Origin of the sequence: Mycobacterium sp. 360MFTsu5.1 (assembly GCF_000383495.1) — a bacterium.
Taxonomy (GTDB): Bacteria; Actinomycetota; Actinomycetes; order Mycobacteriales; family Mycobacteriaceae; genus Mycobacterium; species Mycobacterium mucogenicum_B.
This window is the reverse complement of the sequence record NZ_KB911469.1, coordinates 281,768-371,320: the sequence shown is the minus strand read 5'-3', so window position 1 is coordinate 371,320 and position 89,553 is coordinate 281,768. Positions and strand designations below refer to the sequence as shown.

The 89,553-nt window shown below is 64.9% G+C and carries 92 protein-coding genes and 2 pseudogenes; 28 read left to right on the top strand and 66 right to left on the bottom strand.

From position 1 onward, the window contains the following. The 9 genes from H289_RS0120970 to H289_RS0120930 form a co-directional block, all read left to right on the top strand. Positions 1-689, top strand: a 689-nt coding sequence (locus H289_RS0120970; protein ID WP_020102787.1) for a DUF6891 domain-containing protein, incomplete at its 5' end; no start/stop codon positions are given. Then, positions 656-1,348, top strand: coding sequence for a hypothetical protein (locus H289_RS33130; protein WP_196810053.1), 693 nt, complete (start codon positions 656-658; stop codon positions 1,346-1,348). The genes H289_RS0120970 and H289_RS33130, both read left to right, overlap by 34 nt. A 45-nt stretch (positions 1,349-1,393) precedes the next feature. Further along, positions 1,394-1,894, top strand: a complete 501-nt coding sequence (locus H289_RS30945; protein WP_081633481.1) for a DUF4265 domain-containing protein — start codon at positions 1,394-1,396, stop codon at positions 1,892-1,894. Between the two features lie 191 nt (positions 1,895-2,085). Beyond that, positions 2,086-3,027 carry a DUF695 domain-containing protein gene (locus H289_RS30940; protein ID WP_231388086.1) on the top strand — a complete coding sequence of 314 codons (942 nt, stop codon included), beginning with the start codon at positions 2,086-2,088 and terminating at the stop codon, positions 3,025-3,027. Positions 3,028-3,094: 67 nt separating this feature from the next. After that, entirely contained in the window at positions 3,095-4,228 is a 1,134-nt protein-coding gene (locus H289_RS0120950) for an ankyrin repeat domain-containing protein (RefSeq protein WP_020102783.1), read from the top strand. A 262-nt stretch (positions 4,229-4,490) separates the two neighbouring features. Continuing rightward, complete coding sequence (locus tag H289_RS30935) at positions 4,491-5,069, top strand: hypothetical protein (RefSeq protein WP_020102782.1); 579 nt, start codon at positions 4,491-4,493, stop codon at positions 5,067-5,069. Continuing rightward, positions 5,062-5,577, top strand: coding sequence for a hypothetical protein (locus H289_RS0120940; protein ID WP_036420939.1), 516 nt, complete (start codon positions 5,062-5,064; stop codon positions 5,575-5,577). Before H289_RS30935 ends, H289_RS0120940 begins: the two co-directional genes overlap by 8 nt. A 314-nt stretch (positions 5,578-5,891) precedes the next feature. Further along, the gene (locus tag H289_RS0120935) at positions 5,892-6,416 is read left to right on the top strand and encodes a hypothetical protein (protein WP_020102780.1); all 525 of its coding nucleotides are present in this window, start codon (positions 5,892-5,894) and stop codon (positions 6,414-6,416) included. 39 nt (positions 6,417-6,455) lie between these two features. After that, on the top strand, positions 6,456-6,944 hold the full coding sequence (locus tag H289_RS0120930) for an MBOE_33420 family protein (RefSeq protein WP_020102779.1): 489 nt from the start codon (positions 6,456-6,458) through the stop codon (positions 6,942-6,944). 14 nt (positions 6,945-6,958) lie between these two features. On the opposite strand, the gene H289_RS0120925 is transcribed toward H289_RS0120930, so the two are convergent. Then, positions 6,959-7,561, bottom strand: coding sequence for a PaaI family thioesterase (locus tag H289_RS0120925; RefSeq protein ID WP_020102778.1), 603 nt, complete (start codon positions 7,559-7,561; stop codon positions 6,959-6,961). Positions 7,562-7,765: 204 nt separating this feature from the next. Between H289_RS0120925 and H289_RS0120920 the strand changes: the two genes are divergently transcribed. Continuing rightward, entirely contained in the window at positions 7,766-8,434 is a 669-nt protein-coding gene (locus tag H289_RS0120920; protein WP_020102777.1) for a helix-turn-helix transcriptional regulator, read from the top strand. A 12-nt stretch (positions 8,435-8,446) separates the two neighbouring features. On the opposite strand, the gene H289_RS0120915 is transcribed toward H289_RS0120920, so the two are convergent. Beyond that, positions 8,447-10,186 (bottom strand): 3-ketosteroid-delta-1-dehydrogenase, encoded by a 1,740-nt coding sequence (locus tag H289_RS0120915; protein WP_155944194.1) that lies wholly within the window; start codon positions 10,184-10,186, stop codon positions 8,447-8,449. Between the two features lie 130 nt (positions 10,187-10,316). On the opposite strand from H289_RS0120915, the gene H289_RS0120910 reads away from it, so the two are divergent. Both H289_RS0120910 and H289_RS0120905 read left to right on the top strand, forming a co-directional pair. Next, positions 10,317-11,465, top strand: a complete 1,149-nt coding sequence (locus H289_RS0120910) for a 3-ketosteroid-9-alpha-monooxygenase, oxygenase component (RefSeq protein ID WP_020102775.1) — start codon at positions 10,317-10,319, stop codon at positions 11,463-11,465. Next, positions 11,465-11,749 carry a hypothetical protein gene (locus H289_RS0120905; protein ID WP_020102774.1) on the top strand — a complete coding sequence of 95 codons (285 nt, stop codon included), beginning with the start codon at positions 11,465-11,467 and terminating at the stop codon, positions 11,747-11,749. The genes H289_RS0120910 and H289_RS0120905 overlap by 1 nt, the downstream gene beginning before the upstream one ends. Positions 11,750-11,792: 43 nt before the next feature. On the opposite strand, the gene H289_RS0120900 is transcribed toward H289_RS0120905, so the two are convergent. Beyond that, positions 11,793-12,725, bottom strand: a complete 933-nt coding sequence (locus H289_RS0120900) for a hypothetical protein (RefSeq protein ID WP_020102773.1) — start codon at positions 12,723-12,725, stop codon at positions 11,793-11,795. 249 nt (positions 12,726-12,974) lie between these two features. Between H289_RS0120900 and H289_RS0120895 the strand changes: the two genes are divergently transcribed. Beyond that, positions 12,975-13,589, top strand: a complete 615-nt coding sequence (locus H289_RS0120895; protein WP_064984873.1) for a TetR/AcrR family transcriptional regulator — start codon at positions 12,975-12,977, stop codon at positions 13,587-13,589. A gap of 105 nt (positions 13,590-13,694) precedes the next feature. On the opposite strand, the gene H289_RS0120890 is transcribed toward H289_RS0120895, so the two are convergent. The 11 genes from H289_RS0120890 to H289_RS0120840 all read right to left on the bottom strand — a co-directional run bounded on the left by H289_RS0120890 (position 13,695) and on the right by H289_RS0120840 (position 25,154). Beyond that, complete coding sequence (locus H289_RS0120890; protein ID WP_020102771.1) at positions 13,695-14,477, bottom strand: SDR family NAD(P)-dependent oxidoreductase; 783 nt, start codon at positions 14,475-14,477, stop codon at positions 13,695-13,697. Between the two features lie 20 nt (positions 14,478-14,497). After that, a complete protein-coding gene (locus tag H289_RS0120885; protein WP_020102770.1) occupies positions 14,498-15,574 on the bottom strand; it encodes a hypothetical protein in 1,077 nt (358 codons plus the stop codon). Next, positions 15,561-16,598: an alpha/beta hydrolase gene (locus H289_RS30930; protein ID WP_020102769.1), complete on the bottom strand. Its 1,038-nt coding sequence runs from the start codon at positions 16,596-16,598 to the stop codon at positions 15,561-15,563. Before H289_RS30930 ends, H289_RS0120885 begins: the two co-directional genes overlap by 14 nt. A gap of 1 nt (position 16,599) precedes the next feature. Beyond that, positions 16,600-17,463 (bottom strand): SDR family oxidoreductase, encoded by an 864-nt coding sequence (locus tag H289_RS0120875; RefSeq protein WP_029105520.1) that lies wholly within the window; start codon positions 17,461-17,463, stop codon positions 16,600-16,602. Beyond that, positions 17,460-17,951, bottom strand: a complete 492-nt coding sequence (locus tag H289_RS0120870; RefSeq protein WP_020102767.1) for a hypothetical protein — start codon at positions 17,949-17,951, stop codon at positions 17,460-17,462. The genes H289_RS0120875 and H289_RS0120870 overlap by 4 nt, the downstream gene beginning before the upstream one ends. A gap of 70 nt (positions 17,952-18,021) precedes the next feature. After that, positions 18,022-19,065: an acyl-CoA dehydrogenase family protein gene (locus H289_RS0120865; protein ID WP_029105519.1), complete on the bottom strand. Its 1,044-nt coding sequence runs from the start codon at positions 19,063-19,065 to the stop codon at positions 18,022-18,024. A 14-nt stretch (positions 19,066-19,079) separates the two neighbouring features. Next, positions 19,080-20,237: an acyl-CoA dehydrogenase family protein gene (locus H289_RS0120860; RefSeq protein ID WP_029105518.1), complete on the bottom strand. Its 1,158-nt coding sequence runs from the start codon at positions 20,235-20,237 to the stop codon at positions 19,080-19,082. Further along, entirely contained in the window at positions 20,234-21,010 is a 777-nt protein-coding gene (locus H289_RS0120855) for a crotonase/enoyl-CoA hydratase family protein (protein WP_020102764.1), read from the bottom strand. Before H289_RS0120855 ends, H289_RS0120860 begins: the two co-directional genes overlap by 4 nt. Continuing rightward, the gene (locus tag H289_RS0120850; RefSeq protein WP_020102763.1) at positions 21,007-22,431 is read right to left on the bottom strand and encodes an aldehyde dehydrogenase family protein; all 1,425 of its coding nucleotides are present in this window, start codon (positions 22,429-22,431) and stop codon (positions 21,007-21,009) included. The genes H289_RS0120855 and H289_RS0120850 overlap by 4 nt, the downstream gene beginning before the upstream one ends. 16 nt (positions 22,432-22,447) lie before the next feature. Continuing rightward, entirely contained in the window at positions 22,448-23,554 is a 1,107-nt protein-coding gene (locus tag H289_RS0120845; RefSeq protein WP_020102762.1) for a zinc-binding dehydrogenase, read from the bottom strand. A 13-nt stretch (positions 23,555-23,567) separates the two neighbouring features. After that, complete coding sequence (locus H289_RS0120840) at positions 23,568-25,154, bottom strand: fatty acyl-CoA synthetase (protein WP_020102761.1); 1,587 nt, start codon at positions 25,152-25,154, stop codon at positions 23,568-23,570. 103 nt (positions 25,155-25,257) lie between these two features. Here H289_RS0120840 and H289_RS0120835 point away from each other — a divergent pair, with 103 nt between their 5' ends. Both H289_RS0120835 and H289_RS30925 read left to right on the top strand, forming a co-directional pair. Then, entirely contained in the window at positions 25,258-27,180 is a 1,923-nt protein-coding gene (locus H289_RS0120835; protein ID WP_029105517.1) for a flavin-containing monooxygenase, read from the top strand. After that, entirely contained in the window at positions 27,177-28,064 is an 888-nt protein-coding gene (locus H289_RS30925) for an SDR family NAD(P)-dependent oxidoreductase (RefSeq protein WP_020102759.1), read from the top strand. Before H289_RS0120835 ends, H289_RS30925 begins: the two co-directional genes overlap by 4 nt. A 10-nt stretch (positions 28,065-28,074) precedes the next feature. Here H289_RS30925 and H289_RS34035 read toward each other — a convergent pair whose 3' ends face one another. Beyond that, complete coding sequence (locus tag H289_RS34035; RefSeq protein WP_029105516.1) at positions 28,075-28,680, bottom strand: Dabb family protein; 606 nt, start codon at positions 28,678-28,680, stop codon at positions 28,075-28,077. Positions 28,681-29,166: 486 nt separating this feature from the next. On the opposite strand from H289_RS34035, the gene H289_RS0120820 reads away from it, so the two are divergent. Continuing rightward, positions 29,167-30,378, top strand: coding sequence for an NADH:flavin oxidoreductase (locus tag H289_RS0120820; protein WP_029105515.1), 1,212 nt, complete (start codon positions 29,167-29,169; stop codon positions 30,376-30,378). On the opposite strand, the gene H289_RS0120815 is transcribed toward H289_RS0120820, so the two are convergent. Then, positions 30,339-31,157 carry an IclR family transcriptional regulator gene (locus H289_RS0120815; protein WP_020102756.1) on the bottom strand — a complete coding sequence of 273 codons (819 nt, stop codon included), beginning with the start codon at positions 31,155-31,157 and terminating at the stop codon, positions 30,339-30,341. The two genes, H289_RS0120820 and H289_RS0120815, sit on opposite strands and share 40 nt — an antisense overlap. 250 nt (positions 31,158-31,407) lie before the next feature. On the opposite strand from H289_RS0120815, the gene H289_RS0120810 reads away from it, so the two are divergent. Next, positions 31,408-31,821, top strand: a complete 414-nt coding sequence (locus tag H289_RS0120810) for a hypothetical protein (RefSeq protein ID WP_155944193.1) — start codon at positions 31,408-31,410, stop codon at positions 31,819-31,821. Positions 31,822-31,832: 11 nt separating this feature from the next. On the opposite strand, the gene H289_RS0120805 is transcribed toward H289_RS0120810, so the two are convergent. The 4 genes from H289_RS0120805 to H289_RS0120790 form a co-directional block, all read right to left on the bottom strand. Next, on the bottom strand, positions 31,833-33,299 hold the full coding sequence (locus H289_RS0120805; RefSeq protein WP_020102754.1) for an FAD-dependent oxidoreductase: 1,467 nt from the start codon (positions 33,297-33,299) through the stop codon (positions 31,833-31,835). Beyond that, positions 33,296-34,204 carry a biphenyl-2,3-diol 1,2-dioxygenase gene (gene bphC / locus H289_RS0120800; RefSeq protein WP_020102753.1) on the bottom strand — a complete coding sequence of 303 codons (909 nt, stop codon included), beginning with the start codon at positions 34,202-34,204 and terminating at the stop codon, positions 33,296-33,298. Before bphC ends, H289_RS0120805 begins: the two co-directional genes overlap by 4 nt. Before the next feature lie 13 nt (positions 34,205-34,217). Next, entirely contained in the window at positions 34,218-35,399 is a 1,182-nt protein-coding gene (locus H289_RS0120795; protein WP_020102752.1) for an acyl-CoA dehydrogenase family protein, read from the bottom strand. Positions 35,400-35,507: 108 nt separating this feature from the next. Continuing rightward, on the bottom strand, positions 35,508-36,587 hold the full coding sequence (locus tag H289_RS0120790) for a ferredoxin--NADP reductase (protein WP_020102751.1): 1,080 nt from the start codon (positions 36,585-36,587) through the stop codon (positions 35,508-35,510). Positions 36,588-36,786: 199 nt separating this feature from the next. Between H289_RS0120790 and H289_RS33910 the strand changes: the two are divergent. The 4 genes and pseudogenes from H289_RS33910 to H289_RS0120775 all read left to right on the top strand — a co-directional run. Then, positions 36,787-36,978, top strand: a pseudogene (locus H289_RS33910) (SDR family NAD(P)-dependent oxidoreductase); the annotation flags it as partial. Positions 36,979-37,081: 103 nt separating this feature from the next. Beyond that, positions 37,082-37,876, top strand: coding sequence for an SDR family NAD(P)-dependent oxidoreductase (locus H289_RS0120785; protein ID WP_029105513.1), 795 nt, complete (start codon positions 37,082-37,084; stop codon positions 37,874-37,876). Between the two features lies 1 nt (position 37,877). Continuing rightward, a complete protein-coding gene (locus tag H289_RS0120780) occupies positions 37,878-38,726 on the top strand; it encodes an LLM class F420-dependent oxidoreductase (RefSeq protein WP_029105512.1) in 849 nt (282 codons plus the stop codon). Then, on the top strand, positions 38,723-39,232 hold the full coding sequence (locus H289_RS0120775) for a nuclear transport factor 2 family protein (protein WP_020102747.1): 510 nt from the start codon (positions 38,723-38,725) through the stop codon (positions 39,230-39,232). The genes H289_RS0120780 and H289_RS0120775 overlap by 4 nt, the downstream gene beginning before the upstream one ends. Positions 39,233-39,332: 100 nt before the next feature. On the opposite strand, the gene H289_RS0120770 is transcribed toward H289_RS0120775, so the two are convergent. Together H289_RS0120770 and H289_RS0120765 are read right to left on the bottom strand one after the other, a co-directional pair. Next, positions 39,333-39,575, bottom strand: coding sequence for a hypothetical protein (locus H289_RS0120770; RefSeq protein WP_020102746.1), 243 nt, complete (start codon positions 39,573-39,575; stop codon positions 39,333-39,335). Further along, positions 39,572-39,952 carry an NADPH-dependent FMN reductase family protein gene (locus tag H289_RS0120765; protein ID WP_020102745.1) on the bottom strand — a complete coding sequence of 127 codons (381 nt, stop codon included), beginning with the start codon at positions 39,950-39,952 and terminating at the stop codon, positions 39,572-39,574. The genes H289_RS0120770 and H289_RS0120765 overlap by 4 nt, the downstream gene beginning before the upstream one ends. Before the next feature lie 211 nt (positions 39,953-40,163). Between H289_RS0120765 and H289_RS0120760 the strand changes: the two genes are divergently transcribed. Together H289_RS0120760 and lipP1 are read left to right on the top strand one after the other, a co-directional pair. Then, positions 40,164-41,003 (top strand): IclR family transcriptional regulator, encoded by an 840-nt coding sequence (locus tag H289_RS0120760; RefSeq protein WP_020102744.1) that lies wholly within the window; start codon positions 40,164-40,166, stop codon positions 41,001-41,003. Beyond that, the gene (lipP1, locus tag H289_RS0120755) at positions 41,000-41,923 is read left to right on the top strand and encodes a LipP1 family hormone-sensitive lipase (RefSeq protein WP_020102743.1); all 924 of its coding nucleotides are present in this window, start codon (positions 41,000-41,002) and stop codon (positions 41,921-41,923) included. The genes H289_RS0120760 and lipP1 overlap by 4 nt, the downstream gene beginning before the upstream one ends. 90 nt (positions 41,924-42,013) lie before the next feature. Here the strand turns inward: lipP1 and H289_RS0120750 are convergent, their stop codons facing one another. The 3 genes from H289_RS0120750 to H289_RS0120735 all read right to left on the bottom strand — a co-directional run bounded on the left by H289_RS0120750 (position 42,014) and on the right by H289_RS0120735 (position 43,980). Continuing rightward, on the bottom strand, positions 42,014-42,661 hold the full coding sequence (locus H289_RS0120750) for a hypothetical protein (protein WP_020102742.1): 648 nt from the start codon (positions 42,659-42,661) through the stop codon (positions 42,014-42,016). Next, positions 42,658-43,440: an Rv1363c family protein gene (locus H289_RS32545; RefSeq protein WP_231388085.1), complete on the bottom strand. Its 783-nt coding sequence runs from the start codon at positions 43,438-43,440 to the stop codon at positions 42,658-42,660. Before H289_RS32545 ends, H289_RS0120750 begins: the two co-directional genes overlap by 4 nt. A 153-nt stretch (positions 43,441-43,593) precedes the next feature. Next, positions 43,594-43,980 (bottom strand): Rv2576c family protein, encoded by a 387-nt coding sequence (locus H289_RS0120735; protein WP_020102739.1) that lies wholly within the window; start codon positions 43,978-43,980, stop codon positions 43,594-43,596. A 364-nt stretch (positions 43,981-44,344) separates the two neighbouring features. Between H289_RS0120735 and H289_RS0120730 the strand changes: the two genes are divergently transcribed. Next, positions 44,345-44,821 carry an Rv2253/PknI dimerization domain-containing protein gene (locus H289_RS0120730; protein WP_020102738.1) on the top strand — a complete coding sequence of 159 codons (477 nt, stop codon included), beginning with the start codon at positions 44,345-44,347 and terminating at the stop codon, positions 44,819-44,821. A gap of 62 nt (positions 44,822-44,883) precedes the next feature. Here the strand turns inward: H289_RS0120730 and H289_RS0120725 are convergent, their stop codons facing one another. From H289_RS0120725 to H289_RS0120690, 8 genes are read right to left on the bottom strand one after another with little or no spacing between them, the layout of a single operon-like run. After that, positions 44,884-46,443 (bottom strand): MCE family protein, encoded by a 1,560-nt coding sequence (locus H289_RS0120725; protein WP_020102737.1) that lies wholly within the window; start codon positions 46,441-46,443, stop codon positions 44,884-44,886. Further along, positions 46,443-47,627 carry an MCE family protein gene (locus H289_RS0120720; protein WP_020102736.1) on the bottom strand — a complete coding sequence of 395 codons (1,185 nt, stop codon included), beginning with the start codon at positions 47,625-47,627 and terminating at the stop codon, positions 46,443-46,445. The genes H289_RS0120725 and H289_RS0120720 overlap by 1 nt, the downstream gene beginning before the upstream one ends. Continuing rightward, on the bottom strand, positions 47,624-49,084 hold the full coding sequence (locus H289_RS0120715; RefSeq protein ID WP_020102735.1) for an MCE family protein: 1,461 nt from the start codon (positions 49,082-49,084) through the stop codon (positions 47,624-47,626). Before H289_RS0120715 ends, H289_RS0120720 begins: the two co-directional genes overlap by 4 nt. After that, on the bottom strand, positions 49,084-50,163 hold the full coding sequence (locus H289_RS0120710; RefSeq protein WP_020102734.1) for an MCE family protein: 1,080 nt from the start codon (positions 50,161-50,163) through the stop codon (positions 49,084-49,086). Before H289_RS0120710 ends, H289_RS0120715 begins: the two co-directional genes overlap by 1 nt. Beyond that, complete coding sequence (locus H289_RS0120705; protein WP_020102733.1) at positions 50,163-51,194, bottom strand: MCE family protein; 1,032 nt, start codon at positions 51,192-51,194, stop codon at positions 50,163-50,165. Before H289_RS0120705 ends, H289_RS0120710 begins: the two co-directional genes overlap by 1 nt. Next, positions 51,191-52,378, bottom strand: a complete 1,188-nt coding sequence (locus tag H289_RS0120700) for an MCE family protein (RefSeq protein ID WP_029105510.1) — start codon at positions 52,376-52,378, stop codon at positions 51,191-51,193. The genes H289_RS0120705 and H289_RS0120700 overlap by 4 nt, the downstream gene beginning before the upstream one ends. Before the next feature lie 11 nt (positions 52,379-52,389). Beyond that, the gene (locus tag H289_RS0120695) at positions 52,390-53,250 is read right to left on the bottom strand and encodes an ABC transporter permease (protein ID WP_020102731.1); all 861 of its coding nucleotides are present in this window, start codon (positions 53,248-53,250) and stop codon (positions 52,390-52,392) included. Beyond that, positions 53,247-54,017, bottom strand: a complete 771-nt coding sequence (locus H289_RS0120690) for an MlaE family ABC transporter permease (protein WP_020102730.1) — start codon at positions 54,015-54,017, stop codon at positions 53,247-53,249. The genes H289_RS0120695 and H289_RS0120690 overlap by 4 nt, the downstream gene beginning before the upstream one ends. A 280-nt stretch (positions 54,018-54,297) precedes the next feature. Between H289_RS0120690 and H289_RS0120685 the strand changes: the two genes are divergently transcribed. Beyond that, the gene (locus H289_RS0120685) at positions 54,298-55,152 is read left to right on the top strand and encodes an enoyl-CoA hydratase (RefSeq protein ID WP_020102729.1); all 855 of its coding nucleotides are present in this window, start codon (positions 54,298-54,300) and stop codon (positions 55,150-55,152) included. Here H289_RS0120685 and H289_RS0120680 read toward each other — a convergent pair. From H289_RS0120680 to H289_RS30920, 4 genes are all read right to left on the bottom strand, one after another. Continuing rightward, positions 55,149-55,310: a hypothetical protein gene (locus H289_RS0120680; RefSeq protein WP_155944192.1), complete on the bottom strand. Its 162-nt coding sequence runs from the start codon at positions 55,308-55,310 to the stop codon at positions 55,149-55,151. The genes H289_RS0120685 and H289_RS0120680 overlap by 4 nt on opposite strands. Positions 55,311-55,353: 43 nt before the next feature. After that, complete coding sequence (locus H289_RS0120675; RefSeq protein ID WP_020102727.1) at positions 55,354-55,923, bottom strand: nitroreductase family protein; 570 nt, start codon at positions 55,921-55,923, stop codon at positions 55,354-55,356. Between the two features lie 85 nt (positions 55,924-56,008). After that, the gene (locus H289_RS0120670) at positions 56,009-56,503 is read right to left on the bottom strand and encodes a hypothetical protein (protein ID WP_020102726.1); all 495 of its coding nucleotides are present in this window, start codon (positions 56,501-56,503) and stop codon (positions 56,009-56,011) included. Continuing rightward, complete coding sequence (locus H289_RS30920) at positions 56,500-56,982, bottom strand: hypothetical protein (protein ID WP_155944191.1); 483 nt, start codon at positions 56,980-56,982, stop codon at positions 56,500-56,502. Before H289_RS30920 ends, H289_RS0120670 begins: the two co-directional genes overlap by 4 nt. 189 nt (positions 56,983-57,171) lie before the next feature. Here H289_RS30920 and H289_RS0120660 point away from each other — a divergent pair, with 189 nt between their 5' ends. Beyond that, a complete protein-coding gene (locus H289_RS0120660) occupies positions 57,172-58,413 on the top strand; it encodes an HNH endonuclease (protein WP_020102724.1) in 1,242 nt (413 codons plus the stop codon). 94 nt (positions 58,414-58,507) lie between these two features. On the opposite strand, the gene nuoN is transcribed toward H289_RS0120660, so the two are convergent. The 26 genes and pseudogenes from nuoN to H289_RS0120530 all read right to left on the bottom strand — a co-directional run bounded on the left by nuoN (position 58,508) and on the right by H289_RS0120530 (position 84,066). Beyond that, a complete protein-coding gene (gene nuoN / locus H289_RS0120655; protein ID WP_029105509.1) occupies positions 58,508-60,040 on the bottom strand; it encodes an NADH-quinone oxidoreductase subunit NuoN in 1,533 nt (510 codons plus the stop codon). A gap of 5 nt (positions 60,041-60,045) precedes the next feature. Next, the gene (locus tag H289_RS0120650; RefSeq protein WP_231388084.1) at positions 60,046-61,584 is read right to left on the bottom strand and encodes an NADH-quinone oxidoreductase subunit M; all 1,539 of its coding nucleotides are present in this window, start codon (positions 61,582-61,584) and stop codon (positions 60,046-60,048) included. A gap of 5 nt (positions 61,585-61,589) precedes the next feature. Next, positions 61,590-63,473: an NADH-quinone oxidoreductase subunit L gene (gene nuoL / locus H289_RS0120645; protein ID WP_029105508.1), complete on the bottom strand. Its 1,884-nt coding sequence runs from the start codon at positions 63,471-63,473 to the stop codon at positions 61,590-61,592. 2 nt (positions 63,474-63,475) lie between these two features. Then, on the bottom strand, positions 63,476-63,775 hold the full coding sequence (nuoK, locus tag H289_RS0120640) for an NADH-quinone oxidoreductase subunit NuoK (protein ID WP_020102720.1): 300 nt from the start codon (positions 63,773-63,775) through the stop codon (positions 63,476-63,478). Beyond that, positions 63,772-64,482, bottom strand: a complete 711-nt coding sequence (locus tag H289_RS0120635; protein WP_020102719.1) for an NADH-quinone oxidoreductase subunit J — start codon at positions 64,480-64,482, stop codon at positions 63,772-63,774. The genes nuoK and H289_RS0120635 overlap by 4 nt, the downstream gene beginning before the upstream one ends. Continuing rightward, positions 64,465-65,024: pseudogene (gene nuoI / locus H289_RS0120630) on the bottom strand (NADH-quinone oxidoreductase subunit NuoI); the annotation flags it as partial. The gene H289_RS0120635 and the pseudogene nuoI, both read right to left, overlap by 18 nt. Next, the gene (nuoH, locus tag H289_RS0120625) at positions 65,014-66,243 is read right to left on the bottom strand and encodes an NADH-quinone oxidoreductase subunit NuoH (RefSeq protein ID WP_020102717.1); all 1,230 of its coding nucleotides are present in this window, start codon (positions 66,241-66,243) and stop codon (positions 65,014-65,016) included. The pseudogene nuoI and the gene nuoH, both read right to left, overlap by 11 nt. Continuing rightward, complete coding sequence (locus H289_RS0120620) at positions 66,240-68,612, bottom strand: NADH-quinone oxidoreductase subunit G (RefSeq protein WP_020102716.1); 2,373 nt, start codon at positions 68,610-68,612, stop codon at positions 66,240-66,242. Before H289_RS0120620 ends, nuoH begins: the two co-directional genes overlap by 4 nt. After that, positions 68,609-69,910 (bottom strand): NADH-quinone oxidoreductase subunit NuoF, encoded by a 1,302-nt coding sequence (gene nuoF / locus H289_RS0120615; protein ID WP_020102715.1) that lies wholly within the window; start codon positions 69,908-69,910, stop codon positions 68,609-68,611. The genes H289_RS0120620 and nuoF overlap by 4 nt, the downstream gene beginning before the upstream one ends. Continuing rightward, a complete protein-coding gene (nuoE, locus tag H289_RS0120610; RefSeq protein ID WP_020102714.1) occupies positions 69,907-70,629 on the bottom strand; it encodes an NADH-quinone oxidoreductase subunit NuoE in 723 nt (240 codons plus the stop codon). The genes nuoF and nuoE overlap by 4 nt, the downstream gene beginning before the upstream one ends. Further along, the gene (gene nuoD, locus H289_RS0120605) at positions 70,626-71,951 is read right to left on the bottom strand and encodes an NADH dehydrogenase (quinone) subunit D (protein WP_020102713.1); all 1,326 of its coding nucleotides are present in this window, start codon (positions 71,949-71,951) and stop codon (positions 70,626-70,628) included. Before nuoD ends, nuoE begins: the two co-directional genes overlap by 4 nt. Then, positions 71,951-72,625 (bottom strand): NADH-quinone oxidoreductase subunit C, encoded by a 675-nt coding sequence (locus tag H289_RS0120600; RefSeq protein WP_020102712.1) that lies wholly within the window; start codon positions 72,623-72,625, stop codon positions 71,951-71,953. Before H289_RS0120600 ends, nuoD begins: the two co-directional genes overlap by 1 nt. Further along, a complete protein-coding gene (locus H289_RS0120595; protein ID WP_020102711.1) occupies positions 72,622-73,179 on the bottom strand; it encodes a NuoB/complex I 20 kDa subunit family protein in 558 nt (185 codons plus the stop codon). The genes H289_RS0120600 and H289_RS0120595 overlap by 4 nt, the downstream gene beginning before the upstream one ends. A gap of 10 nt (positions 73,180-73,189) precedes the next feature. Then, a complete protein-coding gene (locus tag H289_RS0120590) occupies positions 73,190-73,564 on the bottom strand; it encodes an NADH-quinone oxidoreductase subunit A (protein WP_020102710.1) in 375 nt (124 codons plus the stop codon). Positions 73,565-73,767: 203 nt separating this feature from the next. Continuing rightward, positions 73,768-74,160 carry an Rv3143 family two-component system response regulator gene (locus H289_RS0120585; RefSeq protein WP_020102709.1) on the bottom strand — a complete coding sequence of 131 codons (393 nt, stop codon included), beginning with the start codon at positions 74,158-74,160 and terminating at the stop codon, positions 73,768-73,770. Between the two features lie 45 nt (positions 74,161-74,205). Next, on the bottom strand, positions 74,206-74,553 hold the full coding sequence (locus H289_RS33740) for a DUF6285 domain-containing protein (RefSeq protein WP_036420930.1): 348 nt from the start codon (positions 74,551-74,553) through the stop codon (positions 74,206-74,208). Then, positions 74,520-75,491 carry a phosphotransferase family protein gene (locus H289_RS0120575; RefSeq protein ID WP_020102707.1) on the bottom strand — a complete coding sequence of 324 codons (972 nt, stop codon included), beginning with the start codon at positions 75,489-75,491 and terminating at the stop codon, positions 74,520-74,522. Before H289_RS0120575 ends, H289_RS33740 begins: the two co-directional genes overlap by 34 nt. Next, complete coding sequence (locus H289_RS0120570) at positions 75,488-76,726, bottom strand: acyl-CoA dehydrogenase family protein (RefSeq protein ID WP_020102706.1); 1,239 nt, start codon at positions 76,724-76,726, stop codon at positions 75,488-75,490. Before H289_RS0120570 ends, H289_RS0120575 begins: the two co-directional genes overlap by 4 nt. A gap of 18 nt (positions 76,727-76,744) precedes the next feature. Next, the gene (locus tag H289_RS0120565) at positions 76,745-77,374 is read right to left on the bottom strand and encodes a TetR/AcrR family transcriptional regulator (RefSeq protein ID WP_020102705.1); all 630 of its coding nucleotides are present in this window, start codon (positions 77,372-77,374) and stop codon (positions 76,745-76,747) included. 2 nt (positions 77,375-77,376) lie between these two features. Next, on the bottom strand, positions 77,377-78,282 hold the full coding sequence (locus H289_RS0120560; protein WP_020102704.1) for a hydroxymethylglutaryl-CoA lyase: 906 nt from the start codon (positions 78,280-78,282) through the stop codon (positions 77,377-77,379). Beyond that, complete coding sequence (locus H289_RS0120555; RefSeq protein WP_020102703.1) at positions 78,279-79,484, bottom strand: CaiB/BaiF CoA transferase family protein; 1,206 nt, start codon at positions 79,482-79,484, stop codon at positions 78,279-78,281. The genes H289_RS0120560 and H289_RS0120555 overlap by 4 nt, the downstream gene beginning before the upstream one ends. Next, the gene (locus tag H289_RS0120550) at positions 79,481-80,668 is read right to left on the bottom strand and encodes an alpha/beta hydrolase (RefSeq protein WP_020102702.1); all 1,188 of its coding nucleotides are present in this window, start codon (positions 80,666-80,668) and stop codon (positions 79,481-79,483) included. The genes H289_RS0120555 and H289_RS0120550 overlap by 4 nt, the downstream gene beginning before the upstream one ends. Next, the gene (locus H289_RS0120545) at positions 80,668-81,783 is read right to left on the bottom strand and encodes a homogentisate 1,2-dioxygenase (RefSeq protein WP_020102701.1); all 1,116 of its coding nucleotides are present in this window, start codon (positions 81,781-81,783) and stop codon (positions 80,668-80,670) included. Before H289_RS0120545 ends, H289_RS0120550 begins: the two co-directional genes overlap by 1 nt. Positions 81,784-81,870: 87 nt before the next feature. Further along, complete coding sequence (locus H289_RS0120540) at positions 81,871-82,257, bottom strand: nitroreductase/quinone reductase family protein (RefSeq protein ID WP_020102700.1); 387 nt, start codon at positions 82,255-82,257, stop codon at positions 81,871-81,873. 26 nt (positions 82,258-82,283) lie between these two features. Then, positions 82,284-83,441 (bottom strand): acyl-CoA dehydrogenase family protein, encoded by a 1,158-nt coding sequence (locus tag H289_RS0120535; protein ID WP_020102699.1) that lies wholly within the window; start codon positions 83,439-83,441, stop codon positions 82,284-82,286. A 34-nt stretch (positions 83,442-83,475) separates the two neighbouring features. Then, positions 83,476-84,066 (bottom strand): TetR/AcrR family transcriptional regulator, encoded by a 591-nt coding sequence (locus H289_RS0120530; protein ID WP_020102698.1) that lies wholly within the window; start codon positions 84,064-84,066, stop codon positions 83,476-83,478. Positions 84,067-84,354: 288 nt separating this feature from the next. Here H289_RS0120530 and H289_RS0120525 point away from each other — a divergent pair, with 288 nt between their 5' ends. Next, positions 84,355-85,344 carry an esterase family protein gene (locus H289_RS0120525; protein ID WP_020102697.1) on the top strand — a complete coding sequence of 330 codons (990 nt, stop codon included), beginning with the start codon at positions 84,355-84,357 and terminating at the stop codon, positions 85,342-85,344. A 70-nt stretch (positions 85,345-85,414) separates the two neighbouring features. Here H289_RS0120525 and H289_RS0120520 read toward each other — a convergent pair whose 3' ends face one another. The 3 genes from H289_RS0120520 to hisN form a co-directional block, all read right to left on the bottom strand. After that, complete coding sequence (locus H289_RS0120520) at positions 85,415-86,626, bottom strand: acyl-CoA dehydrogenase family protein (RefSeq protein WP_020102696.1); 1,212 nt, start codon at positions 86,624-86,626, stop codon at positions 85,415-85,417. A gap of 44 nt (positions 86,627-86,670) precedes the next feature. Beyond that, a complete protein-coding gene (locus H289_RS0120515) occupies positions 86,671-88,077 on the bottom strand; it encodes an acyl-CoA dehydrogenase family protein (protein WP_020102695.1) in 1,407 nt (468 codons plus the stop codon). A 156-nt stretch (positions 88,078-88,233) separates the two neighbouring features. Next, positions 88,234-89,043, bottom strand: a complete 810-nt coding sequence (hisN, locus tag H289_RS0120510; protein ID WP_051128545.1) for a histidinol-phosphatase — start codon at positions 89,041-89,043, stop codon at positions 88,234-88,236. Positions 89,044-89,087: 44 nt separating this feature from the next. Between hisN and H289_RS0120505 the strand changes: the two genes are divergently transcribed. Continuing rightward, on the top strand, positions 89,088-89,384 hold the full coding sequence (locus H289_RS0120505) for a hypothetical protein (protein ID WP_371824577.1): 297 nt from the start codon (positions 89,088-89,090) through the stop codon (positions 89,382-89,384). Positions 89,385-89,553: the final 169 nt, after the last annotated feature.

Below are 89,553 nucleotides of genomic sequence, written 5' to 3'. Positions count from 1 at the left end.
GAACCGTCGCGGCGATGACCGGCACCGGCACCCAACACGAAGAGCTCGCCGATCTCGTCCGGGAGCAGCTCGTCTGTGGCTTCTGGGCCTACGACGACGTTCGGGAGTCGGTACTGTCGCAGATCGACGGCGACAGCGACATCACCGCGGACGCGGCCATCGATCTGTTGGACTCGATGTGGGACCAGCGGATTGCCGAGCAGCAATCTTGGCCGGACACCGGCGATTTCGGGCGACTGCAACAGATGTTCGCGCAACTGGAGGCGGAGGGCATCCTTGGCCGGATGTGCTTCATGTGCTGCAACAACTGCGCGTTCGACGCCATCGATGACGAACGCACGCCCACCGATGACGCCGGTGCGGCCTATCCCTATCGCGAGTGGGCCTACGTGTACTTCCATGCGCAAGACGCCGACCGGCTTGGCGCCCCGGATCCGTTGCTCTACCTCGCGTACAGCGCTTGGACCCACCACAGCCGACTGCCGCAAGACCTGGTCGATGCGGCCCAGAGCGGTGATGGAGCTGCCAGGAGAGAATCGGTCGAGCGCAGCGAAGTGCTCCTAGGCGAGCAGATCGTAGCCGCGGCCACGCGCTGTGGTCTCACCCCGCAGTGGTCCGGCTCGCGCCACGAACGCATCGCGCTACAAATCCGCGATTGGCGAAAGCCGCTACCGCCACGGGCCGCGTGAAGCGGCTCGAATCATCCAGCGATAGGAACACGTGGAACCGCGACATCCCGACGTCGCTGAGGGCTTTTCATCGGGCGGACCGCGGTCTGCGCCAACGCCCGGATCGCAATCTGCCTATGGAAATGGAGCTGCCACACGTGGTGGCTGAAAGGGGATCGGCTGTGCGAACCGCCACAAACCGGCTGCTGTGCGAAACCACGCTGGCACCCGATGGCAGCATCGTGATCATTGAAGACGCTGGAGCGAAAGGGATTTCAGGTACCTACGTACATCCTGAAATCGCCCCCGCCCCTGAATCCGTGCATCAGGCATTGTGGGTGCACACCATGAGCGTCCATGAATGTGACGTCGTTGGCCGACACGTTTATGTACGCGTGCTCTCCGGATCGGACACCGGCGGCCTCGGTGACCTCGCCTTCGATGGGTACCTGAACATCGCCAGCGGCCTCATGGCGATCGGCGAACGCCGAAACCCCGATCGCCAACTACTGGTCGGGCCGCCGGGAGTGACACACGTCAGCGTGTTCGTCGCCAACGACATCGAAGCCGTCTGTTTCGACGACTCCGACGTCAGCTACCCCACATCAGGTCCCAGCGAGATCACGCTGCTGCTGCATGGTGATACCTGGCATACCTGCAGGGTGAACGATCGACTCTGATGAGCTCGAGGCGATGGTTTGGCTTCTGCAGAGGGGTGGATATTGATGGATCGGGAAAACGCCGAGCATGGGTCAACGGGGTTGCGCGGAGATCGCTACGGGCGAATGGCATTCAACTTGCCTGTAGAAGACGATGATCCCGATCACCTCTGGCCTCCCTACGCGGTTGAAACCATGTGGGTTGAAGCTCTTGGTGACGGTCGATACCGCGTCGACAACATTCCGTTCTTCGTCAAGCCGCTCGCGGTAAACGATATCGTCCGAGGTCAGCGGTCAGATTTCAATAGCGACTTGATTTGGTTCTCTGGTCGCCTTGAGTGGTCAGGCCATTCAACCGTACGAATTGTTGTTTTCGCTGACGAGGATGAAATCCTGGCGGCGCTGAGCGATATGGGGTGCACCTTCGAGAGGCTTCGCAGGATCATTGCAGTCGATATTCCGGACAGCGAGGTCGTAGAGCGAGCGCATGCGTTTCTAACGAATAAGCAGCTAAGTGGTGCGTTAGACCTTGAGGAAGCATGTCTGCCCGACAGCTTCCCGCGTTGACGCCGGAAGTCATCGGCTGGTTAACCCAGGTGCGGCAACCACATTCGCGACCTGCGCTGCGATGTACCTGCTGTCTACAGGACGTATGACCTGATCGAGTTGATGAACCGCGTTGCACGGGAAGACCAAATACTATGGGGGACAATTTGATCGAGAGTTTCTGGGAATGGTGGCGTACCGAAGGTGCAACTGTGGTCGCTGCCGCAATCGAGACAGGTGACGCCAGTTCGGCGTTTCCGTTGATCGATCAGCGCGTCGCGGCGATTCATGACGGCCTGGCGTGGGAGATCGGTCCCGGCACGGTGTCTGAGCATCAACTGGTCGTCACCGGCAACCCGGATCACCGTGCGGTCGCGCGACGCTGGCTCAACGCTGCACCGAGTCCAGATCCAGTGTGGTCATACGCTGATTCGCTTCAGCGCCGGCCGTTGGGTGAATTCCGGCTGGGGCTCGGTTCGGTATTGGTCCACTATGCCGACGTGATCGTTGCATGCCAACGTCGTCAAAATCGTCTTGACGTGCGGGTGTACCACCCGAGCTTCGGCGGACTCGAACAGCGGCAGCAATTCGAGATCGCCTTCCTGGCCCTGGATCACGCACTGGGAGAAGTCGCAGTCGAACAATGGCTCGGTGCGGTCGATACCACCAGATACCGCCCCGCCGACGGGTATTCGTTAGCTGAGCTTGTCGGTGTGGTCGATGCCCTCGCCGCGGAGAACACATATGAGGACGGCACACCAGCCTGGGTGGGTCTGCAATGGGACGGGGAGAACGGCCGCGTTGTCGCTGCCGCGCAAGTGCCACTGTGCAGTAGCCAGGCGCCCAACCTGGATACGCATATCGCGATCTCGGTCCCTTATCGGAGCTTCGACGAGGCAGGGTTGCCTACCGAGCAGACCTGGGATGCGTTGGAGGAGTTGCGTGATCGGCTCGAATCCGTACTGGGCACAGCCGGTCGTGTCCTTGCCTGCGAAACGACCGCTGGCGTGCACACCGTGCACGTTTATGCCGACAGTGTCGCAGTCGATGTCGTCGCGATCGAGTCCGAGGCTGCAACCTGGGCGCAGGGAGCCGTGATAGTCGCGTCCCACGACGATCCAAAGTGGTCCGACGTCGCCCATTTACGCACGTGAACGCGCCCTAGCTCGAACGTCAGCGTGAATGCGACAAGTCGCCAGAATCCCGGGGGAGAGGAAAACCGTGGTCCGTAAGCGCAAGACGCTCCCGAAGGACTTTGAGGCCACACTCGATGAAGGCGACCTCGACGCTCTCAAGAAGGTCTTCGACGCGTGTGAGTTCAATGCTTACGGTGGCCAATGGAAGAGCACGGCACTGGGTTTCGACAATTGTCCGGACGAGCTTGCACGGTGGCTGGTCGACCGGGGCTTGGACGTCGACACTCCCGACGCCAGCGGCCGTACTCCGCTGTGTCGACGTGCCGCCGCCGGACGAGATCTCACTTTGCTGCTCGAACTCGGTGCGGACGTCAACGGCGGACGAGGGCGCCGCGCTCCCATCATCGCCGCGATCGCGCACCCCGCGACATTGCGTGTCCTCGTCGAACAAGGTGCCGACGTGAACATCGTGACCAGCGAGGGCACACCGCTCCATCGGGCGGCACTGCGCTCTGCCGAATCGACGCGCCTTCTTCTCGACTATGGTGCGGACCCGGTGATTGTGGACTCGAGCGGGCGAACACCGTTAGAGGCCGCGCTCCACGACTGCCGCAACATCGATATTCCGCAGGTCGCGGGTTCTGCGCGCATACTTCTCGATGCGGGCTGCCCGAGCCCCCAGGATGCCGCTGAGATGGTCACCCGCATTGGCGGCCAGTTTGAGTTCCACCGCGCCGGATTCAACCCGCGCTACCTGGATGAGACAGATGCAGCCCTGTCGGATCTCTACAGCTTGTTCGGCATGCCCCCGGTCGCCCGCCGCAGGGTCCATGACGGGTCATCGCCGATCGTCGTCGACGCCACCGAGTCGTCTGCGCAATTCGACGAGTTGTGGAACCTTTTGGTGCCCAGCAGTGGTCCGGCGAAGACCGTCCAGGGCGAAGTCATCCGACTCGCCGGCCGCATCGCGCGGGAACTGCTCAACAACGGCGGAATCAACTGGAACCACGGCTTCCACCAGATGAAGGACGCGCTGATCGCCCACCTTGGATCGGCGACACCAGTGGCAACAGCAGCCGAACGTACCGAGCTCAGTAGGGGCATCACCCGAGACAAATACGACGAGGAATCGATCCGCCGCGTCACCGAATTGGCCGTCGCCTGGGTCCTGGCCAATCCCAGTCCAATGGCATTAGGCGAGACCGAGTACCGCTACTAGCGGCGATTGCACCAGCAAGTCCGTGCACGGGCCCGAGCTGACTGGCCCTCGTGCAGGTGTTTTGCCAGGACGGTATCCGTTGTGAGCTAGATCACCGTTCGGTTCTGCCTCTGAATCCCGACTACACCTTGCACAGGCTCGTCATCGCCGACGGGTGTACGGGGTCGGTCTGCTGGACAGGGGATGTGGTCATGGGTGGTTTCTCGTCGACGAAGGTGATGCCCGCACTGCGCGTGTTGGCGCCATCAGAGAGCTGATCTCGATGACCGAACTATCGCCCGGCCGACCCAGCGGGCCGGACACTCACCAGGACTGGGCGCCCTACTCCGATTTGGCGCAAGCGGCGGAGGCATACCTGCGTGATCCCGCGATCGCGTTGGAGGCGTTGTACCGAGTGATGGATCCGGCCGCGATCACGGCATTCGTCATGGAACGCACACTCGAAGAAAAGGATTCGCGCGAATCGTTGTACCAAGAGGTCGCTGTGACCGACGGCCGGACATTGCTGCTGTGGATGGGTGACGACGAACTCACCGACGACGACGATCCCGAGCCCGGCGCACCCTTGCTGACGTCCACGCTGCGCTCGATTCCGCTGTCCGCGTTGACCGATCGAAATCTCAAGGTCGGGTATCGCATCGACCACCGTGGCGGACGGTCACTGCACAGCGTTGAACTGCGGCTGGTGACCAACACGGCCGACTACACCCTGGCCAAGACCCCATCGAGAACCGAGGCCTTCAGCGAGGAACTGCTGTTCAGCAAGTCCGTCACCGACGGCGGACGAGCACAGATGGAACGGCTGATTCAATTCGGAAGGGTGCTTGCCGCACATGGCTGACTGGGCATCACACAGGCATCTTCAGCAAGCCGTAATGCTGGGCATTCGCAATCCTGAAGTGGCGCTGAACAATTTGCGTGCTTTCATCAACTTCGACTCTGCTTACTCATTCGTGCTCACACAGCGCCCGACGTGGCAAGAGGTCGCGATCACCGACGGACGACGGCTGATCCTGTGGCACGGCTCTGACACGGAATGCGCTGGTCACGATAGCCGACTGCCGCACCCGATGTTCCAGTCGTCGGTGCGGACCGTCCTGCTCTCGCGGCTCAGTGATCAGGCGCTGCACACCGACTATGACGTCCTGCCTGACGGTTCGCACGAGCTGGTGTCGGTGCGCCTGCGGTTGTACACGCCGATAGTCAACAGCACGACCAGGACCACTCCTGAGGACAGCCAGCACTACGTCGAGTGCTACCTCTTCGACAAGAACGCAGACGATGGTCAGGAAGCCATGGGGCAACTCCTCGAATTTGCGGCCGCGCTATCGATTTCGCCCAGTGTGTGACCGGCCATCAGGGTGCCAACGCGACTTATGCCGCCGAAATCACTCGAGAGGTCAAGGGAGAGTAGATGTTTCGTGACGTGTCGAGGGTTCTGAGGTGTCTCGCATCGGTACCGGCGCTGTTCTGGACTGCGATCACCGCTCCCGCTCGTAAACCGGGAGAAACAGCTGGCCGGAGAAATCCACCCGATCCGGGTCAGTACTTCGCGGACGACCCATGGGCGGATTGAACAGCATCGACCATTGCCCGCATGAGGCGGGACCTCGCGAAGACGAGGGGAATGTGATTGCCATATTTGGCTGCGGAAAGAGGAGACATGGCGGCACGAACGGCAACGAACAAGCTGCTGTGCGACATCATGATCGCACCCGACCGCGGCGTCGTAGTGATTGAAGATGCTGGGACACAGGGAGTTACGGGTACCTACGTACGGCCCGGTATCAACCCCGAGTCCGCGCAGGTGCAGCTGGCCCTGTGGGTAGGGGCCATGAGTGCCGACGAGCGTGACGCCGTCGGCCGGCTGATTCGGGTTCGCGTGCTGTCCGGCTCAGACACCGGAGGGCTGGGCGTCCGGGCCTTTGATGGCCGCCTCAACATCGCCAGCGGTCTGTTGGCCATCGGCGATCGTAGTAACCCCGACCGTCAGTTGCTGGTCGGCCCTTCGGGTGTGATCGGCGTCAGTGTTTTCGTGGACACCGACATCGACGCCATCTGTTGTCACGACTCGAGTATCGGTCACGCACCATCCGGTCCCAGCGAGGTCACCTTGTTGCTGCACGGAGATTCCTGGCACACCTACACAGTGCGCAACACGGTTGACCGTTGGCAATTGCGATGTTAGATCGCCCCCGAAGCTCCGGGCAGTGTGCTATTCAAAGTCATGCTGCCGAAAATCTGTGCATTGCCCGCATCGGTACTGCTGGTGACGGCTCCGCTGGCGCACGCTGATCGCGCGGAACCGGTGCCGCTGTACGGGAGCTACGACACGTTTCTCGATCATTCGCGGCAGACGTTCAACGGCCGTCCCGACACCTCGGACCCGTCGACCCAGGCGGCCCTGTTCCGGACCGTGTGCGACGCCGGTGGTTGTGTTGCGCACTGGCTGAGAATGACTGAGCTCAAAGAGAATCCGAACGCACCGGCGCTGTTCGACTACCGCTGGACGGGCGACCGCTGGGAGTCATCGGGCGACTATCCGTTCCACTGCGGCCCGAACGGTGCTGCGGTGACGGCATTCCGGTCCGATTTCCTGAAACCCGACGGCGACGGCAGTTTCACCGGGGAGCGGACGTTCACCGTGGCCGCACCGGGCTGTCCGGGTGACGGTGCCGGGACCTACTGGCTGCCGTTCACGTTGACACCGACGTAGCTGACCGTGCCGTCTCACGTGGTGGACCTACGGGGATGGATGAAAACCCCTTCTGCGCGCACCGTCACGCCGTCAGACGTAGCGATATGGCCCACGGCAAAGGTTTTCACACCCTCGATGCGGTCGATATGTGCTGCGATCCGGACAGGTCCCAGCGCGGTGCCCTTCTCGTAGCGGATCGTCAGCGTTCCCGTGACTGCGGGTTGGCCGGGTTTGTGTGCTGTCGCACCCAAGACATGGTCGAGCAGCAAGGCGCAGATACCCCCATGAACCTGGCCACTGGGTCCTTCGTACGCCGCACCCAATGTGGTTTCGGCCCAAGCCGTTCCGTCATCGTCGTGATGAACGTCGAGCGGGGGAGCGAGCGCGTTCCGCAATCCGATGACCGCGTTGCCCCAAGCGATGGACGACCCGCTGACCTCCTGTTGGACACCGAATGAGCCCGGCATCAGCGCACGGCCGAGTTCGTCTGTGGCAGCGTCGATTTTGGCGCGGACTGATTCGATGGTCGCGGCGTCACATTCGCTGCGAATCGTGAAGTCGACGAGTCGACGGACCGAGTCTGTGAGGGACGCGTAGAGCGCTTCGGGGACCTGAGGTGCGTTCGTCTCCCTCATGCGGGGCCCGCTCGCCGGTTCTCTCCGCGCACCGTGTGCCGCGAAGGCTGCGTGCAGCCTTTGGTTCCCGAGTCCCATGTCGCTCCTTGTCTGCTGATGACCTGGCAATCACTGTCGGTCGGCGTGGCGTCGTCGAGCAAGGCAAAATCCCGGTTGGCGGTCGAGGTGCGACGTCTTCAGAGGCCCGATTGTTAACCTGAGAGTGTGGGAGAACCCGAGACGTCAGACATACCTTCGCTGCCCGCGATCAACTGGGCCTTGCTGGGGATGCTGTCGTACGAGCGCGAGCTGTCGGGCTATGACATCCGCAAGTGGATCCACTGGAGTATGCGCTTCTTTTTCGGAAGCCCCGCCTACAGCCAGATTTACGCAGAGCTGAAGAAGCTGGAAAAGCTCGGGCTGCTGAGTTCGCGCGTGGAGGGTAAGGGCGCTCGTTACCGGCGACTCTACAAAATTACCGACAAGGGATTGGATGCGGTTTCTCGGTGGGCCAAGGAAGCACCCATAGAGCTGCCTACGCTGAAGCATCCAGCGATTCTGCGGGTGATGTTGGGCCATTTGAGCGATCCGGCCGCGCTCAAGAAGCTCTTGCACGAACACGTTGCTCAAATCGACCAGTTGCAGCGTGAAGCCGCCAGGGAAGCCAAGTGGTCCGGCGCTGATCCCACGTGGGGTTACGCCAAACTGGCGTTGACCTGGGCCGACCGGTATTACACGTCTGAACGGGAGCTTGCCCTGAACCTCATCAAGGATTTGGACGAGGCGGAGGCAACCCTGCCGAACACGAGCAAGGGCGGCGCCATCGCCTGGCCCGATCTCTCCTTCTGGTACGAGGTCGAACGTAGGGCGGCTGCCGAAGACGCCGCCGACTGACGTCGGGGCGTCTCACCGAGCCTGTGCGGCCAGTCTGTTCTGCGCAGCGTGCTGAGCGGCAATGTGGCCGAAAACCAGACCTTGTGCGATGGTGGCGCCGGCACCCGGATACGTGCGGCCGAAGGCGTTGGCGGCGGTGTTCCCGATCGCGTACAGACCATCGATGACCGTGCCGTCCTCCCGCAGTACGCGCGCATGACCGTCGGCGAGCAGACCACCACAGGTACCGAGATCGCTGAGCACCATTTTCACGGCATAGAACGGACCACTCAGCAGCGGGCGCAGATTGGGGTTCGGCGTGGTGGTCGGATCGCCGTAGTAGCGGTCGTAGGCGCTCCGGCCGCGCCCGAAATCCGGGTCCTCACCCGCGAACGCGTTCTCGTTGAACCGGTCCACTGTCGCACGGAAGGTACCCGCCGGAACGTTGATCTGTGCGGCGAGATCGGTGAGATTGTCTGCCCGAAAAGCGATTCCGGCGTCATACCAGCGCCGGGGTATCAGCATCCGGGGAAACAGCTCCGCCGCGAATACGTAGCTGTTGCGGTACTGCTGATCGAAAACGATCCACATCGACTCAACCGGGGTGCCAGCAGCTTCAAGTTCCAGTACCCGCTGACCGAAGCTCATGTAGTCCGCCGATTCATTGGCGAAACGGCGGCCCGTCTGATCGACGATGAATGATCCGGGCAGCGAGCGTTCGGCCAGCATGACCGCAGGGGCCGCGCCGGGCAGCGGTGCCACTGCGGGGAACCACCACGATTGATCCATTGAGGCGATACCGGCGCCGACCTCCTGGCCTATCCGGATGGCGTCGCCGGTGTTGGATCGTGCTCCCAAGCTGAGATTGCGTCCGAGGGATTCGGACTGGAACTTCCACCGCATGTCCATGTCGTGGTCGAATCCGCCCGCGGCGAGCACGACGCCGTGCCGGGCGGTGATCGTGAATACGGAATCCGCATGGACGACGGTCGCGGCGGTCACTCGACCATCGTCATCGGTGACGAGGCCGCTCAGCGAGGTGTCCAGCCAGATGGGAATGCCGGCGCGAATCGCGCCGGCGAACAGGCCGGCGGCCAGGGCCTGCCCGCCAGCGGCGTAGCGGCGACCCAGCGCGAGTCCGCCGAGTCCCTGCGCGAGGCGCTTGACGACCGTGGGCAACCCCTTGCGCGGCATCCGGCTCATCAGGTTCAACCAGCGGTAGTCGGCGCCCGTCGTTGGCATTGGAATGCTGACCTCCATCACTCCGGGACGCAGGTCAGCCAGGTACTCACCGAGAATCGAGGTGTTCAACGGGCGACATTCGCAGGTGCGGCCGGCGGCTGAACCGCCGGGTGCCTCGGGGTGGTAGTCGGAGTAGTCCTTCGCCCAGAACAGCTTCATCGGAGTGGTCCGGCGCAGCATGTCGACCGTCGCCGGCAGGTTGCGCAGATAAGCGGTCGAACGGTCCTGCGGAGCTGAATCACCAACGACCGCATCGAGATAGATGCTCGCCCGCTGTGCGGTATCGACGCCGCCGCACTCTTCGATGACGGGGCTCGCGGGCAGCCACAGGGCGCCGCCGGAACGGGCCGTTGAACCACCTACGTAGGAGGACTTTTCGATCACGAGTACCGACAAGCCTTGTTCACGTGCGGCCAGTGCGGCGCCCAGGCCGGTGCCGGACCCGACGACGAGAAGGTCGACTTCGGTATCAGCGATGGTCAGACCAGCGGGAATCGTGGTGTGCGTCGAGGCGGTCACGGTCGATGACATTAGAACTGCAGAGACACATTTCTCGCCGGGAAATTCCTGTCAGCGGGAACGCCGATCTCGCGGCAAGCGGCGCGCACAGTTCAATGATGTTGTCAGGATGGCGATTTCAGATTGAAGGACGGACCGAACGATGACAGCCCAATCCGAAACCGACGACATCCGGTTGATCGAAGCTGGCTCGGTGCCGACCAGGTTTGCCAGAGGCTGGCACTGCCTGGGTCTCATCCGTGATTTCGCTGACGGAAAACCGCACCAGATCAACGCTTTCGGACAGAAGCTGGTGGTGTTCAGCGGCGAGGACGGCGCCATCAGCGTCCTGGACGGATACTGCCGGCACATGGGTGGCGACCTGTCCCAGGGCACGGTCAAGGGAAACGAGATCGCGTGCCCCTTCCACGATTGGCGCTGGGGTGGGGACGGCCGATGCAAGCTGGTTCCGTACGCCAAGCGCACACCGCGGCTGGCCCGCACCGCAGCTTGGCCCACATTGCAGCAAGACGGCATGCTGTTCGTGTGGAATGACCCCGAGAACAAAGAGCCACCACAGGATGTGACCATCCCTCGCATCGAGGGCGCCACCAGCGATGGTTGGACCGACTGGCACTGGTACACCACGGTGGTGCACACCAACTGCCGCGAGATCATCGACAACGTGGTCGACATGGCGCATTTCTTCTACATCCATGGCTCGCTGCCCACCCACTTCAAGAACATCTTCGAAGGTCACGTCGCGACCCAATACATGAAAAGCGCGGGACGGCCTGATCTTGGCGATCCCGAGGAGGGCGTGACGATTTTGGGGACGACATCCCTGGCCGCCTACCACGGACCGTCATTCATGATCGATGAGCTGACCTACCACTACGAGGGTTTCGATCAGCACACTGTGTTGATCAACTGCCACTATCCGATCGACGAGAACTCCTTCGCGCTGCAATACGGCATCGTCGTGGAGAAGAACCCTTCCATGCCCGACGAGCTCGCCGTCGAAACAGCCATCGCACTGGGCGATTTCGTCAAGATGGGCTTCGAGCAGGACGTGGAGATCTGGCGCAGCAAGACTCGCATCGACAATCCACTTCTCGTCGAAGAAGACGGGCCGGTGTACCAGTTGCGCCGTTGGTACGAGCAGTTCTATGTCGACGTCGCCGATGTCACGCGGGACATGGTTGACCGGTTCGAATTCGAGCTGGACACGACGCGGCCCCGGGAAGCGTGGATGAGAGAGGTCGAGGCGAATCTTGCTGCCCGGGCCGCGGCGTCCAGTCCTATCGGGTGATGGCGGCACCGCACGACAACCGGCTCGACGACATGTCGATGGTGCCGGTGGATTGCCTGCGGTGCGGAGCTGCCGTACTGGTCCGCAAGAGCAGCTGGAGTCAGACCAGCGTGCAGTGGACCGGTACCGCTCTCGGCCGTTGTGAAGAGCGCTGCACGGTACAACAATTGGCGGCGTATGGAGATCGCAGCCTGTTCCTGGCGTGCTCGGCGCTCAGCGGAGCGATCGATGATGCCGTACGCGCGGGGACACTTCCGGTCGTCGACGGCAGCTCCTCAGACTGATGAAATGGGCTGCGCCGTTAGTCACGGCGCAGCCCAACGGTTTCTAGCTGGACACCGTCACGTCCATGAGAGGGATCCGCTCCATCGCGGTGGCCCGTGGATCAGGCGCAGCCGCCGCGGCCGCGTGGTTCTCTTCGCCACGGGTGTAGGTCCACACGCAGAACGGCTCGCCTTGGGCGAATTTGAAGTCCTTGGGTGGCAGGTTGATGGCCAGCTTGCAGCCAGGAAAGAACGGCGCCGAGATGCGTTGCTCGAACGTGCAATTCATCCAGGCGCGCGCTGGCGGGTACAGGCCCTCGTCGGTGTACTTCTGCAGCACCTCGCAACGGCGCATGTTCAACACGACGTGGTCCGGGTTGTAGACGATGTATTCGCCGCCGTAGCCCAGGGTGCCATCGATGCTCAACACCGCCAGTTTCAGGAAGTCCACCACATGCACCGGCTCGATCTTGAGGACCTTCGCCAGTTTCGGGTACTGGTAGTCGATGATGAGCTGGTACATGTCGGGCAGCCCCAGCCATACCTCTTCTTCGGGAATGATCTTCGTCCATTGGTCGATGAGGTAGTTGTGCCCCTTGAGGTACTGGTCCCAGTAGGTCTTGATCAGGCGGATCAGAGCCGGCTTCGTGAGATCCTCGGTCTGTACGTCGAACGGAATCGCTTGGTATTGCGCGTCTTTCCAGTCCCAACCGGGAGGAGCGATGAAGCGTCCCATGGGCATGACCTGGCGCATGCCGGCCCGGGAGACCTGGGCGGTCACATCCATCGCGGCATTGATGCCGACCTTCTCCGAATAGATCTTCACGTGCGCATACGGCATGAAGTTCAGAACATCCTCGAACACGCGTGCCAGGCCGACCAGAAAGTCTCGGGAGAAGTCCTGGATGTTGCCGACCTTGCCCATGAAGTCGTGGGTGTAGTCGTCGTAATTCAATTCCTTGGTCTCCGTGGTGTTTTCTTCAGATTCGGGGGTCATGTTTCCTCCTCGGTGGGCTGTGCTGCGTGAACATCAATAGGCGCGGGACGGATGGTGGCCGACTGATTCGCGGTCGTCGACGCTGCGGCCTCCCGCTGTCAGATTCGGTAGATGTGGCAGAATCTGACACATGTGACTGTAGTATTCGAGAGACGTGGATCACTGCAGGTTTTCCCTGTCATCGGGATGCCAATCATGTTGTCGACGAGGGAAATACGATGAAGCGCCAAGCGCTGGAGAGGGGCACACGTGCGGGCTGAGCGCAGGCCGGCGACATTGATCGAGCGCCGCGCCGAAGAGCTCCGGCTGGATATCGCCATCGCGGCGCGCGACATCTTCCTCGCGGATGGATCGACGTCAGCGACAGTCGAGCGCATTTGTCAGGCCGTCGGTATCGCCCCGCGGACCTTTCATCGGCATTTTCCGGTCAAAGAAGACGTCGTCATGCCGCTGTTCCGTCAGTTCGGCACGCTCAGCGTCGAGGTCTTGGCGGCCGCTCCGCGAGACGGCGATGTCGTCGACATCCTCGTGGAGGCATTCAGCACCGAGGTGCCCAAACGCGGACAGGTCGAGTTCGATCGCACATTCCTGGCGCTGGTGGTCAGTGCACCCCAGTATCGGTTGCGTTGGTTGGACTGGGGGCAAGAACTGGTGGGGCCGATCACCGAGTTTCTCGATGCGCGGGTCGGGCTGAGCACTGATCCATCGACGCGAGAGTTACCGGCGCAGTTGATCATTCAGGCGTGTCGTCATGCATATGTGCAGTGGGTCGAACACGGCGACTTCGGCCGCCTGCGTTCGGTGCTACGGGCCGGAATGAGCATGATTGTCGGGGCCTTGCCGGGCGCCGAAGCGGGAAACTGATTGGCGCCAGTCCGGTTGGGCCCGGCTGGCACACCGGTCCTGCACAGTTTCCCGTGCAGAACCGGCGTGCGTTCGTGGTGTCGTGCCCGACGGATGGTCGGGGGACTACGCGTGCGCGCCGCCGTCGACCCGGATTTCCGTGCCGGTGATGAATGCGCCGTCATCGGAGGCAACCATGGCGATCACCGCAGCGACGGCACTCGGATCGCCGAGGATCGGGTTGTCGCGGCCGTGCAGTAGCGGCGTCTGCTTGGCCCACAACCCGAGGTCGTAGCCTTCGGGCATCTTCTCGAGTGTGGTGTTGGCCAACGCGGTAGAGACACCGCCTGGCTGGATGTTCACCGCGCGCAGGCCCTGCTTCGAGTACTCCAGAGCCAGTGAGTGGGTGAAGCTCAGGACCGCGCCTTTACTGGCGGCGTAGGCCGCCATGTAGGGGTGGGCGAACGTCGCCGCGGTGGAGGTGAAGTTCACCACCACGCCTCTGCCCGACTCCAGCAGCGCTGGGAGTGCCTGACGTGTCATCAGGAAGGTACCGGTGAGGTTGACTGCGAGCGTGCGGTTCCAGTCCGCCAACGTGGTCTCGTGGGTGTGCGAACAGGTCTGTATCGCCGCGACGTTGACGAGTACATCGAGGCCACCCAACTCGGCCACCGCACCGTCGACGGCGGCGATGACTGCATCCTCGTCCGAGATGTCGAGTGTCGCGGTGGTCAGGCGCTTGGCCGTGCCGGCGTTTTCCGCGGCGTCGGCAGTGGTCGCCAGTCCGTCGGCGGCGATGTCGTAGGCAACCACGGTGGCGCCCTCATCGAGCAGTCGTGCGGTGGTGGCCGCGCCGATGCCGGACCCGGCCCCCGTCACGATGACGCGACGGTCGGTGAAACGATCCATTTTCCAGTGCCTTTCGCGGTCTATGCGAGTTGGAACGCGCTGACAGGCGCGTCTTCCGGGTATGTCGTCGGGGCACCCAAGTCGTAGGCCGCGTTGAGTGCGCCGATGAACGCGGCGTCGTGGAGGGGCTCGCTGGGGACGTCGAGCTTGATGCCCTTGTCTTTGAGGTCGTCGACCATCATGCCGATGGCGCGTTCGATCGTGATGTCGTCGGAGCCATCCATGTTCTTCTTCAGTTCGTCGTAGTCCGAGAACACTTCGGCGGACCAGTGCACCAGGAACCTCAGCTCGTCGGTGTGGTGACTCCCGATGACATCGTCACCGTTCTTGAGCAACCATCGATCCCGGTCGGCCGGGTCGCCGGTGAACACGGTGTCGAAGGACAGTCCGGCGGGAACCTGTTGTGCCAGGGGTCCGTTGGCTTCGCCGCGATGCATCATCATCTCGTTCTGCACGACCACGCCCCGGTTGTTGATCGGCGGCAGTACCCGCCCGGGCGCCTTGAGCGGCCCGTCGGGCCAGTAGGTGAATCCTGATTGTTCATCGAGGGAGAACCAGGTGATGACCTGGGCCATCTTGATCAGGTAATCGGTGAACAGCCCCGATTTGCCCATCACGCTGCACAGCCAGGTGGGTGCGTTCTCGTAGCGCACACCACGGAAGCTCGGGGAGTCCAGATGGCCGGGATCGCGGTTGGCGCATGGGCCGTTGATGTTGAACAGCATTATCTGTGGCTTCGCGTACTGCGCGTTCCAGTAGCTCTTGGCGTTCTCGAGGAAGGCGCTGTTGTAGAAGCAGTCGTGCAGCTCGGGGTACAGGACGGCTCCGTAATTGGCGAGATAGCCGCGGAACGTCGGAGTGAGAAACAGATCCAGTGACGGGGTGAACCCCTCCGGGAACGAACCGCTCATGGTCGCCATCAGCTCGTCCGCGGAGGCGAAGTGCTGCGCGATGATCAGCTTCCACGGGCCCTGGTCGTGCACAATGTCGAGCAGTCGCCGCCGCTGGTCGGGGGTGTAGACATCGGTGATCTCGCGCGGTGGCGCGGCGGGACGGAGGACGTCGGACAGCTCGCGTCGACGCTCATCGGTCAGCATGGTGTTCTCCTTCGGTGGTGAGTGTGTCGACTGTCGACGTTGGGGCAGAAGCGCTTTGGATGAGGGATCCGTTGGTGGATCGGCCAGTGGGGCAGGGGTGGGCGAACTTTGCGCGCAGCAGCGCACCGACCTCGGCCATGGCCAGCCGGCCGCGGGCGGTCGCGTCTGATCGCATCAAGAACCCGTGGTACATCCCGGGATAACGAGTGAGCGTGGTCTGCACGCCGGCCTCACGTAATCGGTTGGCGTAGCGCTCACCCCAGTCCCGGATGGGGTCGCACTCGCCGGTGACCACGATTGCCTGCGGCAGGCGGCGCAGATCGGTTGCGTAGGCCGGGACCTGATAGTGCGAATGCGGCCAGTCGCCACTGCGGTCGACCAACTCGTGCATGTAGATGATGTCGTCGTGGCGCAGCATGGGTGCGTCGGGCATCGCGGTGATCGATGGTGCGCCCATGTCGCGATCCAGGCCGGGGTAGAGCAGGACCTGGACGGCTATCTGTGGCCCGGCGTGATCGCGCGCCGCCAAAGCCACTGCGGCAGCCAGTGATCCACCGGCACTGTCGCCGGCCACTCCCAACCGTCCGGCGTCGATGTCGAGTTCGGATGCGCTGGCGGCGATCCATTCCGTTGCCGCGTAGGCGTCGTCGAACTGAGCGGGTGGTGGTGACTCCGGCGCCAGGCGGTATTCGACGGCTGCGACGGCGGCTCCGCTGGCGTGGGCCAGCGCTCTGGCCAATGGCTCGAACGAGTGGTTGGAGCCCATGACGAGTCCGCCGCCGTGGAAGTAGACCAGGACGGGGAGTCGTTCATCCGTGCTGGGCCGGTACAGGCGGACCGCCAGCGGGCCGGCCGGGCCTGGTGCGGTGAGGTTCTCTGTGCCGGCCATGGCCGGCATGTCCGGCAGCGGCGCGGATTCGATACCGGCGCGGACGGCTTGCAGGCCGCGGGTCCGCATCGGTGCGATGTCTCCGAAAGATGCGACCCGGACGGCGGCATCGTGATCGAGTTGTGGTGTGGGCATCTCAGTTGTGGGTGGGGTCGAACCGGCGATGTTCGCGCAGTTGCGGCGCCTGCTGGGTGGTCAGTACGCGGGCACGTTCGGACATCGCCGCGCCGACGTAGTCCGGTTGGGTGATGAGATAGAAGCGTCCTTCGGCGGCCTGATCAAAGACCACCTGTGCGGCGGCCAGTGGGTCCATTGCGTCAGCCTTGATATCGAGCATGGCCGCGCGTTGCCCCTCTGCGGCATCGGTGTTCCCGGTGTCGACTCCGCCCGCGGATTCGAAGATGTTGGAGACGACGGCTCCCGGCAGGACGGCCTGGACGTGAATGTGGTGAGCATGGCCTGCGGACTGCACCTCGAGATTCAGACATTCGGTCAGCGCCAGGACGGCATGCTTGCTCATGATGTAGGGCGCCTGCAGGGGAACCACGGCGACCCCGCCGATCGAAGACAGATTCCACACCCACGCGGGCGCATCGGTGGACATCATTCGCGGCAGGAACGCGCGAATGCCATAGAATACGCCGTTGACGTTGACGTCGACGATCCGCTGCCAGTTGGCCAATGGGGTATCCCACAGGTAGCCGAACTGTTCGACCCCGGCATTGTTGACCAGCAGCCGCACGGCACCGAATTCGTCAAAGACCTTGTCTGCCAGCCGCTGTACCGCCTCGGCATCACGAACGTCGCAGACGGCGTCGACTGCGTTTCCCCCGGCCGCGCAGATCTCGTCACGCAGAGCAGCAATGGCGGTGGCGTCGACGTCAGCCAACACCACCGTCATGCCGAGCTGACTGGCGTGCCGCGCCAGGCCGGCGCCGATGCCGGCACCGGCGCCGGTGATGACGGCCACGCCACCGCCGAAGATCGCCCTAGCGGTCACGCGGGTTGCCCATTGGCAGCCGCAGCCTTTGCGGCGTGCTCGGCGAACGGGATCGAGTTCTCGGCGTCCAGCACCACGGTCATCGAGGTGAACACCAACACATCGCCCGCACGCCGAATCCCGACGTCGACGACGCCGCTCGACACCCCGAACGGGACGTTGTTGGTGATCTGGTTGACGTACAGATAGAACCGCACCGTCGTGATCGCACCCTCGGTTCCGGTCCGGAAGACGTTGGTCGCGTGGTGGCGGCACGGGTACGGGTTCTCGTTGCGGTGCTCGGTGAGCCAGGCGAGAGTCTCTGCGCCACCGTGCAATTCAGCTGCCAGCAGATGCTCGAATGGGCAGTTTCCGGAATCCGAACGGCTCAGATACTCCATCTCGTCGCCGATCCGAGCCGCCACCTCGGCGAAGTTTCCCTGGTCGTAGTGAAACCAGAATTCGGCGATGAATTCTTGGGCCTCAGGCAAGCTGATCGAGTTGCTCATACAGGTCAGTCAACTCGTCGGAGTTGTTCGTCACAGCGCCCGTGACCGGTCACCGGAATAATCCCGAAAGCTACCCCGTGCCAGTGATCAACGCCCACATGCCGGTGCGGCCTGCTTCAGCCGCCGCGGCGGAGACCTTCCGGTCCCAAAAATGCACAGAACCGTTTTCTGAACGCCACGCCAGGGCCGCGCGGGTCCATTCGTGCAGGCGGTGTTCGCGTGTCGTCCCGATCGCACCATGCACCTGGTGGGCATTGCGGGTCACGACCGACGCCGCATGCCCGGCGCAGGATCGTGCGACTGCGATCTGGAAGTCGAGACGGTCTGCCCGCCATCCTGTTTCGAGTGCGGCGATCAGTGCCGCTTCGGTAGCCGAGCGGGCGACCGCTGCCTCGGCGGCGGCATCTGCGACCAGATTCTGGATCGCCTGAAACTTGGCGAGTGGGCGACCGAACTGGATCCGCGACATCACGTGGTCAACCGATGCCGCGATCGCGCAATCCAGTGCGGCACAAACCTGAATGGCTCGAACCAGAGCGGCTTTACGCTTCAATTGGCCAACCAGAACGGGCGCCACCGCGCACCCGGACCAGCTGGACGCATCGACGCCGACGGTGTCACGTGGTTCGCCGATCAAGTTGCGTCCCGGGGCGATGGTGATTTCTGCGGCGTCGACGTCGGCGACACGGTAGCCGTCGCCAGTCCGCCAGACGGTGACGATCCGGTCGGCCGAGCCGGCCCAGGGCGTCGGCGCCCGAGGTGCACCGGGTTGCGGCACCACGTGGATCGTGCGGAGCGCGTCGTCGACTTCGTGGCCGACGGCTTCCAGCAGCCAGCACGCCAAGAGATCATGCTCAGCCAACGGCAGCCGTACCCCGTGCCGTACTGCGGCGGTGAGTAATTCAGTCGATTCGCGCCAGCTCGCTCCGCTGCCGCCGGATTGTTCCGATCCGGTCAGCCGCACCAGCCCGAGCTGATCGAGCCGGTGCCACAACGCGCGGTCACAGTCGATTCGTGCCTCCGCCGGCCCGGAATCGTGCGACGACCGATAGCCGGCGAAGACGGCGTCCATCATGTCGATCAGATCGCGATCGACTGTCGGCGTGCTTGTCATCGGTCCGGTTGCCTTCATCGCAGCCCCAATCCCCGCGCGATGACGCCGCGCAGTACCTCGTTGGTTCCGCCGCGCAGGGTGAATCCCGGGCGTTGGTCGACCGCATGGGAGACCAGATCGGCCCACGGCGACTCGACCGTGCTCTCATCACCGGTGTGCAGGTCGGCGTAGTCGGCAATGTCGCCCTCGACTGTGGTGCCGAGGACCTTGACCACGGCCGCGGATACATCGGCGGCCTCGCCGCGTTGTAGCGCATCTGCCACTGCCGTCGATGTGTGATGCAGCCCAGCGATACGTGCCACCAGCCGGCCCATCTCGACATCGCACGAAACATCTTGTGGAGCAGCCTGTTCGAGAGCAACGCCCAGGAGTGGAAACGTCGAGAGGAACCGTTCAGGGCCACTTCTCTCGAAGCTCAACTCGGAGGTCACCTGGCTCCAACCCTGCCCGATTTCTCCGAAGACCCGGGAGTCGGGCACGAACACCTCATCGAGAATCACCTCATTGAAGTGATGCCCACCGTTCATCGAGATGATGGGCCGAACGTCTACGCCTTCGGCGGCGAAGTCGACGATGAACTGACTGAGCCCCGCGTGCCGATGCGCGGAGTCCACCGGTGCGGTGCGGGCCAAGACGATGAACGCATGGGCGCGGTGCGCTCCCGAGGTCCATACCTTGGTCCCGGTGATCGACCAGCCTCCGTCGACACGGTCCGCTCGGGTGCGAACGCTGGCGAGATCGGATCCTGAGTCGGGCTCGCTCATTCCGATGCCGAAGAAACACTCACCGCGGACGATGCGAGGCAGGAACTCGTGCTTCTGCTCGTCGGTGCCGTACTTGAGAAGCGACGGCACAATCTGGCGGTCGGCGATCCAATGGGCGGCCACCGGTGCACCGGCGGCCAGCAGTTCCTCCGTGACGACGAAGCGGTCGTGAAACGAACGGCCGTGCCCGCCATAGCGTTCGGGGACCGTCATACCCAACCAGCCTTGTCGTGCCAGCGAACGGGTGAAGGTCTCGTCCCAGCCGCACAACCAGGCATCGACCGACGGCGTGAAGGCGCCCACAGCCAAATGCTCGGCCAGGAACGCCCGGACCTGGCCGCGCAACGCGTCAGCAGCCGGGTTCGAGCTGCTCGCCGGCGGCACCAGTCGTCTCAGGGTTGGCGTCATGAGCTCCTCCACTTGGCGATGCGCTGTTCGTGCTCGCTGTCGTGGTGGGCCAGCGGCTGCATGGCTGCGGCCATACTGAGGGTCGATTCCAACGAACCGGAAATTGATTCCTGCAGTAGCCGTTTCGCCATGCGTAGCGCATGCGGGGGATTGGCAGCGATTCGCTCAGCCAGGACATGCGCGTCTGCAAGCAGATCGTCATGAGCCACGACACGGCTGACCAGACCCCACTCCAACGCGGTGGGAGCGTCGATGCACTCGCCGGTGAAGGTGAGCTCGGCAGCGCGGGAATACCCGATGGCGCGCGGCAGGAACCACGTTCCCCCGTCACCGGGGATCAAACCAAGTTGTACGAAACTCTCTGCGAACGAAGCTCGTTCGGAGGCGATGCGGATGTCGCACATCATCGCCAGGTCGCAGCCGGCGCCAATGGCTGCACCGTTGACCGCGGCAATGATGGGAACTTCGAGACGGCTCATCGCACGCGGGATGCGTTGAATGCCATCGATGTACGCGCGACGCTGGTCGATGGGATCGAGACCGAACATGCCACGCCGGTCGGCCATCTCCTTGACGTTGCCGCCGGCGGAAAATATCTTGCCGCTGCCCGTGAGGACAATTGCCCGAACTGCGTTGTCGCGGTTGGCTGCATCGATATTCGCTTCGAACTCCGCGACCACATCCGGGCCGGATATCGCGTTACCCGCCTCCGGAAGGTTGATCGTCCAGAGCTGGACCGAGCCGCTGGTGCTGACGTCGACAGGCGCTTTCACGGCCGCTCGCTGAGCTGAAGGGACTTCGTTTGCAGGTACTCCTCGAAACCGAATCGCCCGAGTTCACGGCCGATTCCCGACTTCTTGTAGCCACCGAATGGCGCTGCGGGGTTGTAGGAGCCGCCGTTGATGTCGACCTGTCCGGTCTCAATCTGACGGGCGAACGCGATCGCCGTGTCGTCGTCAGCGGCCCACACCGCCCCCGACAGGCCGTAGGGGGTGCCATTGGCGATGCGCAGCGCATCGTTTGCGTCGGTGTAGGGGATTACTGCCAACACGGGTCCGAAAACTTCTTCCTGTCCGAGTTCAGATTCCGGGTCCACGTCAGCGAATACCGTTGGTGGGAGGAAGAACCCAACGTCGCGCACCCGCTCGGAGCCGCCGGTCAGCAGGCGTGCTCCATCACGCTGCGCGCGGTCGATGAATCCACGCACTGTCTCGAACTGGGACCGCGAGGCGGACGGGCCGATCCGGGTGCCGGGGTCCCACGGGTCGCCGACGGTATAGCGGCTCACGGCCGATTCGATCAGTTCGAGCGCCTCGCCGTAGCTCGCCTGCGGCACAAGCATTCTCGTCCATGCCATGCAGGTCTGGCCGCCGTTGAGGAACGCATTGCCGACGCCGACTTTGACCGCGGTGGCCAGGTCGGCGCCGTCGAGGATGACGTTGGCCGATTTTCCGCCGAGCTCGAGGGCCACCTTCTTGACTGACTGGCCCGCCAGCTCGCCGACACGGGATCCCACACCTGTTGACCCGGTGAAGGACACGAAGTCGACATCCGGGTGACTCGCGAGGCGCTCACCGATCACCCGTCCAGGGCCGGAGACGAGGTTGATCACCCCGGGCGGCAGGCCCGCTTCCTCGCAGGCTTCGATGAACGCGAACACCGACAGCGGTGCCTCGTTGCTCGGTTTGAGCACGACGGTGCAGCCCGCGGCGATCGCCGGAAGCACCTTGGCGACCACCTGGTACAGCGGATAGTTCCACGGGGTGATGGCGCCGACAACTCCGTAGGGCTCGCGCAGCACCAGCGAATTGCCCACGCGCTCTTCGAAATCGAACGTGTCCAGGACGCCGGCAAAACCGTTGGCAACAGCGAGCGGTACCTGCGTTTGCACCGTTTGCGCGATTCGCACCGGGGCGCCCATCTCTGCGGTGATGAGGTTGGCGATATCGGGCAGGCGCTTCTCCATCGCATCGATCACCCGGCGTAGTCGCTGCCGCCGCTCTTGGACAGTGATCGCAGGGTCGAAGGCACGGCGTGCTGCGCCAACGGCTGCGTCGACGTCGGCTTCATCCCCGTTGGGGACGTGGCCGATCACCGCTTCGGTGGCCGGGTCGATTACGTCGATGACGCCTTTGCCGGAGGGGGCTGCCCAGTGGCCGTCGATGAACAGTTCGGAATGTTGATGGGTGTGCATATTCGTCCTCTGCGAACTACGGGGTGATGCTGGCACGGATGTCGCGCTTACCGTCGGCCGCGGCGAATGCGTCATTGATGGCGTCGAGCGAGTAGGTCGCCGCTGCGAGCCGGTCGAAGGGCAACTGGTGTTGATGGCGGTCCAGGAAGGTCAGGGCGCGAGACAGCACCGCCGGGTCGTACAGCGAGACGCCGACCATGGTCTTGTTCGTGAAGACGAATCGTGAGGGGTCGAATTCGAAGGTTCGGCCGACGTTGATGTTGCCGATTTCGACGTAGCGGCCGAACTGTCCGAGCATCTGTAGACCTTCCTCGATTGCCGAGGGGTGCCCGACCACTTCGACGACGACATCGGCACCGTGCCCGTCGGTCAGCGCGCGGACCGCTTTGGCCCGGTCCTTGGGCGTGGGCACCTCGTTCATATCCAGCACCGTGTCTGCGCCGAATGCGGTGGCCAACTCCAGTCGCTCGGGTATCCCGTCGACCGCGACCACGTTGGCTGCACCGCGGGCTTTGGCGACCGCGATGGCGTAAAGGCCGAGGGCTCCGGCCCCTTGCACCACGACGTGTTCGCCGAGTTGCAGGTCGGCCCGTTCGAGCCCGTACATCACCTGGGATAGTGCACAGTTGGCCCCGGCGGCGATGTCGTCGGCGACGCTGTCTGGGACGGTGTAGACAACTGCGCCGGCCGGCAACAGGTAGTAATCGCCATACCCGCCAACAAAATAGGGTGGCTGGTCGGCGCGGCCCAGCATGGCCATCTTCAGCTTGAGGCACGCGCTTCGTCGCCCAGCCAGACAATTGCGGCAGCTGTGGCAGCCGTAGAAGTACGGGAAGACCACCCGGGTGCCGGCTTGCAGCGGTTTGCCGTTGGAATCGGCTGCGATACCGTCGCCCAGCGCCTCGACCGCACCGACCATTTCGTGACCGAGCACGGTCGGCAACTGCCCACCCAGTCCGCGGGTGGCGAATGTGCCATGCCAGGCATGCACGTCCGACCCGCAGATGTTGGCGCGGGTCACTCGGATCAGGATTTCGCCCGGTCCGATCTCTGGCAGAGTGACGGTTTCGATCTGAAATGGCTTGCCGGGCTCATCGAATCGCGCGATGCGACCTTTGTACATGTGTTGTTTTCCTTCAGTTTTGCGCGAATTCGGGGCTGAATTCTTCACGCAGTCGGCGTTTGAGCAATTTGCCGCTGGGGTTCTTCGGGAGGGAATCGACGAAGAAAACCCGTTTGGGGGTCTTGAAGCCGGCGAGATGACCACGGCAGTGGCTGAGAACTTCGTCTTCGGTCAGCGTCATCCCGGTGCGGGGGACCACGGCGGCGACGACAGCTTCGACCCACAGTGGGTGCGCCAACCCGAAGACGGCGGCTTCCTCGATGCCGTTGTGCAGGTAGAGGATTTCTTCCACTTCGCGACTGGCGACGTTCTCCCCGCCGGTCTTGATCATGTCCTTCTTGCGGTCCACCACGTGCAAGAGACCGTGCTTGTCGTAGAAGCCGAGATCACCGGAATGGAACCAACCGCCGGCGAACGCCTCCGCGGTCTTGTCCGCGTCGTCGAGGTAGCCCAGCATCAAATGTGCACTGCGGTGGGCGATCTCGCCGACGGTTCCGGGCGATACGGGAGTGTTGGTCTCATCGAGGATGGTGGTTTCGACATTGACCACCGGCCGGCCCGCTGATCCGGCGTGGGTGTCCTGTTCCTCCGGTCCGAGCGCCGAGGCCAGAGGCGCCATCTCGGTCTGACCGTAGAAGTTCCACAAGCGCAGACCCGGCAACCGGCGGCGCAACTCGTGCAGGATTTCGGTGGGCATCGGTGATGCGCCGTAGTACCCCTTGCGCAGGCTGGACAGGTCGACCTCGTCGAAGACGCGGCTGCGCAGCAGACTGATCCAAACAGTCGGCGGCGCAAAGTAACTGGTTGCGTGGTGGCGCTCGATGGCGCGGAGTACCAGTTCGGGTTCGGGGCGCGGCAGGACGATGCTCGCCGCGCCGAGGTAGATTGCGGTGGCCAGGAAGTTGTCCAGCTGTGCACAGTGGTACAGCGGCAGGGAATGGACGACGACGTCGTCGCCAGACATCGAGCCTGCGACGATGGTGCTGATGTACTGCCACATCAGGCTGCGGCTGCTGTGCATGACCCCCTTGGGTCGTGACTCGGTGCCACTCGTGTACATCACCCGGACCAGCTGTTCGTCGCCGAGAATATGGTCCGGTGCAATGCTCGCGGTGGCGAGCCAATCGGCGAAATCTAGCCAGCCAGGGGGACATTGCTGCCCGGGTGGAACCAGCGCTGCGGTGGAGCGCACGGCGGTGCCGAGGCGCAGCGCGTCCTCCGCCACCGGCGCCAGGTCCGCTTCGGCGATGAGCCCGGCAGCATTGCTGTGCGTCAAGATGTAGGCGATCTCTTCGGCGGTGAGCATGAAATTGATCGGGACCAGAACCACGCCGGCACGGGCCGAGGCGAATGCCAGTACCGCGTACTGCCAGCAGTTCCGTGACAACAACGCAAGCCGGTCTCCGGCCCGAAGGTCGTTGTCGCACAACGCTGCAGCGGCGCGGTCGACCAGGTGGTCGAACTCGGCGAAACTCAGCGTCACCTCGCCGTCGACGATCGCTGTCTTGTTCGGCTGTCTGCGCGCCGATCGGCGTGGAATGTCGGCGAGGCTGTGGCTGCGGGCCCGGGCGATGACGGTGTCCAGGTCATCAGAATCCATGCGGTGAAACGTATGTAGTGCACCGGTTTGCCCGCAGGATCGTATCCCGCTCAGAGGTCAAAGCAGCGGCGGCGTCGGGACGATCCCTTCGATACTCGATTGCATGACCGCCGCGACCGAATCGTCCTCACCTGTAGCCAGCGCTCCTGACCCTGACGCCCTCCGTGCACACCTGATGCAGGCAGATCCCGGTGTCCTGGTCGCTGTGCTGGCACAGATGACCGGCGATGCATCGGTCATCGATCGGTACGCTCCCAAGATCGATCACGTGCCGGACCCGCCGGAGCGGGCGGGGACCACCGACCCCGGGACCATGCACGCGCTGGTCGGCGAGATCGTCGATGCGCTTGTCCTCTTCCGACCCGAGGATGCGGGCGGCGCAGATCGCGACTTGTTCGCGAGGTTGCTACCGCTCGCCGTGGGCGGTCAGGTGGACGACGAATTCGTCGACTTGCTCATCGAGCAGGGTGGGTTCCGCCCGTCCCAGCCCACGCTGGCGCGCACGACGCCCATTCCATCGACCACCTCGGTGGCGATCATCGGGGCAGGCTTGGCGGGCATCGCGGTGGCATTGGCCGTTGCCGAGGAAGGCGTTCACTTTCAAATCTTCGAACGCAACGCGGAAGTAGGCGGCACATGGCTGACCACGACCTACCCCGGCATCGGTGTGGATACGCCGTCGGCCTACTATTCGCTGTCGCGCGAGGTGAACCCCGAGTGGTCGAGCTACTACCCACAGGGCGCCGAGTACCAGGCATACCTCGTAGCCCTCGCAGACAAACACCAACTGCGCAGCCATATTCGGTTCGGCACCGAGGTCGAGGCGTTGATCTGGGATGAACAGCGTCAGCAGTGGAAGATCTGTGCACGAAGCGGTGACGGAACCACGACGATCGACTACGCGAGCATCGTGGTGACGGCCGCAGGCTACCTGAACCGTCCGCGCTTTCCAGATGTTGAAGGCCGGGAAACGTTTGGTGGCATCAGCATTCACTCGGCTCGGTGGGACCCCACGCTGGACCTGACGGGCAAGAAAGTGGCGATCATCGGTGCCGGCTGCACCGCGGTGCAGATCGTCGACGCCTGCGTGGACGAAGTCGAACACCTCACCGTGTTCCAACGGCAGCCGCACTGGGTCGCTCCACGCAAGCGACTTTCCGACGACGTGCCCGAACATCGTCGCTACCTGGGACGGGTGCTGCCGTTCTACGCAATGTGGAATCGGGTCAAGTCGTACTGGGGTACGGCCGACAATAACTACCCGATCATCCTGCAGGATCCAGAATGGTCGAAGACCCATCTGTCCATCTCGCCGGCCAACGATGTGCTGTTGCAGCTGTGCCTGGACTACATCAATCGGATGTTCGGCGCAGGGACAGAATTGGCGCGCAAAGTAACTCCAGACTTCGCCCCGTACGGTAAGCGCATCATCCGCGACCCCGGCGGCTACTACGCCGCACTGACCCGTGATCACGTCGACGTCGAGGCCAGTGAACCGGCAGCAGTGAACGCCAACGGCATCGTCACCCAAGACGGACGCCAAATCGACCTCGATGTCATCATCTACGCCACCGGCTATCATCTGGACTTCCTGTCCACGGTGGATATCCGTGGCCGCGGTGGCAAGACATTGGCTGCCGAATGGGGCGAGAGCCCACGGGCCTACCGCGGCGGAACCGTCCCGGGTTTCCCGAACTTGTTCATCACGTCGGCTCCGAACTACAGCCCGGGACATGGTGCGGGAGCAAACTTTTCGATGGAGGTGCTGGCGCACTACATCGTCGAGTGCCTGCAACTGATGGCCCTGCGCGGTGCGGCGACCATGGAAGTCACGCAGCGTGCTTATGACGAGTACGTCGATGGAATCGATGAGGCGATGCGCGGCACCGTGTGGTGCCACACGCCCAACGCCCACACCTACTACCGCTCCGGGTCAGGTCGCGTCGTGGTGGCCACGCCATTGCGGCTGATCGACTTGTGGCGGCAGCACCGGGCACCCATCGAGGAAGACTTCATCCTGCAATGACAGAGCTTTTGGCAGGCAAGACCGCACTGGTCACGGGCAGCAGTCGGGGGATCGGGCGGGCCATCGCACAGCGGCTGGCGGCCGAAGGCGCCACTGTCGCGGTGACTGCACGTGGCCACACCCCGTCAACCTCGCAGCGGGCCGGGGTGAGCGAGGTGATTCCGGGGAGCATTCAGGAAACCGTGGCACTCATCGAAGGTTCTGGTGGGTCGGCTTTCGGGGTTCCGGCAGACTTGGAGGATGCCGATGCCCGCGAGGGTCTTGTCGAGTCGGTCCTGCAGCGCACTGGGCGCATTGACATCTTGGTCAACAATGCCGGTTTCGCCGACTACTCAGTGGTTGACGAGATGTCGCTGGAAACCTTCGACCGCACCGTCGATCATTATCTGCGCATACCTTTCGCACTGACGAAGGCCGTTGTGCCGCACATGAGAATTCAGGGTGGGGGTTGGATCGTCAACATCGGTTCGGTAACCGGAATGGCTCCGGCGCGGCCGTATCGGGACTACAACAAGACCGCGGGCGATGTCATCTACGCATCGTGCAAGGCTGCGCTGCATCGCTTCACCCAGGGCGTGGCAGCTGAGTTGCTCGATGCGAACATCGCGGTCAACTGTGTAGGTCCGTCAACGGCGGTGCGGACTCCAGGTGCAGCCGCGCTCATCCCTGAGTCCTTTCCGACCGAGCCGGTCGAATATCTGGCGGAGACCGTGTTGGCGATGTGCCATGCGCCGGTCCAGGAGCGCACGGGTCTCGTTGCATTCAGCCTGCACTATCCGTGGTCCCAGCGTCTGACGGTGCATTCCCTTGACGGCCGTACGGTCCTGGCGCCATTGGAACCGCCGGTAACGGCGAACCCGAACATCCTGCCCGCCGGCATCTAGGGCGACTGGGCTAGCCGAGCACCGGTGTGGTCAGTTCACAGAAGCTGTGGCACAACCGATCTCGGACGATCACGTCGGTGGTTTCGGGATCGAACCAGCGATCGACGACCGCCCAGTGAATGGGGTGCATCAGGTAGGGGCCCATGAGTCCGTCGACGTCGGTGAATTCCTGCTCGAAAACGTGCGTCCACGCACTTGACCCGATTGCGGTATCGACCCGGCTGAGCTGCCACGCAGCAATGGTGTCGATGTGGGTGGGCATCGAAGCCAACTCACGTTCGAAAGCGGCGACGGTCGCCGAGTCCACGGCGGGGTCGACACGCAGCAGCAGAGCGCGATACACGGTGCCATCAGCCCTACGGGTGGGAGTTCCGCGGTAGGTCGCGCCGTTGACCTGGGTGATCGCGGCATCGGCCAGCGCGGCGTCGAAAGCGCTTTGCTTCCAGGCAGTCTGGTTCGAGAAACGCAGGTGGACCAGAATATCCCCGCCGTTGCGGGAGCCCGGCAGGGTCGGTTCCACCACGTAGGCCAACGCTCCGCTGCCGCGGGCTGCATCACGTAGGTTCCCAAGTACCCGGGCGTGGTCGGATTCGGCGACGTCGATCAACCGCGTCACGCCGACGGTCGTGCCGGTGCTGGAAGGTCCCTCTGGTCTCAGCGCCGCGGCAATACCTGCAGGAGCGACGTTCTCAGGCGACGCTGCGACACTACGGTTGCGTTCGACGATCAGGCCGGCGACGGTGTCCCACCACCGAGCCAGTGATACATCGCCTCGGCCCTGCCATGTCATCTGCCACCACGCCTGTGGGCTGGGCAGGGACCAGGTGATGGTGACGACGTTGGTTCGGTCGTCGAACCAGATCGGTGGACTGACGAGGACGTCCCACATCGTCATGCCCCGTTCGATGGCGCCGGGGGCGTAGCCGGCCAGATAGGCGTCGATGAACTTCTGGGCGCACCCGGGCGCGGTGACCACCCGGTCGATGACGAACACTTCGTCCATGGGTAGAGGCTAGGCGCAGAGGGCGTTGCGCGGTCCGCCTCTTCCCGGTTACCGGGAATCGATCTTTGCTCCCCGGTGATGGGCGGCAATGGTGATCCCATGGGCGACAACCCCTTTGAACCCGCGCAGCTCGGACCGGTGGTGCTGCGGAATCGAATCATCAAAGCGGCGACCTCGGAGGGGCGCTCGCCCGACGGCGCGGTCACGGACGAACTGATCGCCTTTCACCGTGCATTCGCCGACGGAGGGGTGGGGATGACCACCGTCGCCTACTGCTGCGTTTCGCCGCAAGCTGCTAGTGCCCCGGGACAGATCGTCATGAGTGCGGCAAACCTGCCCGGCCTGCGTCGGCTGACAGACGCAGTTCACGAAGCAGGCGCAGCGATCTCGGCGCAACTTGGCCATGCCGGAGTTGTGGCGCCGAAAAAGCTCACCGGTGTGACCGCCATGGCACCGAGTAGATTCATCAACCCCACGTCGTTCGCGTACTGCCGTGCCATCAGCGTCCAGGAAATTCAAACGGTGATAAAACAATTCGGGACAGCGGCCCGTATCGCGGTGGATGCCGGCTTCGACGCGGTGGAACTGCACTTTGGCCACCTGTACCTGCCCAGCTCATTCCTGAGTCCGCTCATCAACCGCCGCACAGATGGGTACGGTGGGTCGATCGACAACCGGTCTCGACTGGTTCGTGAGATCGCTCAACACGTCCGGACAGTTGTCGGCGGCCAGATCGCGGTGATCGCCAAGCTGGACATGGACGACGGTTTACCCGGCAGCATCTGGATCGACGAAGCACTGCGCACGGCACAACTCCTCGATGCCGACGCCACGCTTGACGCCATCGAGCTGACCCAAGGTTCCTCGGTCTACAAACCGATGTATCTGTTCCGTGGCGATGTGCCGGCCAGAGAGTTTTCGAAAGTGATGCCCGCCACGCTGCGCCCCGCCATCCGACTGTTCGGCAAGCAAGCGATGGGCGTGTACCCCTACCGGGACTTGTACATGCTCGACGCCGCTCGGCAATTCGTCCCGCTGATGAAGAACACCAAACTCGTTCTGTTGGGCGGCATTACCAACCGTGAACACATCGAGACCGGCATGCGGGAAGGGTTCGATTTCTTCGCCATGGGGCGGGCGCTGCTTCGTGAACCCGACCGGGTGAATACCATGATCACGGAGCCGGATTCACGCAGTCGTTGCACCCACAACAACAAGTGCATGGTGACCGTGTTCGGGCGCACCCATTGCGTCCTCGACCCCGACCAACGCTACGGAGTCGCCCAGCGGCTCACTGACGACCGGCGGTGAACTGCCTGCAGCGACCGTGAACCACCTTGGTGCGGGCCGAATTCCATGTTGCGCCAGATGCGGGACGCGGTGATCCGCACCGGCGCGGCCAGCCGCTGATCCAGCGTGATTCGGTCGATCGGCCCGCACACGGATACCGCCGCGAGCGGCTGACCGGGCAGGCCGATGGCTGCCGCCACGCAGCCGATCCCCAGTAGTGATTCCTCGCGGTCGAACGCCACGCCACGTTCGCGAGTCTTCGCCAGTTCGACCGCCAATTGCTGGGCGCCGGTAATGGAGAAACGAGTTTGGCGCCTGCTGAAATCGACTTCCGTGCAGTCGCTTTCGGCAAGGATGGCCTTTCCCAACGCAGTACAGTGCGCCGGTACGCGATTGCCGACCGAGGTGTGGACGAGATCAGTCAGGTGATCGCCGATTCTCTCGAGACAGATGACATCGGAGCCGTCGAGGACAGCCAGATGTACTACCAAGCCCGTGGCCCGCTGCAGACTGCGCAGGAGGGGCAGCGCGGCCTGGTGAATGCGGCCCTGATGCAGGGCCAACGACCCCAGCTCGACCAAGCGGGTCCCGAGTTCGTAGTCGAAACCTTCCCGCCGGAGCCAGCGCAGGTGCACAAGTCGCTCGAGCATGCGGTGCACAGATGAACGCGGAAGACCGGTGCGGTGCACGATCTGCACCATCGTCAGCGGTGTCTTGCCGTCGAAGGCATCCAGCACCAGGGACATCCGGTCAATGGCGGCGATCGGCGTTTCGCCGCGATTCACGACGGTCGTTGTCATGAGGCGCTCCCAGAGGTCGATAGTCAAAAAAGGACTATAACTATTTTTACCATACAGTGTGCGCGCTGTCACACACTGTGGTTTGAGTTCGAAGGATGCCCGCTCAGCGGATATTCGTCCCATCCCGGGACCGGTGCCCCGTAACTTCTTGCTGGTAAAGGGATCACAACCACGTCCGCCGGCGCTGCCGGTGGCGTCTGATCCGGCAGCCGCGTTGGCAAGGGCAGGTATGAAATCAACGATCTCGGCCATGGCGTTGGTCGCCGCCGCGTGGACGGTGATGCCGCTGGCGCACGCGGATATCCCCCACGGGAACTTCGAAGTCAGGATCTCCGGCCGGCATGACTTTCACACCTGGCTATGGGCGCTGTCGAGTTGTCAGAGCAACTGCGTTCACGTCCAGGCGATCCCACAACCGGTGGCGAGGGCCTTTCCCTACCAGGGCGACGCGCATCTTCACGACGGACGGCTGACGCTCACCGTTGATGTGCCGGATGGATTGCGTTGCGACGATGTCTATTACGGCCCGGTGATACCGACCCGGGATACCTATTCGTGGGATGTGACCATCATGTCCGGCACACTGTCATCATCGTTCGCCACCGGCTGCGACGGAGCGCCCGCGGGCACATTGACCTATCCGTTCGACCTCGTGCAGATGTAGTTCGGAAGCTGCTACTCGCGGGCTGCGGCGCGGCCGGCGCGGCGACCGTAGAAGCTGCCGTCGCCGAGAGACACCCCGCTGGCATAGCCCCATGCGGCGAGGCCCGCGGTGCAGCGTCCGGCCGCGAAGAGGCCCGGAATGGGTTCGCCGCTGACATGGAGTACCTCGGCGTCGAGCGTGGTGTGCAGGCCGCCGAGCGTGAATCCGCCGGTGCTGTCGCGAAGGTCGATGGCGCCCACCGGGGACTTGATCGGCTTGAGCCACTGCGCCTTCTTGTGCAAGAGCGGATCTTCGCCGCGGGCCGCCCCCTCGTTATAGGCATCGACGGTGGCCTGCAAGGAGTTCGGCGGTAGCCCGATCTCGGCCTCCAGATCGGCGACGGTGTCGGCGACCCATGTGGGCGGCCGCATCATCAGCTGTGGCGTCACCGAAGCCATCGCCTCCTCTTGGGCGTCGCCGTCGATGATCAGATAAGCGGTGTTGTTCTGGTGGTACAGCGTCAGCTGGCCGGCCCGGCCGGGATAGGTGTCCTCGGCGACATAACGCTGACCCCGTTCGTTCACCAGAATGCCCCGCACCAACTGCTGGGGGTCGATGAACAGGGCGACCTCGGTGGCGTCCATATGGGCCAGGTCGGCGCCGACAGCCTGCGCCATCCGGATGGCCTGTCCGTCGTGCTGCTCGATCGAGGCAGCCGGCCGTCCGGCGATGCGGGGCGCGTACTGGGCGACCATGGCGTCGTTGTAGGCGAAACTGCCGGTGGCCAGGACCACTCCACGGCGCGCCCGGATGTCCATCGTCGTGCCGTAACGCCGGGTCCGGATGCCGACCACGCGGCCGTCGGACTCGGTGATCAGCGACTGCACCCGGACGTCGTACAGCGAACGGGCACCGGCCCCGGTCGCGGTGTCGACGAGGCCTTTCATCAGCATGAAGCCCGCGCTGGATTCGCCCTGCTTCTTGTTCTGCATCTGGGGTACATGGCCGCGCGGAGCCGGCGCGGCGATGGTGTTGAACGGGTACGAGTCCTCCCCGCCGCTGTACATCAGCCCCTGATCGCCCATCGGTTCCCAGCCGGGCTCTCCGAAGAACTCGGCTTTGAACGGCACGCCGCAGCTCACGAGCCAGTCGAAGTGCGCGACGCTTCCCTCGCAGTAATCGGCGATGCGCTGCGAATCTGCTCCCGGGCCCATGGCGACGTCGAGGAACGCGGCCATGTTGTCGACCGAATCCTCGAAGCCGCAGGCCTTTTGGAGCGCAGTGCCGCCACCGAGGTAGATGAAACCACCGGCCATAGCGGCGGCTCCGCCCCACGACCCGGTGCGTTCGAGCACCAGTACTTCGGCTCCGGCGTGTGTCGCCTCCACGGCAGCGGCGGCGCCGGCAACGCCATAGCCGGCGATGACTACGTCGGCCTCGTCGGCCCACTCGGTGATCGTGCCGGCCGGGATCGGTTGGATGTCTTCGGTGAGTGTCACGGTTGCATAGCCTTCGGTAGATCGGTTACCCACTGGTGGCCCCAGTAGCTGTCGGCGGTGATTTCTTCTGCCGTGTAATAGGTTTCGTCGACCCTCATGCCCTCGGTGCCGAACTCGATATCCCAGTCGCCGGGAGCGCGCACGTAGAAGGACACCATCTTGTCGTTGGTGTGGCGACCCAGTGTCGACGAAAGCTGGAACCCTTCGGCATGGACGCGGTCGAGGGCCTGACCCACCGCATCGAGCGTGTTGACCTCGACCATGAGATGAATGAGGCCGGGATCGCGCAGGTTCTGCGCCGGGCAGATCGCGAGACTGTGGTGACGCTCGTTGACGCCCATGAACCGCACCCGGACGGGCCCGAATTCCGGTGGCACCGGGACACGGAAAGCCCCGCGGGACTTGAATCCCAGGACTTCGGTGTAGAACTCGAACAGGCCGTTGACGTCAAGCCCGGGGAGCACCACGTGTCCCAGACCCTGCGAGCCGGTGACAAACTTCGCGCCGAACGGCGTGACCACGGGGGAGTGGTCCAGGACGGCGCCATGGAACACCTCGAGTGCGGTACCGGCGGGATCCTCGAAAGCGATGACCTCTTCAACCCGGCGATTGTCGGCTTCTTCAAGCGAGAGCTGCTTGAACGGCACGCCGGCGGCCTCGAGAGCACTTTTGACCTGCTCGAGGTCGGCGCGGTCGCGCACCTCCCAACCGATGGTCATGATCTTGTCGGACTCGCCGGGCACGACGACGATGCGCGCGGCACGCTCGTCCATCCGGAGGTACAGCGCAGACTCGTCGGGTCCGCCGCCGGTCGCGAAGCCGAGGACGCTGAAGGCGAAGTGCCGCCAGCGTTCGATGTCTGAGGCGGCGACGGTGACGTAGCCGAGGCTCTTGATCAATCCCACGGGTGTTCTCCTGTCAGATCATCGCCCGCAGCGGGCCCTGCGGATCCACGCCGAGCGAACTCAGAGCCGACGCGTGGTAGACCGTGCCCGGTACGTGGATGGCGTGCGCCTGGCCGACGTGCACATCCCGCCAATACCGTTGCAGCGGCTTGTCCATTCGCGCGGCGTTGCCCCCGCATCGCGCGAATACTTCATCGACCGCCGAGACGGCGCGCCATACGGCTCGCACCTGGGTGCGCCGGCCGGCCGCGCGATCTTCGAACGACACTTCCGTGCCGGCTTCGACCATGTCGAAGATGCGGTCGGCGTTGGCCAGCAGCTCTTGCCGTGCCGCGTTGATGTCGGCGGCGGCCTCACCGATGGCATACATGACGTAGGGGTCATCTTTGATCGAGACTCCACTGGAGTTGACGCGCTCGCGTTGGTAATCGAGTGCGGCGGCCAGGGCGCCCTCGGTGATGCCGATGACGGCCGACGAGATACCGAGCGGGAACATGGTCGACCACGGCATCAGGTACAGCGTTTCGGTCATGCCGGCCTCGCGTTGGGCGGTGCCGTCCATGACCTTCATCGCGTCCATGGTGCGGTAGGTGGGGACGAAGGCGTCCTTGACGATGACGTCCTTGGAGCCGGTGCCACGCAGCCCCACCACGTTCCACGAATCCTCGACGATCTCGTAGTCGCTGCGGGGCAGGATCATGTGCAGCATCTGCGGCGGCATAAGTGGCTTGCCCTCGGCGTCACCGATCATCGCGCCCAGGAAGATCCACTCGCAATGGTCGGTACCCGAACTGAACTGCCAGCGGCCGTTGAAGATATACCCACCGTCGACCGGCGTGGCGACGCCCTGTGGCGCATAAGGGGAGGCGACCCAGGTGTCGACATCGTCGGCCCAGATTTCGGACGCGACTCGTGGGTCTGCGTAAGCGAGCTGATACGGATGGACGCCGACGACGCCGTTGATCCAGCCCGCGGACGGATCGAGTGCGGCGGTGGCCATCACGGTTTCGGCGAATTCACGCGGGTGGACTTGCAGTCCGCCGTGGGCCTTCGGCTGCAACATTCGAATGTTGCCCGCCGACTTCATCAACTTGACCGTCTCGTCGGTGAGCTGCCCGGCCCGTTCTGCCTCGGGGCCCTGGGCCCGCAGTTGGTCGGCGATCTCGCGCACCCGGTCGATTACCCGGTCGGTCATCTTGTGGTCCTATCGTTTCAATGGCTGCCACTGATGGTCCATCGGTGGACTTACCGTTGGTGAGATCTGTTCCCGATGAGCGGAAAATGTTGTGGAGCAGCGGTTTTTCTAAAACTTGATGTGTAGTTCGTCTGATACCGGTGTGGCCTGGCAAGCCAAGATCAGGCCGTCGGCGATGTCCTCTGGTTGCAGTACGTCGGAGGTGGCCATGTCGACTTGGCCGCGGAGCACGGTGGCCGCGCATGACCCGCACTGGCCTTCCCGACACGAGTACGGCACGTCAAGCTCTGCCGCGAGCATCGTCTCGACCAGTGTGGCGCGCCGCGGCCATCGCAACTGGTGGCTCTCGCCGTCGAGGTCAACCCGCACCGTAGCAGCGTCGTGTCCATCTGAATCATCTGCGGGGGAAGCAATCTCATCGGTGAACGGGTCGCCCGCCAAGGATTGGAACACCTCGAGATGGATGCGCTCGCGTGGTACTCCGGCTTCGGTCAGGGCCTCCTTGATGACGGACATGAACGAGGCGGGACCGCAGATGAACGATTCGAAGGTGGTGGACCCAGAAAAGGCGGTGTGCGCAAAACCGGCCATCTGAGCGCGGGTCGGCAATCCCTGTACCGACTCCAGCCAGTGCAATACCGTCAGCCGTCCGGCGTAACGCGCGGCCAGTTCGCGTAGCTCGGCAGCGAAGATCACCGAGCGCTCGTCCCGGTTGGCGTAGCACAGCACCGCTCTTCCAGAGCCGGATGCCATCGCTGATTTCAGAATCGACATGACAGGGGTGACACCGCTTCCCGCGGCCCACAAGAGGAAGTCGGTATCGAGCGAGGACGGGCTGAATACGCCGGCCGGCGGCAGCACTTCGATGGTGTCACCGACAGAAAGGTTGTCGCACAACCAGTTCGATGCGTATCCGTCCGCAGTCCGTTTGATCGTGACCTTCGGCGCGGGATCGGTATGTGGTGAGCTCGCGAGTGAGTAGCACCGGGCGACCGAGCCGGTCTGATCGCTCGGGACGCGCAGGGTCAGGAACTGTCCTGGGCGGTAGGTGAAGCGGTCGCGCAGCTGTTCGGGGACACTGAACACCAACGACCGAGCGTCGGGACTCTCCTCGATGACATCGGCCACCGCGAGCAATGCACCGCGGCCTGCGCCAACGATTTCGGTGTCGGCTTCGACATCGTTCATGTGCTGAAAGTCTGGGACGCCCAAGGCGCGGACCCAACCGGTCTCTCCGATGAGCGGGATCCCTGCATTGGTTTCCGATCACCGGGAATCGACGCAGATTCAGCATCCCCCGGCGCCCTACCGTTGATGTGGTGATCAGAGGCCGACGGCGCCCCGACCTGGACGACCCGACCGATGCGGGATTGACCGGGAGAACAGCGTGAGTGCACTGCGGTTGGCCGGCAAGGTCGCCTTGATCACCGGCGCAGCCCGCGGGATCGGCCGCGCTCAAGCAGTCCGGTTCGCCCAGGAAGGCGCCGACATCGTCGGGTTCGACCTGTGCGGGCCGGTCGAGACCGTTTCGGTCCCCTTCAGTGCCCCGGCAGATCTCGAGGAGAACGGCCGCCTGGTCAGGCACTGTTCCTGGCCTCGGACGAAGCGCGATACATCACAGCGATCACGTTCCCCGTTGACGCGGGTGCCACGCAAAAATAACGCCGAGAAAGGAATTCACGATGATCGACGTTGAGAAGTATGGGCCATGGGCAGTCATTGCCGGCGGGTCAGAGGGCGTGGGAGCCGAATTTGCCGTGCAGCTCGCACGGGCGGGCTTGAATTTGGTGCTGATCGCGCGCAAACCGGGGCCGCTTGAGGAGACCGCGGCACGCTGCCGCGAAATCGGCGTCGAGGTTCGCGTGGCGTCCGCTGACCTCCTCGATCCACAGTCGGTCGCCCGCATCTGCGAAGACACCGCCGACCTCGAAGTGGGGTTGTTGATCTACAACGCAGGCGCGAGCACGTGCAACGAACTGTTCCTGGAAACGGACCTCCGTGAGTTTCAAAAGGTCACCGACCTCAATGTGACTCGGATGCTCGAATTGGTGCAGCACTACGGACGCCCGATGGCGGCTCGTGGTCGCGGAGGCATCATGCTCGTCGGATCGCTTTCGGGCTATATGGGTGCGTGGCGGCACACCATTTACGCCGGCGCCAAGGCCTTTTCGCGGATGTTCGCCGAGAGCCTTTGGCTGGAACTGCGCGACCGCAATGTTGATGTACTGGAATTGGTGCTCGGCGTCACGCGGACGCCCGCGATGGAGCGAATTGGACTGAATTTCGATGCGCCCGGCATCCTCGTCAATGAGCCCGCCGACGTCGCCGCCGAAGGTCTCGCGCACCTGGCGGATGGGCCGGTCTGGGTGGCGGGTGGTAATGAGGCACGTGCAGAAGCCAACAGTGCCCCGGACAGATCGCGGGTGGTGCTGGAATCGCATGAGGCCATCAGGGCCCTGATTGCCGGGGTACATTGACGTGCAGCTGGGGTTGTCCACGCCGGTAGTGGTGCAGCAGCCCGGAATCGCCAGCGACTGGGAATCCACCGCCGGCATTGAGGAACTGGTTCAGATTGCCTCCGCCGCTGACGAATTGGGTTTCGAATACCTGACGTGCTCGGAACACATTGCCGTTCCGTCCGCGGATATCGCCAAACGTGGTGCGGTGTATTGGGATCCACTGGCCACCTTGGGTTACCTTGCCGCGCACACCAGCCGAATCAGGATGGCCACCGCGGTGCTGGTCCTCGGGTACCACCATCCGTTGGAGATCGTCAAACGTTACGGCACCCTGGATCGCGTGAGCGGGGGCCGACTAATACTCGGGGTCGGAATCGGTTCGCTGGCAGAGGAATTCGCGCTACTTGGCGCGCCATGGCCGCAGCGAGCCGCACGTGCAGACGATGCGATCTGTGCTCTTCGGGCGTCGCTGTCCACTGCAACACCGCAATACCATGGGCGGTTTTATGACTTCCACGGCATGACAGTGCTGCCGCATGCGGCGCAGCGGCGTGTCCCACTGTGGGTCGGCGGGCGCGGTGCGGCATCGCTGCGACGGGCAGTGGGCCATGCCGACGGATGGATGCCGTTCGGGCTTCATCCGGATGACGTATCTGACATGTTGGCCGGCGTCGAACGTCCACTCGGGTTTGAGGTGGTGCTGTCCACTGTGGTTGATCCGGAGGGTGATTCGGCCGGTACGCGCAGCCAATTGGAAGTCTTGCGCGATGCCGGGGCCACAGCTGTCAGCTGCGTGATCCGCGCAAACAGTGCGTCGCACTATTGCGATCAGTTGGTCCGTTTGCATGAATTGAAGAAGGAAGTATGACTGAAGCTGAGGTCTTGTCACGTCTGCGGCGCCTCGAAGATCAGCAAGCGATCGCGAAACTCATTGCCTCGTATGGACCCTCGGTCGATGCCGGCAATGCCGACCGGGCGGCGGATCTCTGGGCCGTCGACGGCACCTATGACGTGGAGGGCTGGCAGATGACGGGTCGTCACGGTATCCACGAAATGGTCAGTTCGACTTCGCACCAGGCCCTCGTAGCTCAGGGCTGCTGTCACTTCTTGGGTCCCGCCGTGGTGACAGTGGAGGGCGATACCGCGGTGGCGGTGTGCGAATCACTGGTGCTGCTTCGCCAGGCCGGCTCTGACTCCTCTGGCAGCGACGGGCAGTACAGGGTGTGGCGAGCCACCGCAAATCATTTCGTGCTCAATCGCATTGCGGATCAATGGCAGATCACTACTCGCACCAGCAGGATTCTCGACGGTGACCCATATGCCCACGTCCTGCTCGAAGCTGGTCTGGATGGTACGGGGGCGCCGCCAGGCTAGCCATGGATTCGCCGGCCGTCAGATGCGCCTTCACTGAGTCTTAGTATCGACTTCAGTATCTTCAGCCGACGGCCGGCCTCATCCGGCTTGCCAAAAATCGTCATCCAGCGGCCAGCCGGTCCGCCAATTCTGGGCTGACGGCTACTGGTGCATCGGCACACGCGACGAGCACTGTGTCAATCGCGGCCTCATAATCGCCGATTCCCAGGGTGAGAAACAGTGCATTCATCCCAGCAGCATCGAGCTGTGTGTCCGGCCGAGCGCGGGCGGCATCGACGAAATCCCAGGCGAGATCATGAATGTGTCTGTAGTGCACGAGATTGCCCGGCTTGGTCCCGGTCACTGGTCGCCGGGCACCCAGCGAGTGGCGTCGTCGACCGCAACACAGCTCAAGAACACACCGTCGGGGGTCTGGGCCACGTCATTCACGAACTGCGGACAGGGTGAGCCCTCGACCTTGATGCCCCTCATCGGTGGCGAACGAAAATAGCGCGCGTCGTACCGGCGTGGAGAGCCGCAGAACACGAGCCGTCCCCATGAGGTGGTGCCGAAGACGAAGTGCGAGGTGTCGGCGCACGGGGCCCCCAGAACGACACCGGCGGCGATGCCGGGCGTGCAGTAGGCGTCCTCGCACGGGGTGGGGGCGTCAGCGGTCGCCACGGGCGGCGGGCCAAGGGTGAGTGCGCCGGCGGCGATGGCCAGCAGCAGTTGCTTGCGCATGGGGCTCCCGAGGTCGTTGATGTGTTCTTCGGATTCAGGTCTACCGAGTTCAGGGAACCCGGCGATACGTGGCCGACCGGTGAGCGGAACCGGCCGCGGCGGCGATGTCACCGGGCCGTTGCGGATCGATATGTGACAGCGGCCACAGCATATGGTAAAAAAATCACTATTCCTATTGTGACTATCCGTGTGATGAGCCTGGAGGGTTTCGATGACGCTGACCGTCGATATGGCTGCCGAGACGCCTAGCAACGTGATCGATCGGGTTTCCCTGGTTTTGGAAGCGTTCGACGGGTCGGGAAGTCTCACTTTGGCGCAGATCGTTCGTCGCACCGGGCTGCCCCGCTCGTCCGCGCATCGCATGCTCGAGCGCCTGGTGAACTTGCGCTGGCTGAGCCGTGACGGGTTTGATTACGAGCTCGGCGTGCGCCTCGTGGAGTTGGGAAACCTTGCGCTGCAACAGGACCGAATCCACACGGCTGCCATTCCGCTCCTGCGTGATCTGCACCGGGCCACCGGGTTGGTCGTGCATCTCGCCATATTGGACGGCTCTGACGTCGTATACCTGGAGAAGATCGGCGACGAGGTGCGAGCTGCAATTCCGACACGGATCGGCGGCCGCCAACCCGCCCAATGTACTGCCGTCGGCAAGGCGATCCTGGCCTATCGCGACTCTGCTGACGTTGACCTCGCGAAACGACGAACCCGGTACTCGGTCGCCACAAGTGCTCAGCTCGCCGCCGAACTGGACAGGGTCCGCGCCCACGGTGTGGCCACTGAGAGGGAAGAGTCTCTTCGCGGGTTCGGTTGCGTCGCAGCACCGATCGGACCCGTGGGCGAAGCCGTGGCCGCGGTATCCGTGTGTGGTCCGATGTCGCAGATGACGTTCGACGGGCGGTTGGTGACGCCGGTGCGGATGACCGCGACGGCGGTGTGGCGCAACGCCGAAAGCGTTCGCGAGCATGCGACGCCCACGCTCGTGCGCCCCCTGCGGGCCGGTATTACCGCGCACAACGCGGAGCTGCGCGCGTCGGCGATGCGTCCCGCATGACCCTCGATCCACAAGTGGCGAACCTGATCGAGGCTCTCGATACGGGATTTCCCAAGGTGTCCATGATGACCGGGGCCGAAGCCAGGGACGCGATTCGCGCGCGGTTCGTGCCGAACCCGCAGCCCGAATCGGTCGCCGCCGTCTGGGACGACCGGGTGTCGGTCGACGGTGGTCATGTGGACGTCCGGATCTACCGGCCGGAAGCGTCCGGACCGCTGCCGGTTCTGGTGTACGCGCACGGTGGCGGCTTCGTCTTCTGCGATCTGGACAGCCACGACGGACTGTGCCGGAATCTGGCGAATCTCATTCCGGCGGTGATTGTTTCGGTCGCATACCGACTGGCTCCAGAGCACCGGTGGCCCACGGCTGCCGATGATGTGTATGCGGTGACCTGCTGGGTGTCCGAACACGCGGGTGACATCGGTGCCGATGCTCAACGAGTTGCGATCGGGGGCGACAGCGCGGGCGGAAATCTCGCTGCCGTGGTCGCACTGATGGCGCGTGACGGCGGCGAGCTGTCCATCGCCGCGCAGCTGCTGCTGTACCCGGTGATCGCCGCAGAATTCGACACCGACTCCTACCGTCGGTTCGGAGCGGGCTACTACAACCCGCGTGAAGCGCTGCAATGGTATTGGGATCAATACGTTCCCGAGCAAAGTGATCGCAGCCATCCGTACGCGTCCCCGCTGTGCGGTCGTCTCGAAGGATTGCCTCCGGCCGTCATGGTCGTCGCCGGTTGCGATCCGCTCAGAGATGAGGGCCTGGCGTATGCCGATGCACTGCGGGATGCGGGCGGTACCGTTCAGCAGTTGTTCTTCACCGGCGGCATACATGGCTTCATGACGATGCCCATGTTCGACATCGCGCATGCCGCCCGTCGGCAAGCAAGCCGCGCGCTGGGCGAGTTGCTTCGTCGGTAGCGACGTTTGGACACAGAACCGGGCGCGCTGCCGATGAGTGCGCCCGGTTCTGTGCACATTCTGAACGGCTATCCCGCATGCCGATGACGGCTAGATCGGATCAAATGACGAAATCTGCCATGCCCCATCAATCTTCGTGAGCCCGACGTTCACGCTACTGGCCGACTGCGTCGGTTCGGGATTTTCACGACTGGTGGTGGTTTGGTTCAGGAAGATCAGGACGTGTGCGCTGTCTGCGTGGGCGTCGATCGTGGCGGCACGGACTACCGATGCGACGGCATGAATGTCTTTCTGTTTGGCAGCAGGCGCAACGAACTGGTCGGCGAACTGGCTGTAGTACGTCAGGAAGCCGCCGGTGAGGTGCGAGCGCGCGGCTGCCAGGTCATGATCCAAACTTGCAGGCGCATAGGACAGTAACGCCACGGCGCCTTCGGATGCGGCTTTGGCAACCTGGGTTGTGGCCTCGGCACTGGCGCGGTCACTGCGGTAAGTCGTGAAGTACATCGCTCCTGCGGTGCCCGCGCACGCCAGTACGAGGCTCGTGACGGCGATGGGCCGCCACCGGCCTGCAAGCCGCCGGGTCAGTGGCTTCGAACGGCCCGGGTTTGACGTGGTTTGGTCCTCCGATACGTCGACGTGTTGCTCGTCAGCGACAGAGGACGCTTCGTTGGGCTGATCACTGTCGACGTCCTCGGGAGTGGTGTCGTCGGCGGTGTGTGCTGCCGTGTCTGTGGTCATGGCACGAACTCGACTTTCGACATCTTGAGCTGCGCTCCGTCTCTGATCATGGTGACACTGAGGCGCCAGTTGCGTGGTTGTTGATTGGTCCCCGCCGTGTTGCTCACCGTTGTCGCGGCGGTTACGAGCACCACAGCAGAATCCGGCGTCATCGATTCCACGGCCGCGCTGCGCACCGTGGCCTTTGTCGCCGCCTTGGACTCGCGGGCAACCTGGACGAAATCCTTTGCATCGGCCTGGAAATCGTCACGAAACTGCCCGGTGGAATTGGCGAGGATCTGCTGGACGTTGTCCTCGGCCTTGGTGCCGTCGATCGACATCAGCGTGATGACCGCCTGCGACGCGGCGGAAGTGAATTCTGTCTTCCGCTGCACCTCGCTATCGAAGTGGCGGTGGTAGTGGAGCATGTAGCCGGTTGCCGCAAGTGATGCGGCACTTGCCAGGACGGCGACGGTAGCCAATGTCGTTGACAGCTTTGGGCGGTGTAGCCGCCGTCGCTTCGCCGAAGACTCCTGGGTGATGCCTGGCTCGGCCTCTGCGAGATCTGTTGCGGAATTGGTGGGTTCGCCGACGTGTGGCGAACCACCGACCTCGACGGCCCGCGCGCGGAGCCCATCGACTCGGGCACGCGCCGCTGCGGCCAGCTCTTCAGCGGCGAGTGCTTCGGCCTCCGCTTGGTTGATCAGCCCCGGGTTGAAAGGCTCCGCCCGGTCGTCTTCCTCAGCGGTATCTGGGGCGTTCACCTGCGTCGCGGTATCAGCGCGGCTGAGTAACCGCATGATCCACCTCCGGTTCGCTGCTAGTCGTGGGTACTGGTGCCCGTTGGTGCCATTCCCGTGCTGGCCATGATGTTTTCGACGCTAATCCGGTCGAGATCCGAATGGTGAAGGATTCCCGCCCAGCGGTTGACGGGCCGCCTGGTGCTCGATGAGTCACCAATTTCGTAGTGAGCACAGAGCACCGCTGGTGCCGTTGGATCGGTTGACGACCTTTCCGTCGACTGTGAGTGTGCAGCGCAGCGTCTGGCCCTGTTGTGATGGCTGACCGGCTGTGGTGACCGTGACCATCGCCCACCGGTCGGGGTCGTCCAGGGTGGCTTCGTGAACCCAGGGTTTTCCGGGTTCGAGGTGTACGTCGTCTCTCGGGCTGAATTCATAAGGGTTGTGGCTGTATTCGGCCCAGGTGGGCGGTTGGACATCGCGATAGTAGATGCCCGCGTTGGTAGCCAGATCGGCGGTGACGGTGTACGTCACGCGGTGCGACGTCGAGTCGCTGTCTGCGCGCGCGAGCTGCGCTGTTGCTGTGCCGAACCCGATCATCAGTACCGCGGCTGCTGTCCGAGTCCACCTCGCCAGCGTGATTGAACGTGTTGTTGCGCCTCGAACGGTGGCGCGCCGCCTGATGGCGGCGAGCGGGTGCAGGCGGTTCGGTTCGGACGGCACTTCCCAACCCTGGCACACCCCTCGACTGACCAGGGGGCGATGACCGCCTGGCGGGATTTTGCCTGTCGCCGCATGCGGAAAGTTGGACAGTAGTAGCTGTACCGATTGTGCGGCAGCATCTTTCGATGAACCGAAGTGGTCGGACTCGCGCCGTCTGGGGTCTACCAGCGGGCGTCAAACGGGTTCGGTGCAAAAGGAGCAGGTCTTGCAGATATCAACGACATCGATCGCTGCGACGGCGGTGATCGTCGGGCTGTTGACGGGGTGGGATGGTGGCATCGCCGATGCCTCGAACGACTGGGGTCTCAATGGCACCTATGTCGCAACGTCCAATGGTGAGTGGGCCAAGACCAACGACATCTATCACGACGAGGCGAGTATTCGCAGCAAATGGACGATCAAGACCGAGTGCAGTTATCCGACCGAATGCGCAGGCACCGTCGCCACCGACTGGGGATGGAATGCGCCGATCTACATGAAAAGCGGCGTCTGGTACGTCAAGAAAACGGTCGACAACTGGCAGCCATGCGCAGATGGCACTTCAGGGCCGGGACTACAGGTTTTCAGGTTCTACCCGGCTACCTCTGATGGGGCCGGCGCGGATCTGACATCGTCGACACTGATGGGCGAGGACTCCACCACCGGAGTCAGCGGCTCGTGCGGAAGTAGCAGGGTTCTCTTCATCACGATGCCCTTCAAGCTGGTCAAGGCCGCCTGACCCAGGTACTTACTGTATGGGGCCGGCACGTCCTGATCGTGCCGGCCCCAACGTCGTTCATGTCAGGCCGTGAACAGGTCCCGCCAGGTCCGTTCTCCGCTCTGCGGAGCCAGATCCTTCTGGCGGTAGACCTTTCCATCCGGGGTGGCGTAGCGGCCGGTGGCGGGGTCATACGTTGCGACGGCGACCGACGGCCCCGTCGGAGTCTCGGGGATGAAAGCGCTCGGAGCCACCGGCGTTGGTCCGGCACCATCCGAGGGCGGCGGCGGAGTGTCCGGTGCGCCCTCGCCGGCCGGCGGTTGACCCGTCGCCGGCCTCGGCGTTCCGTCGAGTGGTCCGTAGATCGTGCTGTCGTGATCGACCCGAGAATCCGGCGGAATCCCCTGAGCGAGCAGGTTCGGGTCGATCGGATACGGACCGAGAGCGTGCTGGCGCATAGCCAGGGGCTCGTAAGGCTTGTCGCTGTCGCAGATTTCGACGGTGGGAGCACGCTTTCCCGGATTTCGCATACATGGATAGTTTCGTGCGCCACGGACACCGATGGGCGAGTCCTGCGGCAGCTTGCAGTACAGCCCGTCGGGGGTGTCGACGTCACTGGTGTCTTCCGGTGAGCGCCAGGACGACGGCGGGAGGAAACCGACGGTGCAGGCCGGCGGATCGCTGATGTTCAGGGTGAAATCGCCCAATGCCATGCCCGTCGGATTGTTCTTGGGTGCACCGTAGGACTGGGTGGACGACACCACAGGTGGCAGGAGCACCAACAACTGTTCGAGCGACGGGTGATAGGTCACGGCCACCTGGCCGAGGCTTGTCAGGTTGGCCAAGAGCATCGGCAGAGTGGGCATTACTTGGTTGAACAGGCGGGAGCCCTCGTCCGCTGCGCCCGGGCCCTCTTTGAGGAGCATCCTGACCTGGGGGTCGTTCTGGACCAGTTGCCGGCTGAGTCCCGCGACGCTGTGGGCCCAGGTCCGGATGGCATCGACGGATTGGGCTTGGCCGTCGAGCAAGGGCCTGCCGTCATCGATGAGTGCTCGAGACTGTTCGCTGACGCTGTTGGCGTCGGCGATCAACTTCGACGAGGAATCCAACAGGGACCCGGCGTCGTAACCAGAGCCGTTGAACGCCTTGAATGTCTCGTCGAGCAGTGGACCGATCTTGTCCTTCGGGATGCTGTTGATGAGCGCGCTGGCTTGATCGAGCATCGGTCCGACGGCTTGGGGGATGGACGTGTTCGCCGCTGGAATGACCGACCCGTCGTGCAGGTAGGGGCCTGCTTCATCACGGGGTTGCAGGTCGACATATTGCTCACCGACGGCGGACACACTCAGGACTGCTGCGTGCAGGTCCGCGGGGATCTTCGACGCATCGTCGAGCGACAGGGTGGCGACGGCACCGTCACGGGTGGGCCGGACATCGGTGACCTTGCCGATCTGCACACCGCGGTAGGTGACGTTGGAGAACCGGTACAGCCCTCCGGTGGCCGGCAGCTGCAGACTGACCGTCATGCGCCCGAGTCCCAACAGGGTGGGTGCCTGCAGGTAGACGACCAGCATCACCGCCATACCGATGATCGAGGCGGCCGCGAAGAGGCCGAGCTGAATGCGTACCAAGCGGGTGAGCATCAGTTGCTGCCGCCGTTCGGATTGGTCGGGGCGGCGGGTGCCGGAGTCGGCAGGGTGGCAACAGCTTTCGGCGGAGCGGTCAGCAATGTGCCCAGCGGGTCCTTTGTGTAGTTGGCGTACCAGGGGTCGCCCGGCGCGGGTACCAAGGGGGCTCCTTCCTGTCCCCAGCGGGTGCCCAGAAGCAGTCCTCGCTTGAGCCGGGGAATCGTGAAATCGAAGGTGATGAATTCGTTCAGGTAGTCGCCACGAATACCGCGGTCGATGAAGTTCTGCGGGTAGGGATACGTCGGCGCGAACGCCAGGACGGTACCGAGATTCGGTCCGACGTCAGCCAGGGCACGCAGGGTCGGGTCGAGGTTGCGCAGGTTGGTGACCAAGTCGTCTTGGGTGGCTCTGATCAGCGTGGTGGCAGTGGTGCTGAACACGCCGAACTTCTCCAGGGCTGTTGTGATGCGGGGCTGTTCTCTGATCAGGACATCGAGTGCGGGCGGGATTCGTTGCAGGGCTTGTTCGATCACGTCGCTCTGGCCGGACAGGGTGTCGGCCAGGCGGGTGAGCGCCGTAATCGAGGCATTGATGTCGTCTCGCTGATCGGCGAAGATGCCGACCACATTGTTGAGGCGGGTGAGCAGGTCGCGGATCTGGTCTTGCCGGCCGTTCAGCGCGGCGTTGAACTCGGTGACCAGTTCACCGATCCGGCCCAGCCCGCCTCCGTTGACGAGAACCGATAGCGACGACAACGTCTGCTCCGTCGACGGGTATGTCGAAGTCCGGTCCAACTCCAGGGTGGACCCGGGGGACAGTCGGCCGGCGGACGGCCGGCCCGGCGGTGGGTCCAGGGCCAGGTGCATGGACCCGAGCAGACTGGTTTGCCCAACTGTGGCAACCGCATTCGCCGGGACCACGGTGCCCGGTTTGACCGACACCTCGACGTCGGCACGCATGTTGCGCACCGCCATCTTGGACACGCTGCCGACAATCACGTCGCCGACCATGACTGGTGAATTAGCTTCCAAGGTACCGACATTGGCGAGCTCGACGTGATAGATCGTGGCGTCGGACCCACGTCCCACCGTGCCCGGCAGCGGCAGAGAGTTCAGCCCGTGGAACGCGCAACCGGTGACCGATAGCAGGGAACACGCCGATAGCGCCGTGAGGCGGGTCAAGGCCCGATGCATGATCATGGTGTCCCTCCCGGTGTCGTGGCCGTGGAAGCCGGTGCGGCTTCTGCGGGAAGGAGCAGATCCCGAACAGTGGTCGCCTGTGGTGCGGACGCGGCGGGTGGTTGTGGGATCGGCGCGCCGGGGAACAACGCGGGCGCGGGGTCAGCCGGTAATCCGTTGGGCGCGTAAGCCCCTGGGGGGCCCGGCGGCGCGCCCCACCCGGCGGGAGGGGTGACGTCGTTGGTACCGGTGTAGGCCGACACCGCCGGGGGCTCGGTTGGGGACTCGGTGCGGGAACCGCTTCCGCCGGGGGCGAGTTTGGGATCGGTGTAGACCAGATTCTCCGGGCTCGGTGCCTTTCGGAGATAGACATTCGTCGGTAACGGCAGGTAATTGAAGTTGATCAGAGACAGCGCCGGGCCGAGATATTGCGCGCACAACTTCGACGATTCCGCTGCCGTGGCATTCTTCACCGCTGCGATCGCGGAGCACACGACGGATACCGGGTCGGCGAAGTTGGACATCGCGAACGCGCCGACCGCCGTACCGCTATCAGGGTTGTAGATGTTGTAGCCGTTGGCGATGGCGTTGGGTGCCACATGCAGCACATTCTCCAATTTGAGTTTGTTGTCGACGAGGTTCTGCGTGACGTTCGTCAACCGCTGCAGCTGTTCGACTGTCTGATCGCGCGTTCCCGCGACGAAGCGCCGCACCTCGCCAACGGCCGAGGCCAGGTTGGTCAGGGCGGCATCGAGATCGGTTCGTGCGCCGTTGACGACGCTGGTGACGCTCGCGAGATGCTGTTGAAACTCGACGATTTGGGTGTTGCTCTCACGCAGGGCGGAGACGAAAATCTGCAGATTCTTGATGATGTCGACGACGTTGCCGCTGCCATGCGCCAAGATTCGCCCGATTCCCGAGAGCTGGCTGATCGCTTGGTGCAGCTTGTCGCCGTTGCTGTCCATCGCGGTCGCGGCGCTGTCGATGAAACGACTCAGCGACGTCGCAGAGGAGCCGCTGACCGGCCCTAGGTCCGTGGCCAACCGCATGAGCTGGTCTTTGACTTGATCCCATTCCACAGGCACCGCTGTCCGGTCGATGCCGATCTGCGCACCATCGGACATTGTCGGGCCGGCATCGTCGTACGCGGGCGCCAACTGCACGTATCGTGCGGCCACCAAGTTCTGCGCCATGATGATCGCTTTGGCGTCTGCTCGGATCGGTACTCCGTGATCGATCGCAAGGGTCAGCCGTGCTTGGCTGCCGGCAGGTTCGATGCTGGTGATCGTTCCCACTTTGACGCCGGCGACGCGGACTTCGTCGCCGGGATAAATCGCTGTGGCGGAAGTGAAGTACGCAGTGATGGCGGTCGGGCGGAAGACGGTCTGCCGCACCAACAGCACGCCTCCGGCGAGTGCGAGGACCACCAGCAGGGCCGCCGCGATGCGGGTCAAGGGTTTGTGATGGCGGGTGATCATCAGTGGCCTCCCGGAATACCGTTGTGGGGCCAAGGGAATTCGGCGCGCGGGCCGGCGTTGTCAGCGGGCTGGCCGGCATTGGTGCCGCGACGGAATCCGAAGGCGTAGTCGAGGAACGGTTGGATGGTCTGTGAGGGGATGAGATTGCCGACGAAGGCGTTGTAATACCAGCCGTTGTTCACCGACTCACCCTGTGTGACTTGATATTTGGCCAGGCCGGCGAGGGCCTTGGCGATGTTGTCACGGTTCTTCTCCAGAATCGAGGTGACGGAGTTGACCTTCTGCAGGGTCGGGGCGAGGACCTTTTCGTTGTCGTGTACGAGCCCGGAGAGTTGTCGAGAAAGCGCCGACGTGTTCGCCAGGAGATCGACGATCGCGTGGCGCCGTTGGTCGAGTACTGCGGTCAGGGCGTTGGCATCGAGCAGCAGCGTGTTCACCTGGTTGCTGCGTTGCGCCAGAATCCCGGTTACGTCGGCCGCGTTCTTGAGTAGCGACGTCAGGGACTCATTGCGGCTGTTCAGTGTTCGGGAGAGGCGGGTGAGCCCATCGAATGTCGGTCCCAGCTGTGGGGCCATGCGGTCGATGGTGTCCGAGAGCGTGTCGAGCGAATGGGTGAGTGCGGCGGTGTCGGTGCCGGCGGTGTTGTTGGTGAAGTCGCTGACGGCGTCGGTCAGTGAGTACGGAGACCCGGTGCGGGCGAGGGGAATGGTGTCGGCGGGGCGCAAGTTTCCGTTCCCTGCGGGCTCGAGGGTCATCATCCGGGCGCCAAGGACGGTGCCGGTTCTGATGTGGGCGGTGGTCTGTGTGCCCAGAGCGACGGTGCCGTCGAGGGCGAACGTCACCAAGGCTTTGCCGTGGCTGAGGGTGACTGAGCTGATGGTGCCCTTGGTCACGCCAGAGACCTTGACGTCGTTTCCCGGGGAGAGTCCGCCGGCGTCGGCGAACACCGCGTGGTACCTGATCGACGTGGCCCACGACCAGAGTTTCTGTGGTTGAAGGCCGACGGCGATGATGAGGACTATCAGCACCAAACCGATGAGTCCGGTGCGCATCAGTTGCGATCCGCGGTATTTCAGCATCAGGGTTCCCCGCAGCGGCCGGTGTTCTGCATGATCCAGGGGAAGTACGCGGTACGGCCCTGCAGGTCCGTCACGCGGACGTTCATGCCGCACAGATACTGGTTGATGAAGCTGCCGTACGCACCGAGGCGGACCAGCTTCCGGTAGTTGGCGGGCGCCTTCTGCAGCGCGAGATCCATTCGGGCCTTGTCTTTGTCGTTGTCCAGCAGTGTGGCGATCCGATTGAGCTGGTTCACCGTTCCTGCGAGAGGTGGGCGGGCCTGCGTCATCAGTTCCGACAGGGAACCAGTTCCGTTGTCCAGGGCTGTGATTGCCTCCCCGATCGGATCACGTTGCTGGGACAGGCCGGTGATCAGCTGTTGCAGGCGCGTGACGGCGCCGGAGAACTTGTCGCCGTCCTTGGCGACTGTCGCTACGACGGTGTTCAGGTTGTCGATCAACTGCTGAACGGTCTGTCCGTTGTCGGCCAGGGCTGTCGTGAACGAAGTCGTTTGAGTCATCAGCGATTCCACTGTTCCGCCCTGACCCTGCAGAATCTGGATCAGGGAGTTGGTCAGCGCGTTGACGTTCTGGGCATTGAGCCCTTGGATGACGGGCTTGAGGCCGCCCAGTAGCAGGTCGAGGTCCAACGCGGGTTCCGTGCGCTCGGCCGGAATCTGCGTGCCGGCCTGTTGGATTTTTGTCGACCCCGGGCCGTCTGCCAGCTCGAGGTATCGGTTGCCGACCAGATCGAGGTATCGCACAACGACTTTGGTTCCGGTCGTCAGGACGACGTCGCGGTCGGCGTCGAAACCTACAACCACCGTGTTGTCAGGGCGTAGTGCGATGTTATTGACCGTTCCGACCCGGATACCTGCGACGCGTACGGAATCACCGACTTTGAGGCTGGATGCGTCGGTGAAAATGGCCGAGTAGGTGTTTGTCGAGCCGGTTCGGTACTGACCGAGGATCGCGAAAAGGGCTGCGGTCACCAGCAGCATCGTGACGCCGAAGGCACCGAATTTCACGGCGGTCCGGTTGTGACGCGTCATCCTGGTTGCCCTGTCTGGGCGGTGTTACGCGGCGGCCCGTCGAGCGGGCCGAACAGGGCTTGCTTGAGTGCGTCGGAGTTCAACAGGATCCCTTGATTTCCGTACTGTGCCGGGTTGGCGTTGATGTCGGTGACCACGAACGGCGGCCGCTGCCCGAATCCCACGTTGGGCAGGCCCATGCACTGGGGGCCGCCTGACGCGGCGACCTTCGGCAGATTGCCGGGGTAGCGGTAGCGTTCTGTGCCCAGCAGGAACGAGTCCAGCAGCATGATTCCGGGCAGCGGTTGCGGCGGTCCCATGGCAAGTGGCTCCATGCCCTTGAGGGCGCAGGTGAGCGCTTGGTTGTATTGATTGGTCAGATTGGTGGTGGGCACCAACACGTGCATTGCGTCGACGATCGCGTTGCTGTTGGTGCCGACAACGTCATTGCCGATGTCTGCCAATCCGATGGCGCTCAGCAGTACCGTGTCGAGGTCCTGCTGGCGCTCGACGATGGTGTCGCTGAGCTGGGACGCACTGCGTGCGGCGCTCATCAGATCGGGGCCGGCGTCCGCGTATGCGGTGAGAACCTTTGGAGCCGTGGCGATTTCCTGGCTCATGTTGGGAAGACTGGGATCGATCTTGGTGAGCATGGCGTCGAAATCGACCATTGTCCGCCCCAGCTTGTCGCCGCGACCGCCCAGCGCCTGCGCCATGGCGCCGAGCGTTTCGTTGAGTTTCTCGGGCTGGACCTGGGACAGCACGTCCACCAGATGCTCGAAGACCGTGTTGATTTCGACGGTGACGTGGCCGGCGTCGAGAACCTGCCCCGCGTGCAGCGGCTGAGCAGATGGCTCCGCCGGTGGGAGGAGGTCGACATACTTTGCGCCGAACACCGTGCTCGACACGATCTGCACCCGGGTGTTCGCCGGAATCAGTTGCAGGTAGTCAGGATTCATCGCCAGACGGATGGCAGCGCTTCCGTCTGGCAGATCGTCGATGGCGGCTACCTTGCCCACCTGCGCGCCATGCAGTTTCACCTTGGCGTCGGGGTTCATGATCAGGCCCACCCGTGGGGACAGCACCGTCACGGATGCCGTGGATGTCGCGCCACCTCGGAACAACACAACGGCTCCGACGACGAGCGCGGCGGCCAGGCCCAGCGCAGCAGAGCCGGTGAGCAAACGTACTGAGTCACGTGACATTCGATGCCTGCTTAGCCAGAGAGATTGAAGTTGCCGTTGGACCCGTAGATGGCCAGCGAGATGAGCAGCGTGATGGATACGACGACGATCAGCGAGGTGCGGACGGCATTGCCGACTGCCACGCCTACCCCGGCCGGGCCTCCGCTGGCGAAGAAGCCGTAGTAGGTGTGCAACAGCAAGATTGCCAAGGCCATCAGTACTGCTTCCAGGAATGACCAGAGCAGGTCGATGGGGTTGAGGAACGTGTCGAAATAGTGGTTGTACAGGCCGCCGGACTGTCCGAGTAGCACCACGGTGGTGAATTGGCTTGCGACGAAGGAGAGGATCACCGCGATGGCGTACAGCGGCGTGATCGCAAGCATTCCCGCCGCGATACGGGTGCTGACAAGGTACTCGACAGATCGGATGCCCATGGACTCGAGTGCATCGATCTCTTCGTTGATCCGCATCGCGCCCAACTGGGCGGTGACGCCTGCGCCGAAGGTGGCCGCCAGGCCGATGCCGGCGACAATCGGTGCCGAGATTCGGACGTTGATGAATGCGGCCAGGAATCCGGTAAGCGCTTCGATGCCGATGTTGCCCAGCGAGCTGTACCCCTGGATCGCCAGGACGCCGCCCGTGGCGAGGGTGAGAAATCCGACGATGACGACGGTGCCGCCGATCATCGCCAACGTGCCTGCGCCCATGCTGATTTCAGCAATGAGCCGGATCACTTCGCGTCGGTAGTGCGCGGCGGCATAGGGCACCGCGGCAATCGCCCGACCGTAGAACAAGATGTGATCGCCGATGTCGGCGGTGATCTTCGCGGGTGTGTGGACGGCGCGTGTCAGCCGCGGGTACGTGGACCGAAGCGGCGCTGTGCTGCGGGTCATCGCGTGGTCATCTGGATGCCGATGGCGGTGACCACCACATTGACGACGAACAGCGACATGAACGCGTACACGACGGTCTCGTTGACGGCGTTGCCGACCGCTTTGGCGCCGCCACCGGAGATGGTGAGTCCGCGGTAGCAGGCCACCACACCGGCGATGAGGCCGAACAGCGTCGCCTTGACGCAGGAGATGACGACCTCGGGAACACCGGTGAGCAGAGTGATGCCGGCGGCGAACGCGCCGGGATTGACGTCCTGCACGAATACCGAGAACAGGTATCCGCCGAGGATGCCGATGATGACCACAAGGCTGTTGAGGAGCAGTGCGACGAGTCCCGAGGCCAGCATGCGCGGGGTCACCAGCCGCTGCACGGGATTGATGCCGAGCACCTCCATGGCGTCGATCTCTTCCCGGATGGTGCGCGATCCGAGATCGGCGCACATAGCGGTCGCGCCGGCGCCGGCCACGATCAGCACCGTCACCATGGGACCGACCTGTGTGACAGCGCCGAACGCGGCGCCCGCTCCCGAGAGATCGGCGGCACCCAGTTCGCGGAGCAAGATGTTCAGAGTGAACGACACCAATACGGTGAACGGGATCGCGACAAGAAGTGTGGGTGCCAGCGACACGCGCGCGACAAACCAAGACTGATCAAGGAATTCGCGCCATTGCACGGGCCGCCGGAACGCAAATTTCGCTGCGTCGGCCGTCATGGCGAACAGCCCTCCGACCGCTTGCAACGGACCGGCGAACGATCGCTGCGGCATGACGTACTCCGTTTCTCTACCGGGACCTGCGGGTCGATGTGACCCGGGACACGTCCCACCGACGAAGATTGGCAGCCGCGCTTCGGGGCCCGCCATCGCGATTCCCTCCTACCGGGATTTCGGGAATGGGCCGCTTCGTTCGGAGTGGATCTACGCCTTCCTCAGCCGAGAGGTCAGCGGTGTGAGCTGCCGCATTCCCGCTCAGCGGATGCGGCCGTCGGTACGCCACAACGGGGCCGGGCACATTGGGAGTGACCGGGGCCGTGACGAAGGAGTCGAGATGACGAACGCTGCCGATGATGTTGTGACGTATGAAGTGAGGGCGGGCGTCGCGGTGGTCACCATGAACAGGCCCGAGTATCGCAATGCCCAGAACTCCCGCATGACCTATGCGCTGGATGCGGCATTCGAACGGGCCGTCGTTGACGAGGGCGTGCGGGTCATCGTATTGGCCGGGAGCGGAAATCATTTCAGTGCCGGTCATGACATCGGTACGCCCGACCGCGATCACCACATCTCTTACGACAACAGGGCGGTGCTCTGGTGGGATCATGTCGATAAGGAAGGTGGTGACCAGCGGTACGCACGCGAGATGGAGGTGTACCTCGGGATGTGCCGCCGCTGGCGTGAGATCCCGAAGCCGACCATTGCGATGGTGCAAGGAGCATGCATCGCCGGCGGGCTCATGCTGGCCTGGGTATGTGACGTGATCGTCGCGTCGAGCGACGCCTTCTTTTCAGATCCCGTGGTGGGCATGGGAATCCCCGGCGTCGAGTACTTTGCTCATCCGTGGATCCTCGGCCCTCGGTTTGCGAAGGAAGTCCTCTTCACCGGGGGCCGGTTCAGCGCCGAGCGAGCATACGAGGTTGGGATGGTCAACCGGGTGGTGCCCAAGCACGAACTCGAACAGGCCACTCTCGACATCGCCCGGCAGATCGCGGCCATGCCGCCGTTCGGTTTGGCATTGGCGAAACGCGCGGTGAATCAGTGTGAAGATCAGATGGGCTTGCGGGCAGGCATGGATGCGGTGTTCGGGCTGCACCACTTCGCCCATGCGCACAACGCTGAAATAGGTGGCGACTCCCTCGGTGGAGTCGACGTCAAATCGATTGCGAGACAGCGAGTGCAGCGCTAGTTACGTCGATCGACGACCAACGCGGCGACTCCGGCAAACGTGAGGATCGTGAGGGCCGTGATGTCGAAGGCCGGCCGGCCACCGAGGCCCCGGTCGATCACGTGCGACACGACATGGAGCGCTTCGAACGCGATGAAGCCGCCCAACGCTACCTCCACGGGTGACCGCTGAGCTGCGGCCAGCAGCATTGGACTCAGTTCGTTACGCTCTGGCCCAAGTGATTTCGCGTCGTGACAATCGCGCGCGGCTCGGGGCGGAATCCGTCTTTTCGCTCGACGGGCGCCCAATCGGTCCCAAAGCCGTCATCGACGTCACCTCCCATGCGGCCGGGACGTCGAACTCGCGGGCGACGGCGTCACGATCGAACGCGCGGAACTGATGTGCACCGAGTCCCATGACAAGTCCCTGAATTGTCATGTGGGCGACCGCTTGGCCGAGGTCGTATCGCGCGAATTCGGAGAACTCCCAGTCGGTGTCTTCGACGAGGATGTGAGCCAGATTCACGACCAGCAGCGCGGCATCGACGGCCCAGCGCGCTGAGCTGGGTTCCAGGTGACTCGCGATCCGTGAGTGGACCGGGTCGTCCCGACGACCCACGATGAACATCCAGGGCTGGGAGTTACCCGCCGACGGTGTCAGCCGGGCGGCCTCGAGTAGAACGTCGACCTGAGCGTCACTCAAGGTCGCCTCCCGGCTGAACGACAGTGGGCTGAACCGCTCCGCCAAAAGTGGATGCACTCCGTCGGCCGTGGCATTCTCACACTCGGTCACACCAGCATGATGGGCGCAAACGCCTTGTTTCACAACCAATGCGGCGTGCCGCCTTCGCGGCGAAAGTCGGAGCCGGACGTCCGCGCTACATCTCGGCGAGATGCTTGAGATTCAGCAGCTGACGCCGCGCCATCACGAGATCCCCTACGCTGAGGAAGGGAGCCGCGAGCCGCCACGACTGTGGCGCAGCAACTTTCAGCACCAACCGAGTTCTGTGGTCGTCGATCGGGGTGAGCTGATACGACATGTGGGCGCCGATGATCTGCGCCGTCAACTGCATCTGGTGGTCCACCGCGAGCACCTTTCCCAATGGCCGGCCGGCACTGGCAGTGAACGGATCACCGGGCCGAGGATCGCTGAGGTTCTGCAACTCGTGGGGCGATTGCCGGCCCAGGTTGTCGATCCAGTCATAGGAGTACGGTGCCAGGCGTACTTGAACAACCCACGGCCACAGCCGATCTGGGGTGGTGTTTACCGTCACTCCGCGCCACGCTTCGAGCGAAGGCGTCGCGACATAGACGTCGCAGCCGTAGCGTGCCAGGGTCTCAGCGTCGGTGACGCCCCAGCGGTCACCGATCATCGGGTGGCCACCTTGTTCATCAGATACGGGGCGGCCGTGCGGTGGATGGGACCGATGGCTCGCCAGACTGCCGCCGCAGCCCACCGATGTTTGTAGTGCAGTGCGGTGATGGGTCGGCCTGTGGAGGCATTGACTCGCCGGAGGATCAGAGTTCCTTCCATCAGCGGCGATTCGGCCTCCAGGCGAACTGCATCGGGTGTCGATTCCGCGATGCGCCACCCGAGGACATGCTGTAGTGAGTCCGCCGGTCCGAGCCGAAACCGCAGAAACGCCTTGTGTGCGAACCGGATTCCCTCGCGGATAGGTGGCCCCGACCGCTCGAGCGCCTGCCGCGCCAGCGTTTCGGGCGTACGCGCGTCGGATTCGGCGACGGTGACATCGAAGACGTCGAGGTAGTCAGCCTGCTGGAGGCGCGGCGGCAGAGTGACGCCTGCCAGACTCACCTGGCGCGCATGCCCAACTGCCAACTCCGTCGCCATGATTACGAGGCTAGGTACTCATTGGCCGCTTGTCAGGGGCCAGTTTCGCGGCGGAACCGGGTACCACTCGGGTGGGTACCGCGCTCCGGGGGCGAGTTCGACGAGCGTGTGGCCGATGAGGCGGACGTGACCGTCGTGTGGGGTCGGAAAATTCCTTGCGAGTCGAACAGATGTTCGATACAATTGGGCATGGGAATCGCCCCGGATCTCAACCCACTTCTCAATCACCTGCGCGGTGTGCAGGTCCCCGACGAGATGTCTGCGGGCGACGCGGTGGAGGCGATGACGTGCGTGGTGAAGCTGCGCAATGTGGTCGATCATCTGGCGGCGATGCTGACCGGAGTGCTCGACCGCTGCGGGGCCGCGGCCGCGCAGGGCCGGACGCCGCGGGAGCTGTTGATGGTGTTGGGGTGTGCGCCGTCGGTGGCGCAGCGGCTGGTCCGGGTCGGCGGCGCCCTGCCGGCGCTACCGACCCTGGCGGCGCATGCCGCCGACGGGGCGATCTCCGGTGAGCATGTCGATGCGATCGTGAAGGGCATCAACCACATTCGCGCCCGCGCACCCGGCCCAGTCGACGACGACGCCCGATACCAGCAGGTGACCGATCTGTTGGGGCAGTTCTTCTCCGGCGCCACCCCCGCCGACATCGCCGACCGAGCGCGCCGGCTCGGGAACCGGGTCGCCGCCGCAACCGGTGGTCTTCCGGCCGCCGAGGACCGGTCGGTCAACACCGCCGACCACCGCGTCACCAGCGACGGCCGGGTGCAGATCCGCGCAGACCTGGACGCCGAAGTCGGCGCCAAATACATCGCGGCGATGGAACAAGGGTCCGCGCCGCGGCCCGAACCCGACGGCAGCCCCGATGTGCGCTCGGCGGGGCGTCGACGCGCCGACGCCCTGGAAGCGGTGTTGGATATCGCGGCCCGCGGCGGGGACATCGCCTCCGCCCCGCGGACGCAGCTGTTGGTGACGGTGCCCGCCGACACCCCGGACCTGGCCACGCTGGAATTCATCGGGTCGATCAGCACCCTGACCCTGGACCGGCTCACCTGCGACACCACCGTCACCACCATGATCGTCGACGGCGAACAAGTGCCCCTCGATATGGGGCGCGAGAAACGGCTGTTCCCACCCCATCTGCGCAAAGCGCTCTATCACCGCGATCAATGCTGCATCAAATGCGGCGCACCCCCAGGGCGCACCCACGCGCATCACATCGTGCACTGGACCCACGGCGGCGACACATCACTAGGTAATGGCTGCCTGCTGTGCCCGGCGTGTCACGCCAACGTCCACCACGACGGGTGGGACGTCGTCATGGGACTGGACAAACACCCCTGGCTCATCCCACCCGCCACCGTCGACCCCCACCGAAAACCCATCCCCGCCCACAACCGCCGCACCATGCGACTCGACAACGCGGCCGCCTGAAACCTGATCTGCACCTTGACAACTCAACAGTGTTTCCGGGGCTGGGTGTCGGACCGTTGCCGGTCGCGCAGCAGACCGGCGGTCGGTCAGCTGCTCACCGCAGGAACTGGCCCGCGTGGTTGGCCAGGTCCAGCACCGGTTGCGGGACGGCACCCAGCGCCAGCGTCACAAAGGCGGTGAGCCCGATCATCGCGGTGCTCAGGCTGCCCGACTGCACTTCTGGACCGTCCTCGACCGGGTCGGTGAAGAACATCAGGACGATCACGCGGACGTAGAAGTACGCGGCGACGGCACTGACGATCACACCGATGACAACCAGGGATGAAGCGCCACCTTCGGCCGCGGCTTTGAATACGGCGAACTTGCTGACGAATCCACTGGTCAACGGAATGCCGGCGAATGCCAGGAGGAACAACGCGAACACCACACCGAAGAACGGATGCCGGCGTCCGAGTCCGGCCCACCGGCGGAGGTCGCCTTCCTCGTCACCGTCGGCGCGGCGCACCACACTCACGACCGCGAAGGCACCGAGCGTGCTGAACCCGTAGGCGAACAGATAGAACAACGACGCCGACAGTCCGTTGTCGTTGAGCGCGATCACGCCGGTGAGGATGAAACCCGTATGTGCCACCGAAGAGTACGCCAGCATGCGCTTGACGTCGTTCTGTGCGATGGCGATCACCGTGCCCACCGCCATGGACAGCACCGCGATGATCGACAGCACCGGCCGCCAGTCGTTGGCCAGCGCCGGCAGTGCCACGTAGCAGACCCGCAGCAGCGCACCGAATGCGGCGATCTTGGTGGCCGACGCCATGAAGGCCGTCACCGGCGTGGGCGCCCCTTGATAGACATCGGGCACCCACGAATGGAATGGCACCGCACCGACTTTGAACAACAGGCCAACGCACAGCAGTGCGATACCGATGAGCCCGAGGGATGCCGGTCCGCGGCCGGCGGCGACGCCCGAAAGGCTCAGGCTGCCCGAGTAGCCGTAGAGCATCGCAACACCGAAGAGGAAGAAAGCCGACGAAAACGCCCCCAGCAGAAAGTACTTGAGCGACGCTTCCTGCGACAGCAGCCGATTCCGCCGGGCCAGGCCGCACATCAGGTACAGCGGCAGCGACAGTACCTCGAGTGCGACGAACATCGTCAGCAGATCGTCGGACGCGCCGAACAGCATCATGCCGCCGAGTGCGAACATCGCCAGCGGGAACACCTCGGTCTGGGTGACTCCGGTTTTGAGGGCGATCTGTTCGGCGGCGCTACCGGGCACGGTCGCGGCCTGTGGGGTGAACGCGGCCAGCCCGCTGCCGTCCGAAACCCGTTGCGCCATCAGCAAGGTTGCCAACAGGCTGACCCCCAGCAGGGTGCCCTGCAGGAAGAGTGCTGGGCGGTCGATGGCGATCGCCCCGAGAACTGCCGGCCGGCCGATCGCTGAACCCAGGTGCAGCGCTTGGGAAACCACGGCCACGAGGGCCACCGCCTGGCCGCCGATGCTCAACGCGACCTGCGCGCGGTATCGCGCCGAGCGCGGTGCGAAGGCCTCCACGAGCACGCCTGCCAGTGCGATGCCGAACACGATCAGCATCGGCGAGAGCAGGCCGTACTCGACGGACGGCGCGGGGATGGGTGTCACCGGGCGACCCCCTGGGCGGTGCTCGACGAGGTATGTCCGACAGCCGGATTGATGATGTCCAGCGCGGGCTTGGGGTAGACGCCGAGCACCAGCAGCAGGGCAACCAGCGGCACGACCACAGTCAGCTCACGTGGTACCAGGTCGCGCAGCTTGTCGTTGCCGGTGGCGACGGGGCCCGTCATCATCCGCTGGTACATCCACAGGATGTAGAGCGCGGAGAGCACCAGGGCCGTGGCCGCGACGGCGGTGACGGCGGGGTAGTGGATGAATGTGCCGACCAGAACCAGGAATTCACTGATGAACGGTGCCAGGCCGGGCAGGGACAGCGTCGCGAGTCCGGCGATCAGGAACGTACCGGCCAAGATCGGCGCGACGGTCTGCACACCGCCGTAGTCGGCGATGGCGCGAGATCCCCGGCGGGACACCAGGAATCCGGCGATCAGGAACAGCGCGGCGGTCGAGATGCCGTGGTTCACCATGTACAGCGCGGCGCCGGACTGCGCCTGCTCGGTCATCGCGAAGATGCCCAGAATGATGAAGCCGAAGTGCGAGATCGAGGTGTACGAGATCAGGCGCATGACGTCCGTCTGTCCGATGGCGACGATGGCCCCGTAGACGATGCCGATGACGGCCAGCGCAATGATCAACGGCCGGAATGTCGCGGCGGACGACGGGAAGAGCTGCAGGCAGTACCGGAGCATGCCGAACGTGCCCACCTTGTCGACGACCGCCATCATCAGGACGGCGGTGGCCGGCGTGGCGTGCACCGCTGCGTCGGGCAGCCAACGGTGCAGCGGCCAGAGAGGCGCCTTGACCGCGAACGCGAACATGAACCCGCCGAACAGCGCGTTGGCGATCCCCGGGCTGATGTTGAGGTTGCCGTAGCGCACGGCGTCCGCGACGGCACGGAAATCGAAGGAGCCGTGGGTGAATGCCGGACTGTTGGCGGTCGCCACGTACAGCCCGATGACCGCGGCCAGCATGATCAGGCCGCCGAACAGGTTGTACAGCAGGAACTTGACCGCCGCCTTGGACGCGGCCGGCCGGTCCGCGCCGAAACCGCCGATGAGGAAGTACATCGGGATCAGCATGGCTTCGAAGAACACGTAGAACAGCAGGATGTCCAGTGACACCAGGGAGATCAGCACCATCGATTCGACGGCGAGGATCAACGCGAAGTAGGCGTGGGTCGACTTGGCCTGTGCGCCGGCATCATTCGTGTCGGTGTCGTTCCAGCCGGCGATGATCAGCAGCGGTACCAGGACCGCGGTCAGCGCGACCAACACCAGGGCCACGCCGTCGACCCCGAGGATGTATCCGGTGCCGAATGACGGTATCCACGGGTGGTTCTCCACGAACTGGTAGCGCGCTCCGGCCGGGTCGAAGCGCAGCCCCAGCACCAGCGCGATGACGAGCACCACGAGAGACACCGCGAGGGCGGCCCAGCGGGAGAAAGCCCGTGCGCCGGCGGGCAAGAGGATCACTGCCGCACCGCCGGCCATCGGGACGGCCCACAACGCTGTCAGCCACCACATTCCGGTCACCACACCCTCACCGTGAGAATGGCGGCCGCAATCAATGCCGCTCCGGCCAACATGGACAGCGCATACGACCGGGCGAACCCGTTCTGCCAGCGTCGAAGATCCTGCGACCCGCTGCGGACCAGCGCGGCGAGTTCGCGGGTGACGCCGTCGACCGCGACGTCGTCGAAGTCCACCAGGTTCTTGGTGAACCGCCGGCCCGGGACCATCAGGGCCCGCTCGTTGAACGCGTCGCCGTACAAATCATTGCGGGCGGCGACCGTCAGCCCGGAGACGTTCACCGGCGCGCTGATCGGGACGGGTTGGCGCGCGTACATCCGGTACGCGATCGCGACGCCCACACCGACCACCGCGAGCGTGACGACGGTGAGCAGCCAAGCGGGCACGGCGTGCACGGGCTCGTGGTAGCCGACGATGGGTTCGAGCCAGTGCTCCAACTTCCCGCCGACAGCGAGCAGCGCACCCGCACCGATGGACCCAGCGGCGAGCACCACCATCGGCCAGCCCATGACCGACGGCGACTCGTGGGGATGCGCCTCGGCACGCCAACGCTTTTCCCCGAAGAACGTCATCAGCATGACGCGGGTCATGTAGAACGCGGTGATGCCCGCACCGAGCAGGGCGGCGCCACCGAACAGCAGGCCTTTGGCCCCACCGGCCGCGAACGCGGTCTCGATGATGGGGTCTTTCGAGAAGAAGCCGGACAGCGGCGGGATACCGATGATCGCGAGGTAACCCATGCCGAACGTGGCGAACGTGACGGGCATGGCGGTGCGCAGTCCGCCGTAGCGGCGCATGTCGGTCTCGTCGTCCATGGCGTGCATCACCGAACCGGCGCCGAGGAACAGGCCGGCCTTGAAGAAGCCGTGCGCCAGCAGATGCAGGATCGCGAGGGCGTAGCCGGCGGGACCCAGACCGGCGGCCAGCATCATGTAGCCGATCTGGCTCATGGTCGACGCCGCGAGGGCCTTCTTGATGTCGTCCTTCGCGCAGCCGATCACCGCGCCGAACAACAGCGTGACGGCCCCGACGACGGCGACCGCCAACCGGGCGTCGGCGGATTGGTTGAAGATCGGAGCCGACCGCACCACCAGGTACACGCCGGCCGTGACCATGGTGGCCGCGTGAATGAGCGCCGACACGGGTGTCGGGCCCTCCATCGCGTCACCGAGCCAGGACTGCAGCGGTACCTGAGCGGACTTGCCGCACGCCGCCAGCAGCAACAGCAGACCGATGAGGGTGACGGTGGTCGCGGCGAGATGTGGCGCCTGTGCGAAAACACCCGTGTACGAGAGGGTTCCGGTGTGGGCGAACATCGCCGCCAGGGCCAGCGCCAGCCCGATATCGCCGACGCGGTTGACGACGAACGCCTTCTTCGCGGCCGTCGCGGCCGACGGCTTGTGCGACCAGAACCCGATCAGCAGGTACGACGCCAGGCCGACGCCTTCCCACCCGACGTACAGACCGAGATAGTTGTCGGCCAGCACCAGCAGCAGCATGGCCGCGACGAACAGGTTGAGGTAGGCAAAGAAACGCCTGCGAGCGGCGTCCTTCTCCATGTACCCGATCGAGTAGATGTGGATCAGCGCGCCGACGCCGGTGATGAGCAGGACGAAGCACACCGACAACTGGTCCAGGCGTAAGCCGAAATCGACCTGGAGCTGCGCGACGGGTACCCAGGAGAACAACGTCTCGTGCACCATCCGGAAGTCATTGTCGCGACCGGACATTGCCACGAACTGCGTCGCGCCGACGAGGAAGGCGCCGACCACCGTGGCGCAGCCGAGCAGATGACCCCACGCGTCGGTGGCCTTCCCACCGAGCAGCAGTATCGCCGCACCGGCCAGCGGCAGCGCGATCAGCAACCACACGGATGTCGTCACGGTCACTGCTTCAGCAGGCTCGCGGCGTCCACTGACGCCGACCGTCGGGAACGGAAGATGGTCATGATGATCGCCAGTCCCACCACCACCTCACAGGCAGCCACCACCATGGTGAAGAACGCCACCACCTGACCGTCGAGTTCGCCGAGCATCCGGGAGAACGTGACGAACGCCAGATTGGCGGCATTGAGCATCAATTCGACGCACATGAACATGACGATGGCGTTGCGGCGCAGCAGCACACCGGCCGCGCCGATGGTGAACAGCAGCGCCGAGAGATACAGATAGTTGGTGGGATTCATGAGGCGTTCCCATCGTCGGTGGACACACTGCGCCGGGGCAGGACGGCGCTGACGGACATGTCGGCGTCCGATCCGTCGGGCAACCGGGCCAGGATGTCGACGGCGTTGTGCCGCGCGTACACACCGGGGTTCGGTCGCGGCGTCGGATGCCCGCCCGGGGCGAACCGTTCGATTGCCAGCTCGCGCTGGGTCTTTCGGTGTTCGAACCGTTCGCGGTGGGTCAGCACCATGGCGCCCAGCGCCGCGGTGATGAGCAGGGCGCTGGTCGTCTCGAAGGCCCACAGGTAGCGCGTGAAGATCAGTACCGCCAGGCCCTGGACGTTGCCGGCCCGGTTCGCGTGTTCGAGACCGACGACGTTGGTACCGAGGCTGCCGATGCCGGCGATCACCGCGATGCCGAACCCGATGCCGGCGACGACGGCGGCAACGCGTTGTCCCCGAATGGTTTCGATGAGCGAGTCCGCCGAATCGACACCGATGAGCATGAGGACGAACAGGAACAACATCATGACCGCACCGGTGTAGACCACCACCTGCACGACGCCGAGGAACACCGCGTCCTGGGCGATGTAGAGCACCGCGAGGCTGATCATGGTGCTGGCCAGGAACATTGCCGAGTACACCGCTTTGGGAGCGGCCACCATGGCGATGGCACCGAGCACCGACACGGTACCGAGCACCCAGAACGTCACGGCCTCTCCGGTCACTTGGCCGCCTCGCGCCGCGTCAGGCCGTCCGCGGTGATGTTGCCGCGGTAGTAGTCCTCGTCGGTGCTGCCCTCGCCCATGGCGTGCGGCGGCGCGGTCATGTCGGGTTTCAGCGGCGCCAGGAGCTTGTCCTTGCCGTAGATCAGATCGGACCGGTTGTCGTCGGCCATCTCGTAGTCGTTGGTCATGGTCAGCGCCCGCGTCGGGCAGGCCTCGATGCAGAGCCCGCAGCCGATGCACCGCAGATAGTTGATCTGGTACACCCGGCCGTACCGCTCGCCGGGGGAAAACCGTTGTTCCGCAGTGTTGTCCGCGCCTTCGACGAAGATCGCGTCGGCGGGGCAGGCCCACGCGCACAGTTCGCACCCGATGCACTTCTCGAGGCCGTCGTCGTAGCGGTTGAGCTGATGGCGGCCGTGATAGCGGGGCGCGACCGGACCGGGCTCCTCGGGATACTGCTCGGTGACCGGTTTCTTGAACATCGTGCCGAAGGTGACGCCGAAGCCCGCGATGGCGTCGATGAATTTGGGCCTACCGGGCATGGTGAACCTCCTTGGCCGGGATGGGCGGCACCGGGAACGCGCCGGGCGGTGGCTCGACGGCCGGGGCACGCATGCGAGCCGATTTGCGCCGCGCCGTATTCCACAGCGCACCGCCGATGGCGACCACGGCGATGGCGCTGGCGAAGGCCAGAACGACGGGCCAGCTGTCGTGACCCTGCAGTCGCAGCGTCCGCACGATGCTGACGATCATGATCCACGCCAGCGAGATCGGGATGAGCACCTTCCAGCCCAACGCCATGAACTGGTCGTACCGCAGGCGCGGAAGCGTGGCCCGGAGCCACATGAACATGAACAGGAACGCCCACACCTTGCCGATGAACCACAGCAGCGGCCACCAGCCGGTGTTGGCTCCGGGAATGAGGCTCAGCGGCCAGGGCGCCTGCCAACCACCGAGGAACAGGGTGGTGGCCAGCGCCGAGACCGTCGTCATGTTGACGTACTCCGCGAGCATGAACATCGCGAACTTCAGCGACGAGTACTCGGTGTGGAAACCACCGACCAGCTCGCCCTCGGCTTCGGGCAGATCGAAAGGCGCCCGGTTCGTTTCGCCGACCATCGAGATGACATAGATCAGAAACGACGGCAGCAGGAGGAAGACGTACCAGCGGCCCTGTTGCGACGCGACGATCTGCGACGTCGACATGGTGCCCGCGTACAGGAACACCGCGGCGAACGACAGTGCCATCGCGATTTCGTACGAGATGACCTGCGCGCTGGACCGCAGCCCGCCGAGCAGGGGATAGGTCGAGCCGGAAGCCCAGCCCGCCAACACGATTCCGTACACCCCGATCGAGGTGACCGCGAGGACGTACAACACCGCGACCGGCAGGTCGGTCAATTGCAGCGGCGTCTCGTGCCCGAAGACGTGGACCAGCGGTCCCATCGGGATGACGGCGAACGCCATGATCGCCGGGATCACCGAGATGATCGGTGCCAGAAGGTAGATCGGCTTGTCCACCCCGGCCGGGACCAGCCCTTCCTTCAGCGCGAGCTTGATGCCGTCGGCCAGGCTCTGCAGCAACCCGAACGGCCCCACCCGGTTCGGTCCGATGCGCATCTGCATCCAGCTCAACACCCGGCGTTCGAGGAGGATGGCGACGAGCACCGTCAGCACCAGGAATACAAAAACGCCAAGGGCTTTGGCGAGGACCAGCCACCACGGGTCGAGGCCGAAAGACGACAGGTCGGGATAGTTCATGTCGCCGCTCCGCTGATCGAGACGACCGCTCCGGGGGCGACGCCGAGCGTCGCGTGGACCGTCGACCCCGGCGAGTTCAGCGGCAGCCACACCACGCCGGTCGGCATGTCGGTGATCTCGAGGGGCAGGGTGAGACTGCCGCGATCGGTGCTGACCGTGAGGGTTTCGGACGCGCCGACGCTCGCGGCCGTGTCAGGCGACAACCGGGCGACCGCCGGACGCGCCGTGGCGGCCAGATGAGGTTCGCCGTCCTGCAGGCGCCCGGCATCCAACAGCATCCGCCAGCCGGCGAGGACCGCCTGTCCCGCACCGGGCACCGGGTTCGGGGGCGCGGTGAACTCCGGTGCGGCGGGCCGGGGTCCGGTCCAGCACCCCAGGCGGTTCATCTCGTTGCGCACCGCCGCGACGTCGCGCAGACCCAGATCGATGCAGTGTTCGTCGGCGAGCGCGGCCAGCACCCCCATGTCCGCGCGCGTGGCGGGCGGCAGCGCCGCGCCGAATGCACGGTGTCGCCCTTCCCAGTTCACGAAGCTGCCGGCCTTCTCGACGACAGGTGCCACCGGGAACACGACGTGCGCGAGGTCGGTGACGGCGCTGCGGCGTACCTCCATGCTCACCACGAACTTCGCGGCACCGAGCGACTGCTGCGCGAGCTCCGGGTCGGGCAGGTCGTCGAGTTCCACCCCGGCGACCAGGACGGCCTCGAGCTCACCGCCGGCTGCGGCGGCGAGGATCGCGGTGGTGTCGCGGCCCGGGGCGTCGGGCAGTTCGTCGACGTGCCAGGCGACGGCAACTTCGGTGCGTGACGGCACATCGGTCACCGAACGGCCGCCGGGCAACAGATTTGGGGCCGCACCGGCTTCCAGCGCACCGCGCTCGCCGGCCCGCCGCGGCACCCAGCCGACGGCCGCGCCCGTACGCTCCGCCAGGCGGGCCACGGCGGAGAAGCCGCCGGGCACGCCCGCCAGCCGCTCACCGGTGAGAATGACCGAACCGGGCGGCAACACTTCGACGGCGTCGAGTGCGCGGGGTTCGCGGCCGGGTGCGGCGGAGATGAGGGTGCCGCCCATCTTCTCCAGGCCGCGGCTCGCGAACGGCGCCACCGCAACAACTTTCAGGCCGTGCTTGCGGAAGGCCTTGCGCAGCCGCAGGTAGACGATCGGCGATTCATCTTCCGGCTCGAACGCGACGAGCAGCACGACGGGCGCCTGCTCCAGGTCGGCGTACGTCACCCGCATCGGCTGACCGGCGACGGAGGCCGCCAGGAACTGGGCTTCCTCGTCGCTGTGCACCCGGTTGCGGAAGTCGATGTCGTTGGTGCCCAGCACAATCCGCGCGTACTTCGCATACGCGTAGGCGTCTTCGGTGGTGAGTCGTCCGCCGACCAGTACACCGGTCCGGGCGCCGGCCGCCGATAGGCCGCGCACCGCGACAGCGACCGCTTCCGGCCACGATGCCGGGCGCTGGGCGCCGTCGGCCTCGCGGATCAACGGCGTGGTGATCCGATCACCCTGCGTGGCGTAGGTGAAGGCCCAGCGGCCCTTGTCGCAGTTCCACTCTTCGTTGACCTCGGGATCGTCACCGGCCAAGCGGCGCAACACCGTTCCGCGGCGATGGTCGGTGCGCTGCGCACAGCCCGAGGCGCAGTGTTCGCAGACGCTGGGGGAGGAGACCAGGTCGAAAGGCCGGGCCCGGAACCGGTACGCGGTCCCGGTCAGTGCGCCGACGGGACAGATCTGCACGGTGTTGCCGGAGAAGTACGAGTCGAACGGATCATCGCCGCCGATGCCGACCTGCTGCAGCGCGCCACGTTCCAGCAGCTCGATGAACGGGTCGCCGGCGACCTGATTCGAGAACCGGGTACAGCGCGCACACAGCACGCAGCGTTCCCGGTCGAGCAGGACCTGCGCCGACAGATTGATGGGCTTGGGGTAGGTGCGCTTGACGTCCTCGAAGCGAGAATCACTGCGGCCGTTGGACATCGCCTGGTTCTGCAGCGGGCATTCGCCGCCCTTGTCGCAGACGGGGCAGTCCAGCGGATGGTTGATCAGCAGCAGTTCCATCACACCGTGCTGTGCCTTGTCGGCGGCCTCCGACGTCACCTGGGTACGCACGACCATGTCCGGGGTGACCGTGGTGGTGCACGACGCCAACGGTTTCCGTTGACCCTCCACCTCGACGAGGCACTGCCGGCAGGCGCCCACCGGGTCGAGCAGGGGGTGGTCACAGAACCGGGGAATCTGGACGCCGATGAGCTCGGCCGCGCGAATCACCAACGTGCCCTTGGGCACACTGATCTGCTGGTCGTCGATGGTCAACGAGACCATCTCGACCGCGGCCGCGTCCTTCGCCGGCTCGGTGACCGTCATGCGCCCGCTCCTTCCGTGGCGAAGAGCGTGGCGGCGTGCGGGTCGAACGGGCAGCCGCCGTTCAGGTGCGCGACGTACTCGTCGCGGAAGTACTTGAGCGAAGACATGATCGGGCTGGCTGCACCGTCGCCGAGGGCGCAGAACGACTTGCCGAGGATGGCGTCGGAGATGTCGAGCAGTTTGTCCAGATCGGCCGCCTGGGCCTGTCCGTTCTCCAGCCGGGCATAGATCTGCGCCAGCCAGTAGGTGCCCTCGCGGCACGGCGTGCACTTGCCGCAGGATTCGTGCGCGTAGAACTGGGTCCACCGCCGGACGGCCCGCACCACGCAGGTCGTCTCATCGAAAATCTGCAGTGCCTTGGTGCCCAGCATCGAGCCGACCCCGGCCATGCCTTCGTAATCCAGCGGGACGTCCAGATGTTCGGGCGTGAGCATCGGCGTCGACGATCCGCCCGGCGTCCAGAACTTCAACTGGTGCCCGGCCCGCACCCCGCCGGCATACTCGAGCAGTTCGCGTAGCGAAATCCCCAGGGGGGCTTCGTATTGCCCCGGCCGGGTGACGTGACCGGACAGCGAGTACAGCGTGAAGCCGGGCGACTTGTCGGACCCCATGGACCGGAACCAGTCGACCCCACCGCGGATGACCGACGGGACACTGGCGATCGATTCGACGTTGTTGACTACGGTCGGGCACGCGTACAGCCCGGCGACCGCGGGGAATGGCGGACGCAACCGCGGTTGGCCGCGGCGGCCCTCCAGGGAGTCGAGCAGCGCGGTCTCCTCGCCGCAGATGTACGCACCCGCCCCGGCGTGAACCACCAGATCCAGGTCGTACCCGGTGCCGGCGATATTGGTGCCGAGGTAGCCGTTCGCGTAGGCCTCGGCGACGGCACCCTGTAGACGGCGCAGGACTGGAACCACCTCACCGCGCACGTAGATGAATGCGTGCCGGGCGCCGATGGCGTACGACGCGATGATCGCGCCTTCCACCAGCGCGTGCGGCGAGGCCAGCATCAGCGGAATGTCCTTGCACGTCCCGGGTTCGGATTCGTCGGCGTTGACCACCAGATAGTGCGGACGGCCGTCGTCGGGCGAGATGAAGGACCATTTGGTCCCCGTGGGGAAACCCGCGCCGCCGCGGCCGCGCAGTCCGGAATCCTTGACCAGCGCAATGACTTCGGCGGGTTGCATCCGCAATACCGCCCGCAATGCCTGGTAGCCGCCCTGCCGCACGTAACTCTGCAGCGTCCACGATTGCGGCTGATCCCAATGTCTGCTCAGCACCGGCGCGAGTGTCATTGCGGCGCCTCCATCCCGCGCTCCTGCGCGACGCGCAACCCGGCGAGGGTGGCCGCGCCTGGTTCGGAGTCGTTGCTGCCGGGGCGTTCATCGGGGAAGCCGGCGAGGATGCGTGCGGTGTCCTTGAAGGTGCACAGGGGCGCGCCCCGCGTCGGGGTGACCGGCTCACCGGCGCGCAGCGAGTCGACGAGATCACGTGCGGAACTGGGGGTTTGGTTGTCGAAGAACTCCCAGTTCACCATGACCAGCGGCGCGTAATCGCAGGCGGCGTTGCATTCGATGTGATCCAGCGTGACCCGGCCGTCGGCGGTGGTCTCGCCGGCGCCGAGACCCAGGTGGTCCTCCAGTGATTCGAGGATGGCGTCGCCGCCCATGATGGCGCACAGCGTGTTGGTGCACACCCCGACGAGGTACTCGCCTGTCGGGGTGCGGCGGTACATCGAGTAGAACGTCGCGACCGCGGTGACCTCGGCGGTGCTGAGGTTCAGTTGCGCAGCGCAGAACGAGATTCCGGCAGGGGTGAGGTACCCGTCCTCGGATTGGGCGAGATGCAGCAGCGGCAGCAGCGCCGAGCGGGCACTGGGGTAGCGGGCGATGATCACCGCGGCGTCGGCGGCCAGGCGCTCGGTCACCTCAGGCGAATAGGACTGCGGCCCTTGACCGATCGGTGGGCCGGGCTCGTCCGGACGCGGCCCGAGACGCAGTTCGATAGCGGTCACCTGTCGACGCCTCCCATCACCGGATCGATCGATGCCACCGCGGCGATGGCGTCGGCGACCATGGAGCCCTCGCACATCACCGACACCGCTTGCAGATTCGTGAACGACGGGTCGCGGTAATGCACCCGGTAGGGCCGGGTGCCGCCGTCGGAGACCATGTGCACGCCCAGCTCGCCGCGCGGCGATTCGACGGCGACGTACACCTGCCCGGCGGGCACCCGGATACCTTCGGTCACGATCTTGAAGTGGTGGATCAGGGCCTCCATCGACGAGCCCATGATCTTGGCGATGTGTTCCTTCGAGTTGCCCAGGCCGTCGGGGCCGACCCTCAGATCCGCGGGCCAGGCCAGCTTCTTGTCGGTGATCATCACCGGCCCGGCGACCTTGCCGAGCCTCTCGACACACTGCTCGACGATCTTGATGGACTCGTGCATCTCACGGACCCGAATGATGTAGCGGCCGTAGGCATCACACTGGTCGTCGGTGATGACGTCGAAGTCGTACGACTCGTATCCGCAGTACGGCTGCGACTTCCGCAGGTCGTGCGGCAGCCCCGTCGAACGCAGCACCGGTCCGGTGATACCCAGTGCCATGCACCCGGTCAGGTCCAGGTATCCGACCCCCTGCGTGCGGGCCTTCCAGATGTAGTTCTCGTTGAGCAGATTCTCCATGTCGCGCAACCGCTTGGGCAGCAGCTTGAGCAGCTCCCGAAGTTGCGGCAGTGCCTCGTCGGGCAGGTCGGCAGCCAGGCCGCCGGGGCGGATGTAGGCGTGGTTCATCCGGAGCCCGGTGATGGTCTCGAATATCGACAGCACCAGTTCGCGTTCCCGGAAGCCGAAGAACATCGCCGACATGGAACCCAGCTCCATGCCGCCGGTCGCCAGCGCGACCAGGTGCGACGAGATGCGGTTGAGTTCCATCAACATGACCCGGATGATGCTGGCGCGCTCGGGGATATCGTCGGTGACGCCCAGCAGCTTCTCGACGCCGAGGCAGTACGCCGTCTCGTTGAAGAAGGGCGACAGGTAGTCCATGCGGGTCACGAAGGTGACGCCCTGCGTCCAGGTGCGGTATTCGAGGTTCTTCTCGATTCCGGTGTGCAGGTAGCCGATTCCGCATCGGGCCTCGGTGATGGTCTCGCCGTCGATCTCGAGGATCAGCCGCAGCACCCCGTGGGTGGATGGATGCTGCGGGCCCATGTTGACCACGATGCGCTCGCCGGCCACCGCGCTCTCGCGTGCCGCTGCCACGACGTCGGCCCAGTCTTGACCGCCGACGGTGACCACGCGTTCGCGGCCATCGGGTTCGTTGTCCTGAGTCATCAGTTGTAGGCCCGCCGTTCGTCCGGGGGCGGGATTTTCGCACCGTGGTACTCGACCGGGATTCCGCCGAGCGGGTAGTCCTTGCGCTGCGGATGGCCCACCCAGTCGTCGGGCATCTCGATCCGGGTCAGGGCAGGGTGGCCGTCGAAGATGATGCCGAAGAAGTCGTAGGTCTCCCGCTCGTGCCAGTCGGTCGTCGGATACACCGAATACAGCGACGGCACATGCGGATCGGCATCGGGAGCGCACGCCTCGACACGAATCCGGCGGTTGTGGGTGATGGACATCAGCGGGTAGACGGCGTGCAACTCGCGACCGGTGTCGTCTGGGTAGTGCACCCCGGACACTCCCAGGCACAGTTCGAATCGCAGTTCGTCCCGTAGCGCCTGAGCCACGGCGACAAGGTGGTCGCGGTGCACCTCGAGGGTCAGTTCGTCGCGGAACACCACGACGCGCTCGATCGCGGCGCCGAAGTCGTCGGGACCGAGGGCCGCCGCCAAGGTGTCGACGACGTCGTCGAAGTAGCCGCCGTAGGGCCGGGGTGAGCTGCCGGGCAGGGCCACCTCCCGGACCAACCGGCCGTAGCCCGACGTGTCGCCGCTGCCGCGCACACCGAACATGCCGCGCCGCGTCCCGATCACCTCGGGTCCCGTCTGGTCCGGCGCGTCCGTCATGACCGCAGCAGTCCCTTCAGCTCGATGGTGGGACGGGCCTGCAGGGCGGCTTCCTCGGCCGCGGCGATCGCCTCGGCCCGGTTCACACCCAGCGGCATCTCCTGAATCTTGGTGTGCAGCTTGAGAATTGCGTTGAGCAGCATCTCCGGCCGCGGCGGACAGCCCGGCAGGTAGATGTCGACGGGCACGATGTGGTCGACACCCTGCACCACCGCGTAGTTGTTGAACATGCCGCCCGAGGAGGCGCACACACCCATGGCCAGCACCCATTTGGGCTCGGCCATCTGGTCGTACACCTGACGCAGCACCGGCGCCATCTTCTGGCTCACACGGCCGGCGACGATCATCAGATCGGCCTGGCGCGGCGTCGCGGAGAACCGCTCCATGCCGAAGCGCGCGATGTCGAAGCGCGGGCCCGCGGTCGCCATCATCTCGATGGCGCAGCAGGCCAGCCCGAAGGTGGCGGGCCACAGCGACCCCTTGCGTACGTAGCCCGCGACCTTCTCGACAGTGGACAGCAGGATGCCGCCGGGCAGGCGTTCTTCGAGTCCCATGGGTCTGTCCTCAGTCCCAGCTCAGTCCGCCGCGGCGCCAGATGTATGCGTAGGCGACGAACACCGTCAGCATGAACAGCAACATCTCCACCACCGCGAATACCCCGAGTGATTCGAAGGAAACGGCCCACGGATACAGGAAGACGATCTCGATGTCGAAGACGATGAACAGCATCGCGGTCAGGTAGTACTTCACCGGGAACCGCTGCCCGGTGGTCTCATGGCCCGCGGAGCCGGGCGCCATCGGTTCGATGCCGCACTCGTAGGCCTCGAGCTTGGCCCGGTTGTACCGGCGCGGCCCGATGACCAGCGCAATTCCGACCGAACCCACCGCGAACGCCGCGGCGATCGCGCCGAGTACCAGGATGGGGATGTAGACGTTCATGCGTTCGTCATGCCCTGTGAGGCTCCCTCGTCGAGCTGTCGATGTGAGCTGGCCCACAGCTTAGCTCGGTTAACGGAACGGCCGCCGCATTTTGGCTAGGATCATGATCAGTTCCTGACGTTGCCTACGCTATTAACGACACACCGCCGCCGGCGCGAAGAGTGAACGGCCACAGGCCATTTCGTGCTGGTTAACGCACGGTTTCACCGCTGGGGAGACAGCACCGCCACCACGGCCTCACCGAGCCGGATCGGGTCGATCGGGTGGGGCACCGAGGCCTCCGCGCGTGACCAGGACGCCAGCCAGGCGTCATCCGCACGGCCCGTGAGCACCACGATCGGCGGGCAGTTCGCGACCTCGTCCTTGAGCTGCTTGGCGAGCCCCATCCCACCGGCGGGCGTGGCCTCGCCGTCGAGGATCGCCAAGTCGATGCCGCCGGCGTCGACGGAACTCACCACGACGGGTGCCGTCGCCACGTCGAGATACGTCAGGTCGGGCAGGTCCGGGTGGATGCGCCGTCCCAGCGCCGTGCGCACCTGGTCACGGGTGTTCGGGTTGTCGCTGTACACCAGGATCTTGAGCGCGGAGTCGGCCACGTGCTCAGGCTACGACAGTCCGGTGATCAGGTAGGTCGGGTTCGGTTACTCGTCCGCATAACCCGGGTGGGCAACGTCCAGCCGATGCCGCACGAGTGCCCGCAGCACGGGCTCGAGTTCCGGACCACGGTCGTCGAAATCCCCGTCGCGTATCGCACGCGCCAGGGCCTGCTCGTCGTCGAATCCCAGCAGCCCGGGTTCCGCTCCGTGCTGCGCCAGTTCCCGTTCGACGATCCGCAGCGCGTTCGCGGCGACGCGGGCATGGAAGTTCACCGCGCCATCGGTGGCCGCGCGTACCTCGGTCTCCAGGAACTCGGCCACCGCGGTGACCAGTTCCGCGGCACTGGGGCGGTAGTGGCTCACCGGTCCTCCAAGAGGTCGAGCAGGTCCCATTCGGTTTCGCACACCCGCCGGCCGATGGTGGCCAACTCGACCGACCTGGCCTGTCCGGACAGGTGACGTTCCGCCTGGTACCGGCAGATGATGCCCCAGCGCAAGGTGGCGGACACCAGCCACCAGTGAAAGGTTCTGCGGTCCAGAGTGATTCCGCTGGCACCCTCGTAGGCGGTCAGGAAGTCCTCGATACTGCCCAGGCCGCCGGCGTCCAGCGCTCGCGGCGCCCCGAAGCGCCAGGCCCGAATGCAGAACCAGGCCAGGTCCTCGGCACGCGAGCCCAGGTGGGTGAGCTCCCAATCCAGCACCGCCGCCAGCCGGTTGCCGTCGACGATGAGGTTGCCCATCCGGAAGTCGCCGTGAACCAGCACCGCATCGCCGGCGTCCGACGGCTGGTTGCGCGCCAACCAGCGGAAGGCCCACTCGAAAGTGGCTGTGGTGTCGCCGATCTCATCGAGCTCGCGTCGCCATGAACTCAGTTGGTCCTCGCGCGACAGCCCGACACCGGTGGGGTCGGCGCGGTGGATGGCCGCCAGTGCTTCGGCGCACTGCCCGAGAAGGGTGGCCCGGCCATCGTCATCGAGTGCTCGCTGGATCTTGCGGACGATGGTCTCGCCGGGCACGAAGTCGCACACCAGGAACGGATTACCCAGGGCCTCAGGCGAGTTGCTCGCTGCCAGCACGCGGGGAACCGGCGCGCCCGCGGCCGCCGCCCGGGACAGTGCGGCGGCCTCGAGTTCCATGCCGGCGTGGATTTCGTCGGGCGGTCCGACCCGCAGGATCAACGCGCGGGCCCCGGTGGCGGTGCGCGCGTCGAAAGCCCATGTCGCACGGCTGGCGCCGCCGGTCAGCTCCCGCAGGTTCTCGACGCTGACATCGCCGAGCCCGGGTTCGAGCGTCGCGGCGAGGGCTCGGGCCAATTCCGGAGCGTCGATCACTTGCGCCCGAACTTCAGCATCCGCTGCGCCACCCGGCGAATCTGAATCTCTTCCGCCCCTTCGGTGATCCGGTAGCGGCGATGGTGCCGGTAGATGTGCTCGAACGGCTCGTGCCGGCTGTAGCCGATGCCGCCGTGAATCTGCATGGCGCGGTCGGCAGCCTCACATACCAGTCTGTTGGCGCGGTAGTTGGCCATCGAGACCTTGTCGGAGACCTCCATGTGGTGATCGCGATCGAGGTGCCACGCGGCGTAATACACCAGCAGCCGGACCATCTGCGCCTCGGTCTGCAGCTCGGCCAGCGGCCACTGCACGGCCTGGTTCACCGCCAGGGGTTTACCGAACACCACGCGCTCGCCGGCGTACTGCGCGGCCCGGTCGATGCAGTACTGCGCGGCGCCCAGACTGCTGGCGGCCTGACGGATGCGGTTCTCGTGCAGGAACGTCTGGCCGACCTCCAAGCCATGGTCCACCTCGCCGAGCACCGCATCGTCCGGCACCCGAACATCTTTCAGTTCCACCTCGCCGTGATCGCTCGGCATGTTGAACGTCCACCAGTAGTACGGCACGGTGAATCCCGGGGTGTCGGTGGGGACCAGGAACGCGGTGATGCCGACCGCTTGCCCGGGATCCCCCGACGTGCGGGCGAAGATCAAGTCGTGGGTGGCGCGGTGCACGCCGGTGTTCCAGCGCTTGCGGCCGTTGATGATCCACCCGTCACCGTCCCGGACCGCGGTGGTCTCCAGCCAGGTGGCGTCGCTGCCGTGGTCGGGTTCGGTGAGCCCGAACGCCATTGACCGCTCACCGGTGATCATGGCCTCGACCCATTCGGCTTGCTGCGCGGGGGTGCCGAACCGGCTCATCATGATGACCTGGGGGAAGTTGCCGACGATCGACGACTCGTCCTGCAGGTCGTTGTGCAGGCCGAGGCCCTTGTGCGCCAGGTGTTCCCGGATGACGGCCATGTCCAGATTGGTGCCGTCACGGCCACCGAACGCGCTCGGCAGGCCGTACCGCAGCCAGCCGGCCGCGTCGGCGCGGCGGCGCATCTCGTCGAGCAGATCCTCCCATTCCCTCGTGGGCACCCCGCCGTTCTCGAGGTCCGTACGGGCGAACTCCCGGCGCCGGTCGAAGTACTGCAGGTTCTCCTGTTCCAGCGGTTTGATCTCCGCCTCGATGAAGGCGTCCATGTCGGCCAGCAGGCCCGGAAGGTGTTCCGGTAGAGCGAAATCCACGTTGATCTCTTTCTTCGGTCAGAAGCCGTACAGGGTTTTCTTCCAGATGGTCGACAGGGTCGTGATGGCGTCCTCGTCGCTGATCTGCAGCCCGGAGCCCGGGCTGCCGACCACCACGACGGTGAAGTTCTCGAACAGCAGCGAAATCGCCGCGGCGATGTGTTCGGGGTCGAGGCGTTGCCCCGGATGGATGCCCTGGGCATACCCCTGTTCCTGGGCGTGGCGGACCGAGTCGGCGACCAGGTCCATTCCGAAGCGACGGAACTCGTTCTGCACCTTGGCGAATCGCGGCTGCGTGGCGCCCAGTTGGGCGACCGCGATCATGATGCCGATGTTCTGCTTGAAAAGGTTCCAGTACCCCGTCACCACGGTGGTGAAGTACTCGGTGTCCTCGGGGGACTCGGGCAGCGGCACGCCCATCCCCGAAGGGGTGACGATGTCGTGCAGGAACGACTCGGCCAGGCCGGCGAGGAGGTCTTCCTTGTCGTCGAAGTAGCGGTAGAACACCGCCGACGACTTGCCGGCCGCCGACGTGATGTCCGCCAGTGTGGTGCCATGAAAGCCCCGCTCGGCGAACAGCTTCCGTGCCGCCAGTTCGATGGCCTCGCGGGTCTGTCGGCCCTTGGCGGTCAGCGTCTCGGCCGGCATGCTCAGCCCAGCAGCCGGTCGCCGGCGCGCAGCAGGGCGCTGGGCAGCTCGTGGCCGACGACGCGCTGCGCCACCATGGCCGCGTCGATCGCCAGGTCCAGGTCGATGCCGGTGTCGATGTCGCTGTCCCGCAACAGATAGACCAGGTCTTCGGTCGCGATGTTGCCGGTCGCGCCGGGTGCGAACGGGCAGCCACCCAGGCCACCCACCGATGCGTCGAGCCGCGTCACACCGGCCTGCACGGCGGCGTAGGCGCTGGCCAGGCCGGAGCCGCGTGTGTTGTGGAAATGCGCGCCGAGCGGCAGGTCTCCGATGACCGGGCGGACGCGGCTGATCAGGTCGCTGACGCGCCGCGGGGTGGTGGTGCCGATGGTGTCGGCGATGGCGACTCGATCCGCGCCGTATTCACTTGCTGCCGCGGCGATCTCGACTACCCGGCCCGGGTCGGTCGGTCCGTCGAAGGGGCAGTCCCAGGCCGTGGCGATGATGACCTCGGCGCTGGCACCGCTGTCGTGGGCCAAGCCGACGATGTCGGAGATCAGGGCCGTGGACTCGGCCGTCGAGCGCCCGACGTTCGCCTGGCTGTGTCCGTCCGCGGCGGACACCACGTATTCCAGCGACCGCATGCCCGCCGCGAGCGCACGACCGGCGCCGCCGGCCCCCGCCACGAGCGCGGAGAACTCGACATCGGGAAATGCCCCCAGCGCCGCGGCCAATTCGGCGGCATCGGCCAGTGCGGGCACCTTGGACGGCGAGACGAACGCGGTCGCCTCGACCTCGCGCACGCCGGTGGCCACGATGGCCGCGAGCAGTTCCAGCTTGGCGGACAACGGAATCGGGTCTTCGAGTTGCAGGCCGTCGCGCAGGCAGACCTCGCGGACGGTGACGTGGGCCGGCAGGTCGGTCACAACACACCCTCCTCGCGCAGCGCCGCCAACTGCTCGGCATCGAGACCGAGGAGCCGGCCGAACACCTCCTCGTTGTCCTGACCTGGCCGCGCCGAGCCACCGTTGCGGATGGTGCCGGGCGTGTCCGAGAGCACCGGGACGACGCCGGGGCCCTTCACGTTGCGTTGCACGCGTTCGTCCCAGTGGTCGGCGATCATGTTGCGCGCCAGCAGTTGTGGGTCATTCACCACCTCGGCGACGGTGTTGATGGGCCCGCTGATCACGCCGGCCTCCGACAGCGTGGCGATGATGTCGTGGGGCTCACGCTGCGCTGCCCAGTCGCCGATGATCTTGTCGAGTTCGTCCTGGTTGCGGCCCCGCGCCAGATGGTCGGCGAATCGCTCGTCCGTCGCCAGCTCGGGCCGGTCCATGGCCTGACAGAGCCGACGGAACACCGTGTCCTGGTTGGCCGCGATCACCACCCAGCTGCCGTTCGCGCTCTGGTAGATGTTCGACGGTGCGATACCTTCGAGCCGGGTACCCGACGGTCCGCGCACCACGCCGCCGACGTCGTAGTCCGGAATGGTGGATTCCTGGATGGCCAAACAACTTTCGGTGAGTGCCGTATCCACGACCTGCCCCTCACCCGTGACGCTGCGCCGGTACAGCGCGGCGAGCGCGCCCTGCGCGGCGAACATGCCCGCCAGGCTGTCGCCCAGTGACAACGCGAGTCGCGGCGGGGGACCGCCGGGGAAACCGTTCATGTGCCGCAGCCCGCTTGCCGCCTCGGCCACCGATGCGTAGCCGGCCTTCCCGGCGTCCGGGCCCGTCTGGCCGTAGCCCGACACCCGGACCAGGATGATGCCCCGATTATGTTCGCGCAGAACGTCGTAACCCAGGTTCCATTTCTCGAGGGTGCCCGGCCGGAAGTTCTCCACGATCACATCGGACTGCTCGACGAGGTCGAGGAAAAGTTCCCGGCCCTGCTCGGTGCGCAGGTCCAGTGTCACTGCCTTCTTGTTGCGTGCGTGGACCGTCCAGAAGAACCGGTGTCCGTCGAGTTCGGCCTGGCCCCAGGTGCGCAGCGGATCGGGGGCGGACGGCAATTCGATCTTGAGGACCTCGGCGCCCATGTCGCCCAGCAGCCGGCCGGCGAACGGCCCGGAGATCAGGGTGCCGAGTTCGAGCACCCGGATGCCGTCGAGTGCCCCTGTGGTGCTCATGCGGAAAAGCCTCGCTGGTGCAGCCAGTCCGTGCAGATGCCGACGGCCTGCCCCAGGGTGCCGCGCTGATCCGGTCCGGAGTAGTAGTGGTTGGCGCCGGGGATCTCGTGCATCTCTTTGTCCGGATGCCCGATTGCCTCGAACAGCCGCCGCGTGTGGCTGGGCGTGCAGGCGTCGTCGGCGAGGTTGCCGATCACCAGTGTCGGCACCGCGATGTCCGGACCCGCCTTCACGGCGTCACCGTTGGCGTCGTCGTAACTCCACTGCGACAGCCAGCTGCGCAAGGTACAGAATCGGGCCAGGCCGACGGGGCTCATGTTCACCACTCGAGGATCCCCCAGATAGCACTGTCCCGGGGTGCGTTCGTTGGGATCGACCGTCGGGTCGAGCCAGCGCGGGTCGGCCATGGTGCCGTGGACGACGAACGCGAACTCGTCATCGGGACGTCCCGCGGCCTTGAGCTCGGCGAGCTTTTCCTTGACCCACTTGGTGATTCGCCGGTTCCGGGCAACCTGTGCCTCGTGGTACCGGCGCAGGAACTCGGGGGAGTACGGCGGTTGATTGGGGTTTTCCGGGTTGTAGAGATCAAGTTCCGGATCGCGCTTCGACGGGTCGTTCTCGTCGAGGATCGAGGCGTCCATCCACTCGGTCATGGTGCCGTGGCGACTGATGTGGGCGGCCAGCAGCATGAGACCGTCCGCCGGGATCAGGCCCAGTTTGGTCAGGTCGGGCCCGTCCCCGGACGGACTGGCCGTCACCGTCGGGTGTTGCGCCTGCTGCTGGTAGAACACCGACAGTGAGCCACCGCCACTCCACCCGGCGAGGACGACCTTCTCGTAGCCCAGCCGGTTCTTGGCGTCCTTGATGCACTCGCCGAGATCCTCGACCACCTTCTCCATCAGCAACGCCGAGTCGGTGCCGCGGAAGCGGCTGTTGCAGTAGATGACATGGTGGCCGGCGCGGGCGAGGGCGTTGATCATCGGCAGGTAGGCACCGCCCCCGATGGGATGCATGAACACCAGCACGGTGTCACTGGGCTTGGCTTTCGGCTTCAGCAGGTAGCTTTCCAGCACCACCAGCTCCGCCACGCCGCCGTACACATCACGGACCGCCGAGTTGTTCTGGTACGCAACCAGATACGGGATGCGCTCGTAGTCGTGCTTGACGGGTGCTTCAACGGTCATCAGTGCTGCCCCAGATCATTGGCGAGGATTTCGGCGGATGGTGTGAGACGTCGGCGCGTGTCGATGGCGATCACCGACCAGTCGACGCGGTCGTATTGGTCGAACTTGCGGCGGGCGCGCTCCCGCGCCGCTTCCGGTGCGCCGTGGTGAACACCTTGGGGCGCATGGGAAATCAGGCCCGGCGGCATCGGGATGCCGTACAGCGAGCCGGAGTGGAAGAACGCGATCTCGTCGTAGTCGACGTTGCGGTGGTACCAGGGGGTGCGCTCGGTCCCTGGGACGCTCTCGGCCGGCTTGGGCAGGAAGTTCATCACGTAGACGCCGGTCGCCTGCATGAACAGGTGCACCGTCGGTGGCAGATGCACGCTCTCGGACGTGATGACGGTGTAGTCCTCGATGTTGAAGGTGAACGGGAAGTTGTCACCCCGCCAGCCCTCCACATCGAGCGGATTGTGTTGGTAGATGAGAGAGGTGGTCCCGACCCCGTCGATCGGGGAGTGGTAGAGACGCACCTCGTACTCTCCGTCTTTTTGCGGGCCGTCGCCAGTTTCAAGCGGCTCGGGCTCGGGGATGGTGACCTGCGCCGGGTCGAACGGGAAGTGCCGTCCCAGCGTCCCGGCGGGGGGCACCCGGAAGTCATCGGTGGCCTGGATCATGAGCCACGTCGACTCGTCAGCCGGCACCTGCCGGAACGTGCACGCCTTCGGGATGTAGACCCAGTCGCCCTCGCGGTATTGCAGCGGGCCGAATTCGGTCTCCAGGAGCCCGGAACCTTTGTGCACGAACAGAAGTACGTCGCCGTCGACGTAGCGGACGAAGAACGGCATCTCCGTGCTCCGCCGGCTCAGCAGCACCTGACAGTCGGCGTTGGAGAACAGGAGCAGGGGAGTGCCCGCCGCGTCGGTCGCATCCGAGGGCTTCAGCTCGGAGGACAGCACGTCGGTGGGGCGCAGCGGGCCGACGGTGCGGTACGCGGTCGGATCGTTGCGCCGGTACATGTTTGCGGTGCGGCCGACGAAGCCGCCGCGCCCGAGTTCGTCGTCCTTGAGCCCGTCGAGGTCGGCGTGAACTCGCTTGGGAGTCTTGCCTTTGCGCAGGTGGACGAACGATTCCATGCTTGCTCCTGTATGTGGCTGGAACTAAAAGTGACGTTAGTTTCACTTATGGACGGATGTCAATGACCCGACGGAGATTGGCGCGGCCTAACCGTCCAGGTCGACGCGCACGGTCAGCAGGTTGGTGCCGAATGTGCGTACCCCGAAGCTGTTGAACTGCGGCAATTCGCGAAGTCGCGCGGCCGCGTCATCGTCGGGCACCAGGTGCGCAGTCCCGCTGTGCCACCTGCCACGCAACCGCACCCGAACCCGGGGATCGGCCTGGATGTTGCGGATGTACTGGGACTGCTCACCGAATTCCGAGACGAACCAGAATTGCCCGTCGACGATCTTGCCGCCCAGTGGGGTGCGACGGGGTTCGCCGGACTTGCGCCCGGTGGTCTCGAGCAGCGTCTGAAACGGCAACCGCCGCATGACGGGATTGGCGATCCGCTTCTGGAAGAAGTTGGTGAAAGCGGGCTGTGGGTTTGGCATCTGGCTATTTCACACCCTCGTGTTCATCAGATCATCGACGTCCGCGGGATCTTCATCCCGAGTGTGAGTGCGCCGGCCAGCTCCCGGCTGGTGTCGTAATCGAAGACGACGTGTCCGGCCAACACGTCGACGTCGCGCTTGAAGCGCTGCATCGGGCTGGACAGGAAATGGATGCTCGCTCCGCCGGCGCCCATGAGGTCGCCGATCACCGCCCGTGATTCGGCGACGATGTGGGCGGCCGCCAGCCGGGCCTGCGCCCGCACGGGCTTCTCGACGGCGTCGCCGGCGGCGACGATCTCCTCGATCTCGCCGACGGTGTCGGCGAGCAGCGCGCGCAGTGACCGCAACCGCACCTGCGCTCCGGCCAAGTGCGCCTGGGCAATCGGCTTGTCCTTCTGCATAACGCCCTCGTACGGCAGCACCCGCTCGGCCAACCGTTGCGCGTAGTTCTCGGCGACGCGTTCGGCGCTGCCCAGGGCGGGCATGGCGGCGAGCAGCGCCAGCGCCGGCACCATCGGCCAGCGGTAGGTGGCGCTGTCGTGCAGTCCGGCGCCGGGGGCGGTGCCGGCGTAGATGTCGGTCACCTTGACCAGTCGGTGCTCGGGCACGAAGACGTCTGTGGCGAGGACGTCGTTGGATCCGGTGGCCCGCATCCCGTCGGTGTGCCAGACGTCCACGACGGTGACGGCATCGATCGGCAGGAGTGCGAGGGCGGGGTAGATACCGTCATCCGGCCCACAGAGCGCGGCGACGATGATCCAGTTGCCGTGCATCACCCCGGTGGCCCAGGACCAGCGCCCGGACAACTGGATGCCGCCGTCGACCGGCAGCCCCCTGCCGGTCGGGGCCAGCGGTGCCGGCGCCAGGAAGGGGCGGCTGTCGAACGCCTCCTGCTGGGCCTGCGCGCCGAACAGCGCCAGCATCCAGTTGTGCAGCGCCAGGAATCCGATGGTCCAGGCGCTCGAGGTGCAGCCGTGGGCGAGGCGGCGCACCGGATCGAGGATGTCGGGGAACGGCGCCTCCTGCCCGCCGAAACGTGCGGGGACCAGAAGCTCGGTGAATCCGGACGCGATCAGGTCGCTCACGGTGTCGTCGGGAAGGCGTCGGAGTTTTTCGGCCTCGGCGGCGCGTTCGCCGAGCGCGGTTACGAACCCATCAGTGATGCCGGCCTGCGTACTCAACATGAGCCGGACCGTACCATACCTTTTGGTATGGAGGTCAGGTGGCAAGCATCAGGTCGAGGAATCGTTCGCTGCGGGCGGCCAGCCGCGGATGCGGGGAGTCGCCGGAGAGGTGCAAGAACCCGATGCCGACAGCGAAGGTGGCGTCGGCCCGCAGCTCCGCCTCGTCGGCGTCGAAGCCGTAATCCTCGAACGCGCGCCGGACCGCGGCGAGAATGCGCCGGTCCGCGGCGCGCACACTGTCGGCGACGGCCTCATCCGACCGCGCCCACTCCCGCATGGCCCGTTCCAGGGTCCAGTGCCGGGGGCTGACCAGCGAGTTCATCATCTGGATCAGGCGGTCCCGCGGCGGCAGGGCTCCGATTTCCTCGATCTGGCTGCGGTCGGCGTCGCGGAGCTCGCCCCAGCCCTGAATGAGGGCCGAGCGGTAGGCGGCGATGTTGGCGAAATGCCAGTAGAAGCTGCCTTTCGTGACGTTCAACCGAGCGCACAATCGATCGATCTTCAGCGCCTTCAGGCCTTCTTCCGCCAGGATCGCGTAGCCGGCCGCGCGCCAGTCGTCGATACCCAACCGGCTGCCGGGCCGGGTGTCCGGCAGGTCGTCGACGTCGTCCCGATCACTCGTCACAACCGGCAGCCTACGGCCGGATGAACGGCACCCCGCAGTGCCGCCGGGTGATAGCTGAACGATACGAAGTCCGCAACAACCTGGTCTCAAGCGCGATTCGGGGGTTCCTCGGCGTGTCCGGTGCGTGTTTTACTGCCCACAGACAACTGAATCATTCGGTGTGTTCAGTTCCCGTACCAGGCTGAGCCACCGCACGCGGCTGCGGAGATTGCGGCCGTGCCACCAACGCCATCCGATCGCGTGGAGTGGGCACTTTACCCGGTACCCGACACTGAAATGGGATTGTGAATGTTCGTTGACAAGATTCGCGGCCGTTGGGCACGCAGGATCGCTGGCGCCGTTTCCGCCGCCGCCCTGCTCCCCGGCCTCATCGGACTTGCCGGCCAGACAGCGACCGCAGGCGCGTTCTCGCGCCCCGGCCTGCCGGTCGAATACCTCCAGGTCCCGTCACCTGCCATGGGACGCGACATCAAGGTCCAGTTCCAGAGCGGTGGTAACGGGTCGCCCGCGGTGTACCTGCTCGACGGCCTGCGTGCCCAGGACGACTACAACGGCTGGGACATCAATACCGCCGCCTTCGAGTGGTACCTCAACTCCGGTCTGTCGATCGTCATGCCGGTCGGCGGCCAGTCCAGCTTCTACACCGACTGGTACAAGCCGGCGTGCGGCAAGGCGGGCTGCTCCACCTACAAGTGGGAGACGTTCCTGACCTCGGAGCTGCCGCAGTGGCTGCAGGCCAACCGCTCGGTCAAGCCGACCGGTAGCGCCGCCGTCGGCCTCTCGATGGCGGGCTCGTCGTCCATGACCCTGGCGATCTGGCACCCCGAGCAGTTCATCTACGCCGGTTCGATGTCGGGCTTCCTGAACCCGTCCGAGGGCTGGTGGCCGTTCCTGATCAACGTCTCGATGGGTGACGCCGGCGGCTACAAGGCCGACGACATGTGGGGCTCGACGGGCGACCCGAACAACGCCTGGCAGCGCAACGACCCGATGGTCAACATCCCGCGGCTCGTCGCCAACAACACCCGCCTGTGGGTCTACTGCGGTAACGGCAACCCCAGCGAGCTCGGTGGTGACAACGTGCCGGCCAAGTTCCTCGAGGGCCTGACCATCCGCACCAACCGCACCTTCCAGGACAACTACCTGGCCGCGGGCGGCAACAACGGCGTGTTCAACTTCCCCGACAGCGGCACCCACGACTGGGGCTACTGGGGCCAGCAGCTGCAGGCCATGAAGCCTGACCTGCAGCGTGTGCTGGGCGCGAACCCGTCCTCGTAAACCACGACAGCAAAAGGCCCCGGGAGCAATCCCGGGGCCTTTTGTTTGTCACGGTGCTACCGGAGCACGGTCACTTGAGCTGTGCCGACGACAGGCCCAGCAGGCGTCGCGCCACGACGAGCTGCTGAATCTGCTGCGTGCCCTCGAAGATGTCGAGAATCTTCGAGTCGCGGGCCCACTTCTCCAGCAGAGTCTGCTCGGAATAGCCTGTGGTACCGGCCAATTCGACGGCCTTGAGGGTGACGTCTGTGCCCATGCGCCCGGCCTTGGCCTTGCTCATGGACGCTTCCTTCGAGTTCGGGATCTTGTTGTCGGCCTGCCAGGCGGCGCGCAGCGACAGCAGGTACGCAGCCTCCCAGTCGGATTCCATGCGCAGGAACTCGGCAGCCGGTGCGCTCTGGGCGTGGGCCGGCTTGTCGTACGAGATCTCGATGCCCGCGTCGGTCAGGATCGCCCGCAACTCCTCCAGGGCGGCACGGCCCACGCCGATCGCCATGGCGGCCACCATCGGGCGGGTGTTGTCGAAGGTCTCCATGACCCCGCCAAAGCCCTTGTCCACCTTGACCTCCGGATCACCGAGGAGGTAATCCTTCGGGACCCGGCAGTTGTCGAAGCGGATGACCGCGGTGTCGGAGGCCTTGATGCCCAGCTTGTGCTCCAGGCGCTCGACGATGACGCCGGGGTGCTCGCGCGGCACGACGAACGACTTGATGGCGGCCCGGCCGAGCGACTTGTCGACCGTCGCCCACACCACGATGTGGGTGGCGCGCGAACCGGCGGTGACGAAGATCTTCTCGCCGTTGATGACGTACTCGTCACCGTCGAGCACGGCGGTGGTGGTGACCGCCGCGGAGTCCGAGCCAAAGCTCGGCTCGGTGATGGCCATGGCGGCCCACACCTTGCCCCACTTGGACAGCTGTTCCTTGGTGGCGACCGCGGAGATGGCGGCGTTGCCCAGACCCTGGTAGGGCACGGTCAGCAAAAGGGCGACGTCGCCCCAGCTGACCTCGAGCGCGTTCAGCAGCGCAGACATGTTGGCGCCGTTGACGTTTGCGTGCTTGCTCTTGGACTCGTTCGCCGAGAAGCCGGCACCGGCCACCGAGACGGTGTTCGACTCCTGTACGCCTTCGAACAGGCTGGCCAGGGTGTCGAGCTCCGACGGGTAGGCGTGCTCGGCGAGGTCGTACTTACGGGAGATCGGGCGGAGCATCTCGGCGGCGCCCTGGTGTCCCTTTTCCGCAACAGCCTTCAGCTTGCGGGGCAGTTCCAAATTGATTGCCATGATTGGTCTTTCGGGTGAGTGGGAAGAGTTCGGCGGTTGGGCGACTACAGGACGACAACACCCTCGGCGACACCGAGTGCCCGCAGATCGCGGTACCAGCGCTCAACCGGGTGTTCCTTGGTGTAGCCGTGGCCACCGAGCAGCTGCACGCCGTCGAGGCCGATCTGCATGCCCTTGTCGGCGGCGAACCGCTTGGCCAGCGCGCCTTCCCGCAGGAAGGTCATGCCCTGCTCGGCGCGCGACGCACCGCGCCAGACGATCAGGCGCAGGCCGTCCAGTTCGATGGCGATGTTGGCGCACATGAACGCCACCGCCTGGCGGTTGGCGATCGGCTCACCGAACGCCTCGCGCTCCTTGACGTAGGGCACGACGTAGTCGAGCACCGCGTGCGAGGTGCCGACTGCCAGTGCGGCCCAACCCAATCGGGATAGCGCGATGGCTTCGGAGTAGTCGTTGTCGGTCGCTTCGTCCTCGCCGAGGCGGTTGGCCAGCGGGACTGCGACGTTGTTCAGCTCGATCTTGCCCAGGGCCGCGGCGCGGATACCCATGCTCGGGTCGGCCGTGATCGAGAGGCCTTCGGAGTTGGACTCGACGATGAACAGCGCCGGCTTGCCGTCGAGCTGCGCGCCGATGATGAACAGCTCGGCGTCGGCGGCGGCCGGGACCAGCGACTTGACGCCGTTGAGGCGGTAACCGCTGGGGGTGCGGACCGCGGTGGTGCGCAGCGCGGTCGGGTCGAACAGCGCGTGCGGTTCGGCGATCGCGACACAGGCCTGCGGCACGTTCTCGCCGGCGAACGACGGGAGGTACGTGGCCTGCTGACCGGCGCTGCCCCAACGGGTCAGGGCCGACGCCACGCCGCCGGGCGCCAGGATCGGCAGGGCCAGACCCATGTCGCCGTACGCGAGGGCCTCGGCGACCAGTGCCGTGGTGACGGTGTTCTGGGAGGCGGCGATGCCGTCGAACTCCTCGGGCACGTTGATGGCCGTGATGCCGAGTTCGGCGGACTTGGCGATCAGGTCGGCCGGGTAGGTCGCGGCGGCGTCGGCGTCATGCGCGGCCGGTCGCAGGATCTCCTCGGAGAACTCGCGGACGGTCTCGACGATCATCTGCTGGTCTTCGTCCGGGTTCAGGTCGAAGTAGTCCGAGCCGCCCGGCTTCAGGCGGGTCGGGGCGCCGTTGATCCCGGGAATGCGCTTGAACGTCCGGCCCGCGGCGCCGGCGGTGGAGAACGCCGTCTTGATGCCGTACTTCAGGCCGCGGTTCATGGGATCCCGCAGGTTGTACTTGTCCAGGAACTCCTGGCCGACAAAAGGTGTGATCAGCGCCAGACCGATGTCGGTCGCTGTCCGCTTGTGTCGCTGGAGTCCGATGGCGCTCTCCGGGCCCTTGCGCACGGGGCGCTGGGTGGAGCCGGCTTTTGTGCCGTTCTGAGGAAGGGTGTTGGTCATTTCGACAGCCTCGCGTCGTTGGGGCAGTGCGCTATGACCGTATCTTACTCCGGAGTAAGGTACGACGCTCGTGTTATCAACTTCACATTTGAGGACCCGGCGGCCAATGTACGAAAACCCGCGCTGAACGCGGGTTTTCGGGCACGGATTCCAGAATCAGGAGAGGGCGGCGAGCACTTTTTCGTGCAGCAAGCCGTTGGTCGCGACCGCGCTGCCGCCGTGCGGCCCGGGTTCGCCGGCCAGGTTGGTGAACGACCCGCCGGCCTCCCGGATGACGACGTCCAGCGCGGCCAGATCCCAGAGCTTGACCTCCGGCTCGACGGCGATGTCGACCGCGCCTTCGGCCAGGAGGCAGTACGACCAGAAGTCGCCGTACGCCCGCACCCGCCACACGGCGTCGGTCAGTGCGACGAACGCGTCGCGCCGGTCCTCCCAGCCGGTGGTCAGATCCGAGTAGGACAGGCTCGCCGCGTCCAGTGCGTCGACGCCGGACACCGAGATGGGCCTCGTCTGCCCGCCGAAGGAACTGAACGCACCTTCGCCGGTGCCGGCCCACCACCGGCGTCCGAGGGCCGGGGCACTGACCACACCGACGACCGGCACGCCGTCCTCGAGCAGGGCGATCAACGTCGCCCACACCGGCACGCCGCGGACGAAGTTCTTGGTGCCGTCGATCGGATCGATGACCCACTGCCGGCCCGCGAAAACCGCTGTGCCCCCGTACTCTTCGCCCAGTAGCGCATCGCCCGGCCGGGCCGCAGACAGCGTCTCGCGCAGCACCTGTTCCACGGACTGGTCGGCATCGGTCACCGGGGTCAAATCCGGCTTGGTCTCGATGCGCAGATCCAGCGCGCCGAAGCGGTCCAGCGTCACGGCATCGGCCTGATCGGCCAGGGCCAAGGCCAAAGTGACGTCGTCTCGGCGGGACGCGCAATCCGCTGCGCTACTTGCTTGGGTGGCACTCATGAGTGCAGTCCTACCATGAGTACGTGTGGGAATTCGTCGTGCTCATTGTCTTGCTCGGAGCGCTCGTACTGCTGGCCGCCCCATGGCTGCGGCGGACGCGGAGCGGGGAGAGCGGGACGTTGTTGATCACCGGCGTCAGTCCCCGCCCCGATGCCACGGGGGAGCAGTTCGTCACCGTCGCCGGGGTCATCAACGGCCCCAGTGTCAATGAGCACGAGGTGTACGGCCGGATCGCCATCGATGTGGCCGAGTGGCCCGCGGTGGGCCAGTTGGTGCCCGTCGTCTACTCACCCAAGAATCCCGACAACTGGAACTTCGCGCCGCACGCTCCGCAGGCGTAGTCGCGCGGCCTGTCGGCCGTTCACCCACCCCGATTCCGGCGTTTGCTCAGCACCCTCCGAAATTTCCGGCGATCGGGACATTTTGGCTATTGTCCTGTGCTAATAGATCTCCTGTGCGAATAGCCAGCTATCGCATCGAGCTTGCTAAGCCGTCGGCGCGCAGCGCTCG

Excerpts from the sequence above, each read along its gene's own strand:
- H289_RS30945 (WP_081633481.1), top strand. The coding sequence starts at position 1,394 with ATGGATCGGGAAAACGCCGAGCATGGGTCAACGGGGTTGCGCGGAGAT.
- H289_RS30935 (WP_020102782.1), top strand. The coding sequence starts at position 4,491 with ATGACCGAACTATCGCCCGGCCGACCCAGCGGGCCGGACACTCACCAG.
- H289_RS0120940 (WP_036420939.1), top strand. The coding sequence starts at position 5,062 with ATGGCTGACTGGGCATCACACAGGCATCTTCAGCAAGCCGTAATGCTG.
- H289_RS0120935 (WP_020102780.1), top strand. The coding sequence starts at position 5,892 with ATGGCGGCACGAACGGCAACGAACAAGCTGCTGTGCGACATCATGATC.
- H289_RS0120930 (WP_020102779.1), top strand. The coding sequence starts at position 6,456 with ATGCTGCCGAAAATCTGTGCATTGCCCGCATCGGTACTGCTGGTGACG.
- H289_RS0120925 (WP_020102778.1), bottom strand. The coding sequence starts at position 7,561 with ATGAGGGAGACGAACGCACCTCAGGTCCCCGAAGCGCTCTACGCGTCC.
- H289_RS0120915 (WP_155944194.1), bottom strand. The coding sequence starts at position 10,186 with ATGTCATCGACCGTGACCGCCTCGACGCACACCACGATTCCCGCTGGT.
- H289_RS0120910 (WP_020102775.1), top strand. The coding sequence starts at position 10,317 with ATGACAGCCCAATCCGAAACCGACGACATCCGGTTGATCGAAGCTGGC.
- H289_RS0120905 (WP_020102774.1), top strand. The coding sequence starts at position 11,465 with ATGGCGGCACCGCACGACAACCGGCTCGACGACATGTCGATGGTGCCG.
- H289_RS0120900 (WP_020102773.1), bottom strand. The coding sequence starts at position 12,725 with ATGACCCCCGAATCTGAAGAAAACACCACGGAGACCAAGGAATTGAAT.
- H289_RS0120890 (WP_020102771.1), bottom strand. The coding sequence starts at position 14,477 with ATGGATCGTTTCACCGACCGTCGCGTCATCGTGACGGGGGCCGGGTCC.
- H289_RS0120885 (WP_020102770.1), bottom strand. The coding sequence starts at position 15,574 with ATGCTGACCGATGAGCGTCGACGCGAGCTGTCCGACGTCCTCCGTCCC.
- H289_RS30930 (WP_020102769.1), bottom strand. The coding sequence starts at position 16,598 with ATGCCCACACCACAACTCGATCACGATGCCGCCGTCCGGGTCGCATCT.
- H289_RS0120870 (WP_020102767.1), bottom strand. The coding sequence starts at position 17,951 with ATGAGCAACTCGATCAGCTTGCCTGAGGCCCAAGAATTCATCGCCGAA.
- H289_RS0120865 (WP_029105519.1), bottom strand. The coding sequence starts at position 19,065 with ATGACAAGCACGCCGACAGTCGATCGCGATCTGATCGACATGATGGAC.
- H289_RS0120860 (WP_029105518.1), bottom strand. The coding sequence starts at position 20,237 with ATGACGCCAACCCTGAGACGACTGGTGCCGCCGGCGAGCAGCTCGAAC.
- H289_RS0120850 (WP_020102763.1), bottom strand. The coding sequence starts at position 22,431 with ATGCACACCCATCAACATTCCGAACTGTTCATCGACGGCCACTGGGCA.
- H289_RS0120845 (WP_020102762.1), bottom strand. The coding sequence starts at position 23,554 with ATGTACAAAGGTCGCATCGCGCGATTCGATGAGCCCGGCAAGCCATTT.
- H289_RS0120840 (WP_020102761.1), bottom strand. The coding sequence starts at position 25,154 with ATGGATTCTGATGACCTGGACACCGTCATCGCCCGGGCCCGCAGCCAC.
- H289_RS0120835 (WP_029105517.1), top strand. The coding sequence starts at position 25,258 with ATGACCGCCGCGACCGAATCGTCCTCACCTGTAGCCAGCGCTCCTGAC.
- H289_RS30925 (WP_020102759.1), top strand. The coding sequence starts at position 27,177 with ATGACAGAGCTTTTGGCAGGCAAGACCGCACTGGTCACGGGCAGCAGT.
- H289_RS0120820 (WP_029105515.1), top strand. The coding sequence starts at position 29,167 with ATGGGCGACAACCCCTTTGAACCCGCGCAGCTCGGACCGGTGGTGCTG.
- H289_RS0120815 (WP_020102756.1), bottom strand. The coding sequence starts at position 31,157 with ATGACAACGACCGTCGTGAATCGCGGCGAAACGCCGATCGCCGCCATT.
- H289_RS0120810 (WP_155944193.1), top strand. The coding sequence starts at position 31,408 with ATGGCGTTGGTCGCCGCCGCGTGGACGGTGATGCCGCTGGCGCACGCG.
- H289_RS0120795 (WP_020102752.1), bottom strand. The coding sequence starts at position 35,399 with ATGACCGACCGGGTAATCGACCGGGTGCGCGAGATCGCCGACCAACTG.
- H289_RS0120790 (WP_020102751.1), bottom strand. The coding sequence starts at position 36,587 with ATGAACGATGTCGAAGCCGACACCGAAATCGTTGGCGCAGGCCGCGGT.
- H289_RS0120785 (WP_029105513.1), top strand. The coding sequence starts at position 37,082 with ATGATCGACGTTGAGAAGTATGGGCCATGGGCAGTCATTGCCGGCGGG.
- H289_RS0120775 (WP_020102747.1), top strand. The coding sequence starts at position 38,723 with ATGACTGAAGCTGAGGTCTTGTCACGTCTGCGGCGCCTCGAAGATCAG.
- H289_RS0120765 (WP_020102745.1), bottom strand. The coding sequence starts at position 39,952 with ATGCGCAAGCAACTGCTGCTGGCCATCGCCGCCGGCGCACTCACCCTT.
- H289_RS0120760 (WP_020102744.1), top strand. The coding sequence starts at position 40,164 with ATGACGCTGACCGTCGATATGGCTGCCGAGACGCCTAGCAACGTGATC.
- lipP1 (WP_020102743.1), top strand. The coding sequence starts at position 41,000 with ATGACCCTCGATCCACAAGTGGCGAACCTGATCGAGGCTCTCGATACG.
- H289_RS0120750 (WP_020102742.1), bottom strand. The coding sequence starts at position 42,661 with ATGACCACAGACACGGCAGCACACACCGCCGACGACACCACTCCCGAG.
- H289_RS32545 (WP_231388085.1), bottom strand. The coding sequence starts at position 43,440 with ATGCGGTTACTCAGCCGCGCTGATACCGCGACGCAGGTGAACGCCCCA.
- H289_RS0120735 (WP_020102739.1), bottom strand. The coding sequence starts at position 43,980 with ATGATCGGGTTCGGCACAGCAACAGCGCAGCTCGCGCGCGCAGACAGC.
- H289_RS0120725 (WP_020102737.1), bottom strand. The coding sequence starts at position 46,443 with ATGCTCACCCGCTTGGTACGCATTCAGCTCGGCCTCTTCGCGGCCGCC.
- H289_RS0120720 (WP_020102736.1), bottom strand. The coding sequence starts at position 47,627 with ATGATCATGCATCGGGCCTTGACCCGCCTCACGGCGCTATCGGCGTGT.
- H289_RS0120715 (WP_020102735.1), bottom strand. The coding sequence starts at position 49,084 with ATGATCACCCGCCATCACAAACCCTTGACCCGCATCGCGGCGGCCCTG.
- H289_RS0120710 (WP_020102734.1), bottom strand. The coding sequence starts at position 50,163 with ATGCTGAAATACCGCGGATCGCAACTGATGCGCACCGGACTCATCGGT.
- H289_RS0120705 (WP_020102733.1), bottom strand. The coding sequence starts at position 51,194 with ATGACGCGTCACAACCGGACCGCCGTGAAATTCGGTGCCTTCGGCGTC.
- H289_RS0120700 (WP_029105510.1), bottom strand. The coding sequence starts at position 52,378 with ATGTCACGTGACTCAGTACGTTTGCTCACCGGCTCTGCTGCGCTGGGC.
- H289_RS0120695 (WP_020102731.1), bottom strand. The coding sequence starts at position 53,250 with ATGACCCGCAGCACAGCGCCGCTTCGGTCCACGTACCCGCGGCTGACA.
- H289_RS0120690 (WP_020102730.1), bottom strand. The coding sequence starts at position 54,017 with ATGCCGCAGCGATCGTTCGCCGGTCCGTTGCAAGCGGTCGGAGGGCTG.
- H289_RS0120685 (WP_020102729.1), top strand. The coding sequence starts at position 54,298 with ATGACGAACGCTGCCGATGATGTTGTGACGTATGAAGTGAGGGCGGGC.
- H289_RS0120670 (WP_020102726.1), bottom strand. The coding sequence starts at position 56,503 with ATGATCGGTGACCGCTGGGGCGTCACCGACGCTGAGACCCTGGCACGC.
- H289_RS30920 (WP_155944191.1), bottom strand. The coding sequence starts at position 56,982 with ATGGCGACGGAGTTGGCAGTTGGGCATGCGCGCCAGGTGAGTCTGGCA.
- H289_RS0120660 (WP_020102724.1), top strand. The coding sequence starts at position 57,172 with ATGGGAATCGCCCCGGATCTCAACCCACTTCTCAATCACCTGCGCGGT.
- H289_RS0120650 (WP_231388084.1), bottom strand. The coding sequence starts at position 61,584 with ATGTGGTGGCTGACAGCGTTGTGGGCCGTCCCGATGGCCGGCGGTGCG.
- nuoK (WP_020102720.1), bottom strand. The coding sequence starts at position 63,775 with ATGAATCCCACCAACTATCTGTATCTCTCGGCGCTGCTGTTCACCATC.
- nuoH (WP_020102717.1), bottom strand. The coding sequence starts at position 66,243 with ATGAACTATCCCGACCTGTCGTCTTTCGGCCTCGACCCGTGGTGGCTG.
- H289_RS0120620 (WP_020102716.1), bottom strand. The coding sequence starts at position 68,612 with ATGACGGTCACCGAGCCGGCGAAGGACGCGGCCGCGGTCGAGATGGTC.
- nuoF (WP_020102715.1), bottom strand. The coding sequence starts at position 69,910 with ATGACACTCGCGCCGGTGCTGAGCAGACATTGGGATCAGCCGCAATCG.
- nuoD (WP_020102713.1), bottom strand. The coding sequence starts at position 71,951 with ATGACTCAGGACAACGAACCCGATGGCCGCGAACGCGTGGTCACCGTC.
- H289_RS0120600 (WP_020102712.1), bottom strand. The coding sequence starts at position 72,625 with ATGACGGACGCGCCGGACCAGACGGGACCCGAGGTGATCGGGACGCGG.
- H289_RS0120595 (WP_020102711.1), bottom strand. The coding sequence starts at position 73,179 with ATGGGACTCGAAGAACGCCTGCCCGGCGGCATCCTGCTGTCCACTGTC.
- H289_RS0120590 (WP_020102710.1), bottom strand. The coding sequence starts at position 73,564 with ATGAACGTCTACATCCCCATCCTGGTACTCGGCGCGATCGCCGCGGCG.
- H289_RS33740 (WP_036420930.1), bottom strand. The coding sequence starts at position 74,553 with ATGGGACCTGCTCGACCTCTTGGAGGACCGGTGAGCCACTACCGCCCC.
- H289_RS0120565 (WP_020102705.1), bottom strand. The coding sequence starts at position 77,374 with ATGCCGGCCGAGACGCTGACCGCCAAGGGCCGACAGACCCGCGAGGCC.
- H289_RS0120555 (WP_020102703.1), bottom strand. The coding sequence starts at position 79,484 with ATGAGCACCACAGGGGCACTCGACGGCATCCGGGTGCTCGAACTCGGC.
- H289_RS0120550 (WP_020102702.1), bottom strand. The coding sequence starts at position 80,668 with ATGACCGTTGAAGCACCCGTCAAGCACGACTACGAGCGCATCCCGTAT.
- H289_RS0120545 (WP_020102701.1), bottom strand. The coding sequence starts at position 81,783 with ATGGAATCGTTCGTCCACCTGCGCAAAGGCAAGACTCCCAAGCGAGTT.
- H289_RS0120540 (WP_020102700.1), bottom strand. The coding sequence starts at position 82,257 with ATGCCAAACCCACAGCCCGCTTTCACCAACTTCTTCCAGAAGCGGATC.
- H289_RS0120535 (WP_020102699.1), bottom strand. The coding sequence starts at position 83,441 with ATGTTGAGTACGCAGGCCGGCATCACTGATGGGTTCGTAACCGCGCTC.
- H289_RS0120525 (WP_020102697.1), top strand. The coding sequence starts at position 84,355 with ATGTTCGTTGACAAGATTCGCGGCCGTTGGGCACGCAGGATCGCTGGC.
- H289_RS0120520 (WP_020102696.1), bottom strand. The coding sequence starts at position 86,626 with ATGGCAATCAATTTGGAACTGCCCCGCAAGCTGAAGGCTGTTGCGGAA.
- H289_RS0120515 (WP_020102695.1), bottom strand. The coding sequence starts at position 88,077 with ATGACCAACACCCTTCCTCAGAACGGCACAAAAGCCGGCTCCACCCAG.
- hisN (WP_051128545.1), bottom strand. The coding sequence starts at position 89,043 with ATGAGTGCCACCCAAGCAAGTAGCGCAGCGGATTGCGCGTCCCGCCGA.